This window comes from Azospirillum aestuarii, from assembly GCF_016632405.1.
In the GTDB taxonomy this organism is placed as follows: Bacteria; Pseudomonadota; Alphaproteobacteria; order Azospirillales; family Azospirillaceae; genus Azospirillum; species Azospirillum aestuarii.
Window position 1 is genome coordinate 1 of the sequence record NZ_JAEPIV010000007.1, and the last position, 115343, is coordinate 115343.

At 68.5% G+C, this 115343-nt stretch carries 101 protein-coding genes, 4 tRNA genes and 1 riboswitch (1 of these 106 running past the window's edge); of the genes, 47 read left to right on the forward strand and 58 right to left on the reverse strand.

The genetic code is table 11. The features are described 5' to 3' along the window. On the forward strand, positions 1 to 601 hold a 601-nt coding region (locus JJL56_RS14705; RefSeq protein WP_200485510.1), incomplete at its 5' end, for a type I glyceraldehyde-3-phosphate dehydrogenase. A 102-nt stretch (positions 602 to 703) separates the two neighbouring features. Here the strand turns inward: JJL56_RS14705 and JJL56_RS14710 are convergent. Next, entirely contained in the window at positions 704 to 1048 is a 345-nt protein-coding gene (locus JJL56_RS14710) for a type II toxin-antitoxin system HicB family antitoxin (RefSeq protein ID WP_145626512.1), read from the reverse strand. Positions 1049 to 1166: 118 nt separating this feature from the next. Here JJL56_RS14710 and JJL56_RS14715 point away from each other — a divergent pair, with 118 nt between their 5' ends. The 7 genes from JJL56_RS14715 to JJL56_RS14745 all read left to right on the forward strand — a co-directional run bounded on the left by JJL56_RS14715 (position 1167) and on the right by JJL56_RS14745 (position 7188). After that, positions 1167 to 1610, forward strand: a complete 444-nt coding sequence (locus JJL56_RS14715) for a hypothetical protein (RefSeq protein WP_200485511.1) — start codon at positions 1167 to 1169, stop codon at positions 1608 to 1610. Between the two features lie 88 nt (positions 1611 to 1698). Beyond that, complete coding sequence (locus JJL56_RS14720) at positions 1699 to 1944, forward strand: hypothetical protein (protein ID WP_145626510.1); 246 nt, start codon at positions 1699 to 1701, stop codon at positions 1942 to 1944. A gap of 180 nt (positions 1945 to 2124) precedes the next feature. Then, positions 2125 to 3054 (forward strand): class I fructose-bisphosphate aldolase, encoded by a 930-nt coding sequence (locus JJL56_RS14725; RefSeq protein WP_145626509.1) that lies wholly within the window; start codon positions 2125 to 2127, stop codon positions 3052 to 3054. A gap of 12 nt (positions 3055 to 3066) precedes the next feature. After that, complete coding sequence (gene thiE / locus JJL56_RS14730; protein WP_145626508.1) at positions 3067 to 3705, forward strand: thiamine phosphate synthase; 639 nt, start codon at positions 3067 to 3069, stop codon at positions 3703 to 3705. A 19-nt stretch (positions 3706 to 3724) separates the two neighbouring features. Beyond that, complete coding sequence (locus JJL56_RS14735; protein ID WP_145626507.1) at positions 3725 to 4531, forward strand: TSUP family transporter; 807 nt, start codon at positions 3725 to 3727, stop codon at positions 4529 to 4531. Positions 4532 to 4710: 179 nt separating this feature from the next. Further along, positions 4711 to 6057, forward strand: coding sequence for an OmpP1/FadL family transporter (locus tag JJL56_RS14740; RefSeq protein ID WP_200485512.1), 1347 nt, complete (start codon positions 4711 to 4713; stop codon positions 6055 to 6057). Between the two features lie 135 nt (positions 6058 to 6192). Continuing rightward, positions 6193 to 7188, forward strand: coding sequence for an MDR family oxidoreductase (locus JJL56_RS14745; RefSeq protein WP_145626505.1), 996 nt, complete (start codon positions 6193 to 6195; stop codon positions 7186 to 7188). 26 nt (positions 7189 to 7214) lie between these two features. On the opposite strand, the gene epmA is transcribed toward JJL56_RS14745, so the two are convergent. Continuing rightward, on the reverse strand, positions 7215 to 8267 hold the full coding sequence (gene epmA / locus JJL56_RS14750; RefSeq protein ID WP_145626504.1) for an EF-P lysine aminoacylase EpmA: 1053 nt from the start codon (positions 8265 to 8267) through the stop codon (positions 7215 to 7217). 167 nt (positions 8268 to 8434) lie between these two features. Here epmA and efp point away from each other — a divergent pair, with 167 nt between their 5' ends. The 5 genes from efp (at position 8435) to JJL56_RS14775 (ending at position 13511) form a co-directional block, all read left to right on the forward strand. Continuing rightward, positions 8435 to 9001: an elongation factor P gene (gene efp, locus JJL56_RS14755; protein WP_014240821.1), complete on the forward strand. Its 567-nt coding sequence runs from the start codon at positions 8435 to 8437 to the stop codon at positions 8999 to 9001. A 91-nt stretch (positions 9002 to 9092) separates the two neighbouring features. Next, the gene (locus JJL56_RS14760) at positions 9093 to 9947 is read left to right on the forward strand and encodes an inositol monophosphatase family protein (RefSeq protein WP_200485513.1); all 855 of its coding nucleotides are present in this window, start codon (positions 9093 to 9095) and stop codon (positions 9945 to 9947) included. Positions 9948 to 10126: 179 nt separating this feature from the next. Further along, entirely contained in the window at positions 10127 to 10900 is a 774-nt protein-coding gene (locus JJL56_RS14765) for an OmpA family protein (RefSeq protein WP_200485514.1), read from the forward strand. 52 nt (positions 10901 to 10952) lie between these two features. Next, positions 10953 to 12140, forward strand: coding sequence for a DNA repair protein RecN (locus JJL56_RS14770; RefSeq protein WP_014240825.1), 1188 nt, complete (start codon positions 10953 to 10955; stop codon positions 12138 to 12140). A 51-nt stretch (positions 12141 to 12191) separates the two neighbouring features. After that, a complete protein-coding gene (locus tag JJL56_RS14775; protein WP_145626502.1) occupies positions 12192 to 13511 on the forward strand; it encodes a peptidoglycan -binding protein in 1320 nt (439 codons plus the stop codon). 132 nt (positions 13512 to 13643) lie between these two features. On the opposite strand, the gene gcvPB is transcribed toward JJL56_RS14775, so the two are convergent. The 5 genes from gcvPB to JJL56_RS14800 form a co-directional block, all read right to left on the reverse strand. Beyond that, positions 13644 to 15209, reverse strand: a complete 1566-nt coding sequence (gene gcvPB / locus JJL56_RS14780; RefSeq protein WP_145626501.1) for an aminomethyl-transferring glycine dehydrogenase subunit GcvPB — start codon at positions 15207 to 15209, stop codon at positions 13644 to 13646. Further along, complete coding sequence (gene gcvPA, locus JJL56_RS14785) at positions 15209 to 16549, reverse strand: aminomethyl-transferring glycine dehydrogenase subunit GcvPA (RefSeq protein ID WP_200485515.1); 1341 nt, start codon at positions 16547 to 16549, stop codon at positions 15209 to 15211. The genes gcvPB and gcvPA overlap by 1 nt, the downstream gene beginning before the upstream one ends. Before the next feature lies 1 nt (position 16550). Continuing rightward, positions 16551 to 16925 carry a glycine cleavage system protein GcvH gene (gene gcvH, locus JJL56_RS14790; RefSeq protein WP_109071265.1) on the reverse strand — a complete coding sequence of 125 codons (375 nt, stop codon included), beginning with the start codon at positions 16923 to 16925 and terminating at the stop codon, positions 16551 to 16553. A gap of 32 nt (positions 16926 to 16957) precedes the next feature. Next, positions 16958 to 18070, reverse strand: a complete 1113-nt coding sequence (gene gcvT / locus JJL56_RS14795) for a glycine cleavage system aminomethyltransferase GcvT (RefSeq protein ID WP_200485516.1) — start codon at positions 18068 to 18070, stop codon at positions 16958 to 16960. A gap of 174 nt (positions 18071 to 18244) precedes the next feature. Further along, positions 18245 to 18344, reverse strand: a riboswitch (glycine riboswitch). A gap of 72 nt (positions 18345 to 18416) precedes the next feature. After that, positions 18417 to 18662, reverse strand: a complete 246-nt coding sequence (locus JJL56_RS14800) for a CDGSH iron-sulfur domain-containing protein (protein WP_200485517.1) — start codon at positions 18660 to 18662, stop codon at positions 18417 to 18419. 302 nt (positions 18663 to 18964) lie between these two features. Between JJL56_RS14800 and JJL56_RS14805 the strand changes: the two genes are divergently transcribed. Continuing rightward, positions 18965 to 19792, forward strand: a complete 828-nt coding sequence (locus JJL56_RS14805) for a hypothetical protein (RefSeq protein WP_145626497.1) — start codon at positions 18965 to 18967, stop codon at positions 19790 to 19792. A 134-nt stretch (positions 19793 to 19926) separates the two neighbouring features. Here the strand turns inward: JJL56_RS14805 and JJL56_RS14810 are convergent, their stop codons facing one another. After that, the gene (locus JJL56_RS14810; RefSeq protein WP_247889485.1) at positions 19927 to 20358 is read right to left on the reverse strand and encodes a hypothetical protein; all 432 of its coding nucleotides are present in this window, start codon (positions 20356 to 20358) and stop codon (positions 19927 to 19929) included. Positions 20359 to 20648: 290 nt separating this feature from the next. Between JJL56_RS14810 and ispH the strand changes: the two genes are divergently transcribed. The 5 genes from ispH to JJL56_RS14835 all read left to right on the forward strand — a co-directional run bounded on the left by ispH (position 20649) and on the right by JJL56_RS14835 (position 25447). Further along, positions 20649 to 21629 carry a 4-hydroxy-3-methylbut-2-enyl diphosphate reductase gene (ispH, locus tag JJL56_RS14815; RefSeq protein ID WP_200485518.1) on the forward strand — a complete coding sequence of 327 codons (981 nt, stop codon included), beginning with the start codon at positions 20649 to 20651 and terminating at the stop codon, positions 21627 to 21629. A gap of 32 nt (positions 21630 to 21661) precedes the next feature. Further along, positions 21662 to 22219, forward strand: coding sequence for a Uma2 family endonuclease (locus tag JJL56_RS14820; RefSeq protein ID WP_145626494.1), 558 nt, complete (start codon positions 21662 to 21664; stop codon positions 22217 to 22219). Positions 22220 to 22269: 50 nt separating this feature from the next. Beyond that, positions 22270 to 23253, forward strand: a complete 984-nt coding sequence (locus tag JJL56_RS14825) for a homoserine kinase (RefSeq protein WP_200485519.1) — start codon at positions 22270 to 22272, stop codon at positions 23251 to 23253. Between the two features lie 4 nt (positions 23254 to 23257). Continuing rightward, positions 23258 to 23752 carry a ribonuclease HI gene (gene rnhA / locus JJL56_RS14830; protein ID WP_200485520.1) on the forward strand — a complete coding sequence of 165 codons (495 nt, stop codon included), beginning with the start codon at positions 23258 to 23260 and terminating at the stop codon, positions 23750 to 23752. A 111-nt stretch (positions 23753 to 23863) separates the two neighbouring features. Then, entirely contained in the window at positions 23864 to 25447 is a 1584-nt protein-coding gene (locus JJL56_RS14835; RefSeq protein WP_145626491.1) for an AMP-binding protein, read from the forward strand. Between the two features lie 210 nt (positions 25448 to 25657). On the opposite strand, the gene JJL56_RS14840 is transcribed toward JJL56_RS14835, so the two are convergent. Both JJL56_RS14840 and JJL56_RS14845 read right to left on the reverse strand, forming a co-directional pair. Continuing rightward, positions 25658 to 26140 (reverse strand): peroxiredoxin, encoded by a 483-nt coding sequence (locus JJL56_RS14840; protein WP_145626490.1) that lies wholly within the window; start codon positions 26138 to 26140, stop codon positions 25658 to 25660. Between the two features lie 28 nt (positions 26141 to 26168). Continuing rightward, positions 26169 to 28256 carry a protein-disulfide reductase DsbD family protein gene (locus tag JJL56_RS14845; RefSeq protein WP_200485521.1) on the reverse strand — a complete coding sequence of 696 codons (2088 nt, stop codon included), beginning with the start codon at positions 28254 to 28256 and terminating at the stop codon, positions 26169 to 26171. Between the two features lie 158 nt (positions 28257 to 28414). Here JJL56_RS14845 and JJL56_RS14850 point away from each other — a divergent pair, with 158 nt between their 5' ends. Next, a complete protein-coding gene (locus tag JJL56_RS14850) occupies positions 28415 to 28990 on the forward strand; it encodes a YqgE/AlgH family protein (protein ID WP_145626488.1) in 576 nt (191 codons plus the stop codon). An 80-nt stretch (positions 28991 to 29070) separates the two neighbouring features. Here the strand turns inward: JJL56_RS14850 and JJL56_RS14855 are convergent, their stop codons facing one another. The 15 genes from JJL56_RS14855 to JJL56_RS14920 form a co-directional block, all read right to left on the reverse strand. Further along, positions 29071 to 29274, reverse strand: coding sequence for a hypothetical protein (locus JJL56_RS14855; protein WP_145626487.1), 204 nt, complete (start codon positions 29272 to 29274; stop codon positions 29071 to 29073). Positions 29275 to 29393: 119 nt separating this feature from the next. Continuing rightward, positions 29394 to 29984 carry a GNAT family N-acetyltransferase gene (locus JJL56_RS14860; protein ID WP_145626486.1) on the reverse strand — a complete coding sequence of 197 codons (591 nt, stop codon included), beginning with the start codon at positions 29982 to 29984 and terminating at the stop codon, positions 29394 to 29396. Between the two features lie 27 nt (positions 29985 to 30011). Then, a complete protein-coding gene (locus JJL56_RS14865; RefSeq protein ID WP_145626485.1) occupies positions 30012 to 31268 on the reverse strand; it encodes a M16 family metallopeptidase in 1257 nt (418 codons plus the stop codon). Beyond that, entirely contained in the window at positions 31265 to 32677 is a 1413-nt protein-coding gene (gene thrC, locus JJL56_RS14870; protein WP_145626484.1) for a threonine synthase, read from the reverse strand. Before thrC ends, JJL56_RS14865 begins: the two co-directional genes overlap by 4 nt. A gap of 168 nt (positions 32678 to 32845) precedes the next feature. Continuing rightward, positions 32846 to 34186 carry a glycoside hydrolase family 5 protein gene (locus JJL56_RS14875; RefSeq protein WP_200485522.1) on the reverse strand — a complete coding sequence of 447 codons (1341 nt, stop codon included), beginning with the start codon at positions 34184 to 34186 and terminating at the stop codon, positions 32846 to 32848. A gap of 389 nt (positions 34187 to 34575) precedes the next feature. Beyond that, a complete protein-coding gene (locus tag JJL56_RS14880) occupies positions 34576 to 36096 on the reverse strand; it encodes a carboxypeptidase M32 (protein WP_200485523.1) in 1521 nt (506 codons plus the stop codon). Positions 36097 to 36108: 12 nt separating this feature from the next. Next, a complete protein-coding gene (locus JJL56_RS14885) occupies positions 36109 to 36849 on the reverse strand; it encodes an SURF1 family protein (protein WP_200485587.1) in 741 nt (246 codons plus the stop codon). 2 nt (positions 36850 to 36851) lie between these two features. After that, a complete protein-coding gene (locus JJL56_RS14890; RefSeq protein ID WP_109469270.1) occupies positions 36852 to 37226 on the reverse strand; it encodes a DUF983 domain-containing protein in 375 nt (124 codons plus the stop codon). An 83-nt stretch (positions 37227 to 37309) separates the two neighbouring features. After that, positions 37310 to 38188, reverse strand: a complete 879-nt coding sequence (locus JJL56_RS14895) for a cytochrome c oxidase subunit 3 (RefSeq protein ID WP_247889484.1) — start codon at positions 38186 to 38188, stop codon at positions 37310 to 37312. Positions 38189 to 38257: 69 nt separating this feature from the next. Then, the gene (locus JJL56_RS14900) at positions 38258 to 38881 is read right to left on the reverse strand and encodes a cytochrome c oxidase assembly protein (protein WP_200485524.1); all 624 of its coding nucleotides are present in this window, start codon (positions 38879 to 38881) and stop codon (positions 38258 to 38260) included. 40 nt (positions 38882 to 38921) lie between these two features. Next, a complete protein-coding gene (locus tag JJL56_RS33690) occupies positions 38922 to 39056 on the reverse strand; it encodes a hypothetical protein (protein ID WP_256380051.1) in 135 nt (44 codons plus the stop codon). After that, positions 39053 to 39982, reverse strand: coding sequence for a heme o synthase (gene cyoE, locus JJL56_RS14905; RefSeq protein ID WP_200485525.1), 930 nt, complete (start codon positions 39980 to 39982; stop codon positions 39053 to 39055). The genes JJL56_RS33690 and cyoE overlap by 4 nt, the downstream gene beginning before the upstream one ends. An 82-nt stretch (positions 39983 to 40064) precedes the next feature. After that, positions 40065 to 41678, reverse strand: a complete 1614-nt coding sequence (gene ctaD / locus JJL56_RS14910) for a cytochrome c oxidase subunit I (protein ID WP_145626477.1) — start codon at positions 41676 to 41678, stop codon at positions 40065 to 40067. Between the two features lie 66 nt (positions 41679 to 41744). Then, positions 41745 to 42605, reverse strand: coding sequence for a cytochrome c oxidase subunit II (gene coxB / locus JJL56_RS14915; protein WP_145626476.1), 861 nt, complete (start codon positions 42603 to 42605; stop codon positions 41745 to 41747). 483 nt (positions 42606 to 43088) lie between these two features. Further along, on the reverse strand, positions 43089 to 44456 hold the full coding sequence (locus JJL56_RS14920; RefSeq protein WP_345772581.1) for a DUF3422 family protein: 1368 nt from the start codon (positions 44454 to 44456) through the stop codon (positions 43089 to 43091). Positions 44457 to 44616: 160 nt separating this feature from the next. Between JJL56_RS14920 and tldD the strand changes: the two genes are divergently transcribed. The 3 genes from tldD (at position 44617) to JJL56_RS14935 (ending at position 48812) form a co-directional block, all read left to right on the forward strand. Further along, positions 44617 to 46050: a metalloprotease TldD gene (tldD, locus tag JJL56_RS14925; protein WP_145626475.1), complete on the forward strand. Its 1434-nt coding sequence runs from the start codon at positions 44617 to 44619 to the stop codon at positions 46048 to 46050. 42 nt (positions 46051 to 46092) lie between these two features. Beyond that, on the forward strand, positions 46093 to 46617 hold the full coding sequence (locus JJL56_RS14930; RefSeq protein ID WP_145626474.1) for a glycine cleavage system transcriptional repressor: 525 nt from the start codon (positions 46093 to 46095) through the stop codon (positions 46615 to 46617). Between the two features lie 119 nt (positions 46618 to 46736). Then, the gene (locus JJL56_RS14935) at positions 46737 to 48812 is read left to right on the forward strand and encodes a YjbH domain-containing protein (protein ID WP_200485526.1); all 2076 of its coding nucleotides are present in this window, start codon (positions 46737 to 46739) and stop codon (positions 48810 to 48812) included. An 18-nt stretch (positions 48813 to 48830) separates the two neighbouring features. Here the strand turns inward: JJL56_RS14935 and JJL56_RS14940 are convergent, their stop codons facing one another. Continuing rightward, complete coding sequence (locus JJL56_RS14940; protein ID WP_145626472.1) at positions 48831 to 49484, reverse strand: hypothetical protein; 654 nt, start codon at positions 49482 to 49484, stop codon at positions 48831 to 48833. Between the two features lie 329 nt (positions 49485 to 49813). On the opposite strand from JJL56_RS14940, the gene JJL56_RS14945 reads away from it, so the two are divergent. Beyond that, entirely contained in the window at positions 49814 to 49978 is a 165-nt protein-coding gene (locus tag JJL56_RS14945) for a DUF1328 domain-containing protein (RefSeq protein ID WP_035674837.1), read from the forward strand. A 215-nt stretch (positions 49979 to 50193) separates the two neighbouring features. Here JJL56_RS14945 and JJL56_RS14950 read toward each other — a convergent pair whose 3' ends face one another. After that, positions 50194 to 50817 carry a sigma-70 family RNA polymerase sigma factor gene (locus tag JJL56_RS14950; RefSeq protein WP_247889483.1) on the reverse strand — a complete coding sequence of 208 codons (624 nt, stop codon included), beginning with the start codon at positions 50815 to 50817 and terminating at the stop codon, positions 50194 to 50196. A gap of 783 nt (positions 50818 to 51600) precedes the next feature. On the opposite strand from JJL56_RS14950, the gene JJL56_RS14955 reads away from it, so the two are divergent. Together JJL56_RS14955 and JJL56_RS14960 are read left to right on the forward strand one after the other, a co-directional pair. Continuing rightward, positions 51601 to 52545, forward strand: coding sequence for a transglycosylase SLT domain-containing protein (locus JJL56_RS14955; RefSeq protein ID WP_200485527.1), 945 nt, complete (start codon positions 51601 to 51603; stop codon positions 52543 to 52545). A gap of 58 nt (positions 52546 to 52603) precedes the next feature. After that, on the forward strand, positions 52604 to 53362 hold the full coding sequence (locus tag JJL56_RS14960; protein WP_145626470.1) for a class I SAM-dependent methyltransferase: 759 nt from the start codon (positions 52604 to 52606) through the stop codon (positions 53360 to 53362). A gap of 91 nt (positions 53363 to 53453) precedes the next feature. Here JJL56_RS14960 and JJL56_RS14965 read toward each other — a convergent pair. From JJL56_RS14965 to JJL56_RS14980, 4 genes are all read right to left on the reverse strand, one after another. Then, positions 53454 to 53529: transfer RNA gene (locus JJL56_RS14965), tRNA-Glu, on the reverse strand. Positions 53530 to 53567: 38 nt separating this feature from the next. Further along, a tRNA-Glu gene (locus JJL56_RS14970) sits at positions 53568 to 53643 on the reverse strand. Positions 53644 to 53711: 68 nt separating this feature from the next. Then, positions 53712 to 54761, reverse strand: coding sequence for a threonine aldolase family protein (locus tag JJL56_RS14975; protein WP_200485529.1), 1050 nt, complete (start codon positions 54759 to 54761; stop codon positions 53712 to 53714). After that, on the reverse strand, positions 54758 to 55084 hold the full coding sequence (locus JJL56_RS14980; protein ID WP_145626468.1) for a hypothetical protein: 327 nt from the start codon (positions 55082 to 55084) through the stop codon (positions 54758 to 54760). Before JJL56_RS14980 ends, JJL56_RS14975 begins: the two co-directional genes overlap by 4 nt. A gap of 46 nt (positions 55085 to 55130) precedes the next feature. On the opposite strand from JJL56_RS14980, the gene JJL56_RS14985 reads away from it, so the two are divergent. Together JJL56_RS14985 and rpoH are read left to right on the forward strand one after the other, a co-directional pair. Further along, positions 55131 to 56183: an RluA family pseudouridine synthase gene (locus JJL56_RS14985; protein WP_200485530.1), complete on the forward strand. Its 1053-nt coding sequence runs from the start codon at positions 55131 to 55133 to the stop codon at positions 56181 to 56183. 183 nt (positions 56184 to 56366) lie between these two features. Continuing rightward, positions 56367 to 57251 carry an RNA polymerase sigma factor RpoH gene (gene rpoH, locus JJL56_RS14990; RefSeq protein ID WP_145626466.1) on the forward strand — a complete coding sequence of 295 codons (885 nt, stop codon included), beginning with the start codon at positions 56367 to 56369 and terminating at the stop codon, positions 57249 to 57251. Between the two features lie 96 nt (positions 57252 to 57347). Here rpoH and JJL56_RS14995 read toward each other — a convergent pair whose 3' ends face one another. The 4 genes from JJL56_RS14995 to JJL56_RS15010 form a co-directional block, all read right to left on the reverse strand. Next, a complete protein-coding gene (locus JJL56_RS14995; protein WP_145626465.1) occupies positions 57348 to 57875 on the reverse strand; it encodes a hypothetical protein in 528 nt (175 codons plus the stop codon). Positions 57876 to 57909: 34 nt separating this feature from the next. Then, a complete protein-coding gene (locus JJL56_RS15000; RefSeq protein WP_145626464.1) occupies positions 57910 to 59952 on the reverse strand; it encodes a serine/threonine-protein kinase in 2043 nt (680 codons plus the stop codon). Positions 59953 to 60133: 181 nt separating this feature from the next. Then, positions 60134 to 61426: an adenylosuccinate synthase gene (locus JJL56_RS15005; RefSeq protein ID WP_145626463.1), complete on the reverse strand. Its 1293-nt coding sequence runs from the start codon at positions 61424 to 61426 to the stop codon at positions 60134 to 60136. Positions 61427 to 61517: 91 nt separating this feature from the next. Further along, complete coding sequence (locus JJL56_RS15010) at positions 61518 to 62681, reverse strand: ATP phosphoribosyltransferase regulatory subunit (protein ID WP_200485531.1); 1164 nt, start codon at positions 62679 to 62681, stop codon at positions 61518 to 61520. A 292-nt stretch (positions 62682 to 62973) separates the two neighbouring features. Here JJL56_RS15010 and JJL56_RS15015 point away from each other — a divergent pair, with 292 nt between their 5' ends. Then, entirely contained in the window at positions 62974 to 64683 is a 1710-nt protein-coding gene (locus JJL56_RS15015) for a hypothetical protein (protein WP_200485532.1), read from the forward strand. A 136-nt stretch (positions 64684 to 64819) separates the two neighbouring features. Then, positions 64820 to 66283, forward strand: coding sequence for a TrkH family potassium uptake protein (locus JJL56_RS15020; protein ID WP_247889481.1), 1464 nt, complete (start codon positions 64820 to 64822; stop codon positions 66281 to 66283). Positions 66284 to 66343: 60 nt separating this feature from the next. Here JJL56_RS15020 and JJL56_RS15025 read toward each other — a convergent pair whose 3' ends face one another. Both JJL56_RS15025 and JJL56_RS15030 read right to left on the reverse strand, forming a co-directional pair. Further along, a complete protein-coding gene (locus JJL56_RS15025) occupies positions 66344 to 67504 on the reverse strand; it encodes a phosphoserine transaminase (RefSeq protein ID WP_145626460.1) in 1161 nt (386 codons plus the stop codon). 7 nt (positions 67505 to 67511) lie between these two features. Continuing rightward, on the reverse strand, positions 67512 to 68714 hold the full coding sequence (locus JJL56_RS15030; RefSeq protein ID WP_247891079.1) for a sialidase family protein: 1203 nt from the start codon (positions 68712 to 68714) through the stop codon (positions 67512 to 67514). Positions 68715 to 68853: 139 nt separating this feature from the next. On the opposite strand from JJL56_RS15030, the gene JJL56_RS15035 reads away from it, so the two are divergent. Then, positions 68854 to 69870, forward strand: coding sequence for a radical SAM/SPASM domain-containing protein (locus JJL56_RS15035; RefSeq protein WP_200485533.1), 1017 nt, complete (start codon positions 68854 to 68856; stop codon positions 69868 to 69870). Between the two features lie 38 nt (positions 69871 to 69908). Here JJL56_RS15035 and JJL56_RS15040 read toward each other — a convergent pair whose 3' ends face one another. After that, positions 69909 to 71255 carry a YihY family inner membrane protein gene (locus JJL56_RS15040; RefSeq protein ID WP_200485534.1) on the reverse strand — a complete coding sequence of 449 codons (1347 nt, stop codon included), beginning with the start codon at positions 71253 to 71255 and terminating at the stop codon, positions 69909 to 69911. Between the two features lie 136 nt (positions 71256 to 71391). Here JJL56_RS15040 and fabI point away from each other — a divergent pair, with 136 nt between their 5' ends. The 4 genes from fabI to JJL56_RS15060 all read left to right on the forward strand — a co-directional run bounded on the left by fabI (position 71392) and on the right by JJL56_RS15060 (position 75332). Next, positions 71392 to 72240, forward strand: coding sequence for an enoyl-ACP reductase FabI (gene fabI, locus JJL56_RS15045; protein WP_145626456.1), 849 nt, complete (start codon positions 71392 to 71394; stop codon positions 72238 to 72240). Positions 72241 to 72439: 199 nt separating this feature from the next. After that, a complete protein-coding gene (locus JJL56_RS15050) occupies positions 72440 to 73576 on the forward strand; it encodes a hypothetical protein (RefSeq protein ID WP_247889480.1) in 1137 nt (378 codons plus the stop codon). Positions 73577 to 73671: 95 nt separating this feature from the next. After that, a complete protein-coding gene (aroC, locus tag JJL56_RS15055; protein WP_200485535.1) occupies positions 73672 to 74748 on the forward strand; it encodes a chorismate synthase in 1077 nt (358 codons plus the stop codon). A 47-nt stretch (positions 74749 to 74795) separates the two neighbouring features. Next, complete coding sequence (locus tag JJL56_RS15060) at positions 74796 to 75332, forward strand: invasion associated locus B family protein (RefSeq protein WP_345772582.1); 537 nt, start codon at positions 74796 to 74798, stop codon at positions 75330 to 75332. 9 nt (positions 75333 to 75341) lie between these two features. Here JJL56_RS15060 and JJL56_RS15065 read toward each other — a convergent pair whose 3' ends face one another. Then, positions 75342 to 76436, reverse strand: coding sequence for a response regulator (locus JJL56_RS15065; protein ID WP_200485537.1), 1095 nt, complete (start codon positions 76434 to 76436; stop codon positions 75342 to 75344). A 209-nt stretch (positions 76437 to 76645) separates the two neighbouring features. Between JJL56_RS15065 and JJL56_RS15070 the strand changes: the two genes are divergently transcribed. Together JJL56_RS15070 and sppA are read left to right on the forward strand one after the other, a co-directional pair. Beyond that, a complete protein-coding gene (locus JJL56_RS15070; RefSeq protein ID WP_200485538.1) occupies positions 76646 to 77218 on the forward strand; it encodes a peroxidase-related enzyme in 573 nt (190 codons plus the stop codon). Between the two features lie 28 nt (positions 77219 to 77246). After that, a complete protein-coding gene (sppA, locus tag JJL56_RS15075) occupies positions 77247 to 78998 on the forward strand; it encodes a signal peptide peptidase SppA (protein ID WP_200485539.1) in 1752 nt (583 codons plus the stop codon). A 143-nt stretch (positions 78999 to 79141) separates the two neighbouring features. Here sppA and JJL56_RS15080 read toward each other — a convergent pair whose 3' ends face one another. Continuing rightward, positions 79142 to 79387 carry a hypothetical protein gene (locus JJL56_RS15080; protein WP_145626449.1) on the reverse strand — a complete coding sequence of 82 codons (246 nt, stop codon included), beginning with the start codon at positions 79385 to 79387 and terminating at the stop codon, positions 79142 to 79144. A gap of 643 nt (positions 79388 to 80030) precedes the next feature. Between JJL56_RS15080 and JJL56_RS33935 the strand changes: the two genes are divergently transcribed. Next, positions 80031 to 83078, forward strand: a complete 3048-nt coding sequence (locus JJL56_RS33935) for a chemotaxis protein CheB (RefSeq protein ID WP_200485540.1) — start codon at positions 80031 to 80033, stop codon at positions 83076 to 83078. After that, entirely contained in the window at positions 83075 to 85621 is a 2547-nt protein-coding gene (locus JJL56_RS15090; RefSeq protein WP_200485541.1) for a PAS domain S-box protein, read from the forward strand. The genes JJL56_RS33935 and JJL56_RS15090 overlap by 4 nt, the downstream gene beginning before the upstream one ends. 72 nt (positions 85622 to 85693) lie before the next feature. Here JJL56_RS15090 and JJL56_RS15095 read toward each other — a convergent pair whose 3' ends face one another. Then, a complete protein-coding gene (locus JJL56_RS15095; protein ID WP_145626446.1) occupies positions 85694 to 85906 on the reverse strand; it encodes a hypothetical protein in 213 nt (70 codons plus the stop codon). Between the two features lie 236 nt (positions 85907 to 86142). On the opposite strand from JJL56_RS15095, the gene JJL56_RS15100 reads away from it, so the two are divergent. Next, positions 86143 to 87684, forward strand: a complete 1542-nt coding sequence (locus JJL56_RS15100; protein ID WP_145626445.1) for an MDR family MFS transporter — start codon at positions 86143 to 86145, stop codon at positions 87682 to 87684. Positions 87685 to 87698: 14 nt separating this feature from the next. Here the strand turns inward: JJL56_RS15100 and JJL56_RS15105 are convergent, their stop codons facing one another. From JJL56_RS15105 to JJL56_RS15140, 8 genes are all read right to left on the reverse strand, one after another. Then, positions 87699 to 88769, reverse strand: coding sequence for an AI-2E family transporter (locus JJL56_RS15105; protein WP_145626444.1), 1071 nt, complete (start codon positions 88767 to 88769; stop codon positions 87699 to 87701). A 226-nt stretch (positions 88770 to 88995) separates the two neighbouring features. Continuing rightward, entirely contained in the window at positions 88996 to 90393 is a 1398-nt protein-coding gene (locus JJL56_RS15110) for an ATP-binding protein (protein ID WP_200485542.1), read from the reverse strand. Between the two features lie 31 nt (positions 90394 to 90424). Next, positions 90425 to 91102, reverse strand: a complete 678-nt coding sequence (locus JJL56_RS15115; protein ID WP_145626520.1) for a winged helix-turn-helix domain-containing protein — start codon at positions 91100 to 91102, stop codon at positions 90425 to 90427. 178 nt (positions 91103 to 91280) lie between these two features. Further along, entirely contained in the window at positions 91281 to 92846 is a 1566-nt protein-coding gene (locus JJL56_RS15120) for a DegQ family serine endoprotease (protein ID WP_200485543.1), read from the reverse strand. 120 nt (positions 92847 to 92966) lie between these two features. Continuing rightward, entirely contained in the window at positions 92967 to 93515 is a 549-nt protein-coding gene (locus JJL56_RS15125; RefSeq protein WP_247889487.1) for a tetratricopeptide repeat protein, read from the reverse strand. A gap of 194 nt (positions 93516 to 93709) precedes the next feature. Then, entirely contained in the window at positions 93710 to 95854 is a 2145-nt protein-coding gene (gene fusA / locus JJL56_RS15130) for an elongation factor G (RefSeq protein WP_145626440.1), read from the reverse strand. A gap of 229 nt (positions 95855 to 96083) precedes the next feature. Continuing rightward, positions 96084 to 96431 (reverse strand): RidA family protein, encoded by a 348-nt coding sequence (locus JJL56_RS15135; protein ID WP_145626439.1) that lies wholly within the window; start codon positions 96429 to 96431, stop codon positions 96084 to 96086. A gap of 112 nt (positions 96432 to 96543) precedes the next feature. Beyond that, entirely contained in the window at positions 96544 to 97317 is a 774-nt protein-coding gene (locus JJL56_RS15140) for a trypsin-like serine peptidase (protein ID WP_247891081.1), read from the reverse strand. Between the two features lie 45 nt (positions 97318 to 97362). Between JJL56_RS15140 and JJL56_RS15145 the strand changes: the two genes are divergently transcribed. The 4 genes from JJL56_RS15145 (at position 97363) to JJL56_RS15160 (ending at position 101624) form a co-directional block, all read left to right on the forward strand. Further along, complete coding sequence (locus JJL56_RS15145; RefSeq protein ID WP_247891082.1) at positions 97363 to 99579, forward strand: type IA DNA topoisomerase; 2217 nt, start codon at positions 97363 to 97365, stop codon at positions 99577 to 99579. 248 nt (positions 99580 to 99827) lie between these two features. Continuing rightward, positions 99828 to 100277, forward strand: coding sequence for a hypothetical protein (locus tag JJL56_RS15150; protein WP_200485547.1), 450 nt, complete (start codon positions 99828 to 99830; stop codon positions 100275 to 100277). A 71-nt stretch (positions 100278 to 100348) separates the two neighbouring features. Continuing rightward, a complete protein-coding gene (locus JJL56_RS15155; RefSeq protein ID WP_145626435.1) occupies positions 100349 to 100699 on the forward strand; it encodes a hypothetical protein in 351 nt (116 codons plus the stop codon). A 103-nt stretch (positions 100700 to 100802) separates the two neighbouring features. After that, a complete protein-coding gene (locus JJL56_RS15160; protein ID WP_145626434.1) occupies positions 100803 to 101624 on the forward strand; it encodes a hypothetical protein in 822 nt (273 codons plus the stop codon). A gap of 67 nt (positions 101625 to 101691) precedes the next feature. Here JJL56_RS15160 and JJL56_RS15165 read toward each other — a convergent pair whose 3' ends face one another. Then, positions 101692 to 104343 (reverse strand): glycosyltransferase, encoded by a 2652-nt coding sequence (locus JJL56_RS15165; RefSeq protein WP_200485548.1) that lies wholly within the window; start codon positions 104341 to 104343, stop codon positions 101692 to 101694. Positions 104344 to 104536: 193 nt separating this feature from the next. Between JJL56_RS15165 and JJL56_RS15170 the strand changes: the two genes are divergently transcribed. Then, positions 104537 to 104800, forward strand: coding sequence for a hypothetical protein (locus JJL56_RS15170; RefSeq protein WP_145626432.1), 264 nt, complete (start codon positions 104537 to 104539; stop codon positions 104798 to 104800). 187 nt (positions 104801 to 104987) lie between these two features. On the opposite strand, the gene JJL56_RS15175 is transcribed toward JJL56_RS15170, so the two are convergent. The 5 genes from JJL56_RS15175 to JJL56_RS15195 all read right to left on the reverse strand — a co-directional run bounded on the left by JJL56_RS15175 (position 104988) and on the right by JJL56_RS15195 (position 111093). Beyond that, entirely contained in the window at positions 104988 to 105755 is a 768-nt protein-coding gene (locus JJL56_RS15175) for an endonuclease III domain-containing protein (protein WP_345772583.1), read from the reverse strand. Beyond that, positions 105752 to 106291 carry a hypothetical protein gene (locus JJL56_RS15180; RefSeq protein WP_145626431.1) on the reverse strand — a complete coding sequence of 180 codons (540 nt, stop codon included), beginning with the start codon at positions 106289 to 106291 and terminating at the stop codon, positions 105752 to 105754. Before JJL56_RS15180 ends, JJL56_RS15175 begins: the two co-directional genes overlap by 4 nt. Before the next feature lie 108 nt (positions 106292 to 106399). After that, positions 106400 to 109783, reverse strand: coding sequence for a DEAD/DEAH box helicase (locus JJL56_RS15185; protein ID WP_200485549.1), 3384 nt, complete (start codon positions 109781 to 109783; stop codon positions 106400 to 106402). 186 nt (positions 109784 to 109969) lie between these two features. Then, a complete protein-coding gene (locus tag JJL56_RS15190) occupies positions 109970 to 110623 on the reverse strand; it encodes a phosphatase PAP2 family protein (RefSeq protein ID WP_137138938.1) in 654 nt (217 codons plus the stop codon). Between the two features lie 23 nt (positions 110624 to 110646). Beyond that, positions 110647 to 111093 (reverse strand): hypothetical protein, encoded by a 447-nt coding sequence (locus JJL56_RS15195; protein ID WP_186452961.1) that lies wholly within the window; start codon positions 111091 to 111093, stop codon positions 110647 to 110649. A 257-nt stretch (positions 111094 to 111350) separates the two neighbouring features. Between JJL56_RS15195 and JJL56_RS15200 the strand changes: the two genes are divergently transcribed. Both JJL56_RS15200 and arsN2 read left to right on the forward strand, forming a co-directional pair. Next, positions 111351 to 111427 (forward strand) — tRNA-Arg (locus JJL56_RS15200). A gap of 124 nt (positions 111428 to 111551) precedes the next feature. Continuing rightward, positions 111552 to 112007, forward strand: a complete 456-nt coding sequence (gene arsN2, locus JJL56_RS15205; RefSeq protein WP_145626428.1) for an arsenic resistance N-acetyltransferase ArsN2 — start codon at positions 111552 to 111554, stop codon at positions 112005 to 112007. 4 nt (positions 112008 to 112011) lie between these two features. Here arsN2 and JJL56_RS15210 read toward each other — a convergent pair. The 3 genes from JJL56_RS15210 to dnaG all read right to left on the reverse strand — a co-directional run. Next, positions 112012 to 112087: transfer RNA gene (locus JJL56_RS15210), tRNA-Ile, on the reverse strand. 164 nt (positions 112088 to 112251) lie between these two features. Beyond that, positions 112252 to 114213 carry an RNA polymerase sigma factor RpoD gene (gene rpoD / locus JJL56_RS15215; protein ID WP_200485550.1) on the reverse strand — a complete coding sequence of 654 codons (1962 nt, stop codon included), beginning with the start codon at positions 114211 to 114213 and terminating at the stop codon, positions 112252 to 112254. A gap of 185 nt (positions 114214 to 114398) precedes the next feature. Then, on the reverse strand, positions 114399 to 115343 hold the end of the coding sequence (gene dnaG / locus JJL56_RS15220; protein ID WP_145626425.1) for a DNA primase. Its footprint extends 987 nt past the window's final position; only the last 945 of its 1932 coding nucleotides appear in the window; the start codon falls outside the window, past its right edge; it ends in the stop codon at positions 114399 to 114401.

Here is a 115343-nt window from a genome sequence, read left to right on the forward strand (position 1 = left end):
CAACCACGACCAGCTCAAGGCCGAGCACCGCATCGTCTCGAACGCGTCGTGCACCACGAACTGCTTGGCCCCGGTGGCCTTCGTGCTGCACAACCTGATCGGCATCGAGAAGGGCTTCATGACGACGATCCACTCCTACACGGGGGATCAGCGCATCGTCGACACCAACCACAAGGACCTGCACCGCGCCCGCGCCGCGGCGCTGAACATGATCCCGACCTCGACCGGTGCGGCCAAGGCGGTGGGCAAGGTGCTGCCGGAGCTGAAGGGCAAGCTGGACGGCACCGCCATGCGCGTGCCGACCCCGAACGTCTCGGTGGTCGATTTCAAGTTCACCGCCAAGCGCGCCACCTCGGTGGAGGAGATCACCAAGGCGATCAGCGAGGCCGCCGACGGCCCGCTCAAGGGCATCCTGGGCGCCTACACCGAGGATCTGGTCTCCACCGACTTCAACCACGACCCGCACAGCTCGATCTTCGCGCTGAACGAGACCAAGGTCATCGACGGCAACTTCGTCCGCATCATGACCTGGTACGACAACGAGTGGGGCTTCTCCAACCGCATGAGCGACACCGCCATCGCCATGGCGAACGCCAAGTAAGCCACCCGCGGCTTGCTGCCAAAGAGGAAGGGCGCCCGGAACGGGGCGCCCTTTTTCATGTCCGTCATCCTGTTCGCCGGTGTATTTCCCGCCGGAACGCGGTCACCCCGCCTTGACGGCGTTGATGCCCGTGGCTTGCGCCAGCTGGTCGGCGACCCAGGCGGCGACGCTCTTGCCTTCGCGTTCCGCACAGGTGGCGATGGCGCGGTGGAGCATCGGATTGACGCGGATGGCGAGCTTGCCCGAATAAGGCTGCTCGGTGTTGCCCGCCATGTCGCAAGCCATCGCCAAATAATCGTCCACGGCGTCGCGGAAGGCCCGGCGCAGTTCATCGACCGAGCGGCCGGTGAAGGTGATGCCGTCGCGCGTGTTGATGACGGCGCCGACGAAGATGCCGGCATCGTCGTCGAAATCGATCTGGGCCTTGTAGCCCTTATAGTCCATCATCGGCGGCGACCCCAGGGATGCGTGGGGTGGAAGGATAGCCTCGCCTCCGCCCCGGCGGTTTGACCTGCCTCAATTCCCGGCATGGGGATGGGGAAATGCCCACTCGGATTTTCCCGTCATGACCGCCGTGCCCGCGCACAGCCGCCCCATCCGCATCCACGGCCTGAACGACGCCGACGCCGCCTGCGCCGTTGCGACGGACCTCGGCGTTCCCCTTTTGCTGGTCAGCGCACCCGGTGCGGCTGCCTCGGCCGGGGCCGGCTGGTTTCGCGAGGTTGTCGCCAACGCCACCGCCCGGCACCCGTCGGTTGCGATGACGGCGGTGCTCGACTGTGCCGACCGGCCCGGCGACGCCCTGGGCGCGCTGTCCGCTGGATTGGATACGGTCCTGTTCACCGGCCGGGCGGACGTCGCGGAGCGGCTGGCCGACATCGCCGCGCAGCGCGGCACCCGCCTGTTGACGGCGCTTCCCCAGGCGCTCGACCTGCGCGGCGTCCGCGACCCCCGGCGCGCCTGCCGGGACTGGCTGAGCGGGCAAGTCGATGGCCATGTCACGGAATAGTCACAAGGCGATACCGCTTTTTCCCCAAATCCGCGCGATCAAAAGTGGTGTATTGTGTTTTCCATCATCACGATGCGGTACCACCCCCATGACCACGACCACGCCTTTGCGGCCCCAGGCGGACGCTGCGCCGCTGAAGGGTACGGAGCCGGCCCTGCTCCAGCCGGAGAGGCCGGACGGGCTTCCGCGCGGGTCGCGCTTCCCCGCGCCGCATGTGGAAAAGATCCGCGGCACCCGGTTGCTCGCCGTCTGGGCCGGTTTGGCCGCCGGGGCCTGGGTCGTGGCGGTGGGCGCCGGCTACGGCCTCTACGTCATCGTCCAGTCCGTGCTGTGACATAAATCGGCTGGGCGGTGAGGTCCGCCTCACCCTTCGGCGATTCCCGAATCCGACCTCTCGGATAGGCCCTTTTGCCGCCGAGGATGGTCGCATTACACCCCTGCCGACGTTGCAAAGAGTCCCGCGCTGGGCTATGAGGGCCGCATTTCCGACAGAAACCCCAAGGGGAAGAGCCAGATGAAGCTCACTCGTCGTGTTAAGGAAATTCTTGCGAACTACGAAAGCGACACCCCGGGCGTCAAGGCCAACCTTGCCCGCATTCTTATGGAAGGCAAGCTGGGCGGCACCGGCAAGCTGGTGATCCTCCCCGTCGACCAGGGCTTCGAGCACGGCCCGGCGCGCAGCTTCGCACCGAACGAGCCGGGCTACGACCCGCATTACCATTACCAGCTCGCCATCGACGCCGGCTGCAACGCCTACGCCGCCCCGCTGGGCTCGCTGGAGGCCGGCGCCTCGACCTTCGCCGGCTCGATCCCGCTGATCCTCAAGATGAACAGCGCCAACAGCCTGTCGCGCCAGAAGGAGGACGCCGATCAGGCGGTGACCGCCTCGGTGCAGGACGCGCTGCGCCTCGGCTGCTCGGCGATCGGCTTCACGATCTACCCCGGCTCGGACGCCATGTACGACCAGTACGAGGAGATCCGCGAGCTGTCGAAGGAGGCCAAGTCGGTCGGCCTGCCCACCGTGCTGTGGTCCTACCCGCGCGGCGGCACCGTCTCCAAGGAGGGTGAACTGGCCATCGACGTGATCGGCTACGCCGCCCACATGGCCGCCCTGCTTGGCGCCCACATCATCAAGGTGAAGCTGCCGTCGGCCCATCTGGAGCAGGCGGAGGCCAGGAAGGTCTACGAGTCCAAGAACATCCCGATCGCCACCCAGGCCGACCGCGTGCGCCACATCATGCAGTGCGCCTTCAACGGCCGCCGCATCGTGGTCTTCTCGGGCGGCGCCACCAAGGGCGAGGACGCGGTGTTCGAGGATGCCCGCGCGATCCGCGACGGCGGCGGTAACGGCTCGATCATCGGCCGCAACGCCTTCCAGCGCCCGCGCGACGAAGCTTTGAAGCTGCTCGACCGGATCATGAAGATCTACCAGGGCAAAGAGTAAGGATCGCCTCGGTTGACCGAAACCGCCTGTCGGCTCTACCTCGTGACGCCGCCGGCCCTGGAGCCGGCGGCGTTCGCGCCGAAACTGACCGAAGCGCTGGACGCGGGCGATGTCGCCTGCGTCCAGTTGCGTTTGAAGGACTGCTCCGACGACGCCGTTCGCCGGGCCTGCGACGCTCTGCGCCCGATCGCCCAGGAGCGCGGGGTCGCCTTCATCCTGAACGACCATCCCGAACTGGCCCGCGAGACCGGCTGCGACGGCGTGCATGTCGGGCAGCAGGACACGTCCTACGCCCAGGCGCGGCGGATCGTCGGCAACGACGCCATCGTCGGGGTGACCTGCCACGACAGCCGCCATCTCGCCATGGAAGCGGGCGAGGCCGGGGCCGATTACGTCGCCTTCGGCGCCTTCTTCCCGACCACCACCAAGGACGCCGCGTTCAAGGCGGAGCCGGAGCTGCTCCGGTGGTGGTCGGAACTGATGGAGGTCCCCTGCGTCGCCATCGGCGGGATCACCCAGGAGAATTGCGGTCCGCTGGTGAGCGCCGGGGCTGATTTCCTGGCCGTGGTCGGTGCCGTGTGGAACCATCCCGATGGGCCGGGCGCCGCCGTGAGGGCGTTCAACGCCGCCATCGCCGCGGCTGAAGGGTGACGAAGGCCGCCGCCGAATCATGGACCTCCTTTCCATCGAGACGCTGACCGCGCTGTTCGCGGTCGGCCTTGTCGCGGGCTTCGTCGACGCCATCGCCGGGGGCGGCGGGCTTCTCACCCTCCCCGCCCTGCTCTGGGCCGGTCTGTCGCCCGCGCAGGCGCTGGCGACGAACAAGCTGCAATCCAGCTTCGGGTCTCTCTCCGCCGCGGTGAAGTTCACCCGAGGCGGAGAGGTGAGGCCGCGCGACATGGCGGTGATGATCGCCTGCACCTTCGCCGGTTCCGCGGCGGGCGCCATCATTGTCCAGATGATCGATCCGGGATTCCTGCGCAACGTCATCCCGGTGCTGCTGATCGGCATCGCCATCTGGCTGCTCGTCTCACCGAAGGCCGGCGAGATCGACGCGCAGCAGCGCATCGGCGAACGCGGATTCGCTTTGCTCGCCGGGACGGGAATCGGCTTTTACGACGGCTTCTTCGGGCCGGGCACTGGCACGTTCTTTGCCATTGCCTTCGTCTCGCTGCTCGGCTTCAACCTGCGCAAGGCGACCGCCCACACGAAGGTGCTGAACTTCACCAGCAACATCGCCGCGTTGCTGTTCTTCCTGGCCGGCGGGCAGATCGCCTGGCTGGCCGGGCTGCTGATGGGGGTGGGCCAGATGATCGGCGCGCAGATCGGCGCGCACATGGTCATCCGCAACGGCGCCGCCATCGTGCGGCCGATGCTCGTCGTCGCCTCCATCGCCATCACGGCGAAGCTGATCTGGACGGACGCCCAGAACGTGATCGGCGCGGGCATGGCCATGGTCGCCGGCTGGCTGGGCTGAGCACCTTCTGATACCCACATTTCCAGCCCGCGGCGAATCGACCGTGGCGGGCATTTCCCTGTCCAAAGCGTATCTCCGGACGCATGGTTTGTTGGTCCAACATTTTTTCAGCAGGTCCACTTTACGTTAACGTCAATGTGTGTATCATTGCGTCAAATAACGAAATTGGGGAGAAACGCATGTCCAATTGGTCACTGAAGGGGAACCTGCTCGCCGCCGCCGCGGTCATTGCCGTCGCGGCGCCGCTGCCGGCCGGTGCCGCCGGTTATCTGCTGAAGGAACAGAGCGCCTCCGGTCAGGGCACCTCCTTCGCGGGCGCCACCGCCAACGGCATGGGCGACGCCACCGGCCTGTTCTTCAACCCCGCGGCGCTGGGCGCCATCGAGGGGAACCAGGCGGTCGGCGTGCTGAGCGGCGTGTTCCCGACCTCGAAGACCAGCAACGCCCGCGGCACCCGCGCCACGCGGCTGGGCGGCAGCACCATCCTGGGCACATCCGACCCCGGCGACATCGGCATGGACGCGGTGATTCCGTCGGGCTATCTCGCCTACACGGTGTCGCCGGACGTGAAGCTGGGCCTCGCCATCACCGCGCCCTGGGGCCTGTCCACCGACTATCCGGAAAGCTGGACCGGCCGCTACCACGGCATCCACTCCAGCCTGCTGACGATCAACATCTCCCCGACCGTGTCCTACCGGCTGATGCCGGACCTGACCATCGCCGGCGGCCTGCAGTTCCAGTACGCCAAGGCGCGGCTGAGCCAGGCCGTGGATTTCGGCTCCATCCTGGCGGCCACCGGCGTTCCCATCGCGCCGGGCTCGCGCGACGGCGTGGGCGAGGTCAAGGGCGACGACTGGGGCGTCGGCTTCACCGCCGGCATGCTGTACGAGCCGGCCAAGGGCACCCGCTTCGGCGTCTCCTACCGTTCCTCCGTCTTCCACGAGCTGGACGGCGATTCGAAGTTCGAGGGCGTCCCCGCCACCCCGGCACTCCAGGCCAGCTTCGCCGGCTCGCCGGTGCGGGCGAAGGTCGCCACGCCGGACATCATCTCCTTCGGCGCCTATCACGAGCTGACCAGTTCCATCGCCGTGATGGCCGACGCGCAATGGACCAACTGGTCGCGCTTCAAGGAGTTGCGCATCCGCTACCGCAACCCGCTGCGCACCGACACGGTGACCGACGAGAACTGGGACGACTCCTGGTTCTTCGCGCTGGGTGCGGCCTACAAGTGGAACGAGAAGCTGACCCTGCGCTTCGGCGTGGCCTACGACCAGACCCCGGTCAGCGACCAGTACCGCACACCGCGCATCCCGGACGAGGATCGCTACTGGGTGTCGATCGGCGCCGGCTACCAGGTCACCGACAGCATCCGGACCGACATTGGCTACAGCCACATCTTCGCCAACAAGGCCAAGATGGACCTGCGCGACAATCTGACGGGCAGCGACGCCTTCCGCGGCAACCTGTCCGCCGACTACAAGGCCCATGTGGACGTGATCGCGCTCCAGACCAGGATCACATTCTGATCCGGATGCCGTAACCCTCTCCCCTCCGGGGAGAGGGGACTTGAAGGACACTCCACCGTCCCCGCGCCTTGCCCTTCCCGGCGTCCGTGCTAGGCTTTCCCTCAATCAAGAACACGATCCGGGAGAGGAATCCGCATGGCCGACACCTTCACCGCCTTCGTCATCGAGGACGCCGACGGCAAGCCCAAGGGGGGCTTCAAGCCGCTCAGCCTGACCGACCTGCCCGACCACGACGTTCTGGTCGAGGTCGCCTTCTCCACACTGAACTACAAGGACGGCCTCGCCGTCTCCGGCAAGGGGCGAATCGCCCGCAAGCTGCCGATGGTTGCCGGCATCGACCTCGCCGGCACGGTCGTGGAGTCGCGCTCCGCCGATTGGAAGGCCGGGGACAAGGTCATCGTCAACGGCTGGGGCCTGTCGGAAACCCAGTGGGGTGGCTACAGCCGGTTCCAGCGCGTGAAGCCGGAATGGCTGACCCGCCTGCCCGACGCCTTCTCGCCGGAGGAGGCGATGGGCATCGGCACAGCCGGCTACACCGCCGCCCTCTGCGTGGATGCCCTGGAGAGCTGGGGGACGATCCAGCCCGGCGGGAAGGAGGTTCTGGTCACCGGGGCGGCCGGCGGCGTCGGTTCCGTCGCGGTCGCCCTGCTCGCCAAGGCCGGCTATCCGGTCACCGCCTCCACAGGGCGGCCCGAAACCCACGAGTATCTGTCCGGCCTGGGCGCCACCGGCTTCATCGACCGCGCCGCCTTGCAGGAGAAGGGCCCGCCGCTCCAGAAGGAGCGCTGGGCCGGCGGCGTCGATTCGGTGGGCGGAATCACGCTGGTCAACGCCCTGTCGCAAACCGTCTGGGGCGGCGCCATCGCCGCCTGCGGGCTGGCGGGCAGCGCCGACCTGCCCGGAACGGTGCTGCCGCACATCCTGCGCAGCGTCGCGCTGATCGGCGTCGATTCGGTCGCCGCCCCGGCGGCGCGGCGCGAGCGCGCCTGGGCGCGGCTGGCCCGCGACCTCGACAAGGACCACCTGAAGGCGATGTACAGGGTGGAGCCGATGTCGAAGCTGCCCGAGCTGGCCGGCCAGATCCTCGCCGGGCAGGTGCGCGGCCGCGTGGTGATCGACGTCACCGCCTGATGACGCCGATGTCGGTGGCGTGAGGGTTATCCCCCCGCCACCGGCAGCCACAGCACCTCGTCGATGCTCTCCGCCCCGCTGCACAGCATGACCAGCCGGTCGAAGCCCAGCGCGATGCCGCTGCTCTCCGGCATGCCCTGCTCCAGCGCGGCGAGGAAATCCTCGTCCACCGGGAAGCGGTCGCCGTAGATCCGTTCCTTCAAATCCATGTCGGCCTCGAAGCGTACGCGCTGGGCACGGGCGTCGGTCAGTTCGCCGAAGGCGTTGGCGAGTTCCAGGCCGCAGGCGTACAGCTCGAACCGCTCGGCCAGCCGCGGGTCCTCCGGCTTGGGGCGCGACAGGGCGGCCATGCAGACGGGATAGTCGGTCAGCACGCAGGGCACGCCCGCGCCCAGATGCGGCTCGATCCGCTCGAACATGATGCGGAAGACGATGTCCTCCCAACGGTCGCCGTCATGCGGCGGGATGCCGATGGCCCGCGCCATGGCGGCCAGCGGGGCCGGATCGGGGTCGTGGCTGCCGTCGAAGGTCTCCAGCAGGTCGATCCCGGCAAACTCCCGGAAGGCGTCCTGCACGGTCAGCACCCGCCACTCCTTGAAGGGGTCGCAGGTCATGCCGCGGAAGTCGAATCGCGTCCGCCCGGCGGCGACGGCGGCCTCTCGCACCAGATCCTCGCAATCGCGGATCAGCGTCCGGTAGCCCTCCCCCGCCCGGTACCATTCGAGCATGGAGAATTCCGGCGCGTGGGTGGCCGACCGCTCGCCGTTCCGGAAGACGTGGGCGATCTGGTAGATGCGCGGCAGCCCCGCCACCAGCAGCTTCTTCATGGCGAATTCTGGGCTGGTGTGCAGGTGCAGCCGCAGCCGGTCGTCGGGGTGCGGCCCCACCAGCTCCGTCGCGAAGGCCTGGAGATGCGGCTCCATACCCGGCGAGACCTGGAGCGCCGGGGTGTCCACCTCCAGGAAGGCGTTCTCCTCGAAGAAGCGGCGGACGGCGCCCAGCACGCGGCCGCGCACGGCCAGATGGGGGCGGCGGCGGGCGAAGCTCTCGGGAGCCCAGGCGGGCGTGACGGGGGACATGATGGCCTTCACTGACGGAGCGATGACGCTGCTTAGCAGAGTGGGAACGGCGACGAAAACGGACAAAGAAGGCGCAGAACGCCGATTGAGCCCCACCCGGCGTTGCCACCGGCCCGGCAAGCTGCTAGGTTCCGCGCCGCCTGTCTCCTGGAAATCACGAGTATGTCATGAAGGTCAACGCCAACACGATGCGTCCCGGCCATGTGCTGGAGCATAACGGTAAGCTCTGGGTCATTACGAAGACCGCTATCGTCCAGCCCGGCAAGGGTGGCGCCTTCATCCAGCTTGAAATGAAGGATGTTCGCACCGGCAACAAGTCGATCGAGCGCTTCCGCACCCAGGAGACGGTCGAGCGCGCCCGCCTGGACGAGCACGAGATGACCTTCCTGTTTGCCGAAGGCGACAGCTACACCTTCATGGACAAGGAAAGCTACGAGCAGACCGCCATCCCCGGCGAGATCATCGGCGACCAGAAGGTGTTCCTGCAGGACGGCATGGAAGTCACCGTGCAGTCCTTCGAAGGCGCGCCGCTCGGCGTCGAGATCCCCGGCAAGGTCACCCTGCAGATCACCGAGGCCGACCCGGTGGTGAAGGGCCAGACGGCCTCCTCCTCCTACAAGCCGGCGAAGCTGGAGAACGGCGTGTCGATCCTGGTGCCGCCGCACATCGAGTCGGGCACCCGCGTCGTCGTCGACACCCAGACCGGCGAGTATGTCGAGCGCGCCAAGGACTGACCGTCCTGACTGAATTTCTGCGCACCGGCTCTCGCTTAAGGCAGGGGCCGGTGTATTCTTTTTCCGGTTCCGCACGAGATAAAGCACGCCCATGGCCACCCGCTCCGCCCTTATCAACGTGATGGTCCGCGCCGCCGAAAAGGCGGCCCGCGGCCTTGTCCGCGACTTCGGCGAGGTCGAGCACCTCCAGGTGTCGCGCAAGGGCCCGGCGGACTTCGTGTCCGCCGCCGACATGAAGGCGGAAAAGCTGCTGCGCGAAGAGCTGCAGAAGGCCCGCCCGGATTTCGGCTTCCTCATGGAGGAGACGGGCGCCAGCAAGGGCAGCGACCCGACCGCCCGCTGGATCGTCGATCCGCTGGACGGCACCACCAACTTCCTGCACGGCATCCCGCACTGGGCGATCTCGATCGCCGCGGAGAAGAACGGCGAGATCGTCGCCGGCGTCGTGTACGAGCCGGTGCACGACCAGATGTACTGGGCCGAGAAGGGCCAGGGCGCCTTCCTCAACCACCAGCGCCTGCGCGTGTCGGAGCGCCGCAACCTCGCCGACGCGGTGATCGCCACCGGCATCCCCTTCAAGGGCCGCGGCGACCATGCGGGCTTCCTGGTGGAGGCCGAGGCGCTGATGAAGGAGGTCGCGGGCATCCGCCGCTTCGGCGCCGCTTCGCTCGACCTCGCCTACGTCGCGGCGGGCCGCTACGACGGATATTGGGAGCGTGGGCTCGCCCCCTGGGACGCGGCGGCCGGCCAGCTTCTGGTGACCGAGGCCGGTGGCTTCGTCGGTGAGATCGGCGGCGGGCGCAACCCGGTGTTCGGCGGCACGATTCTGGCGGCCAACGCCCACTTCCACCTGCCGATCGCCAAGATCCTGCGCGGTGCGACGGATCGCAAGGTGCGCTCCGCTCCCGCCGGAGCGGCTGGGGCGGCGGACGCCGGTCAGGGCTGACCTCCGGCCGAGCCATAAGCCCTTCATGACGTTGGGGTAGCAAGGGCCGCGCTTTGGTGGGGAAACACGCCGCGCGGCCCAAAGGGCGTTGTCCCTACGCCGATCGAAGGGCTATGGTACCAACGCATTTCCGTGTCATTGGGAACAACGCGCTGGTCACCATGAGGATTGTCGGACGCATGAGCCGTTCTCCGAACGCGCCCGCCGGGCGGTCGCTACCCCCGCGCGTCCTCCCCGCCGCCGTGGCCGTGGCGCTGTCCCTGGCCGTGACCGCCTGCTCCTCGCCCGGCACCGCGCCGCCCCAGACCAGCGCTTCCGCTCCGGCCCCGCCCGTAGCCGCGGCCACAGGCGGGCTGACGCTGGAGAACGCGCAGCCGCTGCCGATCCCGCCACGACCCGATCTCTTCCCGCCGCCGGCCCCTCCGGCCCCGCCCGTTTTCAAGGCCCCGACCCTGATGACGGCGCCGGATCTGCCGCAGATTGCGATCGGTCCCACGCCGCCCCCGCCGGCCATGCCGGAAGGCGCACCGCCGGTCCCGGCCTCCAACCGGCCGGCGGCACCTCCGCCGCCCGACCGGACGCAGACCGCCGCACTGCCGCCGCCGACTCCGAAAGCGCCCTCGGCGCCCGCCCTGCCCCGGATGGAGCCGTTGACCGTGCTGTTCGACGGCACCGCCACCGCTTTGCCCGAACCGGCCCGGACGCGTCTGGACGCCATCGCGGAGCGCCTGAACGCCAACCCGCAGCTTCGCCTGCAGATCCGCTCCTACGCCAGCGGTACGCCGGAGACGGCGCGCGAGGCGCGGCAATTGTCGCTGGCCCGTGCCCTGGCCGTCCGCGAACGCCTCGGCACCGCCGGCATCGCCAGCACCCGCGTGGACATCCGCGCCATGGGCATGGAGGCGGCCGGCGGCGCGCCGGACCGGCTGGACGTGGAGTTTCTGAACCAGTGAGCTGCCCTCTGTAACCCGTACCGCCTGCCCCTTCCCCTGGACGAGAGTGCCCATGGCCGCCATCGCCCCGTCGTCCCACCCTCTTGAGGAGCCTTCCCCGATGACGCGCCCGGAGCGCTTCCTGACACGGATGATCCTCTTCCTGGTGGTCGTGGGAAGCGTGACGGCGTTGCTGTTCCCGGCCCTGCGCGCCGCCTTCATGAACAACCCGGCGCTGAACGGGCTGATCCTCGGCACGCTGCTCGCCGGCATCCTGTTCATCTTCCGCCAGGTGCTGATGCTGCGGCCCGAGGTGGCGTGGCTGGAGCATTTCCAGTCCGGCAACCCCGCCGTAGCCGCGCCGGAGCCGGTGCTGCTCGCCCCGATGGCGCGCATGCTGCGGGAACGGCGCGGCCGGCTGACCCTGTCGGCGCTGTCGATGCGCTCGCTGCTCGACGGCATCGCCTCGCGGCTGGACGAGTCGCGGGAGCTGTCGCGCTACCTGATCGGTCTGCTGATCTTCCTCGGCCTGCTCGGTACCTTCTGGGGCCTGCTGCACACCGTGCAGTCGGTCGGCTCGGTCATCGGCGGGCTGTCGGTGCAGGGCGGCGACGTGGGGGCGATGTTCAGCAACCTCCAGCACGGGCTCGAAGCGCCACTGACCGGCATGGGCACGGCCTTCAGCTCCTCGCTGTTCGGTCTGGCGGGGTCACTGGTTCTGGGTTTCCTGGAGCTTCAGGCCAGCCAGGCGCACAACCGCTTCTTCCAGGATGTCGAGGACTGGCTGTCCGGCGCCACCCGCCTCTCCAGCGGGGCGGGCGGCAGCCTGGAGACCGGCGACCAGTCGATGCCGGCCTATCTGACGGCGCTCCTGGAGCAGACGGCGGAGAACCTCGACTCGCTCCAGCGCACCGTCGCCACCGCCGAGGAGGGCCGCCGGTCGGCCAACGCCAACCTGATGGCCCTGACCGAGCGGCTGAGCACGCTGACCGACCAGATGCGCGCCGAACAGCAACTTCTCCTGCGGCTGGGCGAGAGCCAGCTGGAGATGAAGGGGCTGCTCGACCGGCTGTCGGACGCTGCCATCGGCGGCTTCGACGACGCCTCGCGCCAGCATCTGCGCAACATGGACATCTACCTCGCCCGCATGGTCGAGGAATCCTCCACGGGCCGGGTCCAGGCGGTGCAGGAGATCCGCAGCGAGATCAAGCTGCTGGCCCGCACCATCGCCGCCCTGGCCGAAGAATCGGAACAGCGCTGATCGGAACAGCGCTGACGCCTTCCCCCTGTCCGTCCGGAGGGACACCCCGCCATGCCCAGCATCAGCCGCCGCAACGGCCATCGCGAGGCCAGCGCATGGCCCGGATGGGTGGACGCGCTGTCGTCCCTCGTCATGGTGGTCATCTTCCTGCTGATGATCTTCGTCGTCGCCCAGTTCTACATGGCGACCGCCCTGACCGGGCGCGACGAGCAGCTCGGCAGCCTGAACCGCAAGGTGGCGGAACTGAACGACCTGCTGGCGCTGGAGCGGGACGCCAACGCCGACCTGCGCATCAACGTCGCCCAGCTGTCGGCGGAGCTTCAGGGCTCCGTGGTGGCGCGGGACACCATGACCAGCCGCATCGCCACGCTCCAGGGCGACCTCGACCACGCCGCCCGCGCGGCGGAGGAATTGCAGCGCACGATCCGCGCCGACAAGGAAACCATCGAGCTGAAGCTGGCCGAGGCCGCCAGCCTACAAGCCGACCTGAAGGCGCTGCGCGAGGCCCGGACCAGGCTGGAAGGCGAACTCGCCGCCGCCGCCGCGCAGCAGCGCCTGACCGAGGAGCAGCGCCTGGCCCTGCTGGCCGAGCTGGGCGGGGAGCGCGACCGGTCCAAGGCGCTGGAAACACGGCTCGCCAGCGCCGACGAGAAGACGATGCTCGCGCAGAAGGACATCGAAAAGCGCGACATCCGAATCACCGAACTGATGGCCTCGCTGTCCGCCGAGCAGGGCGCGACCGGCAAGGCGAACGAGCAGGTCGACCTGCTGAACCGGCAGATGGCCGCCCTGCGCGAGCAGCTCGCCCGCATCGGCGCCGTGCTGGAGATCTCGGAGAAGAAGGCGGAGGAGCAGCAGGTCCAGATCGCCGAACTCGGCTCGCGGCTCAATCAGGCGCTGGCCGCCAAGGTGCAGGACCTCGCCCGCTACCGCTCGGAGTTCTTCGGGCGGGTGCGCGAGGCTTTGGGCAACCGGCAGGACGTGCGCATCGTCGGCGACCGCTTCGTCTTCCAGTCGGAGCTGCTGTTCCCCTCCGGCTCCGCGACTCTGGAGGAGGCCGGCAAGCAGCGGCTGGCGGAGCTGGCGCGCACGCTGATCGAGATCGGCCGGACCATCCCGCCGGACATCAACTGGGTGCTGCGCGTGGACGGCCACACCGACGCGCGCCCGGTGCGCATCCAGTTCGCCTCGAACTGGGAGCTGTCGGCGGCGCGCGCGATTTCGGTAGTGAAGTATCTGATAGACCAGGGAATTCCGGCGGACCGTCTGGCCGCCGCCGGTTTCGGCGAGTATCAGCCGCTCGACCCCGGCACCAGCGACGAGGCGCTGGCCCGCAACCGGCGTATCGAGGTGAAGCTGGATCAGCGGTGAGGGGCTTGCCCCCACCCTAACCCTCCCCCGCTGCGCAGGGGAGGGAACTCCGCCGCCTCCGCAATCAATCCCTCCCCTGCGCAGCGGGGGAGGGAGGGACCCACGAAGTGGGAGGGTGGGGGCAAGTACGCCCTACTCCGCCGCGACCTTCTCCGGCTCCACCGCCGGCGTCCAGCGCAGCACCGGCTTGCGCGCCGCGGCGGTCTCGTCCAGGCGGCGACGCGGGGTCAGGCGCGGGGCGCCCTGGAAATAGGCCACGTCGCCGGACTTGGCCCGTTCCGCCAGCGCGCGCAAAGCGGTGACGAACTGGTCCAGGCTGGCCTTCGACTCGGTCTCGGTCGGCTCGATCAGCAGGGCGCCATGCACGACCAGCGGGAAGTACATGGTCATCGGGTGGAAGCCCTCGTCGATCAGCGCCTTAGCGATGTCGAGCGTGGTCACCCCCGTGCCCTTCAGGAAGCGGTCGTCGAACAGGCATTCGTGCATGCACGGCCCCTCGAAGGAAGGCGTCATCACGTCCTGAAGGCGGGCCAGCAGGTAGTTCGCGTTCAGCACCGCATCGTTCGCCACCTGCCGCAGCCCATCGGCACCGTGGCTCATCATGTAGGCGAGCGCGCGGACGAACATGCCCATCTGGCCGTGGAACGCCTTCATCCGTCCAAAGGCCGGGCCGTCGCCGGCCTGCTCCACCAGACGGAAGGCGCCGTCCTTGTCCTGCACCACGTAGGGCACCGGGACGAAGGGGGCCAGCGACTCCGCGAAGACCACCGGGCCGGAACCCGGACCGCCGCCGCCGTGCGGCGTGGAGAAGGTCTTGTGCAGGTTGATGTGCATCACGTCGATGCCGAGGTCCGCCGGGCGCACCCGCCCGACGATGGCGTTGAAGTTGGCGCCGTCGCAGTAGAAATAGGCGCCCGCCGCGTGCACCGCCTCGGCGATGGTGATGATGTCGCGCTCGAAAAGGCCGCAGGTGTTCGGGTTGGTCAGCATCAGCCCGGCCACGTCGGGGCCGAGCTTGGCCTTCAGCGCCGCCAGATCGACGCGCCCGTCCTCGGTGGCCGGGATCGCCTCGACCGCGTAGCCGCAGGCGGCGGCGGTCGCCGGGTTGGTGCCGTGGGCGCTTTCCGGGACGAGGATCTTGGTGCGACCTTTATCCCCCTTGGCGTCGTGGGCGGAGCGGATCGCCATGATGCCGCACATCTCACCGTGCGCGCCCGCCGCCGGGGCCAGCGTCACCGCCGCCATGCCGGTCAGCGTGGCAAGCCAGCGGCCCAGCTCCGCCATCAGTTCCAGCGCGCCCTGCACCGTGCTTTCGGGCTGGAGCGGGTGCACGTCGGCGAAGCCCGGCAAGCGCGCCATCTTCTCGTTCAGGCGTGGGTTGTGCTTCATCGTGCAGGAGCCGAGCGGGTACAGGCCGCTGTCGATGGCGTAGTTCTTCTGCGACAGGCGGGTGTAGTGGCGGACCACCTGCGGCTCGGCGAGACCCGGCAGGCCGATCCGGCCGCGCGGCTTCACCGCACCCAGGCGCGAGCCCACCGCGGGGACCTCCGGCAGGTCGACGCCGCAACGCCCGGCGCTGTCCTGTTCGAAGATCAGCGGCTCCTCGATCTGCAGGCCGCGGTTGCCGGTGACGGTCTCCGGAACGGCGCTGTCCGAATTCTGGATACCGGTCGGGCGACCCTGGTTGTTCATGCTCATCACAGAACCTCGGCGAGGGCGGTGGCGAAGGCGTCCATGTCGGACTCGGTGTTCGTCTCGGTGGCGGCCACGATCAGCAGATCGTCGAGCCCGCCGCCGAACAGGCGGGAGGCCGGAACGCCGCCCAGAATGCCGCGCTGCGCCAGCGTCTCCACGACCTCCGCCGCCGGCTTCGGCAGCTTCACGGTGAATTCGTTGAAGAAGCTGCCGTTGACGATCTCCACGCCCCTCACCGCGGCCAGCTTGTCGGCCAGCTGCACGGCCTTGGCGTGGTTGAGCTCGGCGAGCCGGGCGAAGCCCTCCTCCCCCAACAGGCTGAGGTGGATGGAGAAGGCCAGCGCGCACAGGCCGGAGTTGGTGCAGATGTTCGAGGTCGCCTTCTCGCGGCGGATGTGCTGCTCGCGGGTGGAGAGCGTCAGCACGAAACCGCGCCGCCCGTCGGCGTCCACCGTCTGGCCGCAGAGGCGGCCCGGCATCTGGCGGACCAGCTTCTCCTTCACCGCGAACAGCCCGACGTAGGGGCCGCCGAAGTTCAGCGCGTTGCCCAGCGACTGGCCTTCCGCCGCCACGATGTCGGCGCCCATCTCGCCCGGCGGGGTCAGCAGGCCGAGCGACACGGCCTCCGTCACCACGACGATCAGCAGGGCGCCCTTGGCCTGGCAGGCCCGGCCCAGCTCGGTGTAGTCGCGGACATGGCCGAAGACGTCCGGGTTCTGCACGACGACGCAGGAGGTGTCGCCGTCGACCTCGGCCAGAAGGTCCTCGCCGCCGGTCGGGGCCGGGGGCATGACGACCGTCTCGAAGCCGATGAAGCGGGCGTCGGTCGTGGTGGTGTCGCGGTAATGCGGGTGCAGGCCGCCGGACAGCACGGCCTTCTTCCGGCGGGTGACGCGGTTCGCCATCATCACGGCTTCCGCGCAGGCGGTCGCGCCGTCGTACATGGAGGCGTTGGCGACGTCCATGCCGGTCAGCAGCGAGACCTGGGTCTGGAACTCGAACAGGACCTGCAGCGTGCCCTGGCTCACCTCCGGCTGGTACGGGGTGTAGGCGGTCAGGAACTCGCCCCGCTGCACCAGATGGTCCACCGTCGCCGGGATGTGGTGACGGTAGGCACCGGCGCCGAGGAAGCTCGGCACGCTGCCGGCGGGCAGGTTCTTCCCCGCCATCGCCGACAGGGCGCGATCGACCTCAAGCTCGCCCATATGGTTGGACAGCCCCTCGATCGGGCCGGAGAGGCGGGCCGCCTCGGGCACGTCGCGGAACAGCTCGTCCACCGACGGCACGCCGATGGCCTCCAGCATGGAGCGCCGGTCGGCCTCGGCCAGGGGCAGGTAACGCATCTCAGGCTTGCCCTTCCACGAAGGCCTTGTAGGCGGCTTCGTCCATCAGCCCGTCCAGCTCCGACGGGTTGCTGAGGCGCAGCTTGAAGAACCAGCCGGTGGTCTCGGCCCCGGCGTTGACCAGCGACGGGTCGTTCTCCAGATCGGCGTTGGCCTCGATCACCTCGCCGGAGACCGGGGCGAACACGTCGCTGGCGGCCTTCACCGACTCCACGACGGCGGCTTCCTTGCCCTGGGCGAGCTGGCGGCCGACGTCCGGCAGTTCGACGAACACGACGTCGCCGAGCTGGTGCTGGGCGTGGTCGCTGACGCCGACGGTGCCGATGTCGCCCTCGACGCGGACCCACTCATGGTCCTTGGTGTACTTGATGGTCATGGTTGTCCCCTGTTCGCTCGGTGTTTGTTTGATCAGCCGCGGTAGTAGCGCTGCGGCACGAAGGGCATGGCGGCGACCTTGGCGGCCAGCGGCTTGCCGCGGACCATGAGCTGGACCGGCGTGCCCACGGCGGCGTGGGCGCGGTCCACATAGCCCATGGCGACCGGGGCGGAGGCGGTGGGGCCGAAGCCGCCGCTGGTCACCTCACCGATCTTGTGTCCATCCGCGTCGCAGACGTCGGTGTGCTCGCGGGCCGGCTGGCGGCCGCCCGGCTGGAGGCCGACGCGGCGGCGCGGGGCGCCGTTGGCGAGCTGGTCCTTGATGATGTCGTAGCCGGGAAATCCGCCCTCCTCCCGGCGGCGCTTGGACAGCGCCCATTCCAAGCCGGCCTCGACCGGAGTCGTCGTCTCGTCGATGTCGTGTCCGTAGAGGCAGAGCCCGGCCTCGAGCCGCAGCGAGTCGCGGGCGCCCAGCCCGATGGCCTCGACCTCGTCCTCGGCCAGCAGGGCGCGCGCGATGGTCTCCGCGTCGGATTTGTCGCAGGAGATTTCGTAGCCGTCCTCGCCGGTGTAGCCGGAGCGGGTGATGACCACCGGGATGCCGTTGAAGGTCGCCGGCAGGTAGCTCATGAACTTCATGGTGGCCGCCTCGGGGATGAAGCGCCCCAGCACCGCCGCGGCCTCCGGCCCCTGCAGGGCCATCAAGGCGAGATCGTCCAGCAGTTCCACCTCAGCCTTGCCCTTCAGACGCTCGCGCATGTGGGCGACGTCGTGGTCCTTGCGGGCGGCGTTGACGACCAGGAACAGGTGGTCGCCGGCGTTGGTGACCATCAGGTCGTCGAGGATGCCGCCCTGCTCGTTCAGGAACAGCGTGTAGCGCATGCGCCCGCGGGCCAGCCCCTTGATGTCGCCGGGGACCAGCGACTCCAGCGCGGCGGCCGGGTCCTCGCCGGTCAGGCGCACCTGCCCCATGTGTGACACGTCGAACAGCCCTGCCTTAGCGCGGGTGTGCTGGTGTTCCTTGAGGATGCCGAGCGGGTACTGCACCGGCATGTCGTAGCCGGCGAAGGGCACCATCTTGCCCTTCAGCTCCAGATGGAGGCTGTGCAGCGGCGTTGTCTTGAGGGACTCAGAAGCCTCGGTCACGCGGGTCCTCCGACATAGGGTCGCACAACCCGCGCCGGGATTGGCGCGAGTCCTGCCCCCTCTGTCCTGGACCTGAGAGATTCACCGGCGGGGGCCAACCCCCAACGACCGGTTTACTCCTTCGGTGAGCCGTGCCTGCGATACGCAGGCCGGGCTGCTTTCCAGAGTTGCCTTATCCCCCTTGCGGTCCTTTTGCCTGAGAGTTTCCGGGGCGGTTGCTCCTTCGGCGCCACTGTCCGGCGAACCAGACAGTGATCTCTCCCGCGAGGGATCGTCGGCTTGTGTGATCTAACCTACCGGGAGCTTCGGGAATGTCAATCGGGGTTCGCTGGGGTCCCGGCAACGCTCACTTCAGGTCCAGATGGCTGCCGTCGCAGAAGGGCGGCTTCCTGGTCGCCTTGCAGCCGCAGAAGCGCGCCTTCATGGAGGTGGCGGGAGCGAACTTCATCGGCTCCAGCCCGGTGCCGGCATGGCTGCCGTCGCACAGCGGCTGCTTGGCGCTGCGCCCGCAGCGGCACCACCAGTAGGTCTTGCCGGCTTCCAGTTCGATGATGATGGGTTCCTTGGTCGCGACGACCGGTGCGCTGGTCATGAGTCTTGTCCTTTGTTCGATCGCTGAATTCCAGTGCGGACCATCGAAGGCTAACCGACCCCAGCCTCAAGGCAAGCGTCCTTTGAACGGCATCGTTTCCGTCGCTTGCCAGCCCACTTTCGCACGAATCGGGCGCGGAAAGTCGCAGCGACAGGCGCAATACGTCAAGGATTTTAATCTTTGAAAACAAGAAATATAGTCTTTATGGCTCAGTTCAAGGATGATAGTCCTAAATCCACCCGCCGCGAGGCCCTTTGCCTGATGGTCCCTCGCTGCATCGCCAATGTTTCAAGGAGCGTTCCATGTCCGTCCAGACCTTCAACCCAACCGATCTGTCGCAGAGCACCGCCAACTGGGCCGTCGCCCAGCGCATCGTCGGCCCCTTCGCCCCGCACGCCCAAGTGTCGCCCGATCTGACCATCGCCCTCGACCCCGGCTATCTGCTAAACGGCACCACCCTGACCGAGGTGAAGGCGCAGGTCGTCGGCCCCTTCGCACCGCCGGCGTCGGGCTTTCGGATCGACCGCGTGGTGGTGGACCGTGCCACCGGCACCGCCAGCGTCGTGGTTGGCACCGCCAACAGCCTGACCCCGCCGGCCATCCCCTTCGGCAAGCTTCCCATTACGCGCGTATTCCTGGACAGCACCACCGAGACCATCAGCAACGAAGCCATCACGGACGAACGCGCCCTGTTCGACCAGATGCACGAGCACCCCAAGGTATATTGCCGCGCGCATCTGGGCGGCACCGACCAGACCGGCATCGCAGCCAACAGCTGGACCAAAGTCAATCTTTCCACTATCGACTTCAATGTTGGCAATGGGTTCGATGTAGCCAACAAATGGTTCAAACCGTCGATTTCCGGTTATTACCGTATCCGCGCACAAACAAATGTGGCGATTACCTCCGGACACAACTATGGCGTCATGATCTATAAAAACGGAGTAGGTGGGGCATATTGGGGTGCATCCGCTTCTATGCAAACTGGTCATACGGCAGCGGTCGAAGACGTTCTCTATCTGAATGGCAGCACCGACTACGTCGAAATGTATGCCGTCAACAGCAACGCCGCGACCACGTTCTATGGAAACAAGAACGCGACGTTTCTGGTCGCGTCCTTGTTGGACTGAAAGTACAACGAAACAGTCACTAGCTCTTAGTCGGCAAAGCCGGATTCGTCAAACGACCAAGGCGAAATACATTTGAAGTGAGTAAGACAGGCAACGCCCGCCCCGGCGCGGGCGTTGCCGCCATCCCTTCGGCGTTACTGCTTCATCTGCGCCCGATTGAAAGCCAGCTGCTCCGGCGTCAACTGGAAGCCCAGGAAAATTTTCCAATCCTTGCCATTGGCGTCCTTGGGCAGCGGGATCTTCGGCGCCAGCTCCTCGCGGCTGCCGGAGCGGAGCTTGCCGGCATCGAAGGTAACGGAGGTGTCGAACTCCGTCTTGGTGGTCGGCGTCTCCTCGCCCGGTTTGGCGACGGCGACGAAATAGCGGTAGTTCGCCGTGTTGCCTTGCATGGCCGGCCCGCGCTCCGCGATCAGAAAGACGTTCACGTTCACCGTGACGCCGTCGCTGGTGTAGTCGCAGTTGCCGGAATAGTCGGCCAGCGCCGCGCGGGAGGTCACGTCCGTCAGGTCGCGCCCGCCGCCGGTGCGGAACTGGGTGACCTCCGCCAGATCGCGGACGATGGACACCTTCGGGCAAGCCAGCGCTGCGTCCGCCGCCGTGTTCGATCCGCCCCCGAGTCCGGAGCAGCCGGTGAGCGCCAGAACACCCAGACTCGCGAATGCAAGCGCCCGCGGGCTTTTCCGGGCGGGGGTTCCTATATTACGGTCGCGGCGGCGGTCCATCGGTCTGACCTAACGGTTGGAAGGGTGTGTTCTGCCACGACTTTAGAGAAGCGGTGGGGCCGGCACAAGGCCACGCCGCCGCTGCGACGAACGAACCCCTACACCCCCTTTTTCGAGACACCGGAACGACGCGCATGACCCAGACGCCCCTGACCATCCTGCTCGCGGCCCCCCGTGGCTTCTGCGCCGGCGTGGACCGCGCGATCCAGATCGTGGAGGTGGCGCTGGAGCGGTTCGGCGCCCCCGTCTATGTCCGGCACGAGATCGTCCACAACCGATTCGTGGTGCAGAGCCTGGAGGCCAAGGGCGCCATCTTCGTGGACGAGCTGGATCAGGTGCCCGACGGCGTGCCGGTGGTCTTCTCCGCCCACGGCGTGCCGAAATCGGTTCCGGCGGCGGCGGAGCAGCGCGGCCTGTTCTACCTCGACGCCACCTGCCCCCTGGTCAGCAAGGTGCACCGCGAGGCCGAGCGCCACTTCAACGAGGGGCGCCAGATCGTGCTGATCGGCCACGCCGGCCACCCAGAAGTGATCGGCACGATGGGCCAGCTGCCCCAGGGCGCCGTCGTGCTGGTGGAAACGGTGGAGGACGTGGCGACCGTCCAGGTGGACGATCCGAACAACCTCGCCTACGCCACCCAGACCACCCTGTCGGTGGACGAGACGGCCAGCATCGTCGCGGCCCTCCAGGCCCGCTTCCCGTCCATCGGCGGGCCGAAGAAGGAAGATATCTGCTACGCCACCACCAACCGCCAGCAGGCGGTGAAGGCCATCGCACCGAAGGTGGACGCCCTGCTGGTGCTGGGCGCGCCGAACTCCTCCAACTCCAAGCGGCTGGTCGAGGTGGCGAAGATCCACGGCTGCCAGCGCGCGCAGCTCGTCCAGCGCGCGGCGGACATCGACTGGTCGGCGTTGGACGGAGTCGCCACGCTCGGCATCACCGCTGGCGCGTCGGCCCCCGAGGTGCTGGTGGAGGAGGTCATGGAGGCCGCCCGCGCCCGCTACGCCGTGACGGTGGAGGAACTGCGTACCGCCTTCGAGGACATCACCTTCAAACTGCCGAAGCCGCTGCTGGACGGCGGCGCCCCTTCCCGACCGGTCCCGGCGGACGCATAATCCAGGGACCGGCCTTCGCGAAGGAGACGTTCATGGGCGCCCCGGCCATCCAGAAGATGGACATCGACGAATTCCTCGCCTGGGCGGACCGGCAGGAGCCGGACACACGCTACGAGCTGGTCGGCGGGCAGCCGCGGGCGATGAGTCCTTGCAGCCAGGCGCACAGCCGTCTTTCGGGCAACATCGCCTTCGAGATTCGGCGGCGCCTGCGCCCACCGTGCTTCGTGCTGACGGAAACAGCGATCGAGCGTGAGGACCGCGCCGACCGCTTCTACGAGGCCGACATCGCCGTCACTTGCTCGCCCCACCAGCCCGGCCAGCGCTCGACGCCGAATCCGGTGCTGGTGGTCGAGATCCTATCGGAGAGCACGGCCAGCCACGACCGCGGCACCAAAGTGCCCGACTATATGCAGATCCCCTCGGTGCAGGAGGTGCTGCTGGTGGACAGCCGCGCCGTCCGGGCGCAGTTGTGGCGCCGCGACGGGCGGCGCTGGATCGTCGAGGATTTCACCGACGACGCCACCTTGCCGCTGGCCTCCATCGGAGCGGAGCTTCCCCTGGCGGCGCTTTACGACGGCATCGCGCTGTGAACGGTCGCGGCGGCATTGACCGGCGCCCCGAATCCCGGTAAGGCGCTGGCATGGCCGTTTACACCGAAGTCACCGACGAAGAGCTGAACGCTTTCATCGCCCAGTATGATCTGGGCGCCGTCCTGTCCTGCAAGGGCATCGCGGAGGGGGTGGAGAATTCCAACTTCCTCCTGGTAACGGAGAGCGGCCCCTACATCCTGACGCTCTATGAGAAGCGCACCCGGCGGGAGGACCTGCCCTTCTTCCTGGGCCTGATGGAACATCTTGCCGACAAGGGCATCGCCTGTCCGCTGCCGGTCCAGGGAACGGACGGGCAGGCCCTGCGCGAACTGTCCGGGCGCCCGGCGGTGATCGTCACCTTCCTGGCCGGCATGTGGCCGCGCCGCATCACGCCGCATCACTGCGCGGAACTGGGGACGGCGCTCGCCCGTTTGCATCTGGCCGTCGCCGACTTCCGGATGGAACGTCCCAACGCCCTGTCGCTGGACGGTTGGAAGGACCTCGCCGGGAAATGCGCGCCGCGCGCCGACGAGGTCGCCCGTGATTTGCGCGCCACGCTGGAGGCGGAGCTTGCGGCGCTGGAGGCCAACTGGCCCACCGGCCTGCCGTCCGGGGTCATCCACGCCGACCTGTTTCCCGACAACGTGTTCTTCCGCGGCGACGGTCTGTCCGGCCTGATCGACTTCTACTTCGCCTGCAACGACTTCCTGGCCTACGACATCGCGATCTGCATGAACGCTTGGTGCTTCGAGGCCGACGGGTCGTTCAACGCCACCAAGGCGCGGATGCTGCTGACCAGCTACCAGAAGGTCCGCCCCCTGTCGCCGGCGGAGCTGGCCGCCCTGCCCTGGCTGTGCCGCGGCAGCGCCCTGCGCTTCCTGCTGACGCGCCTCTACGACTGGCTGCACCACCCGCCGGGAGCCTTCGTGCGCCCGAAGGACCCGCTGGAATATCTGCGCAAGCTGCGCTTCCACCAGACCGTGCGCGGGCTCGGCGACTACGCGCTCGACGACGGCGGCAGCTATCAGGTCTGATGACATGACGGACGCAGCGAACAGCGGCGACGGCGGCGACAAGGGCGCGCCGAAGATCGTCGACATCTTCACCGACGGCGCGTGCAGCGGCAACCCCGGCCCCGGCGGCTGGGGCGCCATCCTGCGCTACAACGGGGTGGAGAAGGAGTTGTACGGCGGCGAGCCGGCCACCACCAACAACCGCATGGAGCTGATGGCCGCCATCCAGGCGCTGGAGGCGCTGAAGCGGCCCATGGAGGTGCGGCTCTACACCGACAGCGAGTATGTGAAGAACGGCATCACCCAGTGGATTCACGGCTGGAAGGCCCGTGGCTGGAAGACCGCCGACAAGAAGCCGGTGAAGAACGAGGATTTGTGGCGCCGCCTGGACGAGGCGAAGCGGCAGCATCGCATCGAATTCCACTGGGTCCGCGGCCACGCCGGCCATCCGGAGAACGAACGGGCCGACGCGCTGGCCCGCCAGGGCGTCGCCGATGTCCGGCAGGCCGCGCGCGGCTGATCCCGCGCGCCAAACAACCACCATCCTCAAGGGCTTCTGGACGGCGGACCCGCCGTCCCGCTAGGCTCCCTCCGATAACGGACGACGAAAGATCGTTGGGAGGAGACCGAGATGTATCCGCATTTGCGGAACGAAGCCCGCTGGGTGCTGCCCGAGGTGCTGGCCCATCAGGCCGCCGAACGCGGCGGCAAGACCTTCGTCACAATGATCGGCGGCGAATCCTTGAGCTACGCCGAGGCGCAGGAGCAGGCCGCCCGCGTGGCCGGCTTCTTCGCCGGGCTGGGCGTGAAGCCGGGCGACAAAGTGGCGGTGATGCTGCCGAACGGGCTGGACTTCGTGCGCGTGTGGCTGGGGCTGGGGCGGCTGGGCGCTGTCATGGTCGCGCTGAACACGGAGCTGAAGGGCGGCTTCCTGGAGCACCAGTTGGAGAACGCCGGGGCGGCCCTGGCGGTGGTCGATGCCGGACTGGCCGACCGCATCACCGACATAGCACCACGCCTGACCGCCCTGCGCCGTCTGGTGGTCCCGGGACCGACGGAGGGGTCGCCGCACACGGCCCTGGAGGGCTGGCGCGACGCCACCCCCTACGACGGCCCCCTGCCCCGCGCGGGCGACGACGCCTGCATCATGTACACGTCGGGCACCACCGGCCTGTCGAAGGGCGTGCTGATGCCGCACGGCCACGGCTTCCTGTTCGGGCTGGGCTCCATCGACAATTTCGCGCTGACGGAGGAGGACCGCTTCTACATCTGCCTGCCGCTGTTCCACGCCAACGGGCTCTACATGCAGCTCTACGCCGCGATGATCTCCGGCGGGTCGGCGGTGCTGCGCGAGCGGTTCAGCGCGTCGGCCTGGCTCGACGACATCCGGCGCCACGGCTGCACGGTGACCAACTCGCTGGGCGCCGTCACCGCCTTCGTGGTGGCCCAGCCGCCGCGCCCCGACGACCGGGACCATCCCCTGCGCCTCGTCGGGGCCGCCCCCAACCCGGCGGACACCGAACGGGTGCTGCGCGAGCGCTTCGGCGTCCGCGACGTCATCAGCCTCTACGGCATGACCGAAGTGAACATCCCGCTCTACGCCGAGATGGGCAAGCCGCGCCCCGGCACCTGCGGCAAGGTCTACGACCGCTACTTCGAGGTGGAGATCCGCGACCCGCAGACCGACATCCCGGTGCCGCGCGGTCAGGTCGGCGAGGTCATGGTGCGTCCGAAAGCCGCCTTCGGCTTCCTGTCCGGCTATCACCGGATGCCCGACAAGACGGTGGAGGCGTGGCGGAACCTGTGGTTCCACACCGGCGACGCCGCGGTGATGGACGCGGAGGGCTACGTCACCTTCGTGGACCGCATCAAGGACTGCATCCGCCGCCGCGGCGAGAACGTCTCGTCCTACGAAGTGGAGACGGTGCTGTCGCGGCTGGAGGGCGTCGCGGAGGTTGCCGCCTACGCCGTACCGGCGGGCATTCCGGGGGCGGAGGACGAGATCATGGTCGCTCTGGTCGCCGCACCCGGCACCGCTCTGACGCCGGAGGCCGTGGCCGCCTTCGCCGAGCGCGAACTGCCGCGCTACGCCCAGCCCCGCTACATCGACATCGTGGACGCCTTCCCCAAGACGCCGACCGCCAAGGTGCAGAAGGCCAAGCTGCGCGAACGCGGCGTCGCCGACACCACCTGGGACCGCACGAAGGTGACTTGAACGAAAACCTATGCACAATTCCCTCTCCCCTCTTGGGAGAGGGTCAGGGTGAGGGGGTTGCGCGTGGCGGTATGTCCGGCACAAGCGCACCCCCCTCACCCGCCCGCTTCCGGGCACCCTCTCCCCGCTTTCGGCGGACCGAAGGTCCGCCTGTCGCGTCAGCGCAAACTTCGTTTGCGCGTGAGCGGAGGAGAGAGGGCTAAACCGCCTTTACAGCGCCCCCAGCACCGCTTCGGCCGAGGACACCTCGAACTGGCCCGGCTTCTCGACGGCGAGGTGGGTGACCTTGCCGTCCTTGGCGACCAGGGCGAAGCGCTGGCCGCGCAGGCCGAGGCCGTAGCCCGTGCCGTCCATCGTCAGGCCCAGCGCCTGGGTCAGCGCGGCGTTGCCGTCCGGCAGCATGGTGACCTTGCCGCCGACCCCGTTCTTGTCGCCCCAGGCGCGCATCACGAAGGGGTCGTTGACGGCGAGGCAGACGATGTCGTCCACGCCCTTGGCCTTCAGGTCCTCGGCCTTCTGGACGAAGCCCGGCAGATGCTTGGCGGAGCAGGTCGGGGTGAAGGCGCCCGGCACGGAGAACAGCACCACCGTCTTGCCATTGAACAGCGCGTCGGTGGTGATGTCCTGCATCCCGTTGTCGGTCAGATGCTTCAGCGTGACGGACGGGATGGCGTCGCCCACTTGAATGGTCATGTCTCCTGAACTCCCAACTTTTTGTGTTTCAGCTTTTGATCTTGCCGGATGCCCGGTCGAGCGCGTCGAGAACGGCGCCCTCGGTCAGCAATTCCGGAAGCGCGATGCCTTCCGGAGCCCCCGGACCATAGACGATGTTGAAGGGAATGCCATAGCGACCGTGGCGGGCGAGATAGCGGGCGATGCTCTCGTCCGGGCGGGTCCAGTCGGCGCGCATAGCGGTCACCGCCCCGGCATCCTCCAGCCGCTGCGCGACGGTGCCGCGGTTCAGCACCAGCTTCTTGTTTGCCTGGCAGGTGATGCACCAGTCGGCGGTCACATCCACGAAGACGGTGCGCCCGGCGGCCACCTGCTCGCGGATCGCCGCCTCGTCGAAGACGGTCCAGCGCGCCGCCGCGCTCTCCGCCACCGGTGCCGCCCCGGCGGAGGGGCCGAAAACGGCGGGAACGGCGAAGGCCACCACGGCCAGCAGCCCAGCCAGAGCCGCCCCGGCCCAGCGCGCCGACTCCGCCAGCCGGCGGCCCAGCCACAGGGCGGCGACCAGCCCGCCCATCAGCACGGCGACGGCCAGCGCCGGCACCTCGCCCACCTGGACCACCAGCACCGACAGCAGCCAGAGCGCGGTCAGGGCCAGCGCCCCGCCCAGCACCCGGCGCAGCGCCACCATCCAGCGCCCCGGACGCGGCAGCAGGCGCGCGGCGCGCGGAAAGGCGGCGATCAGCAGATAGGGAAGCGCCAGCCCGACGCCGAGCGCGGCGAAGATGGCGAACACCTCCAGCGCCCCGCGGGCCAGCGCGAAGCCCACCGCCGTCCCCAGGAAGGGCGCGGAGCAGGGCGTGGCGAGCAGCGTGGCGAAGGCGCCGGTGGCGAACTGGCCGCCCAGCCCCTGCCCCTCCGGCCCACCCAGCCGGTCGGCGACGGCACGCGGCAGAGGAAGCTCGAACAGGCCCCAGAGATTGGCGGCGAACAGCGTCACCAGCACGACCATGAAGACGAGGAACAACGGCTGCTGGAACTGGATGCCCCAGCCCACGGCACCGCCCGCCGCCTTCACCGCGACCAGCGCCCCGGCGAGGATCAGGAAGGAGGTCACGATGCCCGCCGCCGAGGCCAGGAAGCCGGCGCGCACCGTCGCGGGCGCACGACCGCCATGCTGGACGATGGACAGCAGCTTCAGCGACAGCACCGGCAGCACGCAGGGCATCAGGTTCAGGATCAGTCCGCCCAGCAGGGCGACACCCAGCATGGTCAGCAGCCCCGCCGGAGCCGCCCCGGCACTACGACCGCCCAGCCCAGCCACGACGGTCGCCGGAGCCTCCACGGAGCGGTTGCCGTCCACCACCGTCAGCATCATCGTCCGCCCGGCGAGGTCGAGGCCGGGCTGCGGGTCCGTCGCGTCCATCCGCAGGATCGCGCGCCGGTCGCCGTCGAGGAACCGGCTCTTGGGCGCGGCGAAGGTCAGCGGCGGGTCGGTTTCCACGAACACGTCGGGGGCGACCATCGGCTCGCGGGCCGTCACCTCGACCTCCAGCACGGTGCCCTGGCCGAGCACCGCCGTGACGGTCAGGCCGGACGCCCGCCCGTCGCCGGGCACCAGGGATTGGGCGCGGGCGATGTCGTTGGCGGACGGTCCCGGCGTTGCCGGCCCCTCGGGGATGGACAGGGACAGCGCCACCATCTCCGGCACGCAGATGGTCGAGCAGACCAGCAGCTCCGCCTTCAGCGCGAGGTCGAGCGGCTTGCCCGGCTCCGCCGGGGTGGCGGCGATGGGGAACAGCACCTCCGCGTCGTAGCCCGCCGTCTCGAAGCCCAGAACGGTGAAGCGGTGCGGCGCCGGGTAGGCCAGCTCCGTCGCCTTGAGGTTCCGCGACTCCGACCAGTCCAGCCGCGGCGCGAATCCGGCATCGCCGGGCGTGCGCCAATAGGTCTTCCAGCCGGGCTCCAGCCGGACCTCCAGACCCAGAGGAATCCTGGCGAGATCGCCCACCCCCTGAACCGACGCGACGAGCCGCGCCTCGACCGGGCCGGATTTGACCCAGGCGCCGGTCTCCGCCCTCCCCATTCCGGGGACGGCCAAGGCCAGGATGGCGATCAGGAACGGAACAAACCTTTTCATCGCACCGACTGTTCTCATATCAAGACGCAGCGGGCCGCCCATCGGCCGTGGCTGTATATGGATGACAAAGCTTGGCCCGTGCTGTCACACTCGGGCGAAGACGGCTGCGGGCGGCCGACCAACGGTCCGCCCGTCCCCCGACACTAAGGATAGCGCCCATGCCGCACCTGACCAAGTCCTCGGACTATCTGACCGGCCAGTTGCTGATCGCCATGCCGGGCATGACGGACCCGCGTTTTCAGCGGACCGTGATCTACATGTGCGCCCACAACGACGACGGTGCCATGGGCCTCGTCGTCAATCGCCTGTTCGGGTCGGTCACCTTTGAGGATTTGCTGGAACAGCTCGAGATCGAGATCCAGGAGCCGGTCGCCAACATGCCCGTCCATTATGGCGGCCCTGTGGAATCCGGGCGTGGATTCGTCCTGCATTCGACCGACTATGTGCGGGATGGTACGCTGGTGGTGGACGACGAGGTGGCGCTGACCGCGACCATCGACATCCTGCGCGCGATTTCCGAGGACCGCGGCCCGCGCCGCAACCTCCTTCTGCTCGGCTACGCCGGCTGGGGACCGGGGCAACTGGACGCGGAATTCCAGGCGAACGGCTGGCTGAACGTGCCCTGCGACGAGTCGCTCCTGTTCGATCCCGAACTGGACACCAAGTGGGAACGCTCCATCGCCAAGCTCGGCGTCAGCCTGTCCATGCTGTCGGCGGAAGCCGGGCACGCCTGACGGCGTCCAAGGTCGCTTCCTGACCAGACCACACACCCGCCGCGCCGCAAGCGGCGGGACTTCATGTCAGAACTTTTGATTCACTGACCCTTGCTGGCGATCGCCAAGGCAAGGCCGCGGGCCTGCATCAATTCGCTGCACCGTTCGACCAACTCGTCCCCGGTGTAGACCGCCCAGCCGCTCTGGAAGCCCGACGCCTCATAGCGCAGATCGACGCGGCGCCCGTCCAGCTCAACGGCGTAGGTCAGGGAATCTTCTTTCGTCCAAGTAGGGTTCAACGACATATCCGCCTCACGCGATGGGAAGGACATGCCGTCAGCCTGCGCCCGGTCCCTTAACCGCGGGTTAAGCCGACCGGAACAAAGCCCAGGGAATAGGGAGACGCGCCCCCCGACCGGACGGGCTATCCCCGCCATTCCTCGCGCAGGATGGCGTAGAGGACATGGTCGCGCCACACCCCGTCGATGCGCAGATAGCCGCGCGCGTAGCCTTCGTGGGTGAAGCCGACCTTTTCCAGCAGGCCGCGGCTGGGTGCGTTGGTCGGCAGGCAGGCCGCCTCGACCCGGTGAAGCCCCAATTGCCCGAAGGCGAATTCCAGAACCAGCCGCGTCGCGCCGGACATGTAGCCGTTGCGCGCGTAGGGCTGCCCCACCCAATAACCGAGCGTGGCCATCTGCGCCACGCCGCGCCGCAGGTTGGTCAGGCCCAACCCGCCGACCAGCCGGTCGGTCACCCGGTCATAGACGAGAAAACTGTAGCCCTGGTCGTCGCGCCACTCCTGCGCCTGCCGCCGCAGCCGCCGCCCAAAGGCGGCGCGGGTCAGGGCATCCGCTGGCCAGGTCGGCTCCCAGGGCGTCAGGAAGGCGCGGGAGTCCGCCCGTAGGTCGGCCCACTCCCGCCAGTCCCGCGGCAGCGGCGGGCGGATGTAGCAGATCGGCCCGTCGAGCCGGACCGCCGGCGGGCTGATGAGACCACTGCCGAGCAGGCGGATCATGCTGCCCCTCCCACCCTGGCGCGCCCCTTAGCGGAGCCGCGCGGCGATGCGGTCATACTCCTCGAGCCGGCCGATGGGGCCGAGCGCGGCCACGGTCGGGCGGCTCTCGCGCAGGCGACGGGCGACGCGGACGATGGACTCGCGGTCGACGGCGCCGATCTTTTCCACGATCTCCTCGACCGGCACCGGACGCCCGTAGACCAGAAGCTGCTGCCCCAGTTGCTCGCAGCGCGACATCGAGCTTTCCAGCGCCATCAGCGTCCCGGCCCGCAGCTGGGCCGCGGCGCGGGCCACCTCCTCCTCGGTCACGTCCTCGGTCACCCGCATCAGCTCGTCGCAGACGACCGGGACCAGCTCCGCCACCTCGTCCTCGCCCGTGCCGGCATAGACGCCGAACAGCCCGCCGTCGCGGTAGGCGCCGGAGAAGGTGTAGATGGAATAGACCAGCCCGCGCTTCTCCCGCACCTCCTGGAAGAGGCGGGAGGACATGCCGCCGCCGAGCAGCGTGGACATCACCGAATGGGCGTAATAGTCCGGGTCGTGCACCCCCACCCCGTCGAAACCGAGGACGAGGTGCATCTGCTCCAGGTCCCGCGCCTCGCGGAAGTCGCCCCCGGCGTAGTGCGCGTTCTCGGATTCCGGCGCCGGACGGGAGGACAGCCCATCGAAGGCCGACAGGGCCATGTCGACCAGCCGGTCGTGCTCCAGTCGCCCGGCGGCGGCCAGGACGATGCCCGGAGCGCCGTAATGGCCGTCGATGTAATCGACCAGCGCCGGGCGCGACAGAGCGCCGACGATCTCCGCCGATCCCAGAACGGGCCGGCCAAGCGCCTGCCCCGGATAGGCGGTGGACTGGAAATGGTCGAAGATGATGTCGTCGGGGGTGTCGGCGGACTGGCCGATTTCCTGGAGCACCACCGTGCGCTCCCGCACCAGTTCCTCGCTGTCGAGGACGGAGTTCTGGAGCATGTCGGCGATAAGGTCGAGCGCCAGCGCCGCGTCCTCGTGCAGGACCTTGGCGTAATAGGCGGTCTGCTCGCGCGTCGTGTAGGCGTTGAGCTGGCCGCCGACATTCTCGATCTCCTCGGAGATGCGGAAGGCGGAGCGCCGCTCGGTGCCCTTGAACAGCATGTGCTCGACGAGATGCGCCACGCCGTTGACGCTCGCGGACTCGTTGCGCGTGCCGACCCCGACCCAGCAGCCGAGCGAGACCGACTGCACGCCGGGCATCGTGTCGGTGGCGACGCGCAGCCCGTTCGGCAGCGTGGTCACGCGGATGCTCATGCGGCCTCCTTGGCGGCGCGGGCGCGGGCGACGACGAACTCCTGGACCGCCGCCATGTCGTTGGGCAGTTCGGACAGCCGCTCCTCCCGCTCGTAGAGGTCGGACAGGCGCGGCGGCAGGACCGGGCGCCGGCCCGTCGCCGTCTCCACCGCGTCGGGGAACTTGGCCGGATGGGCGGTCGCCATCACGACCACCGGCACCGACGGATCGACCGGGGCGGTCGCCGCCGAATGAATGCCGACGGCGGTGTGCGGATCGACCTGATAGCCGCCGGTCTTCTCCCAGACCTCCTTGATGACGTCCATGGTCCGGGCGTCGTCGGCGCGGCCCGCGGCGAAGATCGCGTGCGCCTCGGCCAGTTGCGCGTCGGTGACGGCGAATTTGCCGTCCGCGCGGAAGCCGTCCATGGCGGCCTGCACGGCGGCGCCGTCGCGGCCCAGCAGGTCGAACAGCAGCCGCTCGAAGTTGGAGGAGATCTGGATGTCCATGCTGGGACTCAATGTGGGCACGACCGGAGCCGCCGACATGGTGCCGCTGGCAAAAAAGCGGGCCAGGATGTCGTTGGCGTTGGAGCCCACGATCAGCCGCTCCACCGGCAGGCCCATCGCCCGCGCGCCGTAGGCGGCGTAGACGTTGCCGAAATTGCCGGTGGGCACGGTGAAGGCCACCTTGCGGTCCGGCGCGCCCAGCGCCACCGCGGCGGCGAAGTAATAGACGATCTGGGCCATGATGCGCGCCCAGTTGATCGAGTTCACCGCCGACAGACCCATCTTGTCGCGGAAGGCCATGTCGTTGAACAGCGCCTTCACCAGATCCTGGCAGTCGTCGAAGGTGCCGTGCAGCGCGATGTTGTGCACGTTGTCCGACAGGACGCTGGTCATCTGGCGGCGCTGCACCTCCGACGTGCGGCCCTTCGGATGCAGGATGAAGATGTCCACGTTCCGGCGGTCACGGCACGCCTCGATGGCGGCGGAGCCGGTGTCGCCCGAGGTGGCGCCGACGATGGTCACCCGCGCGCCGCGCTTGGCCAGCACATGGTCGAACAGGCGGCCGAGCAGTTGCAGCGCCACGTCCTTGAAGGCCAGCGTCGGGCCGTGGAACAGCTCCATCACCCAGGTGCGCTGGTCGAGCTGCACCAGCGGCACCACCGCGGCGTGGTCGAAGCTGGCGTAGGCGTCCTTGACGATGGCGCGGAAGTCGTCCTCGGCGATGGCGCCGCCCAGGAAGGGCAGCATGACGCGCACGGCGATCTCGCTGTAGGGAAGGCCGCGCATCGCCCGGATCTCGTCGGCCGAGAACTGCGGCCAGCTTTCCGGAACATAGAGGCCGCCGTCACGCGCGAGACCGGCCAGAAGGACTTCCTCGAAACCCAGGACCGGGGCCTGGCCCCGCGTGCTGACGTACTTCAACGCACACTCTCCGACGCCTGAAGGTGGCCGACGCTGTGGCGGGCCGGCGACTCTTGTGGAACGGGCATAGTTAGCGCCCTCCCACACGCCGTGCAAGCGGCGGGTTCCGGGTGCGTTGCAAACGGAACCCCCTCCCCCGGCACGGGAGAGGGGATTGCTGCCCGCCGGTCAGGCGCCGGTGTGGACGTCCAGCGGGTCGTGGTGCAGCGCCGACGGATCGTGCGCGGCATCGACCGGCGGAAGCTCCACCGTCTGGGCGGCGAGCGCGGCGTCCACCGACGCGGCGGTGCTGTGGTCCACCGGCTGCGGCTGGGTCACCGTGTGGGACAGGACGTTGATGTCGCCCTCTCCCCCATCCAGGGCCAAAGCTTGCGCCTTCGCCGGAGCCCAGGCGGCCTTGGCCGGGCTGCCGCCGCCGTCGAACAGGCCTTCCTTGATGGCGTTGTACTTGGTCTGGTCGACCGTCTGCCAATCGTCCTTCAGGATGCCGCCGGTGTCGCCCGAGTTCGGGTTCCACGACCAGTAGGTCCAGCTCGCCCCTTCCTTGCCGGCGCCCAAGTCATTGGTGCCGTTGCCGTCCAGGTCGCCGTTCATGTAGTCGATCAGCTTGGCCATGTAGGCCTTGTCCTGGTCGGTCTCCAGCTTGCCGCCGAACTCGCCGACCAGCACGGGGGCTTTGTCGTCCTTCAACAGCCAGCCCCAGTTGTCGGTGTACTGGCCCGGCAGGTTGTTCGGGTAGTCGCTGGCCTTGAACCACTCCATCTCATGGATGGACGGGCCGTAGGAGTGGACCGAGTAGACCAGCTTGCCCGGATTGTCGAACTCGATCGGGCGGTCCTTGGCACCGCGCAGATTGCCGCCCCACCACTCCCACTGGTTCTGGTGGATTTCGACGCCCTCGACCAGCAGCAGCCAATCCTTGTTCACGGACTGGATCTCGTTGCCGATGCGCTCCGCGGCCCAGGCCCAGTCGGTGGCCTTGTCGCCGCCGCCCCAGGTCGCCTGCCCGTGCGGCTCGTTGTGCAGGTCGGCGCCGACGACCGTGTCGTTGCCCTTGTAGCGCTCGGCCAGCATCTTCCAGTTTTCGATCATCTTCGACTCCGGGTACTTGTCGTCGTACCACAGGCCGTTCTCGTTGGCCGACGCACCGTCGCTGGAGCGGTGGTGGTCGAGGATGACCTTCATGCCGATGCGCCCGGCGTAGTCGATCACCTTGTCCATGACCTCAAGCGGCGACTTGTTCGCGAGGTCGGGATTCTTGGAGGTGTCGATGCCCGTCGCCCGGTCGGCGTCCAGCGCCGCGTCGCTCCACGGCAGGCGGATGGTGTTGAAGCCCATCTCCTTCATCTGCTCCATCATCCCCCAGTACCCGCGCATGTCCATGCCGTTGGGGTTGAAGACGAAGCCCTCACCGCCGAACCAGTTGACGCCGGTCAGCTTGACGTTCTGACCCGACGAGTCGACGATCTGGTTGCCGTCCGTGTGCAGGAAGCCCTTGGCGATGCCCATTGTTCTCAGCCCTCGTTGCCATTCGCGTTGGGCCGGAAGCTGGAGGTTTATGGTTAACGAAATATTGCCAGGAATATCGCTTAATTCCGGCAATCCAAGGCATGTGTGACCATGTCCGGAAGAGCGGATTTTGAAGACATTTAAGACAATGAAGACGCGTCGAGTGCTTGCGCCGCCTTGAGGCTGTTTTTCCGATCGATTGCCGAGTGGCGTGCAGCCGTGTTCGGAAACGAAGGAGGGTTATCGGCCAGCCTTTTGCGTGCGGTGGATTTTGCAGATTCTTCCGCACCAGCGAACGCGTCGCGGCAAAACACTTGCCCCCACCCCGGCCCTCCCCCGCTGACGCGGGGGAGGGAGAACGGTTCCCTCCCCTGCGAAGCGGAGGAGGATTAGAGAGGGGGCAAAGACTCCGCCCAAGCGCCGAGATACCGGCGTTCCAGATGCCGTCGGAACACCGCCGCGTCGAGCGGGCGCCCGGTGGCCGCCGTCAGCAACTCGTCGCCGGAGGCATAGAGGCAGCCCTTGCCGTGCACGTTCACGCCCAGCCACGCCACCAGCGGCCCGAGGTCGCCGCGCGCCAGCGCCGGGCGGATGCCCGGATCGGCCTTCGCCGCAGCCTCGAACAGCTGGGCGGCGGTCATGGCGCCCAGCGTGTAGCTGGGGAAGTAGCCCCAGGCGCCGGACGGCCAGTGAATGTCCTGAAGGCAGCCCAGCCGGTCGTTCGGCGGCACCACCCCGACCAGTTCCTTCATGCCGTCGTTCCAGGCGCCCGGCAGGTCGGCCAACGCCAAATCCCCGGCGATCAACGCCTTCTCCAGCCGGTAGCGCAGGATGATGTGCGCCGGGTAGGTCACCTCGTCGGCGTCCACGCGGATGAAGCCGCGCTCCACCCGGCTGTAGAGGCGGCGCAGGTTGTCCGGCTCCCAGGCCGGGCCGGAGCCGCCGAACGCCTCCTGCGCAACCGGGGCCAGCCAGCACAGGAACTCCGGCGAGCGGCAAGCCTGCATCTCCACGATCAGCGATTGGCTCTCATGCACCGCCATGCCGCGGGCCAGCCCGACCGGCTGGCGCAGCCAGTCGCGCGGGCGGCCCTGCTCATAAAGGGCGTGCCCCGTCTCGTGCATCACCCCCATCAGAGCCTTGGTGAAGTCGTCCTCGTCGTAGCGGGTGGTGATGCGCACGTCGCCGGTGGCCCCGCCGCAGAACGGGTGCAGCGATACGTCCAGCCGACCGCGGGTGAAGTCGAAGCCCGCCGCGCGCATCAGCCGCTCGCCCAGCGCCTTCTGGTTGGCGACGGCGAAGGGCCCCACGGGCCGCAGCGGCGCCGGTTCCACGGCCTGACGGTCGAGGACGCGCCCGATCAACTCCGGCAGGAAGCCGGCCAGCCCGGCGAACAGGGTGTCGATCCGCTCCGACCGGGCGCCGGGGTCGTGCTCGTCCAGCATGGCGTCGTAGGGCGACAGCCCCATGGCCGCCGCCTTGGCCTCCCCGCACTCCCGCACGCGGCGCAGCACCTCCGACAGGCTGGGCAGCAACTTGGCGAAGTCGCTTTCCGCACGCGCGGTGCGCCACGTCATCTCGCAGGCCGAGATCGCCTTGCTGGTCGCCTCGATCAGGTCGCCGGGCACGGCGGTGGCGTGGCGGTGGGTGCGCCGCATCTCCCGCAGGTTGGCCGCCTGCCACGCATCCAGCCCGCCCGTCCCCTCCGCCTCCGCCAGCCAGTCGGCCACGCGGGGGTCGGTTTGCAGCTCGTGGGCCAGCACGGTCAGGGTGGCGGTCTGCTCCGCCCGCCCGTCGCTGGAGCCGTCGGGCATCATGGTCTGGCTGTCCCAGCTCAGGATGCCCAGAGCGTCGCCGATGGCGGCGATGCGGGCGAAACGGCGTTCCAACTCCCGATAGGCGGCTGTCATGAGGCGCAACTCCTAGGATGCCGGACCGGTCCTCCGGCGTTGGGACAGCACATAGACGACGACCAGCGTCGCGGCGAGGCTATACCAGGTGAAGGCGTATTGCCTATGGTTGTTGGGCAGCTCGACCAGGGGCTGAATCCCATTCAGCGGCGCGTTGCCGCGCGCCGGATCGGGAGTCATCTCGACCGCCAGCGGGGCGAGGTTTTCCAACCTGGCGACCGCGGCCATGGCCGGCGGGTCCAGCCGCATCCAGGACTCCGCCCCCGGCCGGTTGCCCGGCTGGAGCCAGCCGGCGGGCTGCGGCAGACGGACCAGACCGGTGACGGTCACCGGCCCCTCCACCCGGCTCTCCGGGCGGCTGGCCGCGTCACGCTTGTCCATGGGCAAGAAGCCACGGTTGACCAGCACCACCCCGCCGCCGTCCGCCGCCGGGCGCTGCAACGGAGTCAGCAGCTCGTAGCCCGCCTGCCCCTGCCGGGGCCGGGCCACCAGCAGCAGTTCCTTGTCGGTCAGGAAGCGCCCGGTGACGGTCACCGGACGGAACTCCAGCGCCTCCGGATCGGCGATGACGGAAGGCAGCGGGATCGGAGCGGCGTGCAACCGCTCCTCCACCCGGCGGACCAGATCCTCCTTCCACTCCAGCCGCTGCATCTGCCACGTGCCCAGCCCCAGCATGACCAGAACGGCGGGCACGGTGATCAGCGTCGCCCACAGCGAGGGGCGGAAGCGGCGGGGTTCGGCGGCGGCGGTCATGGTCACTCGTCCGGGTCCTCCAGCTCGTTGCGGCGGTGACGATACTGGAGCGCCACGACATAGGCCTTGGCCGGGCGCAGCATGCCGAGCGCCAGCCCGAGCACGACGATGCTCCAGACGATGGCGTGCAGCCACAGTGGCCAGTCCACCGTCATCGACACCCACAGCGCCACCGGCACGACCAGGAAGCCCAGGATGAAGATCAGGAACACCGCCGGCCCGTCGCCGCTGTCCTGGCGGGCGAGGTTGAGGTTGCACACCGAACAGCGCTCGTTGACCGTCAGGTAGCCGTCGAACAGCTTGCCCCGTCCGCAGCGCGGGCAGGCGCAGCGCAGGCCGGCGGTCAGCGGCGACGGGCTGGTATAATAGGTGCTCAAATGACCCGCCTCCTTCCAGGAAATGGTAAGCCCCTCTCCCCCGGTGGAGGAGAAGGGCTTCGCAAGGCGACAGGGGGGATCGATCAGTGGCCGCTGGCGGCGCCCAGCGACCCCCACCAGTAGATCGACACGAACAGGAACAGCCAGACCACGTCCACGAAGTGCCAGTACCAGGCCGCCGCCTCGAAGCCGAAATGGCTCTGCGGGGTGAAGTGACCTTTCATGGTGCGGAACCAGCAGACCGCCAGGAAGATGGTGCCGACGATGACATGGAAGCCGTGGAAGCCGGTGGCCATGTAGAAGGTCGACGGGTAGATGCCCTGGGTGAAACCGAAGGCGGCGTGGGCGTATTCCCAGCCCTGGAAGAAGGTGAACATCACCCCCAGCAGGACGGTCAGCCCCAGCGCGCGAGAGGCCTCCTTGTTGCGGCCCTCGAGGATGGCGTGGTGCGCCCAGGTGACGGTGACGCCCGACAGCAGCAGGATCAGCGTCATCATCAGCGGCAGGTGGAAGGTTTCCAGCACCGTGATGTTCGGCGGCGGCCAGACGCCCTGCGGGTTCTCGGCGAACACCTTCGGGTAGAGCGCCGCGTCGTAGAAGGCCCAGAAGAAGGCGGCGAAGAACATCACCTCCGAGGCGATGAACAGCGCCATGCCGTAGCGCAGGCCGATCTTCACCACCGGGGTGTGTGCCTTCTCGCGCACCGCCTCCTTGATGATGTCGCGCCACCAGCCGAACATCACGCCCAGGATGGACGCGAAGCCGAGGGCCGCCAGCAGCCAGCCGCCGCCGTGCATGTAGATGACCATGCCCGTCGCGAACAGCCCGGCCGCGAAGGCGCCAAGCAGGGGCCAGGGGCTCGGCTTCACCAGATGGTAGGGATGCGGGATGCCGGAGCCCTCGCCCGCGCCGTGCGCGGAGGCTGGGGGATGCGGCATGTGCGCGTGCGTGATGTCGGCCATCGTCTCTTTCCAACCCCGGTTTGTTTCGCCCGATTTCTTTGTTCAGACTGTCTCTTTTTTACAGCGTTCTCAGTTCGCCGCGGTCCCGGTGCCTTTCGCACCCGCGGCCTGCGTCGCGTGCTGCGCCAGCACCTGCGTTTCGTCCTTGGCGCGGAAGAAGGTGTAGGACAGGGTGATGGTGGTCACGTCCTCCATCGCCGGATCGTCGGCCAGCGACGGATCGACGAAGAAGGCCACCGGCATGTCCACCGACTGACCGGGCTCCAGCACCTGCTCGGTGAAGCAGAAGCACTCGATCTTGTTGAAATACTTGCCGGCCTTGTCCGGCGTGACGTTGTAGAGCGCGGTCCCCACGGTGGCCCGGTCGGTCCGGTTGGCGGCCTGATAGGCGGCCAGCCCCATCTCGCCCAGCTTCACCGTCAGTTCCTTCTGCTCCGGCTTGAAGCGCCAGGGCAGCGACTGGTTCACGTCGGCGTTGAAGCGGACCTTGATGACGCGGTCGACCTGCCGCGCCGGTGCTGCGTCGGCCCGCTGGGTGGTGCCGCCGAAGCCGGTCACCTGACAGAACAGCGCGTAGAGCGGCACCGAGGCGTAGGCGAGCCCGACCATCCCGAAGACGAGGCCGAACAGCCCCGCCATGAACAGGCGGTTCTTCCGCCGCAGCCCCCTGTCGCCTTCAGGCCGGTCGTTCATGGTGCCGCTCCCCCCCCTTGCGTTGATCCGGTCGTGGTGGTCAGTGTCCGCCCATCCGCACCAGCGTGATGACGTAGAACATCACCACCAGCCCGATCAGCGCGGCCAGGACCGCGTAGTTGCGCCCGCGCAGCCGCTTGCGGCGTTCCTCGTGGGATTCGTCCATGATCGTCATGCCCCGCCTCCGGTCGTCAGGATTCCGCTCACCAGATGCTCGCCCATCAGCAGGGCGAACAGCAGGAACAGGTAGAGGATCGAGAAGCCGAACATCCGCTTGGCCGGCTTGTCGTCGGTGGCGCGCAGCACGCGGACCGCGCACAGCACGAAGTAGGTGCCCAGCAGGCTCGACCCGATCAGATAGGTGAGGCCGCCGATGCCCAGGAAGTAGGGCGCGACCGCCACCGGCAGCAGGACCAGCGTGTAGGCCAGCATCTGCCGCTTGGTGGAGTCCGGCCCGGCGACCACCGGCATCATCGGCACTCCGGCGCGCGTGTAGTCGCCGTTGCGGAACAGCGCCAGCGCCCAGAAATGCGGTGGCGTCCACAGGAAGATCAGCAGGAACAGCAGGATGGAGGGCAACTCCACCCCGCCCGTCACCGCCGCCCAGCCGATCATCGGCGGGAAGGCGCCGGCGGCCCCGCCGATCACGATGTTCTGCGGCGTCCGCCGCTTCAGCCACATCGTGTAGACGAAGACGTAGAAGCCGATGGTCATCGCCAGCAGCGCCGAGGCCGCCCAACTGACCGCCAGCCCCATCACCACGACCGACGCCGCGGCCAGGATCACCCCGAAGGCCAGCGCGTTGTCCGGTTCCACCCGGCCCGACGGGATCGGGCGGCGGACGGTGCGCGTCATCACCGCGTCGATGTCGCGGTCGTACCACATGTTGATGGCGCCCGAGGCCCCGGCCCCGACCGCGATGCACAGCACCGCCACCGCCGCCAGCACGGGATGGATGTGGCCGGGCGCCAGCACGATGCCGGCCAGCCCGGTGAAGACCACGAGCGACATCACCCGCGGCTTCAGCAGCTCGATGTAGTCACCCGGCGTCGATCCGGAGACCGGACCTGTCGAGACCCGTTCAATGCTCAGGTCCGTCATTCTGCACTATCCTCTGGCTTTTCGGCTCTCTGGCCGGAGGGAGCTTCCCGGCTCCCCCGGCGTCATGGTCACGAACGATCGTTCACTTCACCTGCGGCAGCGTCTCGAAGGCGTGGAACGGCGGGGGCGAACTCACGGTCCACTCCAGCGTGCCCGCCTGCGGTCCCCAGTAGGCCGCCTCGACCTTCTCGCCGCTGCGCAGGGTCTTGTACGCGATCCACACAAAGAGAAGCGTGGACGCAAAGGAGAGGTAGGCGCCGAACGAGGAGACCATGTTCCAGCCCCAGTAGGCGTCCGGATAGTCCGGGATGCGGCGCGGCATGCCGGCCAGACCCAGGAAATGCTGCGGGAAGAAGACCAGGTTCACGCCGATGAAGGTCGTCCAGAAGTGAACCTTGCCCCAGAACTCCGGATACTGGCGCCCCGACATTTTGCCGATCCAGTAGTACCAGCCGGCGAAGATCGAGAAGACCGCGCCCAGCGACAGCACGTAGTGGAAGTGCGCGACGACGTAGTAGGTGTCGTGCAGCACGATGTCCATGCCGCCGTTGGCCAGCACCACGCCGGTCACGCCGCCGACCGTGAACAGGAAGATGAAGCCGAGCGCCCACAGCATCGGCACCCGGAACTCGATCGACCCGCCCCACATCGTGGCGATCCAGGAGAAGATCTTCACCCCCGTCGGCACCGCGATGATCATCGTGGCGGCGGTGAAGTAGGCCTTGGTGTCGACATCCAGGCCCACCGTGTACATGTGGTGCGCCCACACCACGAAGCCGACCACGCCGATGGCGACCATCGCGTAGGCCATGCCCAGGTAGCCGAACACCGGCTTGTGCGAGAAGGTCGAGACGATGTGGCTGATGATGCCGAAGGCCGGCAGGATCATGATGTAGACTTCGGGGTGGCCGAAGAACCAGAACAGGTGCTGGAACAGGATCGGGTCGCCGCCGCCCTCCGGGTTGAAGAAGCTGGTGCCGAAGTTGCGGTCGGTCAGCAGCATGGTGATGGCGCCGCCCAGAACCGGCACGGCCAGCAGCAGCAGGAAGGCGGTCACCAACATCGCCCAGACGAACAGCGGCATCTTATGCAGCGTCATGCCCGGCGCGCGCATGTTGAAGATGGTGGTGATGAAGTTCACCGCACCCAGGATCGACGAGGCGCCCGCGAGGTGAAGGGCGAAGATCGCCATGTCCACCGACGGCCCGTTCTGGCCCAGCGTCGAGGACAGCGGCGGATAGATCGTCCAGCCCGTGCCCGCGCCCTGCCCCACGAAGGCGGAGCCCAGCAGCAGCAGGAAGGCCGGGACGATCAGCCAGAAGCTGATGTTGTTCAGCCGCGGAAAGGCCATGTCGGGCGCGCCGATCATCAACGGCACGAACCAGTTGCCGAAGCCGCCGATCAGCGCCGGCATCACCACGAAGAACACCATGATCAGGCCGTGCGCGGTGATCAGCACGTTCCAGACCTGCCCGTCGCTGACGAACTGCAGACCCGGCGACTGAAGCTCCAGCCGCATGATGACCGAGAACAAACCGCCGATCAGCCCGGCGATCACCGAGAAGATCAGGTAGAGCGTTCCGATGTCCTTGTGGTTCGTGGAGAAGAACCAACGCTCGACGAAGCCCGGCATGTGGTGGTCGTGGTCATGCCCGTGGCCGTGTCCCTGCGCTTCCCCCGGATTGGCGTTTGCCATGTCTCTAACCCTCGCGTCGGCGGAATGATTTTTCTTTGAGGTGCCGCTGCATCCAAAGCGTGATTCTTACTGGACGGCCCCGGAGGACGCCACCTCTGAGGACTGCGCCTCGGCAACGTCGCGCTTGGTGTCGGGGGTCCCGTAAGCGGTCTTGGCCTTCTCGACCCACTGGTTGAAGGCCTCCTTCGACACGGCCTCGACCGCGATCGGCATGAAGGCGTGGTTGACGCCGCAGATCTCGGAACACTGGCCGTAATAGACGCCTTCCTTCTCGATCCGCAGCCAGGTCTCGTTGGCCCGGCCCGGCACGGCGTCCTTCTTCACGCCGAAGCTCGGCACCGCCCAGGAATGGATGACGTCGCCCGCGGTGACCAGCACGCGCACGGTCGTGCCGACCGGCAGGATGACGCGGTTGTCGACCTCCAGCAGGCGCTTCTGGCCGGGCTTCAGCTCCGATTCCTGGATCATGTAGCTGGAGAAGGCGATGTTGCCGTGGTCCGGATACTCGTAGTCCCAGTACCACTGCCGCCCGGTGACCTTGATGGTCATCTCCGCCTCCGGCACCCGCTCCGCCTGATAGAGCAGCTTGAAGGAGGGCACCGCGATGACGATCAGGATGATGACCGGGATGACCGTCCAGGCGATCTCCAGCACCGTGTGATGCGAGGTCGTGGACGGCACGGCGTTCTTCTTGGCGTTGAAGCGCAGCGCCACCCAGGCCAGCAACCCCGCCACGAAAATGACGATGGCGACGATGATCACCGTCAGCAGGTCGTGGAAGGAGTCCATGGCGTGCTTGACCGGGGTGGCCGCCTCCTGAAGCCCCAATTGCCAGGGGTGGGGTTCGGCGGCGGAACCGGTCGCGGCAAATCCACACAAAGATGTCAGCGCCGCCAGAATGGCAGCGTTCAGGGTCTGCGTCTTCATCCCCACCCTCTTCGTTGCCCGCCGCCCACGGTCGCGGACGGCGGTCGTCCCTTCCCGCCGGACCCGCCTTCGCCCCTGTTTCCCTGGTGCGTTCCACCCCTGTCGGGCGGTTGCGCGTCCGGGCGTTGCGACGGTGCCGGTCTATGCAGGGATCGTGCCGTTCGTGGGTGGCACGGTCCCCGCAGCGCGAGCTTAACCCTGCACTGCGCTTGGGTACAAGTCAGGCGTCCCTACACGAAGGACATAGGCGCAATGCCGGTTTCAAGCCCACAGCAGAACAGAAGTTGAGCTTCCGTATCGGCTTCGCACTGCGACAAGCTGTCGCAGTTTGATCGTACAGCGAATTGTCTCGGAAAATCAAGTTTTTAGGCTTGCACGCCTGGGACGCGGGACGCAAGGGACCTTCCGCAGGCGGCGCCGTCCGGTCGCCGTCCGCGCTGCGGTATCCCTCCACCGTGTTAGATCCGAAAAGCTCCGCGGCCGTCAGTGCCCGCTGGTGATGACCTTGCGGATTCGGCGCACGCCGGACCAGACGAAGGCGATGACGATGGGAATCATCAGCCCGACGAGCAGGTCGGGATCGACCTTCATGCCGAGTCCCTTCACGCCCTTGGCCGCGTAGCCGACGATGCCGACGAGGTAATAGCTGATCGCCACCACCGACAGCCCCTCCACCGTCTCCTGCAGGCGGAGCTGCAACTGCGCCCGCTTGTCCATGGAGAGGAGAAGCTCGGCATTCTGCCCCTCCACGGCGATCTCCACGCGGGTGCGCAGCAGGTCGCTGGCGCGGGCCACGCGCTGGGACAGCGCCTGCAGGCGCGATTCCACCGCCTCGCAGGTGCGGATCGCCGGGGCGAGGCGCCGGTCCATGAACTCGCCCACCGTGGGCAGGCCTTCGATGCGGATCTCGCGCAGCTCGACGATGCGCTTTTCCACGAGGTTGTAGTAAGCGCGCGCCGCGCCGAAGCGGTAGGCGGTTTCCGCCGCGATCTGCTCGGTCTGGGCGGCCAGCAGGGTCAGCCGGTCCAGCAGTTCCCGCTCGTCGTCCAGGCCGCGCAGGGTGGCGATGCGGGTGGTCAGGTCGGCCAGATCGGCCTCGATCGGGCCGATGCGCGGCAGCACGCCGCGCGCCACCGGCAAGGCCAGCAGCGCCATCACCCGGTAGGTCTCGATCTCCAGCAGGCGCTGCACGACGCGGCCGGCCTGGTTGGCGGTCATCGCGTGGTCGGCGATCAGGATGCGCGAGAAGCCGTCGCCATGGATGCGGAAGTCGGTCCAGGCCGTCGCCGCCCGCCCGGAGATTCGCGTCCCGATGTAGCTCGGCGCGCCGAACATCGCCGCCAGCATGTTGGCCGAGGGCTCCGGCGATTCGGCGTCGAGCACGGCGACATGCACGCCGACCATCAATTCGCCCGGCAACCCGGCCAGCCACTCCTTGGGCACCGCGTTCAGCGCCGGTTCCAGGAAGGGATCGACCAGCACGCCCGCCGGGGACGCGGCGCCGGGACGGAAGACGGTCCAGGTGGAGAATTCGGTGTGCCGCTCCCACTTCAGGCGGAAGCTGCCGAAGGAGCCGCTGTAATGGGTGGCCCCGGCGGGCGGGCGCGGCACGCCGGCCCAGTCGCACAGCTTCTCCAGGTGCAGCCGGTCGGCCTCCGACGCGCCCTCCCCCGACAGCATCGCCAGCATGGTGGCGCGCACCGGGGTGGACAGCACCTCCGGCGGACGGGTGTGCACCTCGTTGGTCAGCGTCACGCGCAGGGCGTGGTTCTTCAGGGGATAGGCGAGGGAGCGCGCGTCTCCGTTGCCGGTGCGGCCCATCGCCAGCGCGTCGTCGGTCATCGCGGCCATTCCCCTTCCAAGCCCCTTCCGCCCAAAGACGACGAGCCTTGCCGGATGGGCCGCCCGTCGCCACACTATATGTCTGATCTTAGACCACATCGCGGTTGCGGGTGCGAGAGCGCCGGTGCCGCATCGTTGTCCTACGATAGACCGATAGCCCGGAGTCCCCATGAGCGCGCTTGCCGTCACCGACGATCTGTTCTTCAACCGCGCCGGCCTGGACCGTTCCCGTGTCGAGGGGGTGGTGGCCGACGCGCTGCGGGGGGCGGACGACGGCGAACTGTATCTGGAATATGCGCAGAGCGAATCGCTGGGCTGGGACGACGGCAAGCTGAAGGCGGCCAGCTTCGACACCACCCAGGGATTCGGCCTGCGCGCCATCGCCGACGAGGCGACCGGCTTCGCCCACGCCTCCAGCCTGTCGGAGGACGCCATCCGCCGCGCCGCCGCGACGGTGCGCGCCGTCCAGGCCGGGCACGCCGGCACCTTCGCCGAGCCGCCCGCCGGCACCAACCGCGCGCTCTACATCCCGGACAACCCCCTGCCCCTGGTCCCCTTCGAGGCGAAGGTGAAACTGCTGGCGGAGATCGATGCCTACGCCCGCGCCAAGGACCCGCGGGTGCGGCAGGTTTCCTGCTCGATCAGCGGCGAGTGGCAGGCGGTGCAGATCATCCGCGCCGACGGCGTGCGCGTGGCCGACCTGCGGCCGCTGGTCCGGCTGAACGTCTCCGTCGTGGTGGCCGAGGGCGACCGCATGGAAACGGGCGGCTACGGCGGCGGCGGGCGCGTCACCTACGACCACTACATGCAGCCGGAGACGTGGCGGGCCTTCGTGGACGAGGCGCTGCGCTCGGCGCTCGTCAACCTGTCCTCCGTCCCGGCCCCGGCTGGCGAGATGACCGTCGTGCTCGGCAACGGCTGGCCGGGCATCCTGCTGCACGAGGCCATCGGCCACGGGCTGGAGGGCGACTTCAACCGCAAGAAGACCTCGGCCTTCGCCGGGCTGATGGGCCAGCGCATCGCCGCTCCCGGCGTGACCATCGTGGATGACGGCACCATCGAGAACAGCCGCGGCTCGATCACCGTGGACGACGAGGGCACCCCCGGCCAGTGCACCACGCTGATCGAGGACGGCATCCTGGTCGGTTACATGCAGGACCGCATGAACGCCCGGCTGATGGGGATGCGCCCGACCGGCAACGGACGCCGTCAGAGCTTCGCCTGCCATCCCATGCCGCGCATGACCAACACCGTGATGCGCCCCGGCGCCTACGAGCCGGAGGAGATCATCAAGTCGGTCAAGAAAGGCCTCTACGCCAAGAACTTCGGCGGCGGTCAGGTGGACATCACCAGCGGCAAGTTCGTCTTCTCCGCCAACGAGGCCTATCTGATCGAAGACGGCAAGCTCGGTCCGGCGGTGAAGGGCGCCACCCTGATCGGCAACGGCCCAGACAGCCTGACCCGCGTGTCGATGATCGGCAACGACACGAAGCTGGACCCCGGCGTCGGCACCTGCGGCAAGGACGGCCAGGGCGTCCCCGTGGGCGTCGGCCAGCCAACCCTGCGCCTGGACGGCCTGACCGTGGGCGGCACGGCGGCCTGACCGCCGCCGCCACCTTTCCTTGCTGCATTTGGAGGTTTCCCCGTGTCGTCCCTCGCGCTGGTTTCGACCTTCTGCCCCGACCGCGTCGGCCTCGTCTCGGCGGTCACCGGCCATCTGTTCGGGCTGGGGGCCAACCTGCGCGACGCGACCTTCGCGGTGATGGGGTCCGGGGCGGAATTCTCGGCGGTCTGCGAACTGCCGGACGGCGTCCCCGTCGGGGAGGTGCAGGAAGGGCTGGCCAGCCTTCCGGAGTTGGCGGGCGCGCAGATCAAGGTTACGCCCTTCGACTTCGACCCCAACCCCGGCCCGCTGGCCCGCATCACCCACCGCGTTGAGGTGTCGGGCGGCGATCAGCCCGGCCTGATCGCGCGCCTGTCGGAGATCTTCACGCAGTTCGAGGCGAACATCGTCCGTCTGGACGCCCAGACCCTGCCGGAGCGGGAGGGAGGTCATTACACCATCCGCTTCGCCGTTTCGATCCCGCCGGAGCGCGCCGGCACCTGCCTGTCCGCCATTGCCAACACGGCGGAAACAATGGGCCTGACCTGCACCGCCGAACCGCTGTAACGGTCCATTCGCTCACCCCGCGTCTCCCCTCTCCCCGAGGGGGCGAGGGATAGGGGTTGCATTCATACGCATGAAGATGCCATGGATCGGGAACTTTCCCCGACCATCTCCACCATGGCGTGAACCGCGTTCTCCTCGTCCTGGCGCTGTCCTTTGCCACCCTGCCCGCTCGGGCGGTGGGGCTTGAGGCGACCCTATCCGACTGGGGGACCGCCGGGCTGATTCAGACGCCGACGGCACGCGGCCTGCCCGACGGCACCGTCACCGCCGGACTGACCGCTCTCGGTGGCCTGCACCGTCACGTCTTCGCCGGGGCTCAGCTTCTGCCGAGCCTGGAAGTCACGCTGCGCGACAGCAGCTACCCGAGCTGGCACGGCCTCAGCGAGCCGGGGGTGGACGCCAAGCTGCGCCTGCTGCGCGAGGGGCCGTGGTGGCCGGCGCTGGCGGTCGGCGGGCGGGACGTCACCGGCGGCGGGCTGGACCTGCCGGGCAAGGGCCGCTTCGCGGGGGAGTATCTGGTCGCCTCGCGCCGCTGGTGGGACGTCGATGTCAGCCTGGGGATCGGCTGGGGCAGGCTCGGCGACTACGGGCATATCCGCAACCCGCTGCGCTTCCTCGGCGGGCGCTTCAAGCGCGACCGCGACCCGGCGAAGGCGTCGTCCCGCGGGCCGGAGGCGTGGTTCACGGGAGAGCGCGCCGCCCTGTTCGGCGGCGTCGAGTGGCACACGCCGCTGGACGGGCTCAGCGTCAAGCTGGAGTACAGTGCCGACAGTTTCCGCGCCCAGCAGCAGGACGACCCGAGCTTCCGGCCCGGCCTGCCGCTGAACGCCGGCCTAGCCTACCGACCCTGGAACTGGCTGGAGCTGGGTGCCGGCGTCGAACAGGGATCGCGCGCCATGCTGCGCCTCGCCGCCCGCTTCGACCCGCGGGACGTGGCCGACATCAGACCACGCACGCCGCCACCCGCGGTCGGCGCCCGTCCCGCCTCGCCGGACGCCGCCCTACCCGCACCGGACATCGCGGCCCTGGCCCGGCTTCACCGGCTGCCCGCCTGCGCCGCGCTGATCGACGGTGACCACGCCACCCTTTGGCTGGACCCGGCGGGCGCCGGGACCGCTCCGCTGGCGCGGGAGGTTGGGCGCGCCGCGCGCCTGCTGGCCGACGGGGCGCCGCCGGAGGTCGAATGGCTGACCGTCGTCACCGGCAGCGCCGGGCTGGACGGCACCGCCGTCACCCTGTCGCGCCGCGCCGTGGAGCGGGCGGCCGGCAAGCGCGGCAGTCCCGAGGAGATCTGGCGAACAGCCCGCGTGGACCGCTCTGCCGGCCCTCCGCCGGACTGGTCGGCGCCCTTGACCCTGTCCGTCGTTCCAACCGTCGAAGCCAGTCTGTTCGAACAGAGCGCGCCGCTGGTGCAGCGGACCTATGGCGACGCGGTGCTGACGGGGGAACCGCTGCGCGGGCTGGTTCTCAGCGGCGGGCTGCGGTTGAACGTCAGCCACAACCTCCACCTCCTCGACACCAACGCCATCCCGGCGGCGGAGCCGGTGCGCAGCGACCTGCCGCGCTACGCCGACCGCATTGCCGCGGTCGAGCGGCTGTACGCCGCGTGGCTGGCCGCGCCCTCCGCGAGTTGGAGCACGCGCCTGTCCGTCGGCCATTTCGAGGAGATGTTCGGTGGTATGGGAGCGGAGGCGCTGTACCGCCCCCTGACGGCGCGCTGGGCGCTCGGGCTCGACCTCAACCGCGTCTGGAAGCGTCCGCCCGACGACGTGCTGCGCCTTGCCCCGGAAAGCGGGCGGAACACCGGCCACGCCAGCCTCTATTGGGAAGCACCGGGGGCCGCCACCACAGGTGTGCTGCGGCTGGGCCGCTATCTCGGCGGCGATTGGGGCGGCACGGTCGAGCTGATGCGCGCCTTCGACGGCGGCATCCGCCTGTCCGCCCAGATCACCTGGACCGAGGGGCCGGAGGGCGCGCAAAGCCGCTACGGGGGGCGGCTGGATCAAGGCATCGCGCTGACGATGCCCTTGAATCCCGGCGGCTCCTGGCCGCCGGACGGACGGCTGGGGACCGCGGTGCGCACCCTCGGCCGCGACGCGGGGCAACGGCTGCGCCAGCCATTGCCCCTGTACGACGCGTCGGTCACGGCGGGTTACGGCCGCCTGACCGGATCATGGCCGAGGCTGATGGAGTGAGCCGCGGCGGACCGATGATCAGCGGATTTCGGAGATCGTGCCGGTCTTGGCATCGAGCAGCACGGTGCTCCAGGTGCCGTTGGCCGACTGAGCCTCCGCCACGTAGTTCTCACCCTGCTTGCGGAAGTCGCGGACCGAGGTGAAGCCGGCGGCGCTGAAGTAATTCAGCAGCGAGGTCTGCATCAGCTCCTTGCGGTTCTGGCCGCGCTCGGCGCGCTGGGTGGTGTTGGGATCGACGTTCATGATGACCTGCCGGTTGCCCTGCATGGTGTTGGGCATGGTGCCGGTGGCCGAGCCGGTGGTCCCCATGGCGCCGCTGTTCGGCATGCTGTTGTTCATGTTCCCGGTCGAACCATAGGTGCCGGGCGCCCCATAGGTGCCGGTGCTGCCGTAGGTGCCTGCGGCGCCGGACCCAACGGTGGACTCGGCGGTGCCGCTGGTCACACGGTCGGGCATGCGGCCGTCCGGCATCCGGTTCTGGGTCCGGTCGCTCCACGGGTCGGCCCGCTCGCCGGGCAGGCTTTCCACCTGCGGGCTGGTGGTCGGCAGGCCCGAGGGGCTGGAGCGCTCGTAGGGAACCTGCGGCGCGTTGTTCTGATAGGTCTGGGCCATCGCGGCGGGAGCGGCCGCAAGGGTCGCGGCGAGAACGGCGAGGGACAGTTTGGCGTTCATGGCATCCTCTTCTCTCGATACGGCGTCTCGCACCGCGGCTGCGGCGCTGCGCCTTTTCGCCCGCCCGGCCGGAACCGAGCAGGCTGGCGACCCGACAACAGCGCTCGTCGACCGTTGTTGCGGTCAAGCCAGCGTTATCGGGATGCCCCTCCTCCTTTTGGGACCGACCCTACCCAAAAAAAGCTCTTTACTGGAGCGGGGTCCGGGAACCTTTCAGAGCGAAGGCGTGTTCTGCACAATACTGACACGCTCTTCACAGAGTAGGACGTTCAACAGACTGCGCGCCGGACGAGCCGTAATGCGCTTCGGACCGAGCGAGGGAGGTTAGGATGCTCTATTGGGCACTTGTTTTCTTCGTGATCGCGCTGATCGCCGGCGCACTCGGTTTCGGAGGAATTGCGTCAGCCTCTTCGGGCATTGCGCAAATCCTGTTCTTCCTCTTCCTGATCCTGTTCGCGGCGAGTTTGATTCTGGGCCTGGTCAGGCGCCGCTAGACCCAGCACCCGCCCGGAACCGTCCGGGCAGGCGTTTCCCACAGCGCGCCCTTGCCCGGCCTTTCACGTCTCGGAAGGTCAGGCTCGCGATTACCCCCAAAGCCTCTCGATGTTAGCCTCGCACCTGACCGGCAACGCCCCATTCGGAGCGTTGCCGGTTTCTCTGTGCGGTCAGCCGTGAGCGGATGCGGAACGCGGCCAGAAATGCGGACAGGTCAATCGTCGTCGGTCGGGCTGTGCCCTTCCATGAGCTGGCGCAGGGCACGGCGGCCGCGCGACAGGCGCGACTTCACGGTGCCGATCGAGATGCCCAGGATATCGGCGGCCTCGCCATAGGAAATGCCCTCGAGCCCGATCAGCAGGACCACCTCCCGCTGTTCGGTCGGCAGCAGGCCGAGCGCGCGCTTCAGGTCGCGCAGTTCCAGCCGGACGAACTGCCCGCCATGGGCGGCGCCGATCGCCGCCTGCCCTTCCCCGTCGATGTCCACGACCGCCTGCCGACGACGGATGCCGTTGATGTGCAGGTTGCGCAGGATGGTGAAGAGCCAGGCGCGCAGATTGCTGCCGGGCCGCCAGAGATGCAGGCGCGACAGGGCGCGCTCCAGGCATTCCTGAACGAGGTCGTCGGCCAGCGTGGCGTCCCGCACCATGGCGCGGGCGAAGCGGCGCAGGCGGGGAATCTCCGCCTCGATCTGCGCGATGATCGCCGGATCGGGGGGCGCCAGCGGTGCCGAGGGTGTTTGAGCCGCGTCCTCGGCGGCCGGATCGTCGATTTCGACGCCCTCCTCGGCTTCGACCGCAACGTTCAACTCGTCCTCGTCCGCACGGCGGCTTGCCATCACCGGCTTGAGGGCGACGGGGTCAAGCGGCGCGGGGCTGCTTGCCGGACGGCGCAAGGAACTCGCGACGTGGTTCGCCATCGGTGGAACGCTGCCTCCCTGTGTACCGAAAGATGTCCCGATCATGTCGGGCGCGTCTGAAAACGCCCGAACCATCGCTCCGGCCCCCGCCTTGCGCCGAATGCGCGCGGGGCGTAACCGGATTCTCCAACGACAATCGTCGGTCCATCAGTACGTAATGGCGCACCACGGGGGCTGCCAGTTGGGAAAAAGGCTAAGCCCCTTAACAATTTGGCGAGATTACCCCTAAATGCCATGGATCGTCCGATTGCTCCCGTAGCATTCGGTCAGGGATGAGGTATCGTCTCCGGACATACGGGAGGCTTCATGACTTTGCTCAAAAGGAAAAGGCCGGATGGCTTTCACCAACCGGCCTCAAATCTCCTTTGCGGGATAGCCATGTCCATGGCCAACGATGAATTCGCTCATTCATCCTTCCGCAGGTCCGCTTCCAGCGGTTCTTCTTCTCTGTATAGGCGGCGTTTCCGTCCCTTAGCGGAAGTCTTATTTCATTGTGCTCCGCTTCCTCTGTTGGCCGGAACCATATCGCATTACGTCTTTCGTGGACAGCCGGACGTTGGCGCTAGTGCGCTGATCTTCCCGCATACGCCGAAAGACCGGCCGACTTCACCAATCGTCGAAAGCCGCTTCAAGGCGGTGAAAACAGCGGCAACGCTGGCGGCCGGCGGACTGGTTGCATCCTTTCTGACGGTGCTTCCGGCCATGGCACAGGAGACGTCAGCCCAGACGGCCGCAGCGCAACCACCCGCTTTCCAGAGCACGGGCGAGCGCACGATCCGCGCCTTGGAGGCGCTCGCCGGCAAGGGCAGCGCCCGCGCCCAGTACGAACTGGCCATGCGCTACGAGGTCGGCAAGGGCGTGAACCGGGACGAGCGGATGGCCCTCTCCCTTTATTGCCGGGCGGCCCGCCAGGACTACGCCGAGGCGGCCTACCGCGCCGGGCGCATGCACATGGCCGGGCGCGGCGCGGTGTCGAAGGACGAGGATCTCGGCCGCTCCTGGCTGCGCCGCGCCGCCCAGCTGGGCAATGAGGACGCGGCGCAGATGGTCAAGCCGGCCAATGCCACCAGCAAGGGCGCCTCTGGCAAGAGCGCGGCAGGCAAGGCGCCCGACCGCTGCGAACCGCCGAGCGTGCGCTGGGGCGTGATCCGCATGCCGCCCAAGGAAATCCGCGCCATGGTCACCAAGATGGCCCCCAGCTACGGGCTCGACCCGGATCTGGTGCTGGCGGTGATCGCCGTGGAATCCGGTTACCGCGTGGATGTGGTGTCGGAAAAGAACGCCATGGGGCTGATGCAGCTGATCCCCGAGACGGCGGAGCGCTTCGGCGTCACCAAGCCCTTCGATCCCGAGCAGAACCTGCGCGGCGGCATGAAGTATCTGCGCTGGCTGCTGGCCTATTTCGACGGCAACGTGACGCTGGCGCTGGCCGGCTACAACGCGGGCGAAGGGGCCGTGCTCCAGTACAAGGGCGTCCCGCCCTACCGCGAGACGCAGGACTATGTGGTGAAGGTCCACAGCGTCTACCCGCGCCGCGTCCATCCCCACGATCCCGGCGTGGTCCGTTCCGCCGGCCTGCCCGCCGCCAAGCAGGAGGAGGTCGCCGAATTGAGCGTCTCCCGTCCGGGCGCTTCCACAAAACGGTGAAGCGCTCCCGCCGGCTTTTCCCGTATCATGCGGGAAAAGCCGGCGATGGGGATTGCGGATGGGCAACGTGGACGGGACGGGTTCCGACAAGCATTACTGGCACCAGTACATCGACACCTACCGTCAGGCTTTCCAGACGCTGGGCCCGGTGCGGATCATCCTGGAATACGGGGTGTTCCGGGGCGATTCGATCCGTTGGCTGCGCTCCCAGTTTCCGGACGCCTTCATCATCGGCGCCGATATCCTGGAGCCGCAGCCGGAATGGCCGCAGGACGACCGCATCCAGTATGTGCGGTTCGACCAGAACGATCCCGAGCACATCGGGCGCAGCCTGCGGGCCAACGGCATCCTCTTCGACCTCATCATCGAAGACGGCAGCCACATCCCCCAGCATCAGGCGTGGTGCCTGACCCAGTCCCTGCCCCACCTGCGCAGCGGCGGCCTGTATATTCTGGAGGATGTTCACACCTCCCACCCGGACCACAGCCTCTACCAGGCCTATTGCGCCGATTACGCCCAGCCCCCGGCCACCAGCCTCCAGCTGCTCCTCGCCCTTCAGCACATCCGAGCGGCGGGGATTCCCTTCACCGACGCGATGGCCGCTGGCTTGGCGTCGAAGGATTTCTTCACGGCGGAGGAGGTGAAGGCGCTGCACGCGGACATCGCCGGGATCGAGCTGTACCGGCGCACCCGCCTGCCCCTGCACTGCTACAAATGCGGTTCCAGTGATTACGATTACGCGGCGATGCGCTGCCGCTGCGGCGTTGCGCTCTACGAGACCGCGGACTCCATGTCCTTCCTGATCCGCAAGACCTGAGGGGGACACGGCTGGATGGCGCCGGTGCATGGTGTGGAAACGACGACGGCCCGCCGATTGGCGGGCCGTGGATCGTTGGTGCCGGAAAGGATGGCGTCCCCTAGGGGATTCGAACCCCTGTTACCGCCGTGAGAGGGCGGTGTCCTAGGCCTCTAGACGAAGGGGACCTTCATCGGGCGATGCTCGGTTGCCAGCCGAACGAAAGTGGCGTCCCCTAGGGGATTCGAACCCCTGTTACCGCCGTGAGAGGGCGGTGTCCTAGGCCTCTAGACGAAGGGGACAGTCTTTCGTCGTCTGACGACGTGGCGTCGTCGGCGTGGCGGGTTTTTAGCGAACCCACCCGGCCCGATCAAGCCTTTTCTGACAGACCTTTGGCGATTTTCAGAAAAGAGTTCACGACGGCCTGCGGCGTGTCGAAGGCGGTGACCAGACGCAGCAGATCGCCCTCCCAGCGGTAGAAGCGGTAGCCCGCGGCCTCCAGCCCGTCGGCCACCGCCGCGGGCAGGCGCACGAAGATCTCGTTGGCCTCCACCGGATGGGCCAGCTCCGCACCCGGCAGCGCGGCGAGGCCCTGCGACAGCCGGTCGGCCATGGCGTTGGCGTGGCGGGCCAGCCGCAGCCACAGATCATCGGCCAGCCAGGCGTCGAGCTGCGCCGACAGGAAGCGGCCCTTGGACACCAGATGCCCCGCCCGCTTGCGGCGGAAGCCGAAATCCTCGGCCAGCGCCGGGTTGAAGAACACCACGGCCTCCGCGGCGAGGCAGCCGCCCTTGGTGCCGCCCAGCGACAGCACGTCCACCCCGGCCTTCCAGGTCACATCCGCCGGGGCGCAGCCCAGCCGGGCCACCGCGTTGGCGAAGCGGGCGCCGTCCATGTGCACGGCCATGCCGTGGGCGTGCGCGACGTCGGTCAGGGCCGCCACCTCCTGCGGGCGGTAGACCGTGCCGGCCTCCGTCGCCTGGGTCAGGCTGAGGGCGGCGGGCTGCACCCGGTGGACCACGCCGATCCCCGCACCGCCGAGCGCCGCGGTCAGCGCGGCGGCGGTCAGCTTGCCGCCCTCCCCGGCCAGCGGCACCAGCTTGGCCCCGCCGGTGGCCATCTCCGGCGCGCCGCACTCGTCGACGTGGATGTGGCTTTCCTGGTGGCAGTAGACCGCGCCGTAGGGTGGGACCAGGGCCGACAGGGCCAGCGCGTTGGCCGCCGTCCCGGTGGCGACCGGGAACACCGTCACCTCCGCCTCGAAAAGGGCGGACAGGCGGCGGGTGACGCTGGCGGTCAGCGGGTCCTGCCCATAGGGATCGGCGGACCCGACCGCGGCCGCGGCCAGGGCGTTGACCACCTCCGGCGCCGCGCCGGCCACATTGTCGCTGCGGAAGTCATAAACCGACGGATTGGTCATGGCGCGGCGGCTCCGGCGGCGACGGTCACGACGATGGCGCCGGTGCGCGGGTCCATCACATACAGGCGGTCCGCGGCGTCCGGTATGGTGACGCGGAAGACGACGCGGTTGCCCACCGCCACCGGGTCGCCCAGGCGCGCGCCCGCCGGCAGGCCCAGCGTGACCTCCTCCGTCCGGCCCGCGGGAGCGGCGGCGCGCTCGGTGTCGACGGCGGCCCGGCGCTCCGGATCGCTGATGCGCTTGTAGAGTTCGACGCCGAGGAACGCGAAGCCGGCGATGATCATCACGCCCATGATGACGATGAGTGCCTTGAGGAACTGCACGGTTTGGGGTCCACTCTCGCGCGAATGTGAGGAGTTTTGCCGAACGATGCCCGAACGCACCGAAATCGACGACGATGAGGACGAATACACCGGAACGCAGGACGGCGAAACCGGCGATGGCGCGCGGCACCGCTGGAGCGTTCCGGACGAGGCTTCCGGACAGCGGCTCGACAAGGCCCTGGCGGCGGGGCTCCCCGGCCTGTCGCGGTCGCGCGTGCAGGCGCTGCTGGAGAAGGGCTGCGTGCAGGACGGCAACGGACGGACGGTCACGGACCTTTCGATGAAGGTCAAGCCCGGACAAACTTTCGACGTTTTCATCCCCGAAGCTGAACCTGCACAGCCCGAAGCCCAGGACATCCCCCTGGACGTGGTCTATGAGGATGAGGACGTGTTGGTGATCGACAAGCCCGCGGGCATGGTGGTCCACCCCGCCGCCGGCAATCCGGACGGCACGCTGGTCAACGCCCTGCTCGCCCATTGCGGCGACAGCCTGTCGGGCATCGGCGGCGTGCGGCGTCCGGGCATCGTCCACCGGCTCGACAAGGACACCAGCGGCCTGATGGTCGTCGCCAAGAACGACCGCGCGCACCACGCGCTGACGGAGCAGTTCTCCGGCCGCACGCTCAGCCGCACCTACCAAGCGCTCGTCTGGGGCGTCCCCTCCCCCCGCGAGGGGCGGATCGAGGGCAACATCGGGCGCAGCAGCAGCGACCGCAAGAAGATGGCCGTGGTCACCGGCGGCGGCAAGCACGCGGCCACCCGCTACCGCGTCGTCCGCTCCTTCGGCACCGCGCTGGCGCTGGTCGAATGCACGCTGGAGACCGGGCGGACCCACCAGATCCGCGTGCACATGGCGCACATCAGCCATCCCATCGTGGGCGACCCGCTCTATGGCAAGGGGCGTGCCGGACGCGCCGGCGGCAAGCACGCCTCAGCCCTGCCGGAACCCCATCGCGACCGGTTTGTTGGCTTTCCACGGCAGGCACTGCACGCCGTCGGGCTGACCTTCCGGCACCCCGCAACGGGGGAGACGGTCCACTTCCAGGCGCCGCTTCCCACGGATATTAAAGATTTGTCAGATTTCTTAGAATCCCTGTAATCCACTATACCCGCGCGCAGAAGTCGGTTATTCTTCGCGTCAACAGCCACCAACGCTCACGCTTGCATCCGGGACCATCCCCGGCGGATCGAACGGGCAAGCGGACGGCGAGGCGGCGCAGAACAGTGAACGGCCGTGTGCCCGTGAGAAGGCACGAAGAACAGCCGTCGGAGAGGGTCCAACATGGCGACGACATCCAGCGTTCCGGTCATCAGTTCCGAAAGCAACCTCTCGCGCTACCTCCAGGAAATCCGCAAGTTCCCCATGCTCGCGGCGGAGGAGGAGTACATGCTGGCCAAGCGCTGGCAGGAGATCGAGGATTCGGACGCCGCGCACAAACTGGTGACCAGCCATCTGCGGCTCGTGGCGAAGATCGCCATGGGCTACCGCGGCTACGGCCTGCCGCTGTCGGAGCTGATCTCCGAAGGCAACGTGGGCATGATGCAGGCGGTGAAGCGCTTCGACCCCGACCGCGGCTTCCGGCTGGCGACCTACGCCATGTGGTGGATTCGCGCCGCCATCCAGGAATACATCCTGCACAGCTGGTCGCTGGTGAAGATGGGCACCACGGCGGCCCAAAAGAAGCTGTTCTTCAACCTGCGCCGCCTCAAGGGCCAGATGCAGGCCATCGAGGAGGGCGACATGTCGCCCGAGCAGGTGCGCCACGTCGCCACGACCCTCGACGTGCCGGAGCAGGACGTCGTCAACATGAACCGCCGCCTCAGCGCCCCCGACCATTCGCTGAACGCGCCGCTGCGCGCCGACAGTGAGGGCGAGTGGCAGGATTGGCTGGTGGACGAGACGGCGAACCAGGAAATCTCCCTGGCCGAGAACGAGGAGCTGGGCAAGCGGCGCAAGCTGCTGACCGCCGCCATGGAGAACCTGAACGAGCGCGAGCGCGACATCCTGGAGGAGCGCCGCCTGCGCGACAACCCCACCACGCTGGAGGATCTGTCGCAGAAGTACGGCATCAGCCGCGAGCGCGTCCGCCAGATCGAGGTGCGCGCTTTCGAGAAGCTCCAGAAGGCCATCCGCAACGCCGCGGTGGAGCAGAAGCTGGCCGGCTGATCTTAGCCCTCTCCCTGTTTTCGGCGGACCGAAGGTCCGCCTGTCGCGTCAGCGCAAACTTCGTTTGCGCGTGAGCGGAGGGGAGAGGGAACTCCCTCACGCCCCCGCGGGTTCGGCCATCTGGTCCTGCTCGTCCGGCGAGAGGCCACCGGCCTCGTCGAACAGGTCGCCGGCTACCTCCGGTCCCCATTCCTGGACCAGACCGACCTTCACGTCCTTCAGCGCGCTGACCCGCTTTTCGGCGCGCATCACCTCGAAATTCGCCACCATCGGCGGAATCCCGAAATAGAGCGCCCAGCCGATCGCCGCCGACCCGTACATCACCAGCCAAGCCAGCGGGTCCATGAAGATCTTGCCGGCGGCGCCGATCGTGTGGTTGTGCTTCCACAGCTCGATGGCGTAGGGCATGCAGCCGCAGAAATTCAGCCCGCCGACGGTGATCGGCGCCGATTTCTCGGGGTCGCGGTCGGTGACGTAGGCGACGATGGTCGGAATCATGCCGATGCCGAACAGGATCGACGTGGGCAGCACCACCAGACCCGCCGGGATGATCAGCAGGATCAGCGTCAGCATGCTGCCCTTGCGCTTCTTCTTCTTTCCGCCGCTCTTGCCGCCGCGCGCCATGGGTGCCACCCGATCCTTGGTTTGAAGGCCGCCGTCAGAAGGCGAAGAAGAGGATGATGCCGCCGACCAGAAGGGTCGACAGCAGGCTCGACACGATGGCCGCCACCTGCCGGCCGGACGATTCGATGATGCTGTTCCGGTCGCCGATGCTCTGCCGCAGCTTGTTGATCTCGGCGTCGGCCTCGCGGTAGGCGATCTGGCCGGCCTCGAACTCCAGCTTGTCGCGGCGCAGCGCCTCCGGATCGTCGACGATCTTCAGCAAGTCGCCAAGGCGCCCGTTGTGGGCGGCGGAGTCGGCCAGCTTGCGCACGTTGTCCTGGTGCGGCCGGCTGTGGAAACGGCGGAAGGCCGGATCGAGCAGCGATACCACCCAGGCGGCGAGATGCGACAGGGAGTCGGTGCCGGTGCGCGCCTGCACGTCGGACAGGATGGTCAGCATCGCGATCACCCGGCGCATCGGCTCGATGCTGGAACCGAGCTGGGTGTAGAGCATCTCGTCGGTCCGCCGGTGCCGCACCGCCAGGAAGGCGGCGACGTGGCGGTCGATGGGGTCCTTGTGCCGCTCGCTCCCCGCCCCCATCCAGTCGAGCGCGCGCAGCAGCTCCGCCGGGGTGGTCGGCATCTGCTTGGCCACCAGCGGGCTGATGCAGGGCATGGTGGGGTTCATCTCGTACAGGACGCGCTCCACCCCCAGCCCGTGGCCCGTGCGGTCCAGCAGACCGCGGACCTGGTCGAAGTTCTGCACCATCGGCACGAACTCGGGCTTGAAGTCGCTCTGCACGCTCACCCAGAACATGGGAAGCTGATTGGCCAGGACCTCGGCCGACGGCTGCGGCGACTCGCCGCGCAGGAAGGCCTCGGCCAGCATGGTGCCGATGCCGTCGGGCATCATCGCCTTGCCGCGGTAGCGGATGGGCGCGCCGGGGTCCAGCGCCATGCAGACGCGCGCGACCAGCCGTTCGGCCATGCTGCCGCCCTTGCCGGTGGTCGAGGCGGTCTGCACCGCGTTCGCCACCGCCTCCGCCCGCGCGTCGTCGCCCATGGAGCGGCGCAGCCATTTGTCCAGCTCGCCGCCCTCGATGACCGTGGCGGCGGGCGCCACATGGCGGGCGAAGGCGCGGGCCAGCGTCCGGCAATGCCAGTAGTCCTGCCCCTGGAACTCCAGCGGACGGGCGGCGCGGCGCGGCACCTGCGGCTGCTTCGGGCTGAGGCGGCGCCCGGCGACCCAGAGGTCGAGGTCCTGAAGCGTCCAGCGCTGCTTGGGATCGTCCACCAGCAGCCCGCGGATCACCTCGCTGATCGCCAGCGGCAGGCGCATCTGGCCGACCAGCGCCGGGTAGGACCCGCGCTCGATCTTGGCCTGGAGGATCGCCTCGTCCTCCGCCGCACCCACCGGGTTGCGCCCCAGCAGCAGCAGGAGCAGCGTGACGCCCAGCGAATAGAGGTCGTCGGCCATGGTGCCGGTGCCGCGCCCGGCCGGCGAGGCCATGCCGCGCTCCACCGTCTCCAGCAGGACCGTCTGGCCGTAGCCGGGCGGGGTGGAGAGGCATTCGCCCAGCATCAGGCTGCTGGAGGCCAGGTCGCGGTAATAGAGGTTGGTCGGGCGGATCGCGCCATGGACCACGCCGCGGCTCGACAGCTCCTTCAGCGCCGCTACCAGCGGATGGATGATCTGGCGGGTCAGATGGTCTTCGGGGATCGGGTCCGTGGTCTCGGTCAGGCTGTTCATCAGCCGTTTGCCCGCCGGGCGCTCGAAGATCATGCAGAGGCGGCGCCCCTGGCTCGCCGGCCAGTCCACCATGCCCCAGTCGAGCAGGCGCATGTGGGCCTGGTTGTCGAGGCTGGCGACGGTGGCGGCGATGTCGGTGCGCGCCAGCGTGGCGCCGTGGCCGATGATGGCGAAGGCTTCGGACCGCTTGTCACGCAGCGGCTTGGCCGTGTAGGCGTTGCCGCCGATGGCGTTGAGAGCGGCGAGCGGCGCGTTGGGGTGGATTTCGTACCGCTCGGCCAGCTTGACCGGCTCGGCGTTCGCCATCATCCGATCCGCGGCGGCTGCGGTCATGGCATCGGATGGCATGGCGTTCGAATCCCCGGAGCCTGCGAGCGTGTGCCAGCCTTAGTCGCTCGAAAAGGGCAAACAAACTGTTAACGCGGGGGCAAGTGGTTGCCTCGGGCCCCCACCCGAACCTCCCCCTGCAAAGCGGGGGGAGGTTCGGGTGGGGGGCCCGTATCAACCACTCGTCAACCGTGTTTCAGGTTCAATCCTGGAACGGGTCGTTCATCAGGATGGTGTCGTCGCGCTCCGGGCTGGTGGACAGCAGGGCCACCGGGGCCTGGATCAGCTCTTCCACATGACGGACGTACTTCACCGCCTGGGCCGGCAGCTCGGCCCAGGAGCGGGCGCCCTGGGTGCTGTCCTTCCAACCCTCGAAGGTCTCGTAGATCGGCTCGACGCGGGCCTGGGCGGCGGCGTTGGCCGGCAGGTAATCCAGCTCCTGCCCGTCCAGACGGTAGCCGACGCACACCTTGATCTCGTCGAAGCCGTCCAGCACGTCCAGCTTGGTCATGGCGATGCCGTCGATGCCGCCGGTCTTCACCGCCTGGCGCACCATCACGGCGTCGAACCAGCCGCAACGGCGCTTGCGGCCGGTGACCACGCCGAACTCCTTGCCGCGCTGGCCGATCAGCTCGCCGACGTCGTCGAACAGCTCGGTCGGGAACGGGCCGGAGCCGACACGGGTCGTGTAGGCCTTGCAGATGCCCAGCACGTAGCCGACGGCGCGCGGACCCATGCCGCTGCCGGCGGCGGCGTTGCCGGCCACCGTGTTGGACGAGGTGACGAAGGGATAGGTGCCATGGTCGATGTCGAGCATCGAGCCCTGGGCGCCTTCGAACAGGATGCGCTTGCCGGCGCGGCGCAGCTCGTCCAGCGTCTTCCAGACGACCGATGCGTAGGGCAGCACCTGCGGGGTGATCTCGCGCAGCGGGTCCAGGATGTCGGCCGGGGTCATCTCCGGCGCGCCCAGGCCGCGGAGCAGCAGGTTGTGGTGGGCCAGCAGGGCGTCCACCTTCTCCTTCAGCACCGCCTCGTCGCCGAGGTCGCACAGGCGGATGGCCCGACGGGCCACCTTGTCCTCATAGGCCGGGCCGATGCCGCGGCCCGTCGTGCCGATCTTGCCGGCGCCGCGGGCCTCCTCGCGCGCCTTGTCGAGCGCGCTGTGGACCGGAAGGATCAGCGGAACGTTCTCGGCGACCTGGAGCGTGGCGGGGGACACGTCCACGCCCTGGCTCTTGATCGCCGTCACTTCGCGGATGAAGGCCCAGGGGTCGAAGACGACGCCGTTGCCGATGATCGACAGCTTGTTGGAGCGAACCACGCCCGAAGGCAGCAGGCTCAGCTTGTACGTCACGCCGTTGATCACCAGCGTGTGGCCGGCGTTGTGACCGCCCTGGAAGCGCACCACCACGTCGGCCCGGCTGGACAGCCAGTCGACGATCTTGCCCTTGCCCTCGTCGCCCCACTGGGCGCCGACCACCGCCACGTTGGCCATGTGTGTCTCCGCAAAAAAAGAAGGCAGAAAGAAAACGTTGCCCATGCAGAGGCGTCCCCCGACCTTGCGGGGGAAGCCCCATCGTGAAGTCTCAAGTCAGCGGCGTGACCGTGCCGCCGTCCAGACGGTGGCCGCAGTCCAGCCGCCGGGCCTCCGCCGCCGCGTCCGCCACGGGGGCCAGCCCCGCCACGGTGACCCAGCCCTCGGCGCGCAGCTTGCCCGCCGCGGCCCAGGAGGTGCCATGCGGCACAAAAACGCGCTTGGCCGGCTCCGGCGCCGGAACGGCGCGCAGGAGCGTGTCCATGTAGAGGGTGAAGCCGGTCCCCGGCTCGCCCTCCTCCTCCACGCCCGGACGCACGCCGGCGCGGTAGCGGCCCCCCGCCCCCAGCTCGCCGCGCACGTCGCGCGCGAACAGGGTGAAGCTGAGGCCGGTCTGGTATTCGAAGCCGCGATGCTCCACAAGATCGACGGTGATCGTCAGATCGGGGCGCGCGGCGCGCAGCAGGCCCAGGGCGTCGGTCAGGCGGCGCCGGTCCTTCTCCGCCGTTTCCGGCAGTGGCAGCGCCGACAGCACCTCCATGGCGCGCTCCGCCGGACCGGAGGCGGTCATCAGCGTGTGCAGCAGCGTGGCCGCCGGACCGCCGACCGCCGTCACCGCCGCCGCATCCTTCTTGTCCAGCGCCTCGCGCAGCCGGGCCGTCTCCTCCTCGCCCAGACCCAGGCCGCGGCAGACCCGCGCCACCATGGTCGGAACGCAGAGATCCACCGACAGGTGCCGCACCCCCACCCCTTCCAGGGCGTGGACGGCGAGCAGGATCACCTCGGCGTCCGCCTCGGCCTCCAGCGGGCCGATAAGCTCGACGCCGACCTGGGTGATCTGCCGCTCGGGACGCAGTTGCGACCCCTTCACGCGCAGCACCGGCCCGGCGTAGCACAGCCGCACCGGGCGGGCGCCGTTCTTCAGGCGGGTGGTGGCGATGCGCACGATCTGCGGGGTGATGTCGGCGCGCACGGCCATCATGCGCTGCGACAGCGGGTCCATCAGCCGGAAGGTCTGCTTCGCCATGGCGGCGCCGGAGCCGGACAGCAGATTGTCCTCGAACTCGACCAGCGGCGGCTCGACGCGCTCATAGCCGTGGGCGGTGAAGTCCGCCAGCAGGCGCGCCACCGCCGCCGCTTCGTGCGCCGCTTCGGGCGGCAGCACGTCGTGCAGGCCGGCGGGCAACAGGGCGGAGCTCAGGGAATCAGCGGGCATGGCCTGCGTCGTCTCGTCGAATAAGTGGCAAACCGTCGGCATGGCGAGAGCCCGCACGTCCGGTGGGCATGCGGTGCTCGGGCATACGGAGCGGGTCAATACCCCACCCCCCTTCCTCATGCAAACGGAAAAGCCCCGCGACCCGTGCCCGTCTCCCCTGCGCCGACAACAGGCGGCCGTCCGGAAAGGTCCGAAACATGGATGCATTCCAATCGAATCTTTGTTGAGTTTGATGCGAAATCTCCGGCATCCTGTGTACGAACCGTGCCGGCAGCAGCGGGGCAATGGCACCATGGCACGCGCGTCCGCCAGCTACGAAGTGCAGATCTACGTCCAGGACCACTGGGTTTTGGAAGGCCGCTTCGACACCGAGGCGGAGGCGCTGGTCTTCGGCCGCAAGGCGCTGTCCGGCGGCAGGATCGAGGGCATACGGGTGGTGCGCGACTGGCGGCGCCCGGACGGCCGCCATGTCGAGACAGAAGTCCATGTGGAGTTCCGCCAGGTTTCCCGCGCGGTGGCCGCCTCCCCCATCGACGAGGCGCCGGCGCTCTGCCTCACGCTCGACCATTGCTACGGCGTGCAGAGCCGCATGACGATGAATCGGGTGCTGCGCAACTACGTGGAGCGCGCGGTGGTCACCCCGACCGAGGTTCTGCACAACCACGCGGAGCTGGCCCGGCTTCTCAACACCGACAGCCTCGTGCCCACCGCGGTCGGGCGGGTCGCCGCGCTCCAGGCGGACAGGGCCGGGACGGACGGGCGCGGGCGACGCGACGCGCTGAACCTGCTGATGCACGAATTGACCGACCGGGCGCGCGTCGCCGCCGCGCGCAAGGACCTGCCGGCCATCGCCGCCACCGGCTTCCGCCCCATGTTCGACCGGCTGGATTCGAGCCTGCCGGCGGAGGAGCGCGATTTCCTCGCCCGCGTGGTGCTGTCGCGCGAACTGGTGCAGATGCGCAACTGGCTGGCCAAGCTGGATTTCCTGGGGGAGCTGGCGCGGGAGGACGGGGGTACGGCCGACCGCCCGCTGGTGCTGCTCGATGGCGTGATCGCCGACGTCCTGGGCGCCCCCTCCGTCGCGCAGGAGCTTCTGGGCGCCCAGGGCAGTCTGGCGGAGGCGCTGTGCAACCTGATCGACCTGTCGCGGGGCCGCCTCTCCCCGGCCAAGCGGGCGGAGGGCGACCGCGCCGTCCAGTTGAACGAGCTTCTGGCCTTCCACGACCTCGACCAGACGCGGCTGGTCATCCTGGATCTGGTGAGGCGGCAGTTGAAGGGCACGCAGCCGCTCTACCGTTCCGACCCGTCGCTGGAGATGGACGCCTTTCAGGAGATCCTGAAGCGCACGCTCGGCCCCGACGGACCCGCCGGGGGCGGCCCGATGGCGGAGGCGCTGGTCCTGCGCTACCTGCGCTTTTTGGAGGGCGGCGGGGCGCCGGGACGCAAGCAGGCCATCGCCGAGGTGGCCGGCCGCATCCCCGACGCGCGGGACCGGGTGCGCTTCCTGCTGGCGCTGGCCGATTCCGACCTCGGCCATGGGCACGCCGGGGACATCGCCCGGCTGTTGCACGCGCTGACCGGCAACCCGGCGGGCTATGGCCGCTTCGTCCATCCCCGCCTGCCGCCCCGCGACAATCTGGAAGCGCTGACCCTGCTCTACTGCCAATCCGCCGACTCGGCGCTGCCAGAGGAGGCGCGGACCCGGCTGACCGGCGACCTCGACGCGCTTCTGGTGGCCTACATCACCGGGGAGCGGGTGGTGGAGCGGCTGGACGATCCCGGCGACGCGCTGCGGCTGCGCGCGAACCGTCTGCTGCAGGTCTGCGCGCCGGGCATCCTGCGCAGCCGGCGGGCGCTGGAGATGGTTCGGCGCCGCGTCGTCGAGCATCTCCGCCAACCGCAGTTCGACCGGAAATACGTGGAGGATTTGCCTGACGCGGTGGCGCAGCAGCGCGCCTTGCGGGAGTTCTACCGCATGTTGGGAGAAGCCGGATTCGTCTGACCCGCGGACGCGACACAACCCCGATGCGGATGGACAGCACCGGCCACTTTGGATAATCAGCGCAGTACAACGGAGCATAACAACGGGGAAGAACGGGGCGTCGCCACCGGCCCCCGCGGCGGCGAAGGGCATAGCCTTGGGCAATGGAATCGCGCTGGGACCGGTCTTCCACATCATCGGCATTCTTCTGACCATCCTGGGGCTGGGCATGCTGGTGCCGGCGCTGGCCGACGCTGCCGTGGGCAACCAGGACTGGACGGCCTTCGTCGGTTCCAGCGCGGCGACGCTGGCGGTCAGCGGGGGCATGGTCCTCGCGACGTCGAGCAGGGAGCACGCGCGCTTCACCGTGAAGCAGCATTTCCTGCTGACCACGCTGTCCTGGTGCGTCCTGGCCGCCTTCGGCGCCCTGCCCTTCATGATCTCCGCCGCCCGCCTGTCCTTCACCGACGCCTATTACGAGGCGATGTCCGGCCTCTCCACCACCGGCGGCACGGTCATCGTCGGGCTGGACGGCGCCCCGCCGGGGGTCCTGCTGTGGCGGTCGCTGCTGAACTGGTTCGGCGGGGTCGGCATCATCGTCATGGCGATCGCCGTGCTGCCCATCCTGCGGGTCGGCGGCATGCAGCTCTTTCGCACCGAGTCGTCCGACAAGGGCGACAAGCCCTTCGCCACGGTGCAGGACACGGCGGGCGCCATCGCCATGACCTATCTGGCGCTGACCATCCTGTCGGCGGCGGCCTACCATCTGGCCGGCATGACGTGGTTCGACGCGATCAACCACGCCATGGCCTCCATCGCCACGGGCGGCTTCTCGACCAAGGACGCCTCGCTCGGCTGGTTCGATTCCCACGCGGTGCTGTGGGTGGCGACCGTCTCGATGATCTGCGGGGCCTTGCCGCTGACCTGGTACATCCGCCTGCTGCGCGGCCAGCGCAACGCGCCGGTCTTCGGCGACAGCCAGGTAAACGCGCTGCTGGCGATCCTGCTGGTGGCCGGCGTCGCCATGACCCTGTGGGCCTTCGCCGTGGTCGGCCTACCCTTCCGGGACGCGCTCAGCCATTCGGTGGTGAACGTCACCTCGATCATCACCGGGACCGGCTTCGTCTCCACCGACTTTTCGACCTGGGGCAGCTTCGCCGTGGTCGCCTTTTTCTTCTTCTACTTCATCGGCGGCTGCACCGGATCGACGACGGGATCGATCAAGGTCTTTCGCTGGCAGGTGCTGGCCCTGTCGATGCTGAACCAGATGCAGCGGATGCTGAAGCCGAACCGCGTGCTGGTCCCGCTCTACCAGGGCAAGGTGCTGGACGAGGATGTGGTCGGTTCGGTCATCAACCTCGCCTTCGCCTTCATGGCGGCCTTCGGCATCCTGTCGCTGCTGGTCGCCGCGATGGGCGTGGACTACCTGAGCGCGGCCAGCGCCGTCGCCTCCGCGCTCGCCAACGCCGGACCGGGGCTGGGGCCGGTGGTCGGCCCGTCGGGCACCATGGCCCCCTTGCCCGACGCCGCGAAATGGGTGCTGAGCTTCGCCATGCTGCTGGGCCGGCTGGAGGTCTTCACCGTGCTGGTGCTGATCCTGCCGAGCTTCTGGCGGGATTGAGCGGGCCACGAAAAAGGCCGCACCGGAGTGGCGCGGCCTATTTCACTCAACATCAGCGGCTCAGCGCCCGAAGGTCTCCGCCTTGACCGTGGCGAAGGCCCAGTCGAGCCAGGGCAGGACCGCCTCCATGTCCTCGTTCTCCACCGTGGCGCCGCCCCAAAGGCGCAGGCCGGGAGGGGCGTCGCGGTAGGAGCCGGCGTCGAAGGCGGCCTCCTCCTTCTCCAGCAGCGTGGCGAGCTTCTTGGCGAAGTCGGCCTGGGCCTCCGGCGTCAGCGCGGTCACCTCGGGGTCGGTGAAGCGCAGGCAGATCGAGGTGCAGGAGCGCGTCGCCGGATCGTCTCCCAGGAAGCCGGCCCAGGTCGAGGCCGCCACCCACTCCGAGACGATGCGCAGGTTCTGCTCCGACCGGCGGATGAGTTGCGTCAGGCCGCCGACCGACAGCGACCAGCGCAGCCCGTCGATGGCGTCCTCCACGCAGAGCATGGACGGCGTGTTGATGGTGTCGCCGACGAAGATGCCCTCGATCAGCTTGCCACCACTGGTCAAACGGAAGATCTTGGGCAGCGGGCGGTCAGGCTGGAAACTCTCCAGCCGCGCCACGGCGCGCGGGCTGAGCACCAGCATGCCGTGCGCGGCCTCGCCGCCCAGCACCTTCTGCCAGGACCAAGTGGCGACGTCGATCTTGCTCCACGGAATGTCCATGGCGAAGGCGGCGGAGGTCGCGTCGCAGATCGACAGCCCCTCGCGGTCCGCCGGAATCCAGTCGCCGTCCGGCACCCGCACGCCCGACGTCGTGCCGTTCCAGGTGAACACCACGTCGCGGCTGAAATCGGCCTGCGACAGGTCCGGCAGTTCGCCGTAGGGGGCCTGGATGGTCCGCACGTCGGACAGGCGGAGCTGCTTGGTGACGTCGGTCACCCACTCCTTGCCGAAGCTCTCCCAGGCCATCATGTCGACGCCGCGCTCACCCAGCAGGTTCCACAGCGCCATCTCCACCGCCCCGGTGTCGGAGGCCGGGACGATGCCGATGCGGTAGTCGCCGGGGATCGCCAGGACGGCGCGGGTCAGGTCGATGACTTCCTTCAGCTTCGCCTTGCCCGGCTTCGAGCGGTGGGAGCGGCCGAGCAGCGCGCCGTCCAGGGCGTCCAGCGACCAGCCGGGCCGCTTGGCGCAGGGGCCGGAGGAAAACAGCGGGTTCGACGGCCGGCGGGCGGGCTTCATGGGCGGTCTACTCCCCAAAACTCGGGATTGCGGTATGGCCGGGGACGATAGGAGTTGCGTCGGAGCCCGTCAATCGGCCGCTCACGCGCAGCAGCGTCGCCTGGATGTGGCGGATGCCCGCCGCGTCGCAGATGTAGTAGCAGACCGCCACCCGCCCGTCCGCCAGCACGGTCGCCCAGGGATAGCCGACGTCGGGCGACGGCGCGTCGTCGCGGATGACAACCTCCGGCGCGCTCTCCAGAGTTTCCCGCCGGCTGTCCCAGACGCGGGCACGCACGCCGTAGGGCTGGTGGCGGTAGCCATAGACGATGAGCAGCCGCCCGTCCGGCAGCGGGCAGGCGTCGTAGGGATGGCCGATGACCGCGTTCTCGATCCAGGGCGCCCAGCTTTCCCCCAGATCATGGGAGACCGAGGTGGCGAGGCGGTCGCCCAGCCCGGTGGTGCGGTGGAAGGCGACCAGTTGGCCGTCGGCGGTCAGGTGCAGGGCGGTCTCGCAGAAGCCGGCCCGCCCCGCAGGGTCGCGCGCGATGGTGCTGCGCAGAGCCCAGCTTTCCCCGCGGTCGCGGGAGGCGAACAGGTAGCTGCTGTAGGGGCCGCCCGTGTAGGTCGCCATCAGCAGCGTGCCGTCCGGCGCCTCCACCGCCCGCCCGCGCACCGCACCGCCCAGCATGGGGCGCAGGCCGGGCAGGATCGGCCCCTGGTCCGGCAGCTCCGGCAGGTAGCGGTGCGCCGACCAGTGCAGCCCGCCGTCGTCGCTGACGCGGGTGCTGCCGCCCCAGAACAGGAAGAAGGTGCCCGACGTCCCGGCGTTGCCCAGCAGGTGGACGCCCCTCTCCCGCAGCCGCAGGCCGTGGCGCGCCGACATCGGGTACCAGCCGAAGCTGCCCATGACGATCCGCCCCGAGCGCAGGACCAGCAGGCTGGGGTCCTGGTCGCCCGCCTCCGGGTCGGTGGGCAGGGGCTGCGGCGCGCCTTCCGGCTCGAAATCCGGGGTGAAGCGCTGGATCACGAGGTGGGAGCGCGAATCCACATGGTCGACGCTGGTGAAATCGCCATTGCCGTCCGCCGGCTCCCCGTGCAGCCAGCGGTGGTCGCGGGCGCGCCGGAAGGCCACCAGCACCCGCCCGTCGGCCAGCGTGGCCGCGGACGGGAAGGACGCGTAGAAGCGCCGGTCGCTGTAGACGACGCGATGCGAAAGACTGTCGAGCATGACCCTGAAACCCGCCTTGACCCCGCCCCGCAGGGGGGCATCCCATCAATGTCCGGTGGCCGGAATGAAGGATTTCTTTACGGTGCGCGTGATCCCTTGCTAGTCACACCGCTTTCCGCAGCCCTGCCCGGCGAAGGTCATGACCGAAGTGAGAACCGAAGCGGCCACCACCGCGAACATTCCCTACGGCCGCCACCGCGACCGCAACGACCTGTCGCAGGTGCTGCCGCTGACCACGCCCTTCTCGCTGCTGATCGACCCGTCGAACGGCTGCAACTTCCGCTGCGTCTTCTGCGCCACCGGCAACCCTGAGCTGCTGGAGGAGATCGGCCGCCCGCGCGGCGCCATGAAGTTCGACCTGTTCCGCAAGATCGCCGACGACATCGCAGAATTCGACGCGCCGATCAAATCCGTCCACCTCTACAAGGACGGCGAGCCGCTGGTGAACACCCGGATCGAGCATATGGTCCATCTTCTGAAGGCGCGCGGCCTGGCCCGCCATGTCGAGATGACCAGCAATGGTTCCCTGCTGACGCCGGAGCGTGCGGACGCGCTGCTGGCCGCCGGGCTGGACGCCATGCGCGTCTCCGTCTACGGCGCCAGCGACGCCATGTACAAGCGCGTCACCCGGCGCTTCGACCGCTTCCAGACCGTCGTGGACAATGTGGCCTATCTTTACCGGCGCAAGACGGAGCTGGGCCGTGATTTCCACCTCCACTGCAAGATCATCAACGTGGAGTTGACCGAGGAGGAGCGGCAGAGCTTCATCGACACCTTCACGCCGATCGCCGACAGCCTGTTCGTCCATCCGCTGCACGGCGAGGCGCTGGCCGAGGAGAGCGCCTTCGCCGCCGCCCCCGACACGGCCCGCAAGGTCTGCTCCGAGCCCTTCCTGAAGCTGGCCATCAACTTCAACGGCGAGGTATCGGTCTGCTGCGCCGACTGGCGCATGGGCACCATCGTCGGCAACGTCGCCGAGGAATCGCTGCGCGACATCTGGAACGGCGAGCGGCTGCGCGATTTCCGGCTGAAGCACCTGGAGGGCCGGCGCGACGAGATCGAAGCCTGCCGCGGCTGCTCCTACGTCCAGACCCTGCCCGCCGACAACAACCTGGATGGCTTCGCCGCGGACCTCGTCGCCAAGTACCGGGCTTAAGCGCCGCCAAAATCCAAGGCCGCCTGCAAGGCCCGCGTTCAGGGCCAGCGCTTCGCCCGCAGCGGGACGGCGCCGGAACCCTCCCCCGCCGGCGTCCCGGCTTCCTGTGAGTCCGGTTCCCGAGGTCCCGTTTCGAGCGCTCCCGCCTCCAGGGGCCGGTCGGACAGCAGGGTCTTGATCGGCACGCCGAGGATTTCCTCCTGGCTCCGCTCCGCCTGCTCCAGCAGATGGGCCGTGCGGTCCTGCCAGGGCAGCTCCAGCCCGCCCAGCCCCCGGACGGAGCCGCGCAGGCCGATGCCCAGCGCCTTCATCAGGTCGAACAGCGTGGCCTCGCTCAGGTCGCGGGTGACGACCCAGGCGTTGTGCGTGGTGTGGGCCACCCAATGGGCGTCGCGAAGCTGCTCCAGGATGCCGTCGATCAGCACCGTCCCGACCGGCACGCGCCCGACCAGCGTCCGCCGCCGCAAGCCCACGCCGAGCCGCGTGCCCTCCAGAAGCTCGTGCAGGACGGCCAGGGCCAGCCCCAGCCGCTGGGCCGGCAGCAGCCCCTCCGGCCCGCCGCGGGTGATCTTGCCGGCCCGCCATTCCGGCAGCGAGGCGGTGATGACCGCGCCGAACAGCACGGTGGACCAGGCGATGTAGAGCCAGAACAGGAAGATCGGCACGGTCGCCAGCGCGCCGTAGATGGTCTGGTAGGCGGGGAACTCCTTCATGTACATGGCGAAGCCCGCCTTGGACGTCTCCAGCAACAGCGAGGCGACCGCCCCGCCGCAGGCGGCGTCCATCCACCCGACGTCCCGGTTCGGGATGATGACGTAGAGCAGCGTGCAGCCGACCAGCTGCAGCATGAAGGGCAGGATCGCCCCGATCCCCACCAGCGGGTCGGCGAAGCCCTCCAGATGGGCGAACTGGAGCACCGCCCACAGGGTGCTGGACAGCGACAGGCTGGCGCCGGCGAACAGCGGGCTCAGCGACACCACCGCCCAGAAGGACAGGATGCGGGTGACGTAGGAGCGCGGTTCCCGCACCCGCCAGACGGTGGCGAAGGACCCCTCGATGGTCCAGATCAGCAGGACCGCGGACATCGCCAGCCCGACGATGCCGAACACCGGCATCTGCCCGGCGTTGGCCATGAAGGCCGCCAGATATTGCAGGATGGCGTCGCTGTTCTCCGGCACGAGATTCTTGAACAGCAACGTCTGGATGCGCGATTGCAAGGCATTGAAGGCGGGAAAGGCGGAAAAGATCGCGAAGCCGATGGTCATCAGCGGCACCAGCGCCAGCAGCGAGGTGTAGGTCAGCGACGCCGCGGTCTGGAAGCAGTTGTCGTTGTAGAAGCGCATGGAGGAATAGGCGATGAAGCCGCCGATTTCCCGAACGCGCACAAAGGGGTTCCACGCCCCTTTCGAAGTGCCTTCGGTTTCAGCCACAGGACGCCTCCCGCCTTGGTTTGACCGGGCCGGTCTTTCGTGTAGGATGCGGCCCACTTTTCAAAGCATACTCTGGATGCACGAGGTACGGATGTCCAACCCGAAGCCGCTCATGGACGGCAAGCGTGGCCTGATCATGGGCGTGGCGAACGATCGTTCGATCGCCTGGGGAATTGCCTCCACGCTGGCGCAGCACGGCGCCGAGCTGGCCTTCACCTATCAGGGTGACGCGCTGCTGAAGCGCGTGAAGCCGCTGGCCGATCAGGTCAAGGCCCCGCTGCTGCTGCCCTGCGACGTCACCGACGAGGCCAGCGTCGACGCGACCTTCGCCGCCATCGAAAAGGAATGGGGCAAGCTGGACTTCCTGGTTCATGCGATCGCTTTTTCCGACAAGAACGAGCTGGACGGCCTCTATCTCGACACGACGCGGGCCAACTTCCTGCGCACGATGGACATCTCCTGCTACTCCTTCACCGCGGTGGCGCAACGCGCCGTTCCGCTGATGAAGGACGGCGGCAGCCTGCTCACCCTCTCCTATTACGGCGCCGAGCGCGTGATGCCCCACTACAATGTGATGGGCGTCGCCAAGGCCGCGCTGGAGGCGAGCGTGCGTTACCTGGCCGTCGATTTGGGCGGTCGGGACATCCGCGTCAATGCCATCTCCGCCGGCCCGATCAAGACGCTGGCCGCCAGCGGCATCGGCGACTTCCGCTACATTCTGAAGTGGAACGAGCTGAACGCCCCGCTGAAACGCAACGTCACCATCGGCGAGGTCGGCGGCGCCGGCCTGTTCCTGCTGAGCGACCTCGGCACCGGCGTGACCGGTGAGGTGATGCACGTCGACTCCGGCTACCACACCGTCGGCATGGTCGCGGTGGACGCGGCGGCCGAGGTGTCGCAGCTCCTGGGATCGCTGGGCGGCGCGGCCAAGCCCGCCTGATCCCGAGCCTCGGGCGACGGCGGGCGCGTCCGGTTCGTTCCGGAACGCCCGCCGGAAACGCCCTTACCCGGTTTGAGGTATTTTTCACCGATCGTCGTATTACCTACTTTTGCGCACCGCAGCAGACCGCTATTCTTCACGCTTACGGAAGGTTGCGGAAGGTGACAGTCGGATGCGTGCACGGCGGCAATCGGATTCGGTGTCCCCGATTCTGGAGCAAATTCTCTACGGCGGCTCCAGCGTCTCGATGAACTTGATCACCATCACCCGCGAAATCCCTGAAGAAAATCGCCTGTTCCGCGCTCGCGGATTGAACAAGGCCATTCTCTTCAAGTATCCGAATTTCGACGAAGACGCCGACGACTATGCCAATCCCATCGTCGACGAGGATGAGGATGGCGACGTCGGATCGCGGCCGGTCGAGACCGGCATTTACATTCCGCACAGCGTCGAACACACCGAAGCGGGCGGGCTCGCCATCTACCTACGCGCCCGCAACAGCAGCATTCTGCTGGCAGAGCAATTCGGCATCGGCGAGGCCAACAGCGAGGCCGCGGCCGCCGACCTGCGCACCCTCACCCTGATCGACAGCGTGCCGTCGCTGGACGCCTTCCTGTTGAAGGCGTGTTTCGAAGGCGAGAAGGTCCCGGTGGACAAGCGTCACTGGGCGATCAGCGACGCCGAGGACCAGCAGCTCCGCCGCCTGATCCGGGCGCGCATCGAACCCATCGTGCGCAAGGCCATCGACGGCGGCGGCAACGGCGCCCAGAGCATCGAGCGCTTCCTGGAAGCGATCTGGAATCCCGAGCTCGAAGAAGCCGGCCTGTTCGTCTCGGCCTTCGGCATCGACCGCAGCGAAGCGGACCAGATCTTCAGCGCCTGGAAGGGCACGACCTTCTACGAGTACCAGCTCCGCCGCATCGCGCCGCGGGCGCGGATCATCCTGAACTGGCTGAAGTCGCGGGAATGCATCCCGGTCGATATCCGCATGCACAAGCCCTATGAAACCCAGCTTCTGATGCACATCGAAAAGGTGGGCAAGCTGCTGGAAACCACGCTGATGGACATCCGGCAGATCCTCGCCGACTACGAGGCGAGCTTCTCCGCCTTCATGGCCGGCCAGCCGGAACCCTTCCGCGACTATCTGCGCAAGATCCGCTCCCATTACTGGCTGCTCGGCTACTGCGTCTCCGCCTTGACCAGCGTGTCCCACCTGGACGCCCGCTGCATGAAGAACAACCCGCAGCGCAAGCTCTACTTCGAAGCCACGCACAAGCTGCTGCGCCAGTTCGAGGTCGCGCTCGACCGCCGGCGTGAGCAGAAGGGAGCGTTTTAAGCCCCTCGCGCTTGACGCGCCGGCCGAAACGCCGCAAGAAACGCGCTCCACCGCACGTCGTGCGGACAGATCGTGTCGCATCGGGAGTCCTCGCCATGGCCGGCAACAGCTTCGGTACGCTTTTCCGTTTCACCACCTGGGGCGAGAGCCATGGGCCGGCGATCGGCGTGGTGGTGGACGGCTGCCCGTCGCTGCTCTCCCTGACCGAGGCGGACATCCAGCCCTGGCTCGACAAGCGCCGGCCCGGCCAGTCGCGCTACACCACGCAGCGGCAGGAGCCCGATCAGGTCAAGATCCTGTCCGGCGTGTTCGAAGGGCAGACCACCGGCACGCCGGTCTCGCTGATGATCGAGAACACCGACCAGCGCTCCAAGGACTACAGCGAGATCGCCGCCAAATTCCGGCCCGGCCACGCCGACTACACCTATTGGAAGAAGTACGGCATCCGCGACTACCGCGGCGGCGGCCGCTCCTCGGCGCGCGAGACGGCCTGCCGCGTGGCGGCGGGCGCGGTGGCGCGCAAGGTGCTGGGCAACGGCGTGACCGTCCGCGGCGCGCTGGTGCAGATCGGCCCGCACAAGGTGGACCGCAGCCGCTGGGATTGGGCGGAGGTGGACAACAACCCCTTCTTCTGCCCCGACCCGCAGGCCGCCGCCGAATGGGCGGACTATCTGGACGGCATCCGCAAGAGCGGTTCGTCCATCGGCGCGGTGGTGGAGGTGGTGGCCTCCGGCCTGCCCGCCGGGTTGGGCGACCCGCTCTACGACAAGCTGGACGGCGATCTCGCCCGCGCCATGATGACGATCAACGCCGTCAAGGGCGTGGAGATCGGCAACGGCTTCGAGGCCGCCACCCTGACCGGCGAGCAGAACGCCGACGAGATGCGCGCCGGACCCGACAGCGAACCGGAATTCCGCTCCAACCTCGCCGGCGGCATCCTCGGCGGCATTTCCACCGGGCAGGACATCGTGGTGCGCTTCGCGGTGAAGCCGACCAGTTCCATCCTCACCCCGCGCCAGACGGTCGATCTGCAGGGCAAGGACACCGACATCCTGACCAAGGGCCGCCACGACCCCTGCGTCGGCATCCGCGCCGTTCCGGTCGGCGAGGCGATGATGGCCTGCGTTCTGGCCGACCATCTGCTGCGCCACCGCGCCTACGCGCGGGGCTGAGGCCGATGCGGGAAACGGGACGCAGGACGGGTGCGTGGCGCGGCGGCGTGATCGCGGGGTTTCTGCTGGTCGCCGCCTTTCCCGCCGCCCCAATCCAGGCCCAATCCCAGTCTCCGGCCTACCGCGAGCATTCGGAGAGCTTCAAGGACTGGCGCCTCTACTGCCAAGTCTGGAGCGAGCCGAGCCGCGTCGAATGCGAACTGCTGTCCCGCCCCGGCAGCGACCGGCGGTCGCGCCTCGTCTGGCTGCGCTCCAGCGAGCGCTGGCTGGAAGGGCTGCGCTTCCGGCTGGACGAGCAAACGATGGACCTGTCGAAGATCGTCCGCGTCTGGGTGGACCGGGCGCTGTTCCGCCCCGAATACCCGTGCGAACGCTTCGAATGGGAGACCAACACCTGCGCGGTACTCGATCCGGAGACCAACGCCAAGCTGGTTGAACGGCTGACTCCCGGCAAGGAGGTCGCCGCCGTCGGCTCCGCCCCGGCGAGCGGCAAGGCGGAGGTGCGCTTCTCCCTGACAGGCTTCAAGCCGGCGCTGGAGCGCATGGAGGAGATCCGCCGCGAGGAGGGAATCCGCTGGAAATAGCGGCGGCGCTCAGGCCGGATCGCCCTCGCCGTCCGGCTTGGAGTATTTCTTCTTGGCGAGGTCGAGCGAGGCCAGAAGCTGCTGGCCGGTCGCTCCGCCGTCGCCGCTGATCCGCCCGTTCATCACCGCCTTGATCGCGTCCACATGGGCTTTCAGCAGCAGGCGCTCGTTGCCGGTGACGGCGGGAAAGCCGCCGTGCGTCGCCTCGTAGAGCGACTTGGCGATGCGGGTGATCAGCGGATAGCCGAAGATGCCGCCCTGCCCGCGCATCTCGTGGGCGGAGCGGTTGATCTGCCCCATCAGCGCCGGGACCGCGGCGGTGTCCGCGCCCAGCCGCTCGACGCGGCGGGCCAGCTCGTCCACCTCCCCGGCGATCCAGGTGGCGTAATCGCCGGCCCGGTTCTGGATCTCCGCCTCCGCCGCCGCCAAAACCTCATCGGGCAGCGTCGGCACGGGGTCCTTCGGCGCGATGCCCATCTTCGCGCCCAGCCGGTTGGGCAGATCGAAATGCACGACCGGAAAGCGGTCGATGCCCACCGCCTTGGACGCGCTGTGCACCACCAGGATTTCCCTGGGGCCGGTCATCCGGCAATCCATCGCCACCGGCCGCTGCGTCCGCCGCCGGTCCGGCCCGAAATACCCCTTGGCGAGCACGAAGCGCCGCGGCCGGGCCATCGCGGCCAGCAGGCGGCTGGCGATGGTCGCGGCGGAAAAGGGCTTGGCGATGAAGTCGGTGGCGCCCAGGTCGCGCGCCTGCTCCACGTAATGGCGGTCGGCGGCGCCGGACAGCATCAGCACGGGCAGAAAGCGGTCCGGCGATTTCGGGCTGCAGCGCAGCCAGCGCAGCAGCATCAGCCCGTCCACCTCCGGCATCACCAGATCGGTGATGATCACGTCCACCGGCGCCGTGCCGGGCGGCAGGGCGGCCCGCCGCTCCTCCAGGAAGCGGATGGCTTCCGCGCCGCCGGCTTCGGCATGCACCGCGCCGACCCCGATGGTGCGCAGGGTCGCGGTCAGCACGTTGCGGATGAAGGCGCTGTCCTCGACCACCAGAACCGAGAGGAGGCCGAGCTTGGGCGCGCCCTTGCCGCCCGGATCGTTCATCGGTCGAGCCACTGCGTTGCGACGGAGCGCAGTCTTCGCACGGACGGCGACGGCTTGGCGAGAGACAACGTACGAAAGGCAGGGTTGCAACCCCTGGTGAATGGGCCTGACCGGAGGTGGGGCTTTGCGAAGCGCCGCCGCCCGGCTACCCTGTCGGCCAAAACAGCGTACACCGCAACGAAACCAACACACTGGAGGAGACCGCCGCGATGCCCCAGCCCGATCACGTCATGGCCCTGCCCGTTCCCGAGATGCCCGACCTCGACCCGGACATGGCCGCCCTCTTCGCCAAGTGCGAGGAAAAGCTGGGCTTCGTCCCCAACGTGCTGCGCGCCTACAGCCTGCGCCCGAAGAAGCTGCGCACCTTCGCCCAGCTCTACAACGAGCTGATGGTCGGCGAGAGCGGCCTGTCCAAGTTGGAGCGCGAGATGATCGCCGTGGTCGTGTCCTCCGCCAACCATTGCTACTACTGCCTCGTCGCCCATGGGCAGGCGGTGCGCAAGCTGTCCGGCGATCCGGAACTCGGCGAGATGCTCGCCTTCAACTACCGCGCCGCCAAGCTGGAGCCGCGCCAGCGCGCCATGCTCGATTTCGCGTGGAAGCTGACCAAGGAGCCCTGGACCATGGGCGAGCCGGACCGGCAGGCGCTGCGCGACGCCGGCTTCGGCGACGAGGAGATCTTCGACGTCGCCGACACCGCCGCCTTCTACAACATGTCGAACCGCGTCGCCTCGGCGGTGGACATGATGCCGAACCGCGACTACCACAAGCAGGACCGCTGACGCCGCGCAACCACCGGAGCCCCCCCGGATGCTGAGGTTCTTTGTCCGCCTGTTCGCCCTCATCGGTTTCCTCGTGGTGGCCGCCGTGGTCACCGGGGTCGTCCTGGCGATCCGGCATGAGCCCTCCCTGCCCGACACCGTCGTGCTGGAGCTGGATCTCCGCGACCCGCTGGCGGAGGGGAGCGTGGACCGGCTGGGCAGCGTACTCGGCCACGAGACGACCTTCCAGGAGGTGCTCGACGCGCTGGAGCGGGGACGCACCGACCCGCGGGTGAAGGGCGTTCTCGCCCGCTTCGGCGGCGACGGCGCCAGCTTCGCCCAGGTGCAGGAGCTGCGGGCGGCGGTGGAGCGGTTCCGCGCGTCGGGGCGCTTCGCCATCGCCTTCGCCGAATCCTACGGCGACACCGGGGCCGGCAACCGCTCCTACCTGCTGGCCAGCGCCTTCGACGAGGTGTGGATGCAGCCGCTGGGGCTGCTCGGCCTGACCGGCCTGTCCGCCCAGATCCCCTTCGCCCGCGGCGCGCTGGACAAGCTGGACATCCAGCCGCAGGTATTCCAGCGGGAGGAGTACAAGAGCCTCGCCGACAGCGTCATGCGGACGGACTTCACGCCCGCTCACCGCGAGATGATGGAGTCGCTGCTCGGCGACTTGACCAACCAGATCGTCGACGGGGTGGCGGTGAGCCGCCGCCTGCCCCCCGCCGCCGTGAAGGCGGCGATGGACCGCGCGCCTCTGATCGACCGCGAGGCGGTGGACGCCAAGCTGGTCGACCGGCTGGGCTACGCCGACGAAGCGCGGGAGGAGGCGCTGCGCCGCGCCGGGGCCGCGCCCGACGCCGACACCATGGAGGCGGCGGACTATCTGGGCATCGCCGGCCCGCCCAACCGCAACGGCCCGACCATCGCGCTGATCCACGCCACCGGCACCATCACCGGCGGCGACAGCGGCAAGCCCGGCCTGGGCGAGATCACCGCCGGGTCCGAGACGATCGTGGAGGCCATCGAGGACGCGGTGGACGATCCCGACGTCAAGGCCATCCTGTTCCGCATCGACAGCGGCGGCGGCAGCGTGACCGCCTCCGAAACGATCCGCCGCGCGCTGGTCAAGGCCCGCCAGTCGGGCAAACCGGTGATCGCCAGCATGGGCGGGACGGCGGCGTCCGGCGGCTATTGGATCGCGCTGGCCGCCGACCGCATCGTCGCCTCCCCGGCCACCGTGACCGGCTCCATCGGCGTGGTTGCCGGAAAGATGTCGGTCGCCGGCCTGTCGGAGCGGCTGGGCGTGCATTGGGGCGTCCTCGACACCGCCCCCAACGCCGGACTGTGGTCGCCCTTCCGCCCCTTCGGCCCCGCCGGGGAGGAGCGGCTGAACGCGATCATCGACAGCAGCTATTCCACCTTCCTGTCCCGCGTGGCGGAGGCCCGGCACCTCACCCCCGAACAGGCGCGGGACGCCGCCAAGGGCCGCGTGTGGACCGGCGCCCAGGCCAAGACTCTCGGGCTGATCGACGAGCTGGGCGGAGTCGCCACCGCGCTGATGCTCGCCAAGCAGGCGGCAAAGCTGGCGCCCGACGATCCGGTCACCGTGACCGGCTATCCCCGTCCGAAGCCGCTGTTCCGGGAAATCCTCGACCTCGCCTCGGGCAAGGGGGATCTGGTGGAAGCCGTGGCGGTGCTGGCCGGGTTGCGCCCGGCGCTGGCCGAACTGGCGGCGCTGGTCAAGGCGGCCCGCAGCGGTGCGGTGGAGGCGCGGATGCCGCCGTTGGGCCTCGAACGGTAAGCCCCACGGACAAGGAGCAGGTGACAAAGATCAGGCCGGCGGGACGGCCGCCGGCCTGCAGAAGAGTGGCTGCGTTGCGTCGTGACGATGGCACCTCGTCAACAAGGCGTCGTCAAAGGCCGGACGCCGTCAATGGCCCGCCGTCAATGGCGCGTCGCAAACTCCGCCGAACAGAGCATCATCAGCGGACCGGCGTTGGTTCTGTTTTCACTTTCCAAGTAACTCTGAAATCCCGGCGAGCAGACCAACCGTGCGATTTCGTCCTTTGAAAAGACCGGCAGGAAGGGATTGTTCGACAGCTCCTCGTAAGCAGCCCTGGCCACTACTCTCAGGTTAAGCGGAATCGCCGCGATATATCGGTCGAGAGCACATTCGTCCTCGCGCTCCATCTGGCGCACTCCTTTCCTACGTTTCTCATGATTAGTGGCTACGGATTAAAGATTGCGCAAAGCGCCAATCGCGTAAAGCGACATAAGCGAACGAGGCAACAGATCCTGCACAGTGTTGTGCCCGTATCACATCATACGTTCTGGGTAAGCTGTGCGCTGGTGGCAAATCCCATCGATTTTTATCTTTCAACTCCGCCATGAAGCGCGGCGCTCGGAAAAAGAACAGGGCATCGTGATGCAACGAATTCACGCACTCAATCTTAGGGCATTGAAATGAAAAGAATATGGAAAGCCGCAACACATTCGAAAGTCACAGATCGACGCGCCTTAAAAACCAAAATCGAACATTGTTGATTGTGCCGTTGAAAATCCATTTGTCATATGCGTAACGTCAAGGGCAATGCCTGCCAAGCCTCCCGCCTGATCTTTGGAATTTTGACTCGATTCGCCTCTTCAATGGCCGGATTGTCCGGATTGACCGGCATGGACGCTTCCTATATAGCCGCTGGACCCTTCGCCGTTTCAAAACCGCCGGCGCACACGGAAAAGGAAAGGCGCCGCGCGAGGGAGGGTTTGAATGTCACGGTCGGACGGCAAATAATTCAGTAGGCCGTCCTTTACTCCCGCAGACCCGAAGTGCTCCGTGGAATCAGAAGACAACGATCACCCCATCACCGAAGCCCCCACGCCGCCCGACGAGGGTGAGGACACGGTTTCCGTCTATGGTCCCTATCCAGAAGGCCGGGATCGGGTCTGCTGCATCGTCGGCATCGGCGCCTCCGCCGGCGGGTTGGAAGCGCTCCAGCGCTTCTTCGACAACGTGCCGGGGGAGAGCGACCTTGCCTATGTGGTGGTCCAGCATCTGTCGCCGGTCCACAAGAGTCTGATGGTCGATCTTCTGGCCAAGCACACCGCCATGTCGGTGGTGCAGGCAGCGGACGGCATGCCGGTGGAGCGCAACACGGTCTATCTGCTGCCCCCCGCCAAACACTTGGCCATCGAGGACGGGCGTCTGATCCTCACCCCCAAGGAGACCGCCGGCGGCATGAGCCTGCCCATCGACATCTTCTTCACCGCTTTGGCCAAGGACCAGGGGCCGCGGGCGATGGGCGTGGTGCTGTCCGGCACCGGGTCCGACGGGACGCGCGGGCTGCTGGCGATCAAGTCGGCGGGCGGGTTCGCCGCGGCGCAGGACCCCGAATCGGCGCAGTTCGACGGCATGCCGCGCAGCGTGATCGCCACCGGACAGGTGGACGCCGTGAAAACGCCGGACAAGCTGCCGGGCTGCCTGATCGAGCATGCCGGCCGTGTGCAGTCCCGCAACCTTCCCGCACCGGCCCGACAGCAGGACCGCGACAACGATCCGCTGGCGCAGATCGTCGCGGCCATCCGTTCCGTCACCGGCGTGGACTTCTCGCATTACAAGCTGGCGACCCTGTTGCGCCGGATCGAGCGGCGGATGCACACCGCCGGCCTCGACTCGATGAACGACTACGCCGCCCTGCTCCGCCGCAACAGCGCCGAGACGGTCAGCCTCTACAAGGAAATGCTGATCGGCGTCACCCGCTTCTTCCGCGACGAGGGCGCCTTCGCCTCCCTGGCCGACAAGGTGATCCCCACCCTGCTGGCCAAGCGCAGCCCCACCGACATGGTGCGCGTGTGGGTCTGCGGCTGCGCCACCGGCGAAGAAGCCTACTCCATCGCCATCCTGTTCGCCGAGGCGCAGGAACGGATGGGGCGGTCCTTCGACGTCAAGATCTTCGCCACCGACATCGACCAGGACAGCATCGAAACCGCCAGCTTGGGCGAATACCCGCGCTCCATCGCGGAAGACGTCTCGCACGACCGACTGACCCGCTACTTCTCCGCCCGCGGCGATCGTTATCTGGTGTCGCGCGACATCCGCCGCATGGTGGTCTTCGCCGCCCACAACATCATGCGCGATCCGCCCTTCACCAAGATCGATCTGGTGAGCTGCCGGAACCTGCTGATCTACATGGACTCGCCACTTCAGCGGAAGGTGCTCAGCCTGTTCCAGTACGCGCTGCGGCAGAGCGGCTTCCTGTTCCTCGGCACCAGCGAGACGCTGGGCGACCTGTCGGCGGAGTTCCACGTCCTGGACAGCCGGAACAAGCTGTTCCAAAGCCTGCGCACCGGGACCCACCGGCTGCCGCGGCTGCTCGTCCCCACCGTCGCCGCCCCGGTGCACCGTCACGGCGACGAGATCCTGTCGCAGGCGCAGGAGGAAGGCGCCGCCATCGACGAGGCGATCTCGACCCTGATGCGGGCCTATGTGCCGCCCAGCCTGCTGGTCAACGAACAGATGAACATCATGCATGTGTTCGGCGAGGCGTCGGCCATCCTGAAGGTGCCACCGGGCGAGGCCACGCTGAACGCGCTGAAGCTCCTGCCCTCCTCGGTCTCCATGGTGGTGGGGACCGCGCTGACGCGGGCCTTCCGCTCCGGCGAGGAATTCGCCCTCTCCAACATCCCGGTCAAGGACCGCGAGGGGCTGCCCGCCGTCAGCCTGCGCGTGAAGCCCTTCGTCGCGCGCAAGACCGGCCGGCGCTTCGCGCTGATCGTGCTCGACCCCAGCGCCCCGGCGCTGGCCCTGCCGGACAGCGACTTCGACTTCGACACCGACACCGCGGAGCGCATCCGCGGGCTGGAGCAGGAACTGGTCTCCCGCGGCGAGAATCTCCAGGCCACGATCGAGGAGCTGGAGACTGCCAACGAGGAGTTGCAGGCGACCAACGAGGAGCTTCTCGCCTCCAACGAAGAATTGCAGAGCACCAACGAGGAGCTGCAGTCCGTCAACGAGGAGCTGTATTCCGTCAACGCCGAGTATCAGGCGAAGGTGGAGGAGCTGACGGAGGTCACCAACGATCTGGACAACCTGCTGCGCTCGACCGAGATCGGCACGGTCTTCCTGGACAGCGGCATGGTGATCCGGCGCTTCACCCCGGCGGCGGCCCGCTTCATCAACATCATCCCGCGCGACGTCGGGCGGTCGATCTCGCACCTGTCGACCAACATCGACTACCCGGATTTCCTCAAGGACATCGAACGGGTCTTCCACGACCACAACCCTGTGGAACGCCACGTACCGGTGCGCGGCGACCGCTGGATTCAGACGCGAATCCTTCCCTACCTGACCGAGAAGAACCATGTCGCCGGGGTGGTCGTCACCTTCGTGGACGTCACCGAGACCAAGGCGGCGGAACACCGGCTCCAGACCGTGCTGGACAGCCTGCCGGAGCATGTCGCGGTCATCGACTCCGATGGCGCCATCACCATGGTCAACCACGCCTGGCGCGTGTTCGGCGAGAAGAACGGCGCGCCGGCGCTGGAACGCTGCGGTCCGGGCACCAATTATCTTGATGTCTGCAGCGCCGAGGAAGGAACCGAAGGCGAAGACATCGCCCGTGCCGTGAACGACGGGTTGCGCCGGATTCTGTCCGGCGACATCGAGCAGTTCACCATCGAATACCCTTGTCATTCCGACAGGGAGGAGCGCTGGTTCATGATGCACGCCTGCCGGCTGGCCGGTTTGTCGGGGGGAGCGGTGGTCAGCCACATCGACATCACCAACCGGAAACGGATGGAACTGAGCGCGAGCGGACGTCGGCAGGGTCAACGCCAGCAAGGCGGCCCAACCGCCAAGGACACGGCGGCCGGGGGCGGGGCGTGAACGGATTTCGCAACGAACGCCTTCGCAAGCGCGCGGAACAGGCCCTCAACTCGGGCGGCTTCGAAGGGGCGGAAGTCTCCGCGACCACGCTCAAGGAGGTCTTGCACGAGCTGTACGTGCATCAGGCCGAACTGGAGATCCAGAACGAGGAACTGCGCACCGCCCAGCAGGCGCTGGAAGCCTCGCGCATCCAGTATCTCCAGCTGTTCCAGTCGGTGCCGCTGGCCTGTTTCACCGTCAACGCCGCGGGCATCATCTGCGAGGCCAACGTCGCCGCGGAGCGGCAGTTCGGCCTGCCGCTCCGCCGGCTGAAGGGCCGCCCGCTGACCCTGATGGTGGAGTCGCTGGACCACGGCCGCCTGTTCACGGCGCTGGCTCGGCTGCGCGACTCCGGGCAATGGACGCGCCAGGAATACACGTTCGTCGGCGCCCACAGCGCCATCGACGGGCTGACCGACGCCCGGCTCGTCGAACTGGAGCTCGGGCCGGACGGCGTCGACAAGGGCGACGTCCTGCTGACCATCACCGACGTGACGGAGCGCAACGCCTGGGTCGGCGAGCTTCAGGGCGCCCGCGACGAGGCGGAACGCACCCGCGCCGCCTACCATCACATCCTGCAGGCGGTGGCTGACGGCATCTGCGGGCTTGACGCGCGCGGCGCCGTCACCTTCGTGAACGCCGCGGCCCAGTCGATGACCGACTTCGGCGCCAGCGAGCTGGTCGGCCGCGCCTTCGCGACCCTGATCGGCGGCGGCGCGGAGGAGGAAAGCCGGCGCGCCCTGACGCTGTCGCTGGCCGACGGACTGGTCCGGCAGGTGGCGAACGGGCGCCTGCGGCGCCAGGGTGGTGAGGCTTTCGTGGCGGAGCTGACCATCTCCCCGATTCTCCAGAACGGGACGATCACCGGGGCGGTGGTGGCCTTCCGCGACGTGACCGCCCGCCGCGCCGCGGAACAGGCGCTGGCGGAGAGCGAGCGGCGCCACCGCACGCTCGTCCAATCTCTGTCCGAAGGGCTGGTCATGCGGTCTGGGGACGGCACGGTGATGGTCGCCAACGCCATGGCCGAGCGGCTGATGGCCGGGCCGGCGGACGTGCTGCTCGACCCCCTTGCCCGCCCCCTCGAAAGCCGCAAGCCGGGTGACCGGACGGGCCGCGCGGCCCGGCGGCGCTTCATCGGCGCCGACGGCTCCCGGCTGACCGGACTGCCGCCCGCCGCCAAGGCGGTGGACAGCGGGAAGCCGGTGGTCGAGCAGATCGTCGGCATCGCCGAGGGTGACGGGGCGGCGGCCCCGACGCGCTGGCTGCGCGTGTCGAGCCACCCGGTGCCGGGCGCCGATGGACGACCCGAGGCGGTGGTGTCCAGCGTCACCGACATCTCCGCCATCAAGTCGATGGAGCGCGACCTGAACGTGGCGCTCGACGCGAAGGAACGTTTCATGGCGGCGGCCAGCCACGACCTGCGCCAGCCGGCCCAGGCCCTGACCCTGCTGTCCGGCCTGCTGCTGAAGGAGCCGATCCCGGAAGACGCGCGGCGCATCGCCACCCAGCTCCGCGACACCGTCGCTTCGCTCGGCGGGCTGCTGGACTGCCTGCTGGACATTTCCAAGCTGGAGGCCGGTCTCGTCACCCCCCACAGCGCGCCGGTGGAGGTGGGGTCGATCATGGATCGGCTGCACGGGGAGTTCCGGGCGGTCGCCGCCTCCTCCGGGCTGACGCTGCGCACCGTGCCGGTGCGGCTGAGCGCCTGCACCGACGGCGGGCTGCTGGAGCGGGTGCTGCGCAACCTGCTGACCAACGCCATCCGCTACACGCGGCAGGGCCGCGTGCTGTTCGGGGCGCGGCGGCGCGACGGCATCCTGCGGTTCGAAGTGTGGGACACCGGCATCGGCATTCCGGACAACCAGCTCGACCGGATCTTCCAGGACTTCTACCAGATCGGCAACGCCGCCCGCGACCGGCGGGAGGGGCTGGGCATGGGGCTCAGCATCGCGCGGCGCCTCGTCCACATGCTGGGCGGCACCATCGAGGTGACCTCGACGTCGGGCAAGGGCTCCTGCTTCGCCGTCACGCTGCCGCGGGGCGCCATTCTCGACCAGCGGCACTGCGGCGACTCGCCGGACGACTCCACCTCGGCAAGCGGCGAGGCGGACGGCGACGCCTCCATCCTGCTGGTCGAGGACGACGCGGTGATCCGCATGGCGCTGGCGCTGATGCTGGACGGCTGGGGCTACCGGGTGACCGAGGCCGGCTCGGTCGCGGAGGCGCTGGAACTGGTGGACGGCGCGCTGGCGCCCGACCTCGTGTTGACCGACTACCGCCTGCCGGACGGCGACACCGGGCTGATGCTGATGGACACGCTGCGCCGCCGCTTCGGTCCCGACCTGCCGGGGGTTCTGCTGACGGGCGACACCTCGTCCGACCGGCTGCGCGAGGCCGCCGGCGCGCAATGCGCCCTGCTGCACAAGCCGATCCAGCCCGACGACCTGCGCCGCACCGTGCGCGCCAGCCTGGAGCACCGCGATGCCGAGACGGAGCCGACCTAACAGCGGCCTTTGCCCCCTCCCCGGCGCTCTCCCTCGGAAAGGGGGATCGTTGGGGAGAAGGCAACGCCCGCACTACGGACGCTCAAGATCGGCCTGGGTGGCACGCTTCAGGTGGCTCAGCCGCTCCTCGGCCTCGTTGCGGGCGTAGGGACCTTCCACATCCATGCCGAAGCTCACATAAAATCCGTCGGCCTGGGCGAGGTGGGTTCCGACGGGCAGATACTCGTCCGTGGGCTCGTCGTTGCCTACGATCGCACCGCTCCGGATTTCCACGATGTGCGCCATGACCCGCTCCCCCGCCGCCGTTGGTGGATGCCAAACGGGTTCAACGGCGGGGAGCCCGTCAGGGTTCCTTACGCTTGCCTCCGTCGCGAGAGGCGGCAGCGTCGCTCCCACCCTTCCGTCACCGGACCGTTCGCGGTGAAAGGGGAGATTGGCAGCCATTCATGGCGGAGTCCTTGCGCGGACCGTTCCGGGGGCTATGGTACGCCCCACCGTTCATTCCGGCCTGAACCGAGACCATGACCGACGCCTCCAACGACCACGCCGTCTTCACCCACCGCGAAATCATGCGGGTGTTCAGCGGGGTGGCGCTCGCCATGCTGATGGCGGCGATGGACCAGACCATCGTCGCGACGGCCCTGCCGACCATGGCCCACGACCTGGGAAGCCTGGAAAACCTGCCCTGGGTGGTCACCGCCTATCTGCTGGCATCGACCTCGACCACGCCGATCTACGGCAAGCTGAGCGACCTCTACGGGCGCAAGCGGGTGCTCCAGGTGGCGATCTTCCTGTTCCTGATCGGGTCGGTGCTATGCGCGCTGGCGCAGAGCATGGGACAGCTCATCCTGTTCCGCGGCATCCAGGGGCTGGGCGGCGGCGGCTTGATGGCGCTGGCCTTCACCATCATCGGCGACGTGGTTGCCCCGCGGGAACGCGGGCGCTACCAGGGCTACATCGGCGGCATCTTCGCCCTGTCCAGCGTGGCCGGGCCGCTGCTGGGCGGCGTCTTCACGGAACAGTTGAGCTGGCACTGGATCTTCCTCATCAACCTGCCGCTGGGCGCGGCGGCGCTGCTGATGACCAGCCGGGCGCTGGACCGTTTGCCGGCGGGGCGGGCGAAGCCGACCATCGACTATCTGGGGGCGGCGCTGCTGATGGGCACGGTGACCTCGCTGCTGTTCGTGGTGTCGCGCGCCGGGGTCGCCCTTCCCTGGACCTCCCCGACGATCCTCGGCCTGTGCGCGCTGGGCCTCGCGATGCTCGCGGTCTTCCTGTGGCACGAGCGACGGGTGGAGGAACCGATCCTGCCGCTCCACCTGTTCCGGGTACCGGTGGTGGCGGTCGCCAACCCGGTGGTGGCGGTCTCGGCCATGGTGCTGTTCGCCGGCATCGTCTATCTGCCCCTGCGCTCGCAGCTCGTCGCCGGAACCAGCGCCACGACGTCGGGCTTCCTTCTGCTGCCGATGGTGCTGGGCATGGTGCTGGGGGCCGGGGGCGGCGGTCGGCTGATCTCCAAGTCCGGCCGCTACAAGGTCTTCCCGCTGGCCGGGCTGGCGCTGGCGGCGGCGATGTATCTGGCGCTCGGCCTGTCGCCGACGGTGTCGGAAAGCGGGCTGTGGTCCACGCTGATCCTGGTTCCGCTGGGCATCGGGCTGGGGTTGGTCATGCCGGTGATGACGGTCGCCGTGCAGAATGCGGTGGACCGGCGCGACCTGGGTGCGGCCACGGCGTCGGTCGGCTTCTTCCGCTCGCTCGGCGGGTCGGTCGGGGTGGCGGTGTTCGGCGCGGTCTTCGCCGCCGACGTCGAGGCCCGGCTGAACGCCGCCGGCCTGCCCGGCATCAGCGGGCGCGAGGTGATGGAGCGCGGCCCGTCCGCCCTGTCCAGCCTGCCCCCCGCCGCCCGCGACGCCGCCCAGTCGGTGTTCGAACACGGCTTCTCGACGCTATTCCTGCTGGCCGCCGGGCTGGCGGTGGTGTCCTTCGTGCTGACCCTGTTCCTGAAGGAGCTTCCCCTGCGCTCCGCCGCCGACGCCACCAAGGCCGGGGCGGAGGTTGCCTGAGGACCGGGACCGCCCTACGCCTTGTCTTCGCTGGGGAAGTGCCGGCCTTCCCCCAGCTTGTCCTCGATGTAGAGCATGTTGACCAGAACCAGCATCACGACCGCGAAGGGCGTGGCCAGGAACATGCCCATCAGCCCGAACAGCACGCCCCCCGCCGCGATGGCCGCAATGGTGATGACGGGGGGCAGGTCCACCACCTTCTTCTGCATCAGCGGCATGACGACGTTGCCCTCGACCTGCTGGATCGCCAGGTAGAGCAGCGCCACCCACAGCGCGTCCTGCGGCGATTGGGCGAAGGCGATGAGGATCGCCGGGACCGCCGCCAGGAACGGGCCGATCAGCGGAACGAACTCCAGGAGCGCCGCCAGCAGGCCCAGCGCCGGGGCGCTCGGGATGCCCAGCAGCAGCAGGCCCGCGGTGGTCAGAACGCCGACGATGGCCATGGCCGAAAGCTGCCCGATCAGCCACTTCCACAGCGAGTCGCCCATCACGTCCATCACCTCCCGCGCCCGCTCGTGGCCGCGCGGCGGCACCAGCAGGATGACGCCGCGCCGGTAGACGCCGGGCGAGGCCGCGAGGTAGATGGCCGTGAACATCACCACCACCAGATCGCCCAGGAAGAACATCACGCTGGAGGCGACCGTCTGCAGCCGGTTCAGCCAGGAGGAGGCGTCCTGTCCCTGCTTCATGATCTGGTCGCGCAGCGAACCGGGAAGCTGCTGCACCGCACCGGAGATCTGCTGGGAGAACTGGTCGAACTGGCTCACCACCGATTGGCCCATCAGGACGCCGCCGCCGATCAGAAGCACCGCCAGCAGCAACAGCACGACGCCGAGCGCCCAGCCCTGCGGCAACCCGGTGAAGCGCCGCACCAGCCCGGCGATGCGCTGGAACAGGATCGCCAGAAGCACGCCGGCGAAGACCAGCAGCAGCGCGTCCGCCACCTGCCAGGCCAGGAACAGCGTCCCCAACACGCCGGCGGCGATCAGCATCTTCCAAGTGAACAGCTTCAGTTCGGTCGCGGTGTTCCGCCCGGCGGTCGCCGGCTGCCCGGCCTGAATGGGGGCCTGTCTGGTCGCGTCCATCGATTCTTCCCGCCGTGTTGCCACCGGCATGCCGGTCCGATGGACAAACGCCGCCCGCAGGAAAGTGTTGCACCGCCACCCCGCTAGCACCTTCGTGCTAATACGCTTATCCGAATGCGCGCGGACGGTTGGCACCCCATATCATGTCTGACGCCAAGGAGTCATTCTCGCTGATGTCACCTCAAAAGCCCGCCGGCAACGGCGGGCTCTTTTCTTGTGGTGGGCTTCAACCGGCATCCGGCGGGAAGACGATGCCGACCCTCAGCCCCGGTCCGTTGTCCTCCAGCCGCAGCGACGCGTCGTGCAGCCGGGCCACCGCCTCCACCAGGCTGAGCCCCAGCCCGTTCCCCGGCGAGGCCCGCGCGGTATCGAGCCGGACGAAGCGCTCCAGCACCTTCTCCCGCATGTCGGCGGGGATGCCGGGACCGTTGTCCGCCACGGTGATGCGGGCGGACTGCCCCGGCGCGGTGCCCTCCAGCAGCAGCGTGATGCGTCCGCCTTCCGGCGTGTATTTGATGGCGTTGTCCAGCAGGTTCGACACCGCCTGGGCGAGCAGTTGCTCGTTCCCGCGCACGGTCGGCTCAGCCCGGATGTCGGTGACCAGGATCAGACCCTTCTCCTCCGCCACCGGTTCATAGAGGTCGGCGGCCAGCCGGACCACGTCGGCCAGCCGCACCGGTTCCAGCGCCTTGCGGTTGGCGCCGGATTCGGCCTCGGCGATGGACAGAAGCGCGGTGAAGGTGGCGAGCAGCCGGTCGGCCTCCAGGATCGTGTCCTGCAGCACGGCGCGGTAGACCTCCGGGTCGTCGGTCTCGCGGATCAGCGCCAGCTCGACGCGGGAGCGCAGGCGCGACAACGGCGTGCGCAGGTCGTGCGCCACGCTCTCGGTCACCTGCCGCATGCCGGTCATCAGCCGTTCGATCTGGTCCAGCATGGCGTTGAGGTTGCCGGCCAACCGGTCGATCTCGTCGCCGCCGCCGCCGCGCGGCACCCGGCCCGACAGGTCGCCGGCCATGATGCGGTGGGTGGTGCGGTTGATCGCCTCGATCCGGTGCATGGCGCCGCGCGCCAGCAGCAGGCCGCCGCCCAGCCCCAGCACCACCGTCACCAGGAAGACCCAGCGCAGCGACACGACCATGCGCCCGCGGAGCTGGTCCAGTTCGCTCATGTCGCGGCCCACCAGGAGGCGGAACTGGCCGGGCAGGACGAAGCTGACCGCCATCGCGGTGGAGGGCCGGTTGTTCACCCCGCCATAGTCGGAAATCTTGAAATGGGTCCAGCCGCCCGGCTCCGGCGTCGCGTCGGGCCAGCCCGACAGGTTGCCGGCCAGGATGACGCCACCCGGCGTGGTCAGCAGATAGATGGAGTTGGTGTGCGAATAGCCGCTGCGCTCGCGCACGGAGTCGACCAGCCCGCGCAGGCCGGCGCTGCGGTACTGGTCCTGAAGCCCGGCGACCTCCAGCGCGATGGTAGCGCCGATCTCCTCCTCCAGGAATCCCGCGGTGGAGCGGTAGACGACCCCCAGGATCACCCCGACCGAGATGATGAACAGGCCCAGATACAGCAGGGCCAGCCGGAACGGCGTCGTGCGCAGAAGCCGCAGGGTGGGAATCGCCGCCTTCACGCTCCCCCGCTGGCCACCATGGCCGCCACCATCATTGCGGCGCCCGCAGGCTGTAGCCGGCGCCGCGCACCGTGTGGATCAGCGGCGTCGGGAAATCCTTGTCGATCTTCTGGCGCAGGCGGGCGATGTGCACGTCGATGACGTTGGTCTGCGGGTCGAAGTGATAATCCCACACATTCTCCAGCATCATGGTGCGGGTCACCACGCTGCCGGCGTTGCGCATCAGATATTCCAGCAGGGCGAACTCCCGCGGCAGCAGGTCGATCGACTTGCCGGCCCGCCGGACGTTGCGCGACAGCAGATCCAGTTCCAGGTCGGCGACCGAAAGGCGGGTCTGCGGCTGGGCGGCGCTGCGGCGGCGCACCAGCACCTCGATCCGGGCAAGCAGCTCGGAAAAGGCGAAAGGCTTGGTCAGGTAATCGTCGCCGCCGGCCTTCAGCCCCTTCACCCGGTCATCGACGCTGCCGAGCGCGGAGAGGAACAGCACCGGCGTGTCGTTGCCGGTGGCGCGCAGGATCTCGACCAGCGACAGCCCGTCGCGGCCCGGCAGCATGCGGTCCACGATCATGACGTCGTAATGCTCGGAGCCGGCCAGGAACAGCCCCTCCTTGCCGTCGTTGGCGGCGTCCACGACATGCCCGGCCTCCTTCAGCCCCTTGGCGAGGTAGGAGGCGGCCTGCTGGTCGTCTTCGATGACGAGGACTTTCATGAGCATGAGACTACCGCATCCTTCCGACGGTCAAAAGATGAATGCCCTCGCACCTCCGGCGAGGGGAAAGGGCCAAACGAAACGAAGGGGGAGGATGTCCGCGCGGCGGGGGCTCGCACCGCGGACACCCTCCACCCCGTCACACCAACGACGGGAGGATCGCCGGTGTTTTCCAGCGTCACGCCTTGCCGAGCTTCAGCGGGACGAAACTCTCGTTGCCGCCGCGGTTGACCAGCAGCAGGACCGCCTTGCGGCCATCCTTCTCGGCCTCGTGCAGGCTCTTGGTCACCTCCGCGGGAGACGTCACCGTGTGGTCGCCGACCTTGACGATCACATCGCCTGGACGGACGGCCAGATCACCGGCCTGCGGCGACACCGAGGTGACGACCACGCCCTTCACGCCCTCGCCCAGACCGAGGCGGCTGCGGGCCACACCGTCCAGCGGGGCCAGCTTCAGCCCCTTGACGGTCTCCACCGCGCTGTCGGCGGCGGGACCGGTCCCCTCGGCGGCGGCCATGCGCTGCTCGGCCGGCAGCGGCGCGATGTGGGCGGTCAGCGTGGTTTCCTTGCCCTTGCGGACCACGGTCATGTCCACCGTGTCGCCGGCCTTGGTGTCGGCCACCCGGCGGGTCAGGTCGCGCAGCGTGTTCACCGGCTTGCCGCCATAGGCCAGGATGACGTCGCCCTGGCGGACGCCGGCCTTGGCGGCCGGGCTGTCCGGGGTCACCTCGGCGACCAGGGCGCCCTTGGGCTGGGAGAGGCCGACCGACTCGGCGATCTCCGGCGACATCTCCTGGATCTTCACGCCCAGCCAGCCGCGCTCGACATGGCCGTTCTCCTTCAACTGGGCGACGACCTGCTTGGCGATGTTGGAGGGAATGGCGAAGCCGATACCGACCGAGCCGCCGTTGGGCGAATAGATGGCGGTGTTGATGCCGATCACCCGCCCGTCCAGGGTGAAGGTCGGACCGCCCGAGTTGCCGCGGTTGATGGCGGCGTCGAGCTGGAGATAGTCGTCGTAGGGGCCGCTGTGGATGTCGCGTCCGCGGGCCGAGATGATGCCCTTGGTCACCGTGCCGCCCAGACCGAAGGGGTTGCCGACGGCCATTACCCAGTCGCCGACGCGGGCGGCGTCGCTGTCGCCCCAGTCCAGCGCGGGCAGCGCCTTGTCGGACTTCACCTTCAGAAGCGCGATGTCGGTCTTGGCGTCGCGACCGACCAGCGTCGCGGGCAGCTCCGTCCCGTCCTGGAGCGTGACCTTGATCTCGTCGGCGCCGTCGATGACGTGGTTGTTGGTCACCACATAGCCGGCCGCGTCGATGATGAAGCCGGAGCCGAGCGAGCCGACTTTGCCGCGCGGCTGGCCTTCGGATTCATCGTCCGAACCGCCGCCGGGGTCGCCATTTTGGCCGAACTGGTCCTGGAACTGGCGGAAGAACTCCTCGAAGGGCGACCCCGGCGGGAAGCCGGGCATGCGCGGGTTGCCGCGCTCGGCCTTGGCCTGCTGGGTGGTGGAGACGTTCACCACGGCGGGCGACACCTTGGCCGCCAGATCGGCGAAGCTGCCCGGTGCGTTTTGGGACAGCATGTTTTGCGTCAGAACGCTTTCGGCGGCCGTGGCGGTGGACTGGTTGGCGATCAGGAACGGACCGGTCAGTATCGTGGTGCCGAGGAGGACGGCGGCGATGGTACGCCGCACCCGGCTTGACCGCGGGGCGCGTCCGGCGTTGGCGGGGGTGGACATCGGTTGCTCTCCGTGACTGGCATGCGTTGTTCGTTGCCCTCAAAGTAGCGGGCACCGAGTCACGGGGGGCTTGCAGGCGGATTAAAAGTTTTTCAGGGAGGGACTATAAATCCGCGCCGCTTACAGCGCCGATCGGGCCGTGCGTAGGCGGATGGTCGCGGCCTGCTGGCGGACGCGGTCGAGATGCGGGTTGATGGCCAGGGCGGCGTCGAAGGCGCGCAGCGCGCCCGCCGGCTGATCGATGGCGAGGTAGACGAGGCCCAGACCGGCCAGCGCTCCGAAATGCCGCGGTTCCAGCGCCAGCACGCGGCGGATGTCGCGCACCGCGGCGTCGTAATCCCCCAGCATGTATTCGGCGTTGGCCCGCTTGTTCCAACCCTCGGCGTAGGTCGGGTCGGCGGCGACCACCTGATCGAAGGCGGCCAGCGCGTCGCCATAGCGGTCGGCGTTCAGGCTCTGCACGCCGTGGTGCATCAGCACGATCAGGTCGTCGTTGGGATGCTCCAGCCAGACGTCCCAGATGCGGTCCTCGACCGCCTCCGCCGCGACCGCATCGCCGGCGGTCCGCAGATCCTGGAATAGCCCACCGAGTCGCGCATCCTCCTGCCCTGCCCAAGCCCGCGAACCGGGGCCGGAAGCGCCGAGGAGCAGAAGGGCCAGGAAGGCCACGGGCAAGAAGATTCTCTGGGTCATTCCCAAAAACTGGGATGCGTCACTTACAAGCAACACTGATCCGAAAGGCGAATCACCGCAAGAAGAATCCCTCATCCCCACGGGGTGGCCGCCACAAGGTTCCCGCCGGACAAAGAAAAAGGCCGGCGGATCGCTCCGCCGGCCCATTTTCCGAATGCAGCAGCCCGCTATCAGGCGGCCTTGTTGCTGCGGCCCGCCACGATTTCCTCGGTGACGTTGCGCGGCACCGGCTCGTAGTGGCTGAACTCCATCGAGTAGGACGCGCGGCCCGAGGTCATGCCACGCAGCTGGCCGATGTAGCCGAACATCTCGTTCAGCGGCACGTGGGCCTCCACGGCGATGTTGGTGCCACGCTCGAGCTGGCCCAGCACCGTGCCGCGGCGGCGGTTCACGTCGCCGATGACGTCGCCCAGGTAATCGTCCGGGGTGACGACCTCGACCTTCATGACCGGCTCCAGCAGGATCGGGCCGGCCTGCTTGAGGGCTTCACGGAAGCAGGCCTTGGCGGCGATTTCGAACGTCAGGGCGTTCGAGTCGACGTCGTGGTACTTGCCGTCCACCAGACGGGCGCGGAAGTCCACAGTCGGATAGGAGGCGAGCACGCCCTCTTCCTTCTGCATTTCCAGGCCCTTCGCGACCGACGGGACGTATTCGCGCGGCACCGTGCCGCCGACCGTCTCGTCCTTGAACACGAAGCCCTCGCCACGCTCCAGCGGCTCGAACACGATCTTGACTTCGGCGAACTGGCCCGAACCGCCGGTCTGCTTCTTGTGGGTGTAGGTGTACTCGACCGGCTTGGTGATCGTCTCGCGGTAGGCGACCTGGGGCTTGCCCATGTTGCCTTCCACGCCGAACTCCGTGCGCAGACGGTCCAGCGTCACTTCCAGGTGCAGCTCGCCCATGCCGCGCAGGATGGTCTGGCCGGTTTCGCGGTCGGTCTCCAGACGCAGCGACGGGTCCGCGCGAACCATCTTGCCCAGCGCGATGGAGAACTTCTCCTGCTCGCCCTTGGTCTTCGGCTCCACCGAGACGCTGATGACGGGGTCGGGGAAGCGCATGCGCTCCAGGATCACCGGGTGGGCGGCGTCGCACAGCGTGTCACCGGTGTCCGTCTCCTGCAGGGAGACGAGCGCGATGATGTCGCCGGCGCGGGCTTCCTCGATCGGGTTGGCCTGGGCGGCGAACATCTCGACCATGCGGCCGATCTTCTCGCGCTTGCCGCGGGTCGTGTTCAGGACCGACATGCCCTTGGTCAGCACGCCCGAATAGACGCGCACGAAGGTCAGCGAGCCGTAGGTGTCGTTCAGCACCTTGAAGGCCAGCGCCGCGAAGGGCGCGTCGTCGGAGCTGAGACGCTCGCCGTTCGGGTTGCCGTCCTCGTCCACCGTCTTGATGGCCTCGACGTCGGTCGGGGCCGGCAGCAGGTCGACGACCGCGTCCAGAACCTGGCAGACGCCCTTGTTCTTGTAGGACGAGCCGCAGAGGACCGGGGTGAAGGTGCTGGTGATGGTGCCCTTGCGCAGGCAGGCGCGCAGCACGTCCGGCGACGGCTCCTCACCCGACTCCAGGTAGGCTTCCATCGCCACCTCGTCCATCTCCAGCGCGGTGTCCACCAGTTCGGTGCGCAGCGCCGGGATGAGTTCGATGTTGTCGAGGTCTTCCTTGACGGTCAGGTTCAGCTTGCTCGCCAGATCGTCGGTGACGTCCCAGATCTCCCACTTGGCGTCCTTGTCGTCCGAGAACCAGACGTACGCCTTCATCTCGATCAGGTCGACCATGCCGCGGAAGTTGTCTTCCGAGCCCAGCGGAACCTGGATGCAGACCGGGCGGGCGTTCAGGCGGCTCTTGATCATGCTGACGCAACGCTGGAAGTTCGCACCCGAACGATCCATCTTGTTGACGTAGCAGATGCGCGGAACGTTGTAGTTGTCCGCGAGGCGCCAGTTGGTCTCGGACTGCGGCTCCACGCCGGCCACGCCGTCGAACACCACGACCGCGCCGTCGAGCACGCGGAGCGAGCGGTTCACCTCGATGGTGAAGTCCACGTGGCCCGGGGTGTCGATGACGTTGATCTTCTTGCCGCGCCAGAAGGTCGAGACGGCAGCCGACTGAATCGTGATGCCGCGCTTCTGCTCCTGCTCCATGTAGTCGGTCGTGGTCGAGGACTTCAGGTCCTTCGTCTCGTGCACGTCGATGATCGTGTGCTTACGACCGGTGTAGTACAGGATGCGCTCGGTGGTCGTCGTCTTGCCGGCATCGACGTGGGCGATGATGCCGATGTTCCGGATGTCAGAAAGAGGCGTTTGGCGCGGCATGTTGCGAATCCATTACTGTAACGCAGCTATCGAAGCGCAACGACGGTCGTCCGCTCCGGCGGCAGAGGTTGGTCGGGGTTTTACGGATGATCTGTTAAGGCGTGATTAACGTTCTGTAAATCCGGAAGGTCAAGCCTTCCGGATTTTTTCGAAGCACGCGGCCCTCACAGTCTGGTGGGCCACGCCGGCAAACCCCAACCGAGGGAGCCGGGTCGCCCCGTTACGCAGCTTATTTGGCCGCCGTCACCTGAATTTCAACGAGGTACTCCGGCGCGGCGAGCTTCGCTTCCACGGTGGCGCGGGCGGGCGGGTTGGCCGTATCGACCCAGGATTCCCACGCCTTGTTCATCGCGCCGAAGGTGGACATGTCCGTCAGATAGATGGTGGCGGACAGCAGCTTGCTCTTGTCCGAGCCGCCCTCGGCCAGCAGGGCGTCGATCTGGCCCAGGATCTGGCGGGTCTGCGTCTCCACGTCCGGAGTCGGATCGTTGGCCACCTGGCCGGCCAGATAGACCGTGTCCTTGTGGATGACCATCTGGCTCATGCGCGGTCCAGAATGGAAGCGCTGGATCGACATCGGTACGGCTCCGGTTACGGGGTCTTGAACGCGCGTACGTCTATGCGATTCACGTCCAACGGCCTAGCAAAAAATGAGGCGCCACCGCTCAAAGCTGCCCCGCGCCCGCGCATCACCGCAAAGAAGTCGTATTTCCCTCCACCGCGGCCACGAAAGCGGCGCTCGGCACGGCGATGTTGCGGGGATTGGCACCGCTGACCGCGGCCACCGCGATGCCGGCCACCGCCCAGCCCTCCCCCGCCCCGTCCGCGCCGGGCACGCGCACCAGCAGCGCCGCCCCGCTCACCCCGCGCGTCCCGTCGCAGTCGTGGACCAGCAGCGGCCCGCGGTCGGTGTCGTTGATGCCGCGCGCCGCGCAGCCGGTGTCGGCGGTGACGAGGTGCGCCCGGTCCTGGCTGTAGCCGCCCAGCATCAGCGGTGTGCCGGCTTCCGGCGGGACTCGGGCGAGCGGCAGCGGCAGCATCCCCTCCGGCGCGTCGCCGTCCAGCGTCAGCACCGCCCAGTCGCCGACAAGTCCATCGAGCCGCCGCTCCGTGTCGTAAGGGCCGCCGGTTTCCAGCGTGGCAACGGCGCGGTGCTGCCGGTACTCCCCGCGCTCGTAGCCGAACAGCACGTGCAGCGACGAGGCCGGGAGAAAGCGCTGCGCCCGGTTGAGCAGGCAGTGGGCGGCGGTGACCACCCGGCGCGGCGCCACCAGAACGCCGGTGCAGCGCGCGCCCAGATTGCTCTGCACCTTGACGAGGCTGCTCCACGGCGCGTGCGTGGCGTCCACCACCACGCGCCGGTCCTTCGCCCCGATCCCCGGCAGCAGCGGGTTCTGCGCCGCCGCCGGAAGCGCGGCCAGGAGAAGCGTCGCTGCGACAAGAAATCCACGCAGGACGGCCATCGAGTGTTCTTGATACGTTTTCATATTCGTCTTACCATGGCGGCCATGGCCACGCTCATCATCACGGAAAAGTCCAGTCAGGCAAAGGACCTGCGCGCCGCGCTGGGCGACCGCTACGGACGCATCCTGCCGGCCGAGGGGCACCTGCTTCGGCTGGCCGAACCGGACGAGGTGAACCCGGATTGGAAGCGCTGGTCGCCCACCCTGCTGAAGCCGGACGGACTCTACCCGACGCGGCCCGACGGCGGCGGTAACAAAACGGCGAAGCTGGCGGCGATCAAGGCGGCGCTGAAGGGGTGCGATCAGGTCATCCTCGCCACCGATTGCGACCGCGAGGGGCAGCTGATCGGGCAGGAGATCCTGGAGCATCTGGGCTTCCGCGGGCGGGTGCAGCGCGCCCTGTTCACCGCCCAGGACCCCAAGACGATCCGCGATGCCTTCGCCAAGCTGAAGCCGAACAACGAGCTTCGCCCGCTCTACGAGGCGGCGGTGGCGCGCCAGCAAGCCGACCAGATCTTCAACCTGTCGCTGACCCGCACGGCGACCAAGACGCTGCTGGCGCCGGGAACCCGCGGGGTGATCGGCATCGGGAGGGTGAAGACACCGACGCTGTCCATCGTCTGCCTGCGCGAGTTGGAGATCCGCAACTTCAAGCCGGAGGATTATTTCGAGGTCGTGGCGACGGCCACCGCCGCGGGCGGCTCCTTCCTGATGCGCCACGCCCCGCCGCCGAAGGACCGCATCAAGGACCGCGCCCGCGCCGAGGCCATCGCCCGCGCCGCCGACGGCCATGGCGGTCCGCTGTCGGTGACGGTGGAGGACCGGCGGCAGGCCCCGCCGAAGCTCTACGACCTGCCCGCGCTGCAGAAGACCTGCGGCCAGCGCTGGGGCTGGACCGCCGATCGCACGCTGGAAGTCGCGCAGGAGCTTTACGACGGCGAGGGCAAGAAGCTCATCACCTACCCGCGCGCCGAGGCGCGCCACCTATCGGAGAACCAGATCGCCGACGTTCCGGCGATCACCGGGGCGCTGACCCGGCTGCGCGGCTTCGCCCATCTGGATATTTCCCGCCCGGTGATCCGCCGCGGCAAGTCCGGCCATTTCTGCGACAAGGCGCTGGAGGGCGTGTCGCACCACGCCATCGTGCCCAACGTCAACGTGCTGGACGATCTGGAAAGCCGGCTGAACCGTCTGACCGACGACGAGAAGCGGCTTTATGCGCTGATCTGCCGCTCCTACCTCGCCGCCGTCATGCCTGACTACGAGTATCGGCAGACCACGGTGCTGATGAATGTGCCCGTCGAGGGAAAACCGGTGGTCTTCCGGGCGGTCGGGCGCATCCCCCTGAAGCTCGGCTGGAAGGCGGCATTCGGCTCCGCCGAGACGGACGGCAAGCCCGACGAGAAGGAGGAGGAGCAGACCCTGCCCCTGCTGACCGACGGCGAACCGGCCCGCCTGTCCGAGCCCAGGGTGGAGGCCAAGCGGACCCAGGCGCCGCCGCGCTACAACGAAGGCACGCTGGTCGACGCCATGCAGAACGCCTGGCGCTTCGTCGAGGACCCGGCGCTGCGCGACCGCCTGAAGGAGGCCAAGGGCATTGGCACCCCGGCCACCCGCGCCGAGATCATCAAGGGCCTGCGGCGGCAGAACCTGCTGGGCGCCGACGGAAAATGGCTGGTTCCCACCCCCGCCGGGTTGCAGCTGTTCGAGACCCTGCGCGGCGCCGCTCCCACGCTGGTCGATCCCGGCACCACCGCCCTGTGGGAGATGCGGCTGGACGAGGTGGTCGTCGGACGCGCCGACTTCCGCACCGTCATCGACGGCATCGCCGACGAGGCCGGGCGGCTGATCGGCGTGCTGGTCGGCAACCGGGGGCCGGCGGTGGATCTCGGCGTGCGCGGCGGTCCGATCCGCGCCGGACGGGGCGCCGGGCGCCGCCGCTCCGCCAGCCCGCGCGCCGCTGGAACGGCGCCGCGCACGCGCAAGACCGCGGCCGGTGTGGACGGCGAAGCGCCGAAGAAGCCCCGCCGCAGCAGCAAGGCGAAGGCCGCGCCGGAGGTTCTCGACTCGATCGCTCCGGCCGCCGCCGCCGCCCCGCCGCCGCCCGCCGCACCGTCGAGTGGGGCACGGCGCAAGGCACCGACGGACAAGATGGTCGCCTTCGCCCGCAGCCTCGCCGACCGCAAGGGCGTCGAGCTGTCGGACACGGTGCTCCAGGACTTCGATTCCTGCCGTCAGTTCCTGGACCAGCACGCGCGCTGAGCGCCGACTCGCCCCCCACCCCGGCCCTCCCGCGCTCTCGCAGGGGAGGGAGTTTTCTGCGAAGCGGCGGCAGTCCCCTCCCCTGCGCCAGCGGGGGAGAGTTAGGGATGGGACCACCGTTTCCGAGCATCTCCGAATCACGCCCCGACTGTGGCCCAGGCCACAGCGGCGGGGTCGGCGTCCGCCTACCCTCTCCTCCACGGACATCGAGCCACACACGGCCCCACACCCCGGAGGAGACCCAGCCCATGCGCCGCCTGACCCTGATCACCGCCGCCGCCGCCACGCTGCTCGCTGCCCCCCACGCCTTCGCCAACGACCTCAAGACCGGCGGCATGCCGGTCAACCCGATGATGATGCAGCCGGGATTCGGCAGCCCCTTTGCCGCGGCGCCCTCCCTCTCCAATACCAACGTCGGCGTCGCGACGAACCTCGCAGCGGGGATCGGCAACAAGGCCAAGCAGAACGTCTTCACCATGCAGCAGGGCACCGGCGGGTCGCTGGTGAACACCAACGTCGGCGTCGCCACCAACGTCGCCGCCGGCATCGGCAACAAGGCCAAGCAGAACGTCACCGGCGTCACCTTCGGCTTCGGCAAGGGCGGCCTGCTCGACACCAACGTCGGGGTGACGACCAACGTCGGCGCCGGCATCGGCAACACCGCCGGGCAGAATCTGTTCGGTTTTAAGGCCCAGTGATCCGCCCCATCCGGCGCCGCCGATCCATCCGGCGGCGCCCCTTTCGGATTCCTCATTGGAGGACTGCCGTCATGCTCCGCTTCGCCCTGCCGGTCTTCGGTACGCTCGCCGCCATCCTGGTCCTGGCCGGAACCCCGCAGACCGCCGCCGCCGAGAATCTCGCCTGTCAGACGGTCAATGGAAAAACGGTGTGCAGCCGCGGCTCGGGCTCGCTGTCGTGCCAGACGGTCAACGACCGGACGACCTGCGTGACCGGGCCGGGCGCGCTGACCTGCGAAACCATCAATGGCCACACCGCCTGCCGGCGCGGCCCGTCGCAGCCCGACTTGAAGCCGATGCCCATGCCGCCGATGCCCCCGCAGGCCGCGCCGATGCCGGACCATCCCTTCGGCAAAAACTTCCCTTTTGAGGAAGAGGCGTAAAGCCCGGCGGCATAAAACACGGCACCTGTGGCCCGCCTCACAGCGGCTCCCCGGTCGGCCGCCTTAGGATCAGCGCACACCGCCGAACAGAGGAGCCCCCGCCATGATCCGCATCCGCCGCTTCGCGCCGCTGCTGTCCGGCCTCGCCACCCTGGCGCTGCTGGGCGGAACCGCCGCCGCCCAGGACGCGGGCGGCTTCTCTGTGAACCCGCAGTTGGGTGCGGCGGTCGGCATGTCGATGGGCATGGGCATGGGGATGCCGCCGCTGCTGCCGCGTCAGCCCGTCTTCGTCAACGCCGCCCAGCGCGGCGCGCCTCCGGGGGCGACGGTGACCAACCCCAACGTCAGCCGGCAGGCCAAACACCAGCAGGCCATCGCCAAGATCCGCGGCGACGCCGGCTTCCTGGGCGGCTTCAACAAGGGTCAGGCGCTGGCCGCCAGCCGCCAGCCGCCGCCGGAGCCCATCGTGCCGAACTTCACCTTCATCGATGCGCCCTTCATCGTGAACAACTTCGACAGTTCGCTGGCCCTGTCCTTCGGCGACAGCAACGTGACGGAACAGTTCATCTTCCAGGGCGCGGATGGCTCCGGCGGTGGCGTCGCTGGCGGCAATGACGGCGGCGGAGCCGCGGAACAGGCCGCCACGCCGGCCCCCGCTGGCCAGACGCCCGCCCCGGTGCAGGCCAAAGCCCCCCCACCCAAACCGCAGCCGGGCGTGACCACCGGCAACGGCGGCCCGCCGCCCGAGGGCTTCTTCGACCCGGTGATGAGCAACTTCGGCCCGCTGCCGCATCTGCCCGCGGCTTTGGCCAGCGGCGGCATCCAGTTCAACAACGTCGGCAGCGCCTTCAACGCCGCCATCGGTCAGGGCAACCTCGCCACCCAACAGATCACCAGCATCCAGGGCAAGAAGGGCAAGCGCTGAGACGCTGGAAAAGAAAAACCCCCTTGCGGGCGGCAAGGGGGCTTTTTTCCCGTTCAAAGTCGAGAGGTTACGCGGCGACCGGCTCGTTGGCGGCCTTGGCCGGGGTGGCGGCGGGCTGGACCACACCCTGTGGGGCGGGCAGCGGCGCCGGGCGCGGGGTGCCGGCGGGCAGCATGTCGCCGATCGCGAGGCCCACGGCCATCAGGTTTGGCACGGCCATCGCGGTCAGCAGGATCGCCCACAGCTCCAGCGACAGGGTGCCCAGCGGGTTGGCGAACCACGCGGTGACGGCGGAGACCAGCAGCGCACCCGACAGCCAGGCTTCCGGCTTGGCGCAGAAGGCGCCCTGGGTCCGCTTGCCGCCCTTGGCGGTGACGCGGAAGGCATCGCGCTTGCGGACCACGCCGCGCAGGGCGGCGAGCGCCACCGTGGTGGACAGCGCCATGCCGACGGCGCAGGCCCCGACGCTCTCCTTCCAGGAGTTGCCGGAGGCGTAGCGCGAGGCCAGCAGGCTCGACCCGGCGCGCAGGACCAGGGCGCCCAGCACCGCGGCGGTGGCCTGGACCGGCGGCAGGTGCAGCGGCAGGACCAGCGAGGCGAAGGTCCAGGTGACCGCCGCACCGGCGGCCAGCACGCCCACCGCGTCGGACCACCAGCGCGCCCAGTTGGTCAGGTAGCCGATCTTCTGGCCGAGCGTCAGCTCCGTGGCGCCGGGCAGGAACTTCCGCCAGTGGGCGCGCAGGATCTGGGTGGAGCCGAAGACCCAGCGGTCGCGCTGCTTGCGGAACTGCATGAAGTTGTCGGGGGCGAGGCCCTGGCCCAGACGCTCGTCCGTGTAGGCGGCGCGGTAGCCGGCCGACAGGATGCGGATGCCCAGCTCCGTATCCTCGCAGATGCCCTCTTCCGACCAGCCGCCGACCTGTTCCATGGCGGAGCGGCGCAGCATGATCATCGTGCCGTGGCAGACGAAGGCCTGGGAGGTCAGACCCTCCTGCATGCCGACGTCGAAGAAGGGGCGGTACTCGGCGGTCATGGCGGCCTTAAGCGGCGTCTCATGGCCGTCGCGGTGCTCCTGCGGCGCCTGGACGATGCCGACGCGCGGCTCGGCGAAGGTCGGGGCCAGCTTGTTCAGCCAGTCCGGCTCCACCGTGTAGTCGGCGTCGAGCACGGCGACGATCTCGGCGCGCGGGTCGGTGTGGCGCAGCGCGGCGTTCAGCGCGCCAGCCTTGAAGCCGGAAATCTGCTTGTACCAGTGGAACTTGAACTTCGGACCCAGCTCGGCGCACAGCTCCTCGACGGGGCGGACCAACGCCTCGTCCTCGGTGTTGTTGATGAGGACGACGACCTCGTAGTCCGGGTAGTCGACTCGGGCCAGCGAGGTCAGCGTGGCGGCCAGCACGTCCGGCTGCTCGCGGCAGGCGGCGATGTGCACGGACACCATCGGCTTGTGCTCCGGCACCGCGGGAACCCGCGGCAGCAGGGCCGGGGCGCGGCCGGTGAACAGGCGGCGGGCCACCTCGGTCAGGTCGGCGAAGGCCACCGACATCATCAGGGCGCCGAGCAGGAAGGCGGAGCCCCAGGTGGTTGCGGCGCCAAAGGTGAAGTATTCGGCGTAGGCGCCGGCGACGGCCGAGCCGACGCCGAAGCCGACGATGTTGGCACCCACCGACGCGGCCAGCGCGTAGGTCATGTTGGTGCGGCGGCGGAAGGCGGCGAAGGCCGACAGGGCGAGGCCGAGGGCCAGCGCCACGGCGGCGCCCGCACGGTCGCCCCAGGGCGCCGGGACATCGCCGGCCAGCGGCCATTTCGGCGCACGGTCGGCGTCGAGCACGCCCCAGGTCGGGCCGGGCGAGCCTTCGATGCTGGACTTCCACACGCCGTCGAACGCCTCGACCACGTTGTAGTCGATGCCCAGCATTCCCGCCTCGGCGGCGAAGTTGCGGACGACGAAGGCCTGGGCCTGCGGCGTCGGGTAGGCGTCGTGGAAGTTCTCGCCGCCCGACGGCCAGCCGACCTCGCCCACGAACAGCGGCTTGCCCGGATGCGCCTTGCGCACGGTGTCCAGCCGGTCGCGGATCCAGGTCAGCGCGTTCTCCACGGGCACGCCTTCCCAGTAGGGCAGGACGTGGACGCCCATGTAGTCGGACGCCGCGATGGTTTCCTTGGCCTTGACGATCTCCGACCACACGTCGGCGGTGCCGACCTTGATGTGCTTCGGCACGCCGGCGCGGACGCGGCGGATGTAGGAGGCCAGCTCCGCGTCGGTCAGCTCGGCGCGCAGCAGCGTCTCGTTGCCGACCACGACGCGCTCGATGCCGCGCACGGTGCGGGACAGCACGATGGCGCGGGCGACCTCGCGCTCGTTGCGGGCCTTGTCGTCGCTCAGCCAGACGCCCAGCGTGACGTCCAGGCCGTGCTTGGCCGCGATGGCCGGGACGTCGCCCTGGGAGCCGAGCGTGGAATAGGTGCGCACACCGTCGGCGAAGCCGGCGATGGCGGTCATGTCCCGGTCCAGTTCCACCGCATCGACCACCGGCTGGTGGTTCGGGTCGTAGCTGCGGCCCGAGGGGGAGTAGGAGACGGATTCGATGCGACCCGGCACGGCGTCCACAGGAGTGGGCGCGTTGCGCCAGGACCAGAAGGACGCGTGGCCGGCAGTCACGGCGAGCATCGCCGCGGCCAAGGCCGCAGACCGGATCGAACGCTTCGGGTTGCTCATGTGGGGATTTCGCAAGCCTGGGTGAGATGGGTGGCGGGCGCCACCGGACACACTGACGAACGTGCGCTGCAAAAAACTATTCCCGCGCCCGCGTCGATTTTTTTCTCCGTCCACCGCCAGGGTTACCAAATCGGGAACGGCGACCGCTCCGCTCCTGTTGGCTTCACCAACCGCAACGACGGGAGACGACGACATGACCGGCAAAAAGGTCGATGTGACCGCGCTGGAGGAAACGATGGACGAGGTGGTCGAAACCCTCGACCTCGCCGAGCAGGCCGCTAGCTATGTCCGGAAGGAAAGCACCGATCCCATGGACCAGGCCCGCGCCGCCGCCGTGCAGAAGCAGGCCGAAGCCATGCTCGACGCCGCCGAACAGGCCGCCACGGGTGAACGCCCACAGCAACGAAGCACCCCCTCGCCCCTGCCGGGCATGCGCCGCCCGCCGCTGGTGAATTGAACACCCTGGAAACGTGCCCCCACCCCGGCCCTCCCCCGCTCCCGGCGGACCAAAGGTCCGCCTGCCGCGTCAGCGCAAACCTTTGGTTTGCGCGAGAGCTGCCGCAGGGGAGGGTGCCTTCCGCGAAGTGACGGCAGTTCCCTCCCCTGCGTGAGCGGGGGAGGGTTAGGGTGGGGGCAATAATCGGCTACGCCCCCTCAGCCGACGACCCACCCGCCAACCGCCCCTGCCCCTCCGGACACACATCCAGCAGGACACACCGCTCACAGGCCGGGTTGCGGTAGAAGCAGACCCGCTGCCCGTGCAGCATCATCACCTCGTGATGGTCGTAGATCTGCTGGGCCGTCCACTCCGGGGGAAGCCGCGCCTCCAGGATGGTGTGCGACGGGCCGACCGCCACGCTGGGCGGGATCAGCCCGGTGCGCACCGCGACGCGGTGATGGTGGCTGTCCACCGGCAAAGCAGGACGGCGCAGGCTGCTGAAGCTCATCACCGCGGCGCTGGTCTTCGGACCGACGCCGGGAAGCGCCTGCAGCCAGACCCGCGCCTCCGGCACCGTCATCTCCGCCAGGAAATCCAGGGAGAGTTCGCCGCGCAGCTCCGTGATCCGCCGAAGGATCGCCTGGATGCGCGGCGCCTTCTGTTCCGGCCACGTGACGCCAGCAATGACCGCCTCGACTTCCGCCGGGTCGGCGTCGCGGACGGCGGCCCAATCCTCCCCCCAGCGCGCCCGCAAGGCGCGGAAGGCCGCTCCGGACGCCGCGTTGCGCGTGCGGTGCGACAGCAGCGAGGACACCAGCTCGCTGAGCGGGTCGAGCGCGCGGAAATAGGCGATCGGGCAGCCGAAAATCAGGCAGAGCCGGCGGTGGATCTCCAGCAATTTCTCATCGGGCAAGGCCGTGGGCGACAGCGTGAAGGACGCCTGGTCGTCGCTGGTCTTGAGGCGCCGCCTCACGGCGCCGTCACACCACGGGACCGGCCGCCATCCGGAAGCATCAGCCCCTCGTCGGCCGCCATGGCGCGGGCGCGGGGGTCGGCCTGAACAGCGCGGGCGGTGCTGCGGGCGCGGTCCTGGACCCGGCGGAAGGCGCGGATCAGGGCCTGGGCCTCCGCCCGCTCCTGCGCATCGCGCCGCGACTCCGCCGCTTCCGACGCGGCGATCTTGCCGGCGGTGGAACGCTGCGTCTCGCTGTAGCCGAACAAGCCCGGCTCCCAGCGCTTCAGGTTGGCGTAGGCCAGGGCGCGGGCGGTGCCGTCCAGCCCCTGCCCTTCTTCCCAGGCGGCGCGGGCGGCGTGCAACTCGTCGGCCAGCACCCGCTGGGGCGGGCGCGGCGGCGGTGGCGGCGGCTGGTGCAGGCGGGTGCGCGCCGCCCTCAGGGCGGCCACGCGGTCCGGATCGTCACGCCAACGGCGGGCGTCCGCGGCGGCGTCGCGCCACGCGCCGATGAGCCGTTCCGGATCGGGTGCGGTGTCCCGCTTCGTCGATGCCATGGCCCTCCCCGCTGCAAGGGAAACGAACGCAGTGCTTTCGTCGTCAAGGATCTATGCCATGGACCGGCGAAGGCCAGACCGGGAAGGGCGGTAACCCCGAGGGTACGGTCAGTCCGCCGCCCTACCCAGCAGATAGTCGATGTCCCCGCCTTCAAGTGCGCTGATGAGACCGGTGCCCTCGATGGTTGCGTCCGACAGGTTGCCTTTGCGCCGTTGCAAGTCGAGGATGCGTTCCTCCACCGTGTCGGCGGCGATCAGCTTGTAGACGAAGACCGGCTTGTCCTGCCCGATTCGGTAAGCGCGGTCGGTCGCCTGATCCTCCGCCGCCGGGTTCCACCAGGGATCGTAGTGGATCACCGTGTCCGCCGCCGTCAGGTTCAGGCCGCGGCCGCCCGCCTTCAGGCTGATGAGGAAGACCGGCACCTCGCGGTTCTGGAAGCGGTTGACCGGCTCCGCGCGGTCCAGCGTGCGCCCGGTCAGCTCGACATAGCCGATCTTCGCCTCCTCCAGCCGCAACTTGATGAGGTCGAGCATGGAGGTGAACTGCGAGAAGATCAGGATGCGGCGGCCCTCCGGCACCATCTCCAGCACCATGTCGGTCAGCGCGTCGAGCTTGGCCGTCTCCTTCACCTTGCCGGCGGCGGGGATCTTCACCAGACGCGGATCGCAGCAGACCTGACGCAGCTTCAGGAGCGCGTCGATGATAGTGATGGCGTTGCGCGACACGCCGCTGACCGCCAGCGCCGCCCGCACCGTCTCGTTCACCGACAGGCGGATGGTCTCGTAGAGGTCGCGCTGCGCCGGCTCCAGGTCGATGCGCACCACCACCTCCGTCTTCGGCGGCAACTCCTTCGCCACGGCCTCCTTGGTGCGGCGCAGCAGGAAGGGGCGGATGCGGCGCATCAGCTGCTTGGCGCGGGTGCCGTCGGCGCGCTTCTCGATGGGCGTGCGGTAGCGGCGCCCGAACTCCTTGCGGTCGCCGAGCAGGCCGGGCATCAGGAAGGCGAACTGACTCCACAACTCGCCGAGATTGTTCTCCACCGGCGTGCCGGACAGGCAGAGCCGGTTGCGGGCGTTCAGCGCGCAGACGGCGCGGGTCGCCTTGCTGTCGGGGTTCTTGATGGCCTGCGCCTCGTCCAGGATCAGCAGGTGCCACGTCCGGCGCTTCAGCATCTCGACGTCGCGGCCCACCACACCGTAGGTGGTCACCACGATGTGGGCGCGGTCGAGGTCGCCCAGCTTCTCGTGCCGGTCCAGCCCGTGCAGGACGACCACCCGCAGGCGCGGCGTGAAGCGCTGCGCCTCGGCCACCCAGTTGGGGACGAGGCTGGTCGGCACGACGACGAGACAAGGGTCGGTCAGCCGGCCCTCCTCCTCCTCCATGGCGATGTGGGCCAGCGTCTGGGCGGTCTTGCCCAGCCCCATGTCGTCGGCCAGGATGCCGGCCACCCGGTTGGCCCGCAGCCCCTGCATCCAGGCGAGGCCGACGCGCTGGTAGTCGCGCAGCGTCCCCTGGAAGCCCGGCGGCGGGTCCATCTCCGCCGGCATCTCCTGCTCCTGGATGGTGCGCAGGTAGCGGTCGATCTGGCCGGTGTCCTCGGTGCGCCGGGCGATCAGGTCGTCGATGTCCAGAAGCCCGTCAGCCTCGGTCAGCGGCACCTTCAGCGTGTCGTCCAGCCGCCGCCCGCTCTCCAGCATGGACTCCAGGACGCTCATCAGCCGCTCGACCCGCTCTGCCGGCAGGGCCAGGACGTTGCCGTCGTCCAGCACCAGATGGGCGCGCCCGTCGATGACGCGGGTCGCGTCCATGCCGCCGCGCTCGATCAAGGTCGCCAGGATGGGCAGCAGGGCGCGGCGCTCCCCGTCGATCTCCACGCCGACGTCGAGATCGAACCAGCCGTCGCCGGAATCGCGCACGGCGACCGCCACCTCCTCGTTCGCCTCGACGACGCGGGTTCCGAAGTCGGCGCCGATCTCGACGGTCCAGCCATCCTTGCGCAGGGCCGGCACCTCGGTGGTCAGGAAGGCCGACCAGCGCTCGTCGGCGTCCTTGCCGGTCAGCCAGTGGACGCGGGTGCCGCGGGCGTTCAACTGGCCCTTGGGCGGCTCGATCCGCGCCTGGGCGAAGCCGAAGGCGGCGAGACGGTCCAGCGCCCCCTGCTCCAGCGATTTGTCGCGGCGGACGAAGACCGCCCCGGCGGGCTCCTCGACGCGGGCGAACTGGCGCTGGTCGTCGGGCTCGATCTCCGAGGGCGAATCGTCCTCGCCATAATCGAAGGCCAGCCGCAGCACGTCCACCAGTCCGCCGTCGGGCGACACCACCCGACCCAGCCGGGCGACGACGCGCGGGTCGCGCTCCACGATGGTCGCGGCGGGGTCGGAGCCCATGCGCACGCCGCCGGGCATGCCCGCGGCGAAGGCGGAGGCCGCCGGGAAGTCCGGACGCTCGGGCGCCGATCGCGCCGGCGCGGGCCGGGCGGAGGCCTTCAGGGGCACCGCCTTCGTGGGCGCCATCTTCGCGGTGGACGGAGCGACCGCGGCCTTGGGCTTCGGCACCTCGACGACCTGCAACTCGACGGGAAAGACGGTGCCGGCCTTCGGATCGACGCACCAGTAGCCCAGCCCCTTGATCAGCGCGGCGCCGGGCGGCAGGCCGGTCGGGCGCAGCTTGCGGGTGGCCGGGTCGCGGAAGGCGCGGATGGTCAGCGCCGCCCCCTCCACCAGCACAGTGCCGCCGCGCCAGCGCAGCCGCCCGCAGCCGAGCAGCCGGCGCAGGATGCGGTCCACCACGTCGCCGCGGCTCTTGGCGACCGGCGTGCGCACCACCCCGCCGCCGCCCAGCATTCGGGCGATGGCGCGGTCCACGTCGCCGTCCAGGCTGCGCGGCGCGCGGGCCAGCACGTCGCGCGGGCTGGCCGGGGTGGACACGTCGTCGCCTTCCCCTGCCCCCTCCACCGCGATCACGGCGGAGACGAACATGGCCGCGTCGTCCTTGCCCGGCTCCAGGGTCCAGCGGACGCTGAGCACCGGATCGGGGGGAGGTGGCGGTGAGGGAGGCAAAGGCGCCGGTTCAGCAATCGGCGACGGCGCGGGGGCCGGGTCGGACACCGCCTGGAGCACGGGTTGCGACGCGGCCGGCGGCGCGTCGAACAGGGACATCTGCCGCCCTTCCGGCCGGGCGTCCAGCGTCATCAGCGCCGCCGCGGCCATGTGGGCGCAGGCATTCCGCCCGCAAGTGCAGCTCTTGTCGAAGACCACCCGGCTGCGCCCGCGCACCGGGACAACCGTCACCGACAGAGTCCGGCCGAGATCGGTCACCGTGGCGGCGATCCGCCCCTCCGCCTCCAGCAGCGTCACCGCCCCGGTCAGGATGAGCGTGCGCCCGCGCTGCAGCGTCTTCGCATCGAAGACGCGCGCCAGATCCTCCTGCGAAAAGGAAACCGTCGCGCTGGCGGTGGCGGCGGCGCGTGGAAGGGGGCCGAACAGCGACATGGGGCGGAAGGGATACCGAAAAAGCAGAACGGGTCAGGAACGGGGGCGTCGGTATAAGCCCACACCATGCCCCGTCGCAAGCCCGCTCTCAACCCTGAACCGGCACCGCAAGGCAAACATTCCGGTTGCCAAGTCCAGGGAAGACCAGCCGTGGACAACGGCGCCATCCGGCAAGGAAAACACCCGCTAGAGCCGTTCGAGGAAACTGTTCAGCGGCGGCATCGGGCCGCAGACCGGAGATTCCTCACGCAGCAGATAGGCGAAATGCTTCAGCATCGGCTCCGCGTTGGTGCGGTCGCCGAGCGCGTAGGTGGCGACGCCGAACAGCACGACCAGCGCCAGGACCAACGGGCTGAGGTTCAGACGGGACGGGGTCAGCCGGTTGAAGCTCTGCGCGAAGGCCGCCACCGCCAGCCCGCCGAGGACGAGGCCGACCACCACCTCCGTCACCGAATGGTAGCGCAGCAGGATGCGCGAGGCCGCCACGCCCACGACCAGGCCAAGGGCGCCCAGGACCACCACGCCACGCCGCCAGCCGTCCAACGAGCGCGCCGCCATCACCCCGACCGCCCCGTAGACGGCGGCGGCGAGGGCGGCGTGACCGCTGGGGCTGGTCAGCCGGTCGTCGAACAGGCGGATGCCGCAGGCGTGGCCCAGGATCTTCAGAAGCGCCACCGAGCCCATCAGCATGGCCAATACGGCCAGCCAGCGCGCCGCCGAGACCGCCGAATGGCGCCGCCACAGCATCACGATCAGGATGCCCGCCACCGGCAGCACGAAGGACGTGCTGCCGAGAAGCGAGATCGCCTTGTTGACGTGCCAGAGGTTCAGATGTCCCACGGTCCTCGCCGCTCCCTTTCCGTTCAGCGCATGCGAACGAGCATCCCGTCGCGGTAGTTCCAGGCGGCCGTGCTCTTTCCATCGGAAGCGGGCAGCGAGACGGTCAGCGTGCGGTCGGCCTGCTCCACCTTCGGTGCGTCGCTGCAGGTCCCGAACGGCAGCGAGACGGAGGGCTTGGTTCCGCCGAGGTCGAGCACGCGGAAGCGCGCGGCGCATTTGCCGTCCACGCTCTCCTGCAGCAGCACCAGCCAGCGCCCTTCCATGTTGTAGGCGTTCACGAAGGACAGGGTGCGCCCCTCGCGGTCCTCATAGACGACGCGGTCGTTGACGGTCACCTGGATGACCTTCGGACCGAGCTCGACCATCTGGACGACCTCGTTGCCGATGGCCGCGGACACCAGCACCGCGGCGCCGGCCCGGTCGTCCGCCGCCTGCGCCGCCCCGATCGTTGCCGTCACGGAAAGTGCCATCAGCAACCCCACCGGCCCGATAACGGCGCGGCTTAGAAACGTCATGCCCATAGCTGTTCTCAAATGCCCTTCTGGCTAATCGTTCTCCACGCCAAGGTAAGCCCAACCGCCGCCATTCTGTAGTCCGTCAAAGGGCTGACATCCCCTTGCCGGAAAAATTTCACGAGCCGGACGATTTTGGTTGCCTTCCGGTCACGCCGCGATTAAAAACCGCGCCACCGCAGACGACGGCCCCGCCGGCGCCGCGGCAGAGAGAAGCGCCCGTAGCTCAGCTGGATAGAGCACCAGACTACGAATCTGGGGGTCAGGAGTTCGAATCTCTTCGGGCGCGCCACTCTCCTTTCTTTGCAAAGCTTGCAAAATCCTCTCCATAATATTCTGATGCACGCGGTTGGATCAATCGATCCGACGGCGTTTTCGCTGTTTCCAGCGTGTGCGCTGAACCGGAGGGAGCCGTCATGACGGGACCACTTGCGGCCACGCCGCTGACGATGGATGGGTTGCCGGCGCTCGCCGCCCTTCTCGCCTCCGCAGGGTTGCCGAACGAGGACATCGCCACCGCAGGGCGGTGTTTCTGGCGCCTGGACGGTCCCGACGGGCTTGTGGGCTATGGCGGCCTGGAGGTCTACGAACGCGACGGACTTCTCCGCTCGGTCGTCGTCCTGCCGGAGCGGCGCCGCAAGGGCAATGGGCGTATGGTGGCGGAGGCGATTTGCCACGAGGCCGTGATGCTCGGCCTGAACCGGTTGTGGCTGCTGACCACAGACGCCGCCGGCCTCTTCGAGCGCATCGGCTTCGAATGGGCGGAGCGGAGCGAGGCGCCGCCGGGTATCCGCGCCAGTGCGCAGTTCGCCGGCCTCTGCCCTGCCAGCGCCGTCTGTCTGCGCCGCGATCTCGTTCAGCCAACCCGTTGAAGATTGGTGGGCCCGGCCGGATTCGAACCGACGACAACACCGTTATGAGCGGCGCGTTCTAACCGCTGAACTACAGGCCCCCACCAAGGGATGCCGAATGTGCCCAGAACCGGGAGTTTATGCAACCCCGTTCGAGAGGGGCCGCAACCAAAATGAAGGCGCCCAAAAATGAAAAGGGGGACCCGAAGGCCCCCCGCTTTCCATACGACAGCATTCCGTGCGGAGCTTCCGCCCCAAGGAACCCTCAGGTGTCGAGGAAGCTGCGCAGCTTGCGCGACCGCGACGGGTGCTTCAGCTTGCGCAGGGCCTTCGCCTCGATCTGACGGATGCGCTCGCGCGTCACGTTGAACTGCTGGCCGACCTCTTCCAGCGTGTGGTCGGTGTTCATGCCGATGCCGAAGCGCATGCGCAGGACACGCTCCTCGCGCGGGGTCAGCGAGGCCAGGACGCGGGTCGTCGTCTCGCGCAGGTTCGCCTGGATGGCGGCGTCGAGCGGCAGGACCGCGTTCTTGTCCTCGATGAAATCGCCGAGATGCGAATCCTCCTCGTCGCCGATCGGCGTTTCGAGGGAGATCGGCTCCTTGGCGATCTTCAGGACCTTGCGGACCTTCTCCAGCGGCATCATCAGACGCTCCGCCAGCTCCTCCGGGGTCGGCTCGCGGCCGATCTCGTGCAGCATCTGGCGGCTGGTGCGGACCAGCTTGTTGATCGTCTCGATCATGTGGACCGGGATGCGGATGGTCCGCGCCTGGTCGGCGATCGAGCGGGTGATCGCCTGACGAATCCACCACGTCGCGTAGGTCGAGAACTTGTAGCCGCGCCGGTACTCGAACTTATCCACCGCCTTCATCAGGCCGATGTTGCCCTCCTGGATCAGATCCAGGAACTGCAGGCCGCGGTTCGTGTACTTCTTCGCGATGGAGATCACGAGGCGCAGGTTGGCCTCGACCATCTCCTTCTTCGCGCGGCTCGCCTCCTTCTCGCCCTTCTGGACGGTGGAGACGATGCGGCGGAACTCGCTGATCGGCAGCTTGGCCTCATCCGAGATGCTCGACACGCCGTCGCGCGTCTTGCGGATGTCGGCCTCGTATTTGTCGTAGAACTTGCCCCAGGTCTTGGGGTTCAGGCCGCGGATGCGCTCCAGCCAGTTCGGGTCGAGCTCGTGCCCGAAATAGTGGTTGAGGAAGTCCTCGCGCTTCACGCGGCAGTCGGTCGCCATGCGCAGAAGCTTGCCTTCGAAGCCGGTCAGCTTGCGGTTCAGGGCGTAGAGCTGCTCGACAAGCTGCTCGATGCGCTGGTTGTTCAGACGCACCGTGTTCATCAGCTCGACCATCTCGGTCTTGAGCTTGTCGTACTTCTTGTCCGACTGCTTGGCCACATCCTCGCCGCGCTGGATGGCCGCGATGCGGCCCTCGTGCAGCTTGTGCAGCTTGTCGTAGGTGGCCTTGATCTTCTCGAAGGTCTCGATGACCTGCGGCTTCAGCGCGGCTTCCATGGCCGACAGGGACAGGCTGTTGTCGCCGTCCTCGTCGCCTTCCTCCTCGCTTTCGCCCTCGGGGCGCGGCGGACGCTCCTCCTCGGTCGCCTCCGGAGCGGCTTCCACCGGCTCGGCCAGACCTTCGGGGATCTCCTCACCGTCCGGGCCGCCACCGTAGGTGGCGTCCAGATCGATGATGTCGCGCAGCAGCATCTTCCCTTCCATGAGGGCGTCATGCCACTCGAGGATGGCGCGGATGGTCAGCGGCGATTCGCAGATCGCCCCGATCATCATCTCGCGCCCGGCCTCGATGCGCTTGGCGATGGCGATCTCGCCCTCGCGGGACAGCAGCTCGACCGAACCCATCTCGCGCAGATACATGCGCACGGGGTCGTCGGTGCGGCCGATGTCGTCGTCGTCCAGATTGCCGGCGGACCGGCCTTCGCCCTCGCCGTCGGCGTTGGCGTTGCCTTCCGAGTCCTGCTCTTCCGATTCGACGATGTTGATGCCCATCTCGGAGAGCATGGCCATCGTGTCTTCGATCTGCTCGGAAGACGATGTATCCTGCGGCAGGGCAGCGTTCAGCTCGTCATAGGTGACGTAGCCACGCTCCTTGCCGCGGGCGATCATCTTCTTGACGGCAAGACCCATGCCGTCCATGAGCGGGCCGTCGCCGGCCTCGTCCCGGGCTTCGGAAACTTCAACGCTGTTCGCAGCTTTCGTGGCCATGCGATCGATGCCCCCGCATTACCCCATTATAAAAACCCATAGCACGCATCGCAGCGGCCCCCCGCTGTCGATCCGCACCTGCTTAAACCGGTTGTGAACCGTTCCGGACCTTGTCCGGACAGACCCCTCCGGGTCTCATTCCCTCCGGCCCTTCCCTTCCGCACCACGCCCGGCGGCGGCGGCCGCTAGGCATCGTCGAGATCCTCGTCATCCGTCATACCCATTCCGGACCTGATGACCTCCTGTTGAAGGGCCACGACCCGCGCGAAGTTCGCCTCGCTGTTGTCACGGGCCAAAGCCGCCTCCGCTTCTCTCAAATCGGCCATCACCTGCCTATGATGAAGGTGATGCCATGTCGGCCACCACCCCCGCTTCGCGTCCAGGGAGGACGCATCCGGGCGTGCAAAGCCGGCATGGACATAGGTCGACTCGCTGAGCAGAGAGCGGACAATGGTATCATAGCCGGCGGAAGACAAGTGGCGACAAAGCGATGCGGCGTCAAGTCCCGAGTCGTTTTCCCGCCGTTCGGCAAGCAATCCAATGACCGCTTGGCGCAATTCCTCCAATTCCCGGTCGGGAAAAGGCAGCATGCCCAACGATTCGCCCAACTCATCAAACAACTCGGGGTGATTGATGATCACGGCGAGCAGAACGCGCTCCCGCGCGGCGGCGAGATTGCCGGGGTTGCGGCGGCGGTGGCCGGGCGGCGGCGCGGTGCGCAGGCCCGGCAGGCCCGGCGTGTGACGGCGCGTCTGCTGGCCGAAACGCCCCCCCTGCCCCCCGCCCTGCCAGGAACCGCCCGGGACCCAGGGGCCGCGGTCGTTGCGCTGGCGCGGCGGCGGGGCGAAGGCCTCGTCGACGCGGCGGCGCATCTCCGTGCGGTAGAAGGACTGCACGTCGCGGTCGGCGATCTGCCCCACCCGCGAGTCCAGCGCCGCCTTCACCGCCGCCTTTGATTCCGGGGTGCCGGTGGGCTTGCCCTCGGTCTCCATCCGCCACACCGCCTCGGACAGCGGGATGGCCTCGCCGAGCACCTCCTGCATGGCGCGGGGGCCGTGCAGACGGATCAGGCTGTCGGGGTCCTCCCCCTCCGGCAGGAAGGCGACACGGGCGGAATGGCCGGGGGCGAG

Coding starts and splice junctions, on each gene's coding strand:
- JJL56_RS14850 (WP_145626488.1), top strand. CDS start 28,415: ATGCCGCACCTGACCAAGTCCTCGGACTATCTGACCGGCCAGTTGCTG.
- JJL56_RS14950 (WP_247889483.1), bottom strand. CDS start 50,817: ATGGCAAGCCGCCGTGCGGACGAGGACGAGTTGAACGTTGCGGTCGAA.
- rpoH (WP_145626466.1), top strand. CDS start 56,367: ATGGCGACGACATCCAGCGTTCCGGTCATCAGTTCCGAAAGCAACCTC.
- JJL56_RS15065 (WP_200485537.1), bottom strand. CDS start 76,436: ATGAACGATCCGGGCGGCAAGGGCGCGCCCAAGCTCGGCCTCCTCTCG.
- JJL56_RS15000 (WP_145626464.1), bottom strand. CDS start 59,952: ATGCCATCCGATGCCATGACCGCAGCCGCCGCGGATCGGATGATGGCG.
- JJL56_RS14880 (WP_200485523.1), bottom strand. CDS start 36,096: ATGACAGCCGCCTATCGGGAGTTGGAACGCCGTTTCGCCCGCATCGCC.
- efp (WP_014240821.1), top strand. CDS start 8,435: ATGAAGGTCAACGCCAACACGATGCGTCCCGGCCATGTGCTGGAGCAT.
- JJL56_RS14840 (WP_145626490.1), bottom strand. CDS start 26,140: ATGACCATTCAAGTGGGCGACGCCATCCCGTCCGTCACGCTGAAGCAT.
- JJL56_RS14715 (WP_200485511.1), top strand. CDS start 1,167: ATGACCGCCGTGCCCGCGCACAGCCGCCCCATCCGCATCCACGGCCTG.
- JJL56_RS15145 (WP_247891082.1), top strand. CDS start 97,363: ATGGCCACGCTCATCATCACGGAAAAGTCCAGTCAGGCAAAGGACCTG.
- JJL56_RS14860 (WP_145626486.1), bottom strand. CDS start 29,984: ATGATCCGCCTGCTCGGCAGTGGTCTCATCAGCCCGCCGGCGGTCCGG.
- JJL56_RS14720 (WP_145626510.1), top strand. CDS start 1,699: ATGACCACGACCACGCCTTTGCGGCCCCAGGCGGACGCTGCGCCGCTG.
- JJL56_RS14995 (WP_145626465.1), bottom strand. CDS start 57,875: ATGGCGCGCGGCGGCAAGAGCGGCGGAAAGAAGAAGAAGCGCAAGGGC.
- JJL56_RS15070 (WP_200485538.1), top strand. CDS start 76,646: ATGCCCCAGCCCGATCACGTCATGGCCCTGCCCGTTCCCGAGATGCCC.
- fabI (WP_145626456.1), top strand. CDS start 71,392: ATGTCCAACCCGAAGCCGCTCATGGACGGCAAGCGTGGCCTGATCATG.
- gcvPA (WP_200485515.1), bottom strand. CDS start 16,549: ATGCGTTACCTGCCCCTGGCCGAGGCCGACCGGCGCTCCATGCTGGAG.
- JJL56_RS14955 (WP_200485527.1), top strand. CDS start 51,601: ATGGCACAGGAGACGTCAGCCCAGACGGCCGCAGCGCAACCACCCGCT.
- JJL56_RS14920 (WP_345772581.1), bottom strand. CDS start 44,456: ATGGCCGCGATGACCGACGACGCGCTGGCGATGGGCCGCACCGGCAAC.
- JJL56_RS15155 (WP_145626435.1), top strand. CDS start 100,349: ATGCTCCGCTTCGCCCTGCCGGTCTTCGGTACGCTCGCCGCCATCCTG.
- JJL56_RS15150 (WP_200485547.1), top strand. CDS start 99,828: ATGCGCCGCCTGACCCTGATCACCGCCGCCGCCGCCACGCTGCTCGCT.
- JJL56_RS15100 (WP_145626445.1), top strand. CDS start 86,143: ATGACCGACGCCTCCAACGACCACGCCGTCTTCACCCACCGCGAAATC.
- JJL56_RS15195 (WP_186452961.1), bottom strand. CDS start 111,093: ATGGCACTTTCCGTGACGGCAACGATCGGGGCGGCGCAGGCGGCGGAC.
- arsN2 (WP_145626428.1), top strand. CDS start 111,552: ATGACGGGACCACTTGCGGCCACGCCGCTGACGATGGATGGGTTGCCG.
- JJL56_RS14975 (WP_200485529.1), bottom strand. CDS start 54,761: ATGACCAATCCGTCGGTTTATGACTTCCGCAGCGACAATGTGGCCGGC.
- sppA (WP_200485539.1), top strand. CDS start 77,247: ATGCTGAGGTTCTTTGTCCGCCTGTTCGCCCTCATCGGTTTCCTCGTG.
- ispH (WP_200485518.1), top strand. CDS start 20,649: ATGACCCAGACGCCCCTGACCATCCTGCTCGCGGCCCCCCGTGGCTTC.
- JJL56_RS14960 (WP_145626470.1), top strand. CDS start 52,604: ATGGGCAACGTGGACGGGACGGGTTCCGACAAGCATTACTGGCACCAG.
- JJL56_RS14855 (WP_145626487.1), bottom strand. CDS start 29,274: ATGTCGTTGAACCCTACTTGGACGAAAGAAGATTCCCTGACCTACGCC.
- JJL56_RS15015 (WP_200485532.1), top strand. CDS start 62,974: ATGGCACGCGCGTCCGCCAGCTACGAAGTGCAGATCTACGTCCAGGAC.
- JJL56_RS14745 (WP_145626505.1), top strand. CDS start 6,193: ATGGCCGACACCTTCACCGCCTTCGTCATCGAGGACGCCGACGGCAAG.
- JJL56_RS15080 (WP_145626449.1), bottom strand. CDS start 79,387: ATGGAGCGCGAGGACGAATGTGCTCTCGACCGATATATCGCGGCGATT.
- JJL56_RS14895 (WP_247889484.1), bottom strand. CDS start 38,188: ATGGCCGACATCACGCACGCGCACATGCCGCATCCCCCAGCCTCCGCG.
- JJL56_RS14710 (WP_145626512.1), bottom strand. CDS start 1,048: ATGATGGACTATAAGGGCTACAAGGCCCAGATCGATTTCGACGACGAT.
- JJL56_RS14775 (WP_145626502.1), top strand. CDS start 12,192: ATGCCCAGCATCAGCCGCCGCAACGGCCATCGCGAGGCCAGCGCATGG.
- JJL56_RS15025 (WP_145626460.1), bottom strand. CDS start 67,504: ATGAAGCCCGCCCGCCGGCCGTCGAACCCGCTGTTTTCCTCCGGCCCC.
- JJL56_RS14740 (WP_200485512.1), top strand. CDS start 4,711: ATGTCCAATTGGTCACTGAAGGGGAACCTGCTCGCCGCCGCCGCGGTC.
- JJL56_RS33690 (WP_256380051.1), bottom strand. CDS start 39,056: ATGACGATCATGGACGAATCCCACGAGGAACGCCGCAAGCGGCTGCGC.
- coxB (WP_145626476.1), bottom strand. CDS start 42,605: ATGAAGACGCAGACCCTGAACGCTGCCATTCTGGCGGCGCTGACATCT.
- JJL56_RS14800 (WP_200485517.1), bottom strand. CDS start 18,662: ATGACCAGCGCACCGGTCGTCGCGACCAAGGAACCCATCATCATCGAA.
- JJL56_RS15035 (WP_200485533.1), top strand. CDS start 68,854: ATGACCGAAGTGAGAACCGAAGCGGCCACCACCGCGAACATTCCCTAC.
- epmA (WP_145626504.1), bottom strand. CDS start 8,267: ATGTCCCCCGTCACGCCCGCCTGGGCTCCCGAGAGCTTCGCCCGCCGC.
- cyoE (WP_200485525.1), bottom strand. CDS start 39,982: ATGACGGACCTGAGCATTGAACGGGTCTCGACAGGTCCGGTCTCCGGA.
- JJL56_RS15115 (WP_145626520.1), bottom strand. CDS start 91,102: ATGAAAGTCCTCGTCATCGAAGACGACCAGCAGGCCGCCTCCTACCTC.
- JJL56_RS14735 (WP_145626507.1), top strand. CDS start 3,725: ATGGACCTCCTTTCCATCGAGACGCTGACCGCGCTGTTCGCGGTCGGC.
- JJL56_RS14900 (WP_200485524.1), bottom strand. CDS start 38,881: ATGAACGACCGGCCTGAAGGCGACAGGGGGCTGCGGCGGAAGAACCGC.
- JJL56_RS14945 (WP_035674837.1), top strand. CDS start 49,814: ATGCTCTATTGGGCACTTGTTTTCTTCGTGATCGCGCTGATCGCCGGC.
- JJL56_RS15010 (WP_200485531.1), bottom strand. CDS start 62,681: ATGCCCGCTGATTCCCTGAGCTCCGCCCTGTTGCCCGCCGGCCTGCAC.
- JJL56_RS14820 (WP_145626494.1), top strand. CDS start 21,662: ATGGGCGCCCCGGCCATCCAGAAGATGGACATCGACGAATTCCTCGCC.
- JJL56_RS14845 (WP_200485521.1), bottom strand. CDS start 28,256: ATGAAAAGGTTTGTTCCGTTCCTGATCGCCATCCTGGCCTTGGCCGTC.
- rpoD (WP_200485550.1), bottom strand. CDS start 114,213: ATGGCCACGAAAGCTGCGAACAGCGTTGAAGTTTCCGAAGCCCGGGAC.
- aroC (WP_200485535.1), top strand. CDS start 73,672: ATGGCCGGCAACAGCTTCGGTACGCTTTTCCGTTTCACCACCTGGGGC.
- JJL56_RS15165 (WP_200485548.1), bottom strand. CDS start 104,343: ATGAGCAACCCGAAGCGTTCGATCCGGTCTGCGGCCTTGGCCGCGGCG.
- JJL56_RS14825 (WP_200485519.1), top strand. CDS start 22,270: ATGGCCGTTTACACCGAAGTCACCGACGAAGAGCTGAACGCTTTCATC.
- JJL56_RS15095 (WP_145626446.1), bottom strand. CDS start 85,906: ATGGCGCACATCGTGGAAATCCGGAGCGGTGCGATCGTAGGCAACGAC.
- JJL56_RS14765 (WP_200485514.1), top strand. CDS start 10,127: ATGAGCCGTTCTCCGAACGCGCCCGCCGGGCGGTCGCTACCCCCGCGC.
- JJL56_RS15135 (WP_145626439.1), bottom strand. CDS start 96,431: ATGTCGATCCAGCGCTTCCATTCTGGACCGCGCATGAGCCAGATGGTC.
- JJL56_RS15180 (WP_145626431.1), bottom strand. CDS start 106,291: ATGGCATCGACGAAGCGGGACACCGCACCCGATCCGGAACGGCTCATC.
- gcvH (WP_109071265.1), bottom strand. CDS start 16,925: ATGACCATCAAGTACACCAAGGACCATGAGTGGGTCCGCGTCGAGGGC.
- JJL56_RS15140 (WP_247891081.1), bottom strand. CDS start 97,317: ATGGCCGTCCTGCGTGGATTTCTTGTCGCAGCGACGCTTCTCCTGGCC.
- JJL56_RS14865 (WP_145626485.1), bottom strand. CDS start 31,268: ATGAGCATCCGCGTGACCACGCTGCCGAACGGGCTGCGCGTCGCCACC.
- JJL56_RS14985 (WP_200485530.1), top strand. CDS start 55,131: ATGCCCGAACGCACCGAAATCGACGACGATGAGGACGAATACACCGGA.
- JJL56_RS15005 (WP_145626463.1), bottom strand. CDS start 61,426: ATGGCCAACGTGGCGGTGGTCGGCGCCCAGTGGGGCGACGAGGGCAAG.
- JJL56_RS15030 (WP_247891079.1), bottom strand. CDS start 68,714: ATGCTCGACAGTCTTTCGCATCGCGTCGTCTACAGCGACCGGCGCTTC.
- JJL56_RS14875 (WP_200485522.1), bottom strand. CDS start 34,186: ATGGGCATCGCCAAGGGCTTCCTGCACACGGACGGCAACCAGATCGTC.
- JJL56_RS15105 (WP_145626444.1), bottom strand. CDS start 88,769: ATGGACGCGACCAGACAGGCCCCCATTCAGGCCGGGCAGCCGGCGACC.
- fusA (WP_145626440.1), bottom strand. CDS start 95,854: ATGCCGCGCCAAACGCCTCTTTCTGACATCCGGAACATCGGCATCATC.
- rnhA (WP_200485520.1), top strand. CDS start 23,258: ATGACGGACGCAGCGAACAGCGGCGACGGCGGCGACAAGGGCGCGCCG.
- JJL56_RS15170 (WP_145626432.1), top strand. CDS start 104,537: ATGACCGGCAAAAAGGTCGATGTGACCGCGCTGGAGGAAACGATGGAC.
- JJL56_RS14885 (WP_200485587.1), bottom strand. CDS start 36,849: ATGACCGCCGCCGCCGAACCCCGCCGCTTCCGCCCCTCGCTGTGGGCG.
- JJL56_RS15185 (WP_200485549.1), bottom strand. CDS start 109,783: ATGTCGCTGTTCGGCCCCCTTCCACGCGCCGCCGCCACCGCCAGCGCG.
- gcvPB (WP_145626501.1), bottom strand. CDS start 15,209: ATGAGCATGAACAACCAGGGTCGCCCGACCGGTATCCAGAATTCGGAC.
- JJL56_RS14770 (WP_014240825.1), top strand. CDS start 10,953: ATGGCCGCCATCGCCCCGTCGTCCCACCCTCTTGAGGAGCCTTCCCCG.
- JJL56_RS14760 (WP_200485513.1), top strand. CDS start 9,093: ATGGCCACCCGCTCCGCCCTTATCAACGTGATGGTCCGCGCCGCCGAA.
- JJL56_RS14725 (WP_145626509.1), top strand. CDS start 2,125: ATGAAGCTCACTCGTCGTGTTAAGGAAATTCTTGCGAACTACGAAAGC.
- JJL56_RS14835 (WP_145626491.1), top strand. CDS start 23,864: ATGTATCCGCATTTGCGGAACGAAGCCCGCTGGGTGCTGCCCGAGGTG.
- JJL56_RS14940 (WP_145626472.1), bottom strand. CDS start 49,484: ATGAACGCCAAACTGTCCCTCGCCGTTCTCGCCGCGACCCTTGCGGCC.
- JJL56_RS15120 (WP_200485543.1), bottom strand. CDS start 92,846: ATGTCCACCCCCGCCAACGCCGGACGCGCCCCGCGGTCAAGCCGGGTG.
- ctaD (WP_145626477.1), bottom strand. CDS start 41,678: ATGGCAAACGCCAATCCGGGGGAAGCGCAGGGACACGGCCACGGGCAT.
- JJL56_RS15160 (WP_145626434.1), top strand. CDS start 100,803: ATGATCCGCATCCGCCGCTTCGCGCCGCTGCTGTCCGGCCTCGCCACC.
- tldD (WP_145626475.1), top strand. CDS start 44,617: ATGAGCGCGCTTGCCGTCACCGACGATCTGTTCTTCAACCGCGCCGGC.
- JJL56_RS14805 (WP_145626497.1), top strand. CDS start 18,965: ATGTCCGTCCAGACCTTCAACCCAACCGATCTGTCGCAGAGCACCGCC.